The organism is Polaribacter batillariae (genome assembly GCF_017498485.1).
Classification (GTDB): domain Bacteria; phylum Bacteroidota; class Bacteroidia; order Flavobacteriales; family Flavobacteriaceae; genus Polaribacter; species Polaribacter batillariae.
The window spans coordinates 518,646-633,988 of record NZ_CP071795.1 but is presented as its reverse complement, the minus strand read 5'-3'; the positions used below and the strand labels follow the sequence as shown (position 1 = coordinate 633,988).

General features: G+C 31.2%; 101 protein-coding genes, 1 tRNA gene and 1 pseudogene (2 of these 103 cut by a window edge). 43 read left to right on the top strand and 60 right to left on the bottom strand.

Annotated elements, in window-relative coordinates; translation table 11 throughout:
* On the top strand, positions 1-556 hold the 3' portion of the coding sequence (locus tag JL193_RS02900; protein WP_207972401.1) for an NUDIX hydrolase. The gene continues 74 nt to the left of window position 1, outside the view; 556 of the gene's 630 nt are visible here — the last part of the coding sequence; its start codon lies beyond the left edge, outside the window; it ends in the stop codon at positions 554-556.
* A 56-nt stretch (positions 557-612) separates the two neighbouring features.
* A complete protein-coding gene (locus JL193_RS02895; RefSeq protein ID WP_207972400.1) occupies positions 613-1,431 on the top strand; it encodes a lysophospholipid acyltransferase family protein in 819 nt (272 codons plus the stop codon).
* Here the strand turns inward: JL193_RS02895 and JL193_RS02890 are convergent.
* The 3 genes from JL193_RS02890 to JL193_RS02875 form a co-directional block, all read right to left on the bottom strand.
* Positions 1,428-1,928, bottom strand: coding sequence for a hypothetical protein (locus JL193_RS02890; protein WP_207972399.1), 501 nt, complete (start codon positions 1,926-1,928; stop codon positions 1,428-1,430). The two genes, JL193_RS02895 and JL193_RS02890, sit on opposite strands and share 4 nt — an antisense overlap.
* A gap of 125 nt (positions 1,929-2,053) precedes the next feature.
* Complete coding sequence (locus tag JL193_RS02885) at positions 2,054-3,055, bottom strand: aldo/keto reductase (RefSeq protein ID WP_207972398.1); 1,002 nt, start codon at positions 3,053-3,055, stop codon at positions 2,054-2,056.
* A 5-nt stretch (positions 3,056-3,060) separates the two neighbouring features.
* Positions 3,061-6,084 carry an FAD-binding and (Fe-S)-binding domain-containing protein gene (locus JL193_RS02875; RefSeq protein ID WP_243456818.1) on the bottom strand — a complete coding sequence of 1,008 codons (3,024 nt, stop codon included), beginning with the start codon at positions 6,082-6,084 and terminating at the stop codon, positions 3,061-3,063.
* A gap of 346 nt (positions 6,085-6,430) precedes the next feature.
* Here JL193_RS02875 and JL193_RS02870 point away from each other — a divergent pair, with 346 nt between their 5' ends.
* Complete coding sequence (locus JL193_RS02870) at positions 6,431-8,926, top strand: M14 family metallopeptidase (RefSeq protein WP_207972397.1); 2,496 nt, start codon at positions 6,431-6,433, stop codon at positions 8,924-8,926.
* Positions 8,927-9,052: 126 nt separating this feature from the next.
* On the top strand, positions 9,053-9,211 hold the full coding sequence (locus tag JL193_RS02865) for a YqaE/Pmp3 family membrane protein (protein ID WP_207972396.1): 159 nt from the start codon (positions 9,053-9,055) through the stop codon (positions 9,209-9,211).
* Between the two features lie 14 nt (positions 9,212-9,225).
* On the opposite strand, the gene JL193_RS02860 is transcribed toward JL193_RS02865, so the two are convergent.
* The 4 genes from JL193_RS02860 to JL193_RS02845 all read right to left on the bottom strand — a co-directional run bounded on the left by JL193_RS02860 (position 9,226) and on the right by JL193_RS02845 (position 11,317).
* Complete coding sequence (locus JL193_RS02860; RefSeq protein WP_207972395.1) at positions 9,226-9,564, bottom strand: tRNA-binding protein; 339 nt, start codon at positions 9,562-9,564, stop codon at positions 9,226-9,228.
* Positions 9,565-9,567: 3 nt separating this feature from the next.
* Complete coding sequence (locus JL193_RS02855) at positions 9,568-10,032, bottom strand: Mpo1 family 2-hydroxy fatty acid dioxygenase (RefSeq protein ID WP_207972394.1); 465 nt, start codon at positions 10,030-10,032, stop codon at positions 9,568-9,570.
* 62 nt (positions 10,033-10,094) lie between these two features.
* Positions 10,095-10,607, bottom strand: a complete 513-nt coding sequence (locus JL193_RS02850; RefSeq protein WP_367890041.1) for a YfiT family bacillithiol transferase — start codon at positions 10,605-10,607, stop codon at positions 10,095-10,097.
* Between the two features lie 26 nt (positions 10,608-10,633).
* Entirely contained in the window at positions 10,634-11,317 is a 684-nt protein-coding gene (locus JL193_RS02845) for a tetratricopeptide repeat protein (protein WP_207972393.1), read from the bottom strand.
* Between the two features lie 287 nt (positions 11,318-11,604).
* Between JL193_RS02845 and leuC the strand changes: the two genes are divergently transcribed.
* The 4 genes from leuC (at position 11,605) to leuB (ending at position 17,766) form a co-directional block, all read left to right on the top strand.
* Positions 11,605-13,005 (top strand): 3-isopropylmalate dehydratase large subunit, encoded by a 1,401-nt coding sequence (gene leuC / locus JL193_RS02840; RefSeq protein WP_207972392.1) that lies wholly within the window; start codon positions 11,605-11,607, stop codon positions 13,003-13,005.
* A 107-nt stretch (positions 13,006-13,112) separates the two neighbouring features.
* Entirely contained in the window at positions 13,113-13,712 is a 600-nt protein-coding gene (gene leuD / locus JL193_RS02835) for a 3-isopropylmalate dehydratase small subunit (protein ID WP_207972391.1), read from the top strand.
* Between the two features lie 563 nt (positions 13,713-14,275).
* Positions 14,276-15,796: a hydroxymethylglutaryl-CoA lyase-like TIM-barrel protein gene (locus JL193_RS02830; RefSeq protein WP_207972390.1), complete on the top strand. Its 1,521-nt coding sequence runs from the start codon at positions 14,276-14,278 to the stop codon at positions 15,794-15,796.
* A gap of 914 nt (positions 15,797-16,710) precedes the next feature.
* A complete protein-coding gene (gene leuB, locus JL193_RS02825; protein ID WP_207972389.1) occupies positions 16,711-17,766 on the top strand; it encodes a 3-isopropylmalate dehydrogenase in 1,056 nt (351 codons plus the stop codon).
* 309 nt (positions 17,767-18,075) lie between these two features.
* On the opposite strand, the gene JL193_RS02820 is transcribed toward leuB, so the two are convergent.
* The gene (locus JL193_RS02820; protein ID WP_207972388.1) at positions 18,076-19,017 is read right to left on the bottom strand and encodes a hydrogen peroxide-inducible genes activator; all 942 of its coding nucleotides are present in this window, start codon (positions 19,015-19,017) and stop codon (positions 18,076-18,078) included.
* 110 nt (positions 19,018-19,127) lie between these two features.
* Here JL193_RS02820 and JL193_RS02815 point away from each other — a divergent pair, with 110 nt between their 5' ends.
* Positions 19,128-19,601 carry a Dps family protein gene (locus tag JL193_RS02815; protein WP_207972387.1) on the top strand — a complete coding sequence of 158 codons (474 nt, stop codon included), beginning with the start codon at positions 19,128-19,130 and terminating at the stop codon, positions 19,599-19,601.
* A gap of 160 nt (positions 19,602-19,761) precedes the next feature.
* Here JL193_RS02815 and JL193_RS17065 read toward each other — a convergent pair whose 3' ends face one another.
* From JL193_RS17065 to JL193_RS02800, 3 genes are all read right to left on the bottom strand, one after another.
* Positions 19,762-20,403, bottom strand: coding sequence for an acyloxyacyl hydrolase (locus JL193_RS17065; protein ID WP_243456817.1), 642 nt, complete (start codon positions 20,401-20,403; stop codon positions 19,762-19,764).
* Between the two features lie 12 nt (positions 20,404-20,415).
* The gene (locus JL193_RS02805) at positions 20,416-21,303 is read right to left on the bottom strand and encodes a 3-hydroxyacyl-CoA dehydrogenase family protein (RefSeq protein ID WP_207972386.1); all 888 of its coding nucleotides are present in this window, start codon (positions 21,301-21,303) and stop codon (positions 20,416-20,418) included.
* Positions 21,304-21,485: 182 nt separating this feature from the next.
* Positions 21,486-22,445, bottom strand: a complete 960-nt coding sequence (locus JL193_RS02800) for a Gfo/Idh/MocA family protein (RefSeq protein ID WP_207972385.1) — start codon at positions 22,443-22,445, stop codon at positions 21,486-21,488.
* A gap of 240 nt (positions 22,446-22,685) precedes the next feature.
* Here JL193_RS02800 and JL193_RS02795 point away from each other — a divergent pair, with 240 nt between their 5' ends.
* Positions 22,686-23,327 (top strand): protein-L-isoaspartate(D-aspartate) O-methyltransferase, encoded by a 642-nt coding sequence (locus tag JL193_RS02795; protein ID WP_207973364.1) that lies wholly within the window; start codon positions 22,686-22,688, stop codon positions 23,325-23,327.
* Between the two features lie 15 nt (positions 23,328-23,342).
* Here the strand turns inward: JL193_RS02795 and JL193_RS02790 are convergent, their stop codons facing one another.
* Genes JL193_RS02790 through JL193_RS02775 form a run of 4 tightly spaced genes read right to left on the bottom strand, consistent with a single transcriptional unit; the run spans position 23,343 to position 26,351 of the window.
* Positions 23,343-24,584 (bottom strand): ATP-binding cassette domain-containing protein, encoded by a 1,242-nt coding sequence (locus tag JL193_RS02790; protein WP_207972384.1) that lies wholly within the window; start codon positions 24,582-24,584, stop codon positions 23,343-23,345.
* 28 nt (positions 24,585-24,612) lie between these two features.
* The gene (locus JL193_RS02785) at positions 24,613-25,035 is read right to left on the bottom strand and encodes a DUF2147 domain-containing protein (protein WP_207972383.1); all 423 of its coding nucleotides are present in this window, start codon (positions 25,033-25,035) and stop codon (positions 24,613-24,615) included.
* A gap of 42 nt (positions 25,036-25,077) precedes the next feature.
* Positions 25,078-25,605: a KdsC family phosphatase gene (locus JL193_RS02780; protein WP_207972382.1), complete on the bottom strand. Its 528-nt coding sequence runs from the start codon at positions 25,603-25,605 to the stop codon at positions 25,078-25,080.
* A gap of 47 nt (positions 25,606-25,652) precedes the next feature.
* Positions 25,653-26,351 (bottom strand): Rossmann-like and DUF2520 domain-containing protein, encoded by a 699-nt coding sequence (locus tag JL193_RS02775; protein WP_207972381.1) that lies wholly within the window; start codon positions 26,349-26,351, stop codon positions 25,653-25,655.
* Between the two features lie 279 nt (positions 26,352-26,630).
* Between JL193_RS02775 and JL193_RS02770 the strand changes: the two genes are divergently transcribed.
* A complete protein-coding gene (locus JL193_RS02770; RefSeq protein ID WP_207972380.1) occupies positions 26,631-27,782 on the top strand; it encodes a trans-sulfuration enzyme family protein in 1,152 nt (383 codons plus the stop codon).
* On the opposite strand, the gene JL193_RS02765 is transcribed toward JL193_RS02770, so the two are convergent.
* Entirely contained in the window at positions 27,779-28,459 is a 681-nt protein-coding gene (locus JL193_RS02765; protein WP_207972379.1) for a DUF2490 domain-containing protein, read from the bottom strand. The genes JL193_RS02770 and JL193_RS02765 overlap by 4 nt on opposite strands.
* Before the next feature lie 123 nt (positions 28,460-28,582).
* Positions 28,583-30,424, bottom strand: a complete 1,842-nt coding sequence (locus tag JL193_RS02760; protein ID WP_243456816.1) for an SLC13 family permease — start codon at positions 30,422-30,424, stop codon at positions 28,583-28,585.
* Positions 30,425-30,716: 292 nt separating this feature from the next.
* Here JL193_RS02760 and bshB1 point away from each other — a divergent pair, with 292 nt between their 5' ends.
* Positions 30,717-31,433, top strand: coding sequence for a bacillithiol biosynthesis deacetylase BshB1 (gene bshB1, locus JL193_RS02755; protein WP_207972378.1), 717 nt, complete (start codon positions 30,717-30,719; stop codon positions 31,431-31,433).
* A gap of 155 nt (positions 31,434-31,588) precedes the next feature.
* A tRNA-His gene (locus JL193_RS02750) sits at positions 31,589-31,664 on the top strand.
* Between the two features lie 462 nt (positions 31,665-32,126).
* Here JL193_RS02750 and JL193_RS02745 read toward each other — a convergent pair.
* From JL193_RS02745 to JL193_RS02735, 3 genes are all read right to left on the bottom strand, one after another.
* The gene (locus JL193_RS02745) at positions 32,127-32,876 is read right to left on the bottom strand and encodes a LytR/AlgR family response regulator transcription factor (RefSeq protein WP_207972377.1); all 750 of its coding nucleotides are present in this window, start codon (positions 32,874-32,876) and stop codon (positions 32,127-32,129) included.
* Positions 32,877-32,879: 3 nt separating this feature from the next.
* Positions 32,880-34,907 carry a sensor histidine kinase gene (locus tag JL193_RS02740; RefSeq protein ID WP_207972376.1) on the bottom strand — a complete coding sequence of 676 codons (2,028 nt, stop codon included), beginning with the start codon at positions 34,905-34,907 and terminating at the stop codon, positions 32,880-32,882.
* 90 nt (positions 34,908-34,997) lie between these two features.
* On the bottom strand, positions 34,998-36,092 hold the full coding sequence (locus JL193_RS02735; protein WP_207972375.1) for a hypothetical protein: 1,095 nt from the start codon (positions 36,090-36,092) through the stop codon (positions 34,998-35,000).
* Between the two features lie 247 nt (positions 36,093-36,339).
* Here JL193_RS02735 and JL193_RS02730 point away from each other — a divergent pair, with 247 nt between their 5' ends.
* Positions 36,340-37,392 carry a ligand-binding sensor domain-containing protein gene (locus tag JL193_RS02730; RefSeq protein ID WP_207972374.1) on the top strand — a complete coding sequence of 351 codons (1,053 nt, stop codon included), beginning with the start codon at positions 36,340-36,342 and terminating at the stop codon, positions 37,390-37,392.
* A gap of 367 nt (positions 37,393-37,759) precedes the next feature.
* Here JL193_RS02730 and JL193_RS17590 read toward each other — a convergent pair whose 3' ends face one another.
* Positions 37,760-37,948, bottom strand: a complete 189-nt coding sequence (locus JL193_RS17590; RefSeq protein ID WP_496559625.1) for a S8 family serine peptidase — start codon at positions 37,946-37,948, stop codon at positions 37,760-37,762.
* Positions 37,949-38,081: 133 nt separating this feature from the next.
* Positions 38,082-40,874, bottom strand: coding sequence for an excinuclease ABC subunit UvrA (uvrA, locus tag JL193_RS02725; protein WP_207972373.1), 2,793 nt, complete (start codon positions 40,872-40,874; stop codon positions 38,082-38,084).
* Between the two features lie 215 nt (positions 40,875-41,089).
* Here uvrA and JL193_RS02720 point away from each other — a divergent pair, with 215 nt between their 5' ends.
* Positions 41,090-41,677, top strand: coding sequence for an RNA polymerase sigma factor (locus tag JL193_RS02720; RefSeq protein ID WP_207972372.1), 588 nt, complete (start codon positions 41,090-41,092; stop codon positions 41,675-41,677).
* A gap of 435 nt (positions 41,678-42,112) precedes the next feature.
* Here the strand turns inward: JL193_RS02720 and JL193_RS02715 are convergent, their stop codons facing one another.
* Positions 42,113-42,766: an endonuclease III domain-containing protein gene (locus JL193_RS02715; protein WP_207972371.1), complete on the bottom strand. Its 654-nt coding sequence runs from the start codon at positions 42,764-42,766 to the stop codon at positions 42,113-42,115.
* A 114-nt stretch (positions 42,767-42,880) separates the two neighbouring features.
* Here JL193_RS02715 and bcp point away from each other — a divergent pair, with 114 nt between their 5' ends.
* The 3 genes from bcp to JL193_RS02700 all read left to right on the top strand — a co-directional run bounded on the left by bcp (position 42,881) and on the right by JL193_RS02700 (position 46,009).
* A complete protein-coding gene (gene bcp, locus JL193_RS02710) occupies positions 42,881-43,333 on the top strand; it encodes a thioredoxin-dependent thiol peroxidase (protein WP_207972370.1) in 453 nt (150 codons plus the stop codon).
* Positions 43,334-43,804: 471 nt separating this feature from the next.
* On the top strand, positions 43,805-45,169 hold the full coding sequence (locus tag JL193_RS02705) for a dihydrolipoamide acetyltransferase family protein (protein ID WP_207972369.1): 1,365 nt from the start codon (positions 43,805-43,807) through the stop codon (positions 45,167-45,169).
* A 105-nt stretch (positions 45,170-45,274) separates the two neighbouring features.
* Positions 45,275-46,009, top strand: a complete 735-nt coding sequence (locus JL193_RS02700) for a DUF6263 family protein (protein WP_207972368.1) — start codon at positions 45,275-45,277, stop codon at positions 46,007-46,009.
* Between the two features lie 383 nt (positions 46,010-46,392).
* Here JL193_RS02700 and JL193_RS02695 read toward each other — a convergent pair whose 3' ends face one another.
* From JL193_RS02695 to JL193_RS02675, 5 genes are all read right to left on the bottom strand, one after another.
* A complete protein-coding gene (locus JL193_RS02695) occupies positions 46,393-48,075 on the bottom strand; it encodes a dihydrolipoamide acetyltransferase family protein (protein ID WP_207972367.1) in 1,683 nt (560 codons plus the stop codon).
* Between the two features lie 3 nt (positions 48,076-48,078).
* Entirely contained in the window at positions 48,079-49,068 is a 990-nt protein-coding gene (gene pdhA, locus JL193_RS02690) for a pyruvate dehydrogenase (acetyl-transferring) E1 component subunit alpha (protein ID WP_207972366.1), read from the bottom strand.
* A gap of 128 nt (positions 49,069-49,196) precedes the next feature.
* Positions 49,197-49,868 carry a hypothetical protein gene (locus JL193_RS02685; RefSeq protein WP_243456815.1) on the bottom strand — a complete coding sequence of 224 codons (672 nt, stop codon included), beginning with the start codon at positions 49,866-49,868 and terminating at the stop codon, positions 49,197-49,199.
* Between the two features lie 74 nt (positions 49,869-49,942).
* Entirely contained in the window at positions 49,943-50,611 is a 669-nt protein-coding gene (locus JL193_RS02680) for a M15 family metallopeptidase (protein WP_207972365.1), read from the bottom strand.
* A gap of 204 nt (positions 50,612-50,815) precedes the next feature.
* The gene (locus tag JL193_RS02675) at positions 50,816-51,574 is read right to left on the bottom strand and encodes a DUF1206 domain-containing protein (RefSeq protein WP_207972364.1); all 759 of its coding nucleotides are present in this window, start codon (positions 51,572-51,574) and stop codon (positions 50,816-50,818) included.
* 98 nt (positions 51,575-51,672) lie between these two features.
* Here JL193_RS02675 and JL193_RS02670 point away from each other — a divergent pair, with 98 nt between their 5' ends.
* On the top strand, positions 51,673-52,080 hold the full coding sequence (locus tag JL193_RS02670) for a DUF2721 domain-containing protein (RefSeq protein ID WP_207972363.1): 408 nt from the start codon (positions 51,673-51,675) through the stop codon (positions 52,078-52,080).
* Between the two features lie 250 nt (positions 52,081-52,330).
* Here JL193_RS02670 and JL193_RS02665 read toward each other — a convergent pair whose 3' ends face one another.
* The 5 genes from JL193_RS02665 to JL193_RS02645 form a co-directional block, all read right to left on the bottom strand.
* Positions 52,331-52,855: a nuclear transport factor 2 family protein gene (locus JL193_RS02665; RefSeq protein WP_207972362.1), complete on the bottom strand. Its 525-nt coding sequence runs from the start codon at positions 52,853-52,855 to the stop codon at positions 52,331-52,333.
* Positions 52,856-53,068: 213 nt separating this feature from the next.
* Complete coding sequence (locus JL193_RS02660) at positions 53,069-53,794, bottom strand: head GIN domain-containing protein (protein WP_243456814.1); 726 nt, start codon at positions 53,792-53,794, stop codon at positions 53,069-53,071.
* Positions 53,795-53,891: 97 nt separating this feature from the next.
* Entirely contained in the window at positions 53,892-55,544 is a 1,653-nt protein-coding gene (locus tag JL193_RS02655) for a PspC domain-containing protein (RefSeq protein WP_207972361.1), read from the bottom strand.
* On the bottom strand, positions 55,537-55,881 hold the full coding sequence (locus tag JL193_RS02650) for a PadR family transcriptional regulator (protein ID WP_207972360.1): 345 nt from the start codon (positions 55,879-55,881) through the stop codon (positions 55,537-55,539). The genes JL193_RS02655 and JL193_RS02650 overlap by 8 nt, the downstream gene beginning before the upstream one ends.
* 92 nt (positions 55,882-55,973) lie before the next feature.
* The gene (locus JL193_RS02645) at positions 55,974-56,399 is read right to left on the bottom strand and encodes a DUF4870 domain-containing protein (protein WP_207972359.1); all 426 of its coding nucleotides are present in this window, start codon (positions 56,397-56,399) and stop codon (positions 55,974-55,976) included.
* 235 nt (positions 56,400-56,634) lie between these two features.
* On the opposite strand from JL193_RS02645, the gene JL193_RS02640 reads away from it, so the two are divergent.
* Both JL193_RS02640 and JL193_RS02635 read left to right on the top strand, forming a co-directional pair.
* Positions 56,635-57,090, top strand: coding sequence for a DUF4442 domain-containing protein (locus JL193_RS02640; protein WP_207972358.1), 456 nt, complete (start codon positions 56,635-56,637; stop codon positions 57,088-57,090).
* A gap of 75 nt (positions 57,091-57,165) precedes the next feature.
* A complete protein-coding gene (locus JL193_RS02635; RefSeq protein ID WP_207972357.1) occupies positions 57,166-58,014 on the top strand; it encodes a TIGR00266 family protein in 849 nt (282 codons plus the stop codon).
* A gap of 195 nt (positions 58,015-58,209) precedes the next feature.
* On the opposite strand, the gene JL193_RS02630 is transcribed toward JL193_RS02635, so the two are convergent.
* The 5 genes from JL193_RS02630 to JL193_RS02610 all read right to left on the bottom strand — a co-directional run bounded on the left by JL193_RS02630 (position 58,210) and on the right by JL193_RS02610 (position 65,374).
* Positions 58,210-58,920 (bottom strand): DUF4369 domain-containing protein, encoded by a 711-nt coding sequence (locus tag JL193_RS02630; RefSeq protein ID WP_207972356.1) that lies wholly within the window; start codon positions 58,918-58,920, stop codon positions 58,210-58,212.
* Positions 58,921-58,959: 39 nt separating this feature from the next.
* Positions 58,960-60,264, bottom strand: a complete 1,305-nt coding sequence (locus JL193_RS02625) for a DUF819 family protein (protein WP_207972355.1) — start codon at positions 60,262-60,264, stop codon at positions 58,960-58,962.
* A 2-nt stretch (positions 60,265-60,266) separates the two neighbouring features.
* Positions 60,267-60,947, bottom strand: a complete 681-nt coding sequence (locus tag JL193_RS02620) for a DUF2490 domain-containing protein (RefSeq protein ID WP_207972354.1) — start codon at positions 60,945-60,947, stop codon at positions 60,267-60,269.
* A 3-nt stretch (positions 60,948-60,950) separates the two neighbouring features.
* The gene (locus tag JL193_RS02615) at positions 60,951-64,166 is read right to left on the bottom strand and encodes a WD40/YVTN/BNR-like repeat-containing protein (protein ID WP_207972353.1); all 3,216 of its coding nucleotides are present in this window, start codon (positions 64,164-64,166) and stop codon (positions 60,951-60,953) included.
* Positions 64,167-64,954: 788 nt separating this feature from the next.
* Positions 64,955-65,374, bottom strand: coding sequence for a nucleoside-diphosphate kinase (locus JL193_RS02610; RefSeq protein ID WP_207972352.1), 420 nt, complete (start codon positions 65,372-65,374; stop codon positions 64,955-64,957).
* 167 nt (positions 65,375-65,541) lie between these two features.
* Here JL193_RS02610 and JL193_RS02605 point away from each other — a divergent pair, with 167 nt between their 5' ends.
* The 7 genes from JL193_RS02605 (at position 65,542) to JL193_RS02580 (ending at position 70,105) form a co-directional block, all read left to right on the top strand.
* Positions 65,542-66,570 (top strand): DHH family phosphoesterase, encoded by a 1,029-nt coding sequence (locus JL193_RS02605; RefSeq protein ID WP_207972351.1) that lies wholly within the window; start codon positions 65,542-65,544, stop codon positions 66,568-66,570.
* On the top strand, positions 66,560-67,090 hold the full coding sequence (gene gldI, locus JL193_RS02600) for a gliding motility-associated peptidyl-prolyl isomerase GldI (protein ID WP_243456813.1): 531 nt from the start codon (positions 66,560-66,562) through the stop codon (positions 67,088-67,090). Before JL193_RS02605 ends, gldI begins: the two co-directional genes overlap by 11 nt.
* Positions 67,091-67,106: 16 nt before the next feature.
* Positions 67,107-67,838 (top strand): BamJ family beta-barrel-assembly machinery protein, encoded by a 732-nt coding sequence (bamJ, locus tag JL193_RS02595; RefSeq protein WP_207972349.1) that lies wholly within the window; start codon positions 67,107-67,109, stop codon positions 67,836-67,838.
* A complete protein-coding gene (locus JL193_RS02590; protein ID WP_243456812.1) occupies positions 67,838-68,716 on the top strand; it encodes a peptidylprolyl isomerase in 879 nt (292 codons plus the stop codon). Before bamJ ends, JL193_RS02590 begins: the two co-directional genes overlap by 1 nt.
* A gap of 11 nt (positions 68,717-68,727) precedes the next feature.
* Positions 68,728-68,997: an FKBP-type peptidyl-prolyl cis-trans isomerase gene (locus JL193_RS17060; protein ID WP_367890040.1), complete on the top strand. Its 270-nt coding sequence runs from the start codon at positions 68,728-68,730 to the stop codon at positions 68,995-68,997.
* 1 nt (position 68,998) lies between these two features.
* Complete coding sequence (locus tag JL193_RS02585; protein ID WP_207972348.1) at positions 68,999-69,562, top strand: phosphatase PAP2 family protein; 564 nt, start codon at positions 68,999-69,001, stop codon at positions 69,560-69,562.
* Positions 69,563-69,790: 228 nt separating this feature from the next.
* Entirely contained in the window at positions 69,791-70,105 is a 315-nt protein-coding gene (locus tag JL193_RS02580; RefSeq protein ID WP_207972347.1) for a hypothetical protein, read from the top strand.
* 46 nt (positions 70,106-70,151) lie between these two features.
* Here the strand turns inward: JL193_RS02580 and JL193_RS02575 are convergent, their stop codons facing one another.
* On the bottom strand, positions 70,152-71,123 hold the full coding sequence (locus JL193_RS02575) for an IS110 family RNA-guided transposase (RefSeq protein WP_207970637.1): 972 nt from the start codon (positions 71,121-71,123) through the stop codon (positions 70,152-70,154).
* 363 nt (positions 71,124-71,486) lie between these two features.
* Between JL193_RS02575 and JL193_RS02570 the strand changes: the two genes are divergently transcribed.
* Entirely contained in the window at positions 71,487-72,209 is a 723-nt protein-coding gene (locus JL193_RS02570; RefSeq protein ID WP_207972346.1) for an HNH endonuclease, read from the top strand.
* Positions 72,210-72,255: 46 nt separating this feature from the next.
* Here the strand turns inward: JL193_RS02570 and JL193_RS17055 are convergent.
* A pseudogene (locus JL193_RS17055) lies at positions 72,256-72,423 on the bottom strand (IS110 family transposase); the annotation flags it as partial.
* Between the two features lie 125 nt (positions 72,424-72,548).
* On the opposite strand from JL193_RS17055, the gene JL193_RS02565 reads away from it, so the two are divergent.
* Positions 72,549-73,442: an IS982 family transposase gene (locus JL193_RS02565; protein WP_207970412.1), complete on the top strand. Its 894-nt coding sequence runs from the start codon at positions 72,549-72,551 to the stop codon at positions 73,440-73,442.
* 133 nt (positions 73,443-73,575) lie between these two features.
* Here JL193_RS02565 and JL193_RS02560 read toward each other — a convergent pair whose 3' ends face one another.
* A complete protein-coding gene (locus tag JL193_RS02560; protein WP_243456811.1) occupies positions 73,576-75,366 on the bottom strand; it encodes an LTA synthase family protein in 1,791 nt (596 codons plus the stop codon).
* Positions 75,367-75,711: 345 nt separating this feature from the next.
* Between JL193_RS02560 and pheT the strand changes: the two genes are divergently transcribed.
* From pheT to JL193_RS02545, 3 genes are all read left to right on the top strand, one after another.
* Positions 75,712-78,138: a phenylalanine--tRNA ligase subunit beta gene (gene pheT, locus JL193_RS02555; protein WP_207972345.1), complete on the top strand. Its 2,427-nt coding sequence runs from the start codon at positions 75,712-75,714 to the stop codon at positions 78,136-78,138.
* A 122-nt stretch (positions 78,139-78,260) separates the two neighbouring features.
* Positions 78,261-79,295, top strand: a complete 1,035-nt coding sequence (locus JL193_RS02550) for a quinone-dependent dihydroorotate dehydrogenase (protein ID WP_207972344.1) — start codon at positions 78,261-78,263, stop codon at positions 79,293-79,295.
* Between the two features lie 87 nt (positions 79,296-79,382).
* A complete protein-coding gene (locus JL193_RS02545; RefSeq protein WP_207972343.1) occupies positions 79,383-79,997 on the top strand; it encodes a LysE family translocator in 615 nt (204 codons plus the stop codon).
* Here the strand turns inward: JL193_RS02545 and JL193_RS02540 are convergent.
* The 3 genes from JL193_RS02540 to JL193_RS02530 are packed head-to-tail and all read right to left on the bottom strand — an operon-like array spanning position 79,994 to position 84,212.
* Positions 79,994-81,754 carry an APC family permease gene (locus JL193_RS02540; protein ID WP_207972342.1) on the bottom strand — a complete coding sequence of 587 codons (1,761 nt, stop codon included), beginning with the start codon at positions 81,752-81,754 and terminating at the stop codon, positions 79,994-79,996. The genes JL193_RS02545 and JL193_RS02540 overlap by 4 nt on opposite strands.
* A gap of 6 nt (positions 81,755-81,760) precedes the next feature.
* The gene (locus JL193_RS02535) at positions 81,761-83,050 is read right to left on the bottom strand and encodes an APC family permease (RefSeq protein WP_207972341.1); all 1,290 of its coding nucleotides are present in this window, start codon (positions 83,048-83,050) and stop codon (positions 81,761-81,763) included.
* On the bottom strand, positions 83,034-84,212 hold the full coding sequence (locus JL193_RS02530; protein WP_207972340.1) for an MFS transporter: 1,179 nt from the start codon (positions 84,210-84,212) through the stop codon (positions 83,034-83,036). The genes JL193_RS02535 and JL193_RS02530 overlap by 17 nt, the downstream gene beginning before the upstream one ends.
* Positions 84,213-84,296: 84 nt before the next feature.
* Here JL193_RS02530 and JL193_RS02525 point away from each other — a divergent pair, with 84 nt between their 5' ends.
* The 5 genes from JL193_RS02525 (at position 84,297) to JL193_RS02505 (ending at position 91,694) form a co-directional block, all read left to right on the top strand.
* The gene (locus tag JL193_RS02525; protein WP_207972339.1) at positions 84,297-85,154 is read left to right on the top strand and encodes a hydroxymethylglutaryl-CoA lyase; all 858 of its coding nucleotides are present in this window, start codon (positions 84,297-84,299) and stop codon (positions 85,152-85,154) included.
* A 322-nt stretch (positions 85,155-85,476) separates the two neighbouring features.
* Positions 85,477-86,664 (top strand): DUF4856 domain-containing protein, encoded by a 1,188-nt coding sequence (locus tag JL193_RS02520; RefSeq protein ID WP_207972338.1) that lies wholly within the window; start codon positions 85,477-85,479, stop codon positions 86,662-86,664.
* A gap of 79 nt (positions 86,665-86,743) precedes the next feature.
* Positions 86,744-87,844, top strand: a complete 1,101-nt coding sequence (locus JL193_RS02515) for an imelysin family protein (RefSeq protein WP_207972337.1) — start codon at positions 86,744-86,746, stop codon at positions 87,842-87,844.
* Positions 87,845-87,910: 66 nt separating this feature from the next.
* Complete coding sequence (locus tag JL193_RS02510; RefSeq protein WP_207972336.1) at positions 87,911-89,284, top strand: HTTM domain-containing protein; 1,374 nt, start codon at positions 87,911-87,913, stop codon at positions 89,282-89,284.
* Position 89,285: 1 nt separating this feature from the next.
* The gene (locus tag JL193_RS02505) at positions 89,286-91,694 is read left to right on the top strand and encodes a TonB-dependent receptor family protein (protein WP_207972335.1); all 2,409 of its coding nucleotides are present in this window, start codon (positions 89,286-89,288) and stop codon (positions 91,692-91,694) included.
* 19 nt (positions 91,695-91,713) lie between these two features.
* Here the strand turns inward: JL193_RS02505 and JL193_RS02500 are convergent, their stop codons facing one another.
* From JL193_RS02500 to JL193_RS02490, 3 genes are all read right to left on the bottom strand, one after another.
* Complete coding sequence (locus JL193_RS02500; protein ID WP_207972334.1) at positions 91,714-92,778, bottom strand: imelysin family protein; 1,065 nt, start codon at positions 92,776-92,778, stop codon at positions 91,714-91,716.
* Position 92,779: 1 nt separating this feature from the next.
* Positions 92,780-94,174 (bottom strand): di-heme oxidoreductase family protein, encoded by a 1,395-nt coding sequence (locus JL193_RS02495; protein ID WP_207972333.1) that lies wholly within the window; start codon positions 94,172-94,174, stop codon positions 92,780-92,782.
* A gap of 91 nt (positions 94,175-94,265) precedes the next feature.
* Positions 94,266-95,492, bottom strand: a complete 1,227-nt coding sequence (locus JL193_RS02490) for an imelysin family protein (RefSeq protein ID WP_207972332.1) — start codon at positions 95,490-95,492, stop codon at positions 94,266-94,268.
* Between the two features lie 186 nt (positions 95,493-95,678).
* Here JL193_RS02490 and guaB point away from each other — a divergent pair, with 186 nt between their 5' ends.
* Complete coding sequence (guaB, locus tag JL193_RS02485) at positions 95,679-97,154, top strand: IMP dehydrogenase (protein WP_207972331.1); 1,476 nt, start codon at positions 95,679-95,681, stop codon at positions 97,152-97,154.
* Between the two features lie 225 nt (positions 97,155-97,379).
* Here guaB and JL193_RS02480 read toward each other — a convergent pair whose 3' ends face one another.
* From JL193_RS02480 to JL193_RS02465, 4 genes are all read right to left on the bottom strand, one after another.
* Complete coding sequence (locus tag JL193_RS02480; RefSeq protein ID WP_207972330.1) at positions 97,380-98,234, bottom strand: CPBP family intramembrane glutamic endopeptidase; 855 nt, start codon at positions 98,232-98,234, stop codon at positions 97,380-97,382.
* Between the two features lie 168 nt (positions 98,235-98,402).
* Entirely contained in the window at positions 98,403-99,485 is a 1,083-nt protein-coding gene (locus tag JL193_RS02475; protein ID WP_207972329.1) for an AbiTii domain-containing protein, read from the bottom strand.
* A 107-nt stretch (positions 99,486-99,592) separates the two neighbouring features.
* Positions 99,593-100,306 (bottom strand): sialate O-acetylesterase, encoded by a 714-nt coding sequence (locus JL193_RS02470; RefSeq protein ID WP_207972328.1) that lies wholly within the window; start codon positions 100,304-100,306, stop codon positions 99,593-99,595.
* Positions 100,307-100,330: 24 nt separating this feature from the next.
* Complete coding sequence (locus tag JL193_RS02465; protein WP_207972327.1) at positions 100,331-102,535, bottom strand: endonuclease MutS2; 2,205 nt, start codon at positions 102,533-102,535, stop codon at positions 100,331-100,333.
* Positions 102,536-102,660: 125 nt separating this feature from the next.
* Here JL193_RS02465 and JL193_RS02460 point away from each other — a divergent pair, with 125 nt between their 5' ends.
* Positions 102,661-103,326, top strand: a complete 666-nt coding sequence (locus tag JL193_RS02460; RefSeq protein ID WP_207972326.1) for a uracil-DNA glycosylase — start codon at positions 102,661-102,663, stop codon at positions 103,324-103,326.
* Between the two features lie 725 nt (positions 103,327-104,051).
* Here JL193_RS02460 and JL193_RS02455 read toward each other — a convergent pair.
* The 6 genes from JL193_RS02455 to JL193_RS02430 form a co-directional block, all read right to left on the bottom strand.
* Positions 104,052-104,912 (bottom strand): substrate-binding domain-containing protein, encoded by an 861-nt coding sequence (locus tag JL193_RS02455; protein ID WP_207972325.1) that lies wholly within the window; start codon positions 104,910-104,912, stop codon positions 104,052-104,054.
* A gap of 3 nt (positions 104,913-104,915) precedes the next feature.
* Positions 104,916-105,785, bottom strand: a complete 870-nt coding sequence (locus JL193_RS02450; protein WP_207972324.1) for a nucleoside phosphorylase — start codon at positions 105,783-105,785, stop codon at positions 104,916-104,918.
* Positions 105,786-105,790: 5 nt separating this feature from the next.
* Positions 105,791-106,735 (bottom strand): DUF1835 domain-containing protein, encoded by a 945-nt coding sequence (locus tag JL193_RS02445; protein WP_207972323.1) that lies wholly within the window; start codon positions 106,733-106,735, stop codon positions 105,791-105,793.
* Positions 106,736-106,783: 48 nt separating this feature from the next.
* The gene (locus tag JL193_RS02440) at positions 106,784-107,107 is read right to left on the bottom strand and encodes a translation initiation factor (protein ID WP_207972322.1); all 324 of its coding nucleotides are present in this window, start codon (positions 107,105-107,107) and stop codon (positions 106,784-106,786) included.
* Positions 107,108-107,191: 84 nt separating this feature from the next.
* Positions 107,192-108,139, bottom strand: coding sequence for an isopenicillin N synthase family dioxygenase (locus JL193_RS02435; RefSeq protein WP_207972321.1), 948 nt, complete (start codon positions 108,137-108,139; stop codon positions 107,192-107,194).
* Between the two features lie 1,203 nt (positions 108,140-109,342).
* Positions 109,343-110,041, bottom strand: coding sequence for a peptidylprolyl isomerase (locus JL193_RS02430; RefSeq protein WP_207972320.1), 699 nt, complete (start codon positions 110,039-110,041; stop codon positions 109,343-109,345).
* Between the two features lie 119 nt (positions 110,042-110,160).
* On the opposite strand from JL193_RS02430, the gene idi reads away from it, so the two are divergent.
* On the top strand, positions 110,161-110,679 hold the full coding sequence (idi, locus tag JL193_RS02425; RefSeq protein ID WP_207972319.1) for an isopentenyl-diphosphate Delta-isomerase: 519 nt from the start codon (positions 110,161-110,163) through the stop codon (positions 110,677-110,679).
* A complete protein-coding gene (locus JL193_RS02420) occupies positions 110,672-111,082 on the top strand; it encodes a 6-pyruvoyl trahydropterin synthase family protein (protein ID WP_207972318.1) in 411 nt (136 codons plus the stop codon). Before idi ends, JL193_RS02420 begins: the two co-directional genes overlap by 8 nt.
* Before the next feature lie 191 nt (positions 111,083-111,273).
* Here JL193_RS02420 and JL193_RS02415 read toward each other — a convergent pair whose 3' ends face one another.
* Complete coding sequence (locus JL193_RS02415; RefSeq protein WP_207972317.1) at positions 111,274-111,993, bottom strand: YebC/PmpR family DNA-binding transcriptional regulator; 720 nt, start codon at positions 111,991-111,993, stop codon at positions 111,274-111,276.
* Positions 111,994-112,154: 161 nt separating this feature from the next.
* On the opposite strand from JL193_RS02415, the gene JL193_RS02410 reads away from it, so the two are divergent.
* Positions 112,155-113,333: a T9SS type A sorting domain-containing protein gene (locus tag JL193_RS02410; protein WP_207972316.1), complete on the top strand. Its 1,179-nt coding sequence runs from the start codon at positions 112,155-112,157 to the stop codon at positions 113,331-113,333.
* A 187-nt stretch (positions 113,334-113,520) separates the two neighbouring features.
* On the opposite strand, the gene JL193_RS02405 is transcribed toward JL193_RS02410, so the two are convergent.
* Together JL193_RS02405 and pta are read right to left on the bottom strand one after the other, a co-directional pair.
* Complete coding sequence (locus tag JL193_RS02405) at positions 113,521-114,708, bottom strand: acetate/propionate family kinase (RefSeq protein ID WP_207972315.1); 1,188 nt, start codon at positions 114,706-114,708, stop codon at positions 113,521-113,523.
* 2 nt (positions 114,709-114,710) lie between these two features.
* Positions 114,711-115,343, bottom strand: partial view of a phosphate acetyltransferase gene (pta, locus tag JL193_RS02400; protein ID WP_207972314.1) — the final stretch only. Its footprint extends 1,461 nt past the window's final position; only the last 633 of its 2,094 coding nucleotides appear in the window; its start codon lies off the right edge, out of view; its stop codon occupies positions 114,711-114,713.

Genomic DNA, 115,343 nt, shown 5'->3' with positions numbered 1-115,343 from the left:
TAAATTAGCACCAGAACTTCGTTTGCGATACGATGCCGACAAAATAAAAGCAAGCAACCCTAAAAAAGCAGCAGTTTTGGCATTATTTTATCCGAACCATAAAAACGACACTACTTTTTTATTAACAGAAAGAGCCACTTATAAAGGCACACACTCTGCACAAATAAGTTTTCCAGGAGGAAAAGTAAACAAAACCGACAAAAATTTACAAGAAACCGCATTAAGAGAAGCTTTTGAAGAAGTTGGTATTGTACCAAAATCGATAGAAGTTGTTAGAGAGTTAACCGATGTTTTTATTCCGCCAAGTAATTTTTTAGCAACCCCTTTTATTGGCTATATAGACCAACGACCTCGTTTTAACACCAATTACGAAGTAGAAAAAACAATAGAAGTTTTAGTCGAAGATTTATTAAACGAAGCCTCTTTATCTACCGTAAACCTATCTACTTCTTACATGAAAAATATAAACGTACCCTGTTTTAAATTAAACGATTACATTGTTTGGGGGGCCACTGCAATGATGCTTTCGGAAATTAAAGAATTATTAAAATGTTAAATTTAGTAATTTGTTTTGTAAATTTGTTGTTAACCAAGTATTAAACAAAATTAATAATGTCTTTATTTAAAAGAAATCCTTTTGGTCATATTTTATTTTTAAAGAAATGGATCATTCGAATTTTTGGACTAATTTCTCATAGTAGATATCGTAAATTTAATAATTTGCAAATAGAAGGCTCTGAGATTTTAAGAAATTTACCAGATAAAAACGTTTTGTTTATTTCGAATCATCAAACCTATTTTGCAGATGTTGCAGCGATGTTTCATGTATTTAATGCAGCTTTAAGCGGTCGAGACGATTCGATTAAAAATATTGGCTACATTTGGAATCCGAAATTAAATATTTACTTTGTAGCTGCAGGAGAAACCATGCGCTCTGGTTTGTTGCCTAAAATATTTGCCTATGCAGGTTCTGTTTCTATCGATAGAACTTGGAGAAGTGCTGGTAAGGATGTAAACAGGCAAGTAAAAAATTCTGATATTTCTAATATTTCTAAAGCCATTAAAGATGGTTGGGTAATTACCTTTCCGCAAGGAACAACCACCCCATTTAAGCCTATTAGAAGAGGAACAGCACACATTATAAAAACCTGTAAACCAGTTGTGGTTCCTATTGTTATAGATGGTTTTAGACGTTCTTTTGATAAAAAAGGATTGAATATTAAAAAAAGAAATGTATTACAATCTATGGTAATTAAAGAGCCACTAGAAATAGATTACGAGAATGAAAGTGTGGCAGATATTGTTACAAAAATAGAATATGCAATTGAGCAGCACCCTTCTTTTTTAAAAGTACTTACCCCAAAACAGGCAGAAGAATACATAAAAGAAGAAGAAGAACTAAACAAAAAACGTGAGTTTTGGAGTTCTTAATCTTTAGTTTTAAACTTAAAAAGTCGTATTTCAATTCCAATAAAAAAGCTATATCGATATTTTACTTTTCCGTATAAAAATTTTAAATCTGTTCGCTCCGTAATTTGATTTAAAAAACTTAATCTTACAGCATCACTTAAAAAATATTCAGCTTGTAAAGAAGCAGACCAACTAAATAAATTATTTTTTTCTCTGTAAATATTTCCAATACCTAAACTAGGTGTTAATTGAAAGTTGTAGTCACCAAAAATATCGATAAAAGTATATCCAGAAAAAGCACCATACCTTATAAAACTTGAGCTTAAAAATGCGTGTTCGTATTCTAAGCCATGTATAAAATATCCTAAGTTTTTATCGGTACTTTCGTATTTTAAACGTGCAACAAAATTAATTGTTCCTGCTTTGTTTCCTAAATTATCTCCTAAAGTAAGTAATTTTAAATCTTGATGAACCGAAAAATTAAGCGCATTTTGTCCATAGAAAATAGCGCTATTCAAAAAGAATAGGAAGAAAAGTTGGAGGGAAAATTTCTTTCTAAAAATCAAAAGTAAAATTTATTAATAAATCTAAAGGTACTATTTATTCTGCAAACGGCTATGCATACAGCTGTGTATTTTGCACGTTACGAATCTGTAATTTTATTAATTTCAGCCAAATCATTATCCGTAAATGTAGTGTTTTCAATCGCTTTAATACAGTCTAAAATTTGCTCGTTTTTGCTAGCGCCAATTAATACAGAGGTAATTCTATCGTCTTTTAAAATCCAAGAAATGGCCATTTGTGCCAAATTTTGATTTCTACTTTTTGCAATTTCATTTAAAGCCGTAATTTTTGGAAGCATTTCCATTACTTTTTCGGTATTTAAAAACGGACTGTCTTTTACGGCTCTAGAATCTTCTGGCAAGTCTTTAAGGTATTTATTGGTTAGCATTCCTTGTGCCAAAGGCGAAAAACAAATCGCTCCCACTCCAGAATTTCCTAATAAATCTAACAAACCGTTTTCAACCCATCTATCAAACAAACTATATCTTGGTTGATGTATAAAACAAGGTGTACCTAAATCTTTTAAGATTTTAAACGCTTTTTCTGCCTCTTTTGGTTGATAGTTAGACAAACCAACATACAATGCTTTGCCTTGTTTTACCATTAAATCTAAAGTGCCCATGGTTTCTTCTAAAGGCGTATCGTAATCTGGCCTATGATGGTAAAAAATATCTACATAATCTAAATTCATTCTTTGTAAACTTTGGTCTAAACTAGAAACTAAATATTTTTTAGAACCCCAATCTCCATAAGGCCCTTCCCACATTTTATACCCTGCTTTTGTAGAAATTATCAATTCATCTCTATAAGATAGAAAATCTTTTTTTAAAATTTTACCAAAGTTTTTTTCAGCGGTACCTGGAGGAGGTCCATAATTATTTGCCAAATCGAAATGTGTAATTCCGTTATCAAAAGCACATTTTAATAGTTTTCTAGAATTTTTAAAATCGTTTACATCACCAAAGTTGTGCCATAAACCCAAAGAAATTTCAGGTAATAACAATCCGCTATTTCCTGTTCTTCTATACTTCATTTTTTTATAGCGATTTTCAGCAGCTATATAATTATTTTTTTTGCTCATAAGTATTATTTTAAAGCTTCTTTTAAAATGGTAATTGGGTGTTTTGCAATTCTTTTGGTACCATCAAAAATTTGATGTCTGCAACTGGTTCCTGCCGCTACAATTTCGGTTTCTTTGGGGGTATTTCTTACTTTTGGAAACAAGGTATCTTCACCCACTTGCATCGAAACAGTGTAATGTTCTTTTTCGTAACCAAAAGAACCAGCCATTCCACAACAACCTGTATTCATAATAGTAACTGAATAATTTTTAGGAAGATTTAAGATTTGAAAACTGGCATGTGTTCCAGATAACGCTTTTTGATGGCAATGCCCGTGTATTTTTAAATTTTTAGATGCTGAAGTAAAAAGAGAAAGATCAATGTTTTCTTTTTCTAATTCTTTGGCTAAAAACTCTTCAAAAGTAAACACATTTTTAGCGATTTTTTTGGCAGATTTTTTATCGTCTGCCAAACGAATATATTCGTCTCTAAACGTTAAAATTGCAGAAGGCTCTATACCAATTAACGGAGTTTCTTCTGTAATAATGTTTTTAAATATTTCTACATTTAGATTACACACTGCTTTTGCTTGTTTTAAAAAGCCTTTAGAAATATAACTTCTTCCAGATTCTTCGTGATTAACAATTTGTAAATTGTAGCCTAATTTTTCTAATAGGTAAAAAGCATCTTTTCCTATTTCTACATCGTAGAAATTTGTGAATTCGTCACAGAATAAATAAACAGTTTTTAGAGATTGAGATTTCTCGACGAAGCCTGTATTGAGTGAAGTCGAAATGCTCGAAATAACATTTACATTCGAAATGACTTTTTTATTCGAAATGACATTGGATTTGTCATTTCGACCTTGTGGAGAAATCTTATTATTAACAGTGTGTTTTTTATACCAAGATTTTAACGTTTTTGGAGCCAATTTTGGTACGCTTCTTTTTTGTGCAACGCCCATAACAGCTTTTGCCAAAGAAGTATTTAGAACTCGATTTGTAATGGATGGAGCAACGCTTCCTAATTTGTTGTATTTTACATTGTTTGCAAACAATTTACTTCGAAAAGAATAGCCATTGGTTTCTTGATATTGATACAAAAATTCAGCTTTCATCGTAGCAACATCTACATTACTTGGGCATTCAGAAGCACAAGCTTTACAGCTTAAACAAAGACTTAAAACCTCTTTTAATTCTTTGGAATCGAATTTATTATCTGCGGAATTGTTTGTTAAAACGTCTCGTAAAGTGTTTGCTCTTGCTCTTGTAGTATCTTTTTCGTTTTTTGTGGCTCTGTAACTAGGGCACATGGTTCCACCAGCTTCTACAGGTTTTCTGCAATCGCCAGAACCGTTGCATTTTTCTGCGAGTTTTAAAATGCCTTCACTATCAGAAAAATCTTGAATGGTTTTAATTTCTGGTTCTATTCTACCTACTTTATAACGCAGATTTTTATCCATAGGAAAAGCATCTGTAATTTTTCCTTTATTAAAAACATTATTGGGGTCAAAAGTTTTTTTTAGGCGCCTTAATAATTGATAATTTTCTTCGCCAATCATTAATGGAATAAATTCTGCACGTACAATTCCATCACCATGTTCTCCTGAAAAAGAACCTTTGTATTTTTTAACCAATTTGGCAGTTTCTGTCGTAATTTTTCTAAACAAAACAACGTCTGCTTTCTTTTTTAAGTTTAAAATAGGGCGTAAGTGCAATTCTCCAGCACCTGCATGTGCATAATACACAGCATTTTGCTGGTATTTATCCATAATTTGGGTAAACTCTGTAATATAATTTGGCAAATCTTCTAAAGCCACAGCAGTATCTTCAATACAAGCAACAGCCTTCATATCGCCCACCATATTTCCTAAAGCACCTAAACCTGCTTTTCGCAGGTAATGCACTTTTGTAATGTCTTTTCCATACACTTTAGGATGATGATACCCGAATTTATTCAACTGTAAATCTGCAATTAATTGGTCTGCCAGTAACTCTGCTTCTGGCAATGTATCTGCAGCAACTTCTAACATTAAAACCGCTTCTGGATCTCCTTGTAAAAAGAAACGATTTTTAGCCAATTCTCTGTTGTTTTTTGTACAATCTAAAATGGTTTTGTCCATCAGTTCGCAATTGTACAAATTATGCTTCATGGCAGTAACAGTTGCAATTAAACTTTCGTTAATGCTGTTGAAGTGAGAACAAACCATAATACTTTCGGCAGGAGGCAAATCGTCTAATTGTAACGTAATAGAAGTCGAAAAAGCGAGTGTTCCTTCGCTTCCTGATAAGAATTTAGCCACATTAATCGTTGGTTCTGTTCCGCCAAATAAATCGGATTTTAAAAATTCATCTACAGCATAACCTGTATTTCTTCTGTGAATTGCTGGTTTTGGAAATTCTTTTTTAATTTCATCTTGTGCAGCGTCGTAAATTAATTCGGAATAAATACTTTTATAAATTTGCCCTTCTAAAGTTTCTAATTTTATTTTTTCTAAAAACTCATCCGAAGTAATTTCTTTAAATATTGCAGAAGAACCATCACTTAAAATGGCTTTAATTTGAAGGACTTTATCGCGTGTAACTCCGTATTTTATAGAGGTGCTTCCAGAGGAGTTGTTGCCTACCATTCCACCAATCATACAGCGGTTAGAAGTAGAAGTATTGGGGCCAAAAAATAGCCCAAAAGGTTTTAAATACACATTTAAAGAATCTCTTACAATTCCTGGTTGTAAGGTAATTGTTTTTGCTTTTTCATCAAAAGAAATAATGTTGGTAAAATGTTTAGAAACATCTACTACAATTCCATCTCCTACACATTGCCCTGCCAAAGAAGTTCCTGCTGTTCTTGGTATTAAGGTAGTTTTATTTTGGGTTGCAAATTCGATTAAGGTTTTTAAATCGTTTTCGTTTTTGGGATAGGCAACCGCCAACGGAATTTTCCTGTAAACAGAGGCATCTGTGGCGTATAAAGTTTTGTGTAAATTATCGAAAAACAAATCGCCAGAAAGCGAATTGTGCAAAGCTTCTAAAATAGTATTGTCAATCATTTGTAACTAAAAAAGTATCTAATTACAAATATCTGAATAATATTTTCATTAATCTTGAAACGATACAGAGTTTCTAAATTTTTATGAAATCGTTAAATTATAAAGGCTATAATTGAGAATTTTAGAGAAAAATGTTTTTTGTATTTTTTCGCTAACATTTGGCTTAAATGCCATATAAGTTTGCGTTCTACTGTAGTGAGTTCGACGTAACTTAGCTATTGCATTACGATAACAGATGTAACTGCAAAAATTCTTTTCGGATGCATACAATTAAAATCAATGTTAAAGTATCAAGTATAATTTTTTTGAATTCCTATATTTGTCTGTTAACCAAATTTACCTTCAGATGAAAAAACTTTTATTTCTTTTCTTATTTGTGTCGATTTCAATTTCTGCACAAAAAGTAGATTTATCTTATTACCTGCCCAATGATGTAACTTATAATAAAGATATTCCAACGCCAAAATCTGTAATTGGTCATGAAGTAGGAGAGTGGCATATTACACACGATAAGTTGGTAGAATACATGAAGGTTTTGGCAGCTTCATCTAACAGAATTTCTATAGAAAATAGAGGAAAAACTTTCGAAGATAGGCCTTTGTTATTGTTAACGATTACTTCAGCTAAAAACCATCAAAATATAGAAAATATACGTAAAAATCATGTTGAAGCAACGAATACTTCAGCAGATGTTTCGAACAATAAAATAGTTGTGTACCAAGGTTTTTCTATCCATGGAAATGAGCCAAGTGGTTCGAATGCAGCTTTGGCTGTTGCCTATTATTTAGCTGCAGCAGAAGGCAGTAAAATAGATAATTTACTAGAAAATACCGTTATTTTATTTGATCCTTCTTTTAATCCAGATGGTTTGCAACGTTTTGCATATTGGGCCAATACGAACAGAAGTAAAAATATAAATCCAGATCCTAACGATAGAGAATATACAGAGATTTGGCCAAGAGGAAGAACCAACCACTATCAATTTGATATGAACAGAGATTGGTTGCCAGTGCAATTGCCAGAAAGTCGTGCTAGAATTGAAAGTTTTTATAAATGGATGCCCAATATTTTAACAGATCACCATGAAATGGGTAGCAATTCGAGTTTCTTTTTTCAACCAGGAATTCCTAGTAGAACAAATCCTTTAACGCCTCAAATGAACCAAGATTTAACCAAAGAAATTGCAACTTATCATGCAAAAGCATTAGATAAAATAGGTTCTTTGTATTATTCTGAAGAAAGTTTCGACGATTTTTATTATGGTAAAGGCTCTACTTTTCCAGATATTAATGGAAGTATTGGAATTTTATTCGAACAAGCAAGTTCTAGAGGCCATGCTCAAGAAACTGTAAATGGCGTTTTAACTTTTCCGTTTACAATTAGAAATCAATTTACAGCAGCATTATCGACTTTAGAAGCTGCCAGAAAAATGAGAGTAAAAATTTTACAATATCAGCAAGATTTTTACAAAGAATCTAGAAATGGTTTTTCTAATAAAGCCATTGTTTTTGGAGATGAAAAAGATGCTGCAAAAAGTTATCATTTGGCAGAAGTTTTAAAACGTCATCAAATAAAAATACACAATGTAAAGTCCGATTTTACAGCAAATGGAAAAACCTTTAAAAAAGGTTACAGTTATGTGGTTCCAATGAATCAAAAAAATCAACGTTTGGTAAAAGCCATGTTCGATGTTCGTAAAACGTTTAAAGACAGTTTGTTTTACGATGTTTCTGCGTGGACTTTTAATCATTCTTTTGGAGTTGATTATGCTGAAAATATTTCACTTTCGAAAGCTGGAAATGAAATTGAAGATTTAAAAATGAAAACAGGAACAGTTTCCTTTAAAAGTGATTATGGTTATTTAATGCCTTGGAACGAATACTATGCTCCAAAAGCGTTGAACGCAATTTTACAAAAAGGTTTGCGAGCGAAAGTTTCGATGAAAAACTTTAAAAATGGTGGCAATTCTTACGATTATGGAACAATTTTTATTCCTGTTCAAAATCAAAAATACAATGCTTTAGAAATGTATCAATTTTTACAAAAAACGGCTCAAGAAAGCCACGTTTTAATCAACGGAGTTTCAACAGGTTTTAACGACGGAATTGATTTGGGTTCGAATAATTTTAGCGCAATTGATACCCCAAAAGTAGCCATGTTGGTGGGAGATGGTATTGCAGGAAACGATTCTGGAGAAATTTGGCACTTGTTAGATCAACGTTTTGATATGGCTTTAACACGTTTAGATATGAGCTATTTTGCTAGAGTAGATATAAGTAAATATTCTGTAATTATAATTCCAAGCAGCTATAATTTAGGAAAATCTGCTGAAGAAAAACTAAAAACTTGGGTAACAAATGGCGGAATTTTAATTGGTTATAAAAACACAGCAAGATGGTTGTCTAGTAAAAAGTTTATCAGTTTAGAGTTTGATAGCGCTAAAATCGACACTATTAAAAATGTTTCTTTTGAAAATAGAGGTTTACAGTCTGGAGCACAAGTTATTGGAGGAGCAATTTTTGAAGCAAATATAGATCGTTCTCATCCAGTAAACTTTGGTTACAAAAACGATAAAATCGCATTGTTTAGAAACTCTACAATGTTTATAAAACCAGATAAAAGAAGTTATAACAACCCAATACAATATACATCTAATCCTTTATTAAGTGGTTATATTTCAAAAGAAAATGCGAAAATAATACCAAACACAGTTCCGTTTAAAGTACAACGAATGGGAAGAGGAAAAGTAATTGTTTTTACAGACAACACGAATTTTAGAGCATTTTGGTACGGAACCAATAAGTTGTTGATGAATGCAATTTTCTTTGGAGATAAGATGTAGATGAACTAAAATTTAAAACAATTAAAAAGACCTTTTAGAATTTTTGAATTTAAAAGGTCTTTTTTTGCTTTTTGTAACAACTTTAATTTTCATTCGTCTTAAAATTGTAACCAACCAAAAGTTTAAATGAGTTTTTTTAGAGTACTTTTTGCTATTATTTTTCCACCATTATCAGTAATTGATAAAGGTTGTGGTTCTTTTTTTATCATATTTTTATTAACGCTTTGTGGCTGGATTCCTGGAGTAATTGGTGCTCTGGTTATTTTGAATAATCCTAATAGGTAATTATAAATGTGTAGTTAACTTATTGGTTCTCCATTTTTTATTTTTTTTGAGGCTTGTAGTAAAACAACATTTCCGTTAGAATTATACACACCTAAAACCAGCACTTCACTAATAAAATTAGCAATTTGTTTGGGTTTAAAATTTACAATTGCAGAAACTTGTTTGTGTAATAATGTTTCTTTAGTATATAAATTTGTTATTTGTGCGCTAGATTTTTTAATTCCTAAATTTCCAAAATCAATGGTTAATTGATAGGCTGGTTTTTGGGCTTTCTTAAAATCATCGACTTTTATTATGGTTCCTATTCTAATATCAACTTTTAAAAAATCATCAAAAGTAATTGCTGGTTTCATAGTTTATTTTTTCTTTCCTAATTTTTGAATTACCCAAAGTGGTCCAATGAATAAGAATTGTAAATCTTTGGCAAAAGATGGTTTTTTACCTTCTACTTTATGTCCCCAAAATTGACCAATCCAAGCTAAAATAAATATAATAATCGAGGCATAAAGTAAATTGGTATTGTTGCCTAACCAAAAATTACCAACAATACAAAGTAGTATTACAAAAAGCATTTCAACAAAATACCAAAAGCCTAAACGCAGGTAAAAAATAGAAATAAAAACTCCAAAAACTGCACCCCAATTTTCTAAGAGCGGATTGTATAAACCCAAAGTGCTTTTTAACATTGTAGTTGGAATACTCATTAAAAGACCAATTGCACTAAAGAAAATTAGTGGAACACAAACATAATGTATCTTTTTATTGGTTTCGTTTTGATGGTTTACAGCATATTCATCAAACCATTGTTGTGCCGTTTTCATAATTGTAAAAAATTAAATTTTAAATATATGAGTAATTTGGGCAATATAAAATTAAATAAGAACTAAACTTTCCAGCCTTTTCGAATTAATAATTGCTCAATATGCGCAAAATGATGATTGCAATGCCAAGCATAAATACAAATATTTTCTTTTAAGCTCGTTTTTTTATCGTTTGAAGGGTGTATGAATTTTTTAGCCAAATCTTTATCAGATACGTTTTTTAGCAAATAAACCCATTTTGCATGTAATGTTTTTAAAGCATCAATAGATAAAAAGATAGGTGCAGATTTAGAATCAGATAATTCTGCCCAACGTTCTTCAAAATAAGCTTTTATAACAGGTTCCTCTTCAGTTAAAGCCCATTTAAAACGAGTGTACGAATTATGATGGCTGTCATAACAATGATGTATAACTTGCCTTATTGTCCAGCCATTTTCTCTATAAGGAGTATCTAGCTGATTTTCAGAAAGATTTTTGATTAAAAACTCAAGTTCTTGAGGAAATTTTTCTAAGACAGAAATCCATTCTTCAATATTTCTTTTGGAAATTTCTTTAGGAATAATAGTTTTTCCAATAGGATATTTTAATTGCTCTAAAGTTATTATTTTTTTTCTATTAACTTGGTATAAGCTCTTTTAGCATGTCTATTTTCTGGATTTATAGCTAGCGCTTTTTTGTAATATTCTCTTGCCTTTATGGTATCTCCTAATATTAAATAAGCATCAGCAGTACTATCATAAACATTTGAACTTTTAGGATGCAAAGCCATATTTATTTTAAAAATTTCTATTGCTTTTTCAGCTTTTTTCTCCCTTAAAAATCGGTATCCCATAGAGTTAATTCTTCTTTCACTAATCACTGGACTTAATGAGTCTTGTTGTTTAATTTTTAAAAAGGCCTCTAAAGCTTTGTCATAGGCATCTGCTTCAAAATATTCATTTGGAGTTTTTTCGTTTTTACTTAGTTTTTTAAAATGATAAATAATACCATCATGTTCTTTTTTGGGGGCCAACTCAATATGCATTTCCGGTAAGCTTACAAATATCATTTTTTCATTTAACTCCTTCATATAGAATGCACTGTCGTTTACTTTCAACAATTCAATATCATCATTACCACGCCATTTTGCATGTAAAATTTGATCTTTAAAATAAATTTCAATCACTTCGTTATCGTTAAATAAATAACGACCTTCAGTGGCATTTATAAAATCTTCAGAATTTTTTTGCGAAGTACAGCCAATACATAAGAGAAAAAGAAATAATGGGTAAATATAAGTTTTCATAGGTAGTTTTGTCGATTTATACTCTTTAGACGACTAATTTATCAATTTTGTTCCAATTTCGTTATATTAATTAAATTATTATCGATACATAGAGGTATTTATTAGATATGTTTTAAAATAAATAGACATCGTATTTTAATCGAATTAAGTATCTGTTTTTCAGTAAAATAATAATAACTATAACTGTTGAATATCATGTAAGAAATGCAAATAAAATGTAGAATACTCTTTTAAACTCTATATTTGGTAGCTGATACAAGAAAATAGTTACTAAATATAAAATTAAAATGGCAAAAACATTATTTGACAAAGTATGGGACTCGCATGTAGTTCGTAGTGTAAAAGACGGACCAGATGTGTTTTTTATCGATCGTCATTTTATCCACGAAGTTACCAGTCCTGTTGCGTTTTTAGGGTTAGAAAGTAGAGGAAATCGCGTTGTGTATCCAGAGCGTACTTTTGCAACGGCAGATCATAACACACCAACCATAAACCAACATTTACCAGTAGAAGATCCATTATCTGCCAATCAATTAGATGCATTAGAAAACAATGCCAAAAAGCACGGAATTTCTCACTGGGGGTTGGGTAATAAAAACAACGGAATTGTGCATGTTGTAGGGCCAGAAAACGGAATTACTTTACCAGGAGCAACCATTGTTTGTGGAGATTCTCACACATCTACTCATGGAGCCTTTGGTGCTATTGCCTTTGGTATTGGAACTTCGGAAGTAGAAATGGTACTATCTACACAGTGTATTATGCAACCAAAACCTAAAAAAATGCGTATCAACGTAAATGGTAAATTAGGTTTGGGAGTTACCCCCAAAGATGTTGCTTTGTACATTATTTCTAAACAAACAACCTCTGGTGCTACAGGTTATTTTGTAGAATATGCTGGTGACGTGTTTAAAGATATGACTATGGAAGGAAGAATGACCGTTTGTAATTTATCTATAGAAATGGGTGCCAGAGGAGGTATGATTGCGCCAGATGCAAAAACATTCGAATATATCAAAGGACGTTCTTTAACTCCAAAAGGAGCAGATTGGGATAAGGCCATGAAATATTGGGAAACTTTATATACAGAAGAAGATGCAGAGTTTGACGCAGAATTTAATTATGAAGCCTCAGATATAGAACCAATGATTACCTATGGTACCAATCCAGGAATGGGAATGGGAGTAACAAAATCGATTCCAATAGTAGCAAATGTTAAAGGTGGCGCAGAAACTTACAAGAAATCTTTAGGATATATGTCTTTTAGCGAAGGCGATGCTATGATTGGAAAACCCATTGATTTCGTCTTTTTAGGTTCTTGTACAAATGGTAGAATCGAAGATTTTAGAGCCTTTTGTTCGATTGTAGAAGGAAGAAAAAAGGCAGATAACGTTACAGCTTGGTTAGTTCCTGGTTCACACAAAGTAGTAGATCAAATAAAAGCAGAAGGATTAGATAAAATTATTGATGATGCAGGTTTCGAATTAAGAGAACCAGGTTGTTCTGCTTGTTTGGCGATGAATGATGATAAAATTCCTGCAGGAAAATTATCTGTTTCTACATCCAACAGAAATTTCGAAGGACGTCAAGGACCAGGTTCTAGAACCTTATTAGCAAGTCCGCTTGTGGCTGCAGCATCTGCAGTGGAAGGTGTGGTTACAGATCCAAGAACGCTACTTGTTAGTTAGCAGTTTTCAGTGGCAGTTTACAGTCACAAAACTGAATGGAATTAAAATATTTTATTAAAATTAAACAATTACTGCCAACTGATACTGGCATCTGAATACTAAAAAATATGGCTTACGATAAATTTAAAGTATTAACAAGTACAGCATATCCATTACCAATCGAAAATGTAGATACCGATCAAATCATACCTGCTCGTTTTTTAAAAGCAACAGAGCGTAAAGATTTCGATAAAAACTTTTTTCGTGATTGGAGATACAATCAAGATGGAACACCAAAAGCAGATTTTCCTTTAAACAAAGAAATTTACGCAGGTTCTAAAATCTTAGTAGGAGGTAGAAATTTTGGTTCTGGTTCTTCTAGAGAGCACGCGGCTTGGTCTGTGTACGATTTTGGTTTACGTTGTGTAATTTCTTCTGAATTTGCAGATATTTTTAAAGGAAATTGTTTAAATGTAGGAGTTTTACCTGTACAAGTTTCTCCAGAATTTGCAGACAAACTGTTTGATGCAATTATGGCAAATCCAAAAACGGAAATCAAAGTAGATTTACCAAACCAAAAAGTAACATTACTTGCCACTGGCGAAAGCGAATCTTTTGAGATTAACGAATACAAAAAAGACAATATGTTAAATGGTTTCGATGATATAGATTATTTAAAAAACATCGAAAACGAAATTGCTGCATTTGCTGAAACTAGACCGTTTTAGATTTCTCCACAAGGTCGAAATGACATTACAAGTTTGAAATGATATTATTTTGTCATTCCGAGTGAAGCCATAGCGAAACCGAGGAATCTTTACATTGTAAGATTTCTCCACAAGGTCGAAATGACATTACAAGGTCGAAATGAGATTATTTTGTCATTCCGAGTGAAGCGATAGCAAAACCGAGGAATCTTTGTATTGTAAGATTTCTCCACAAGGTCGAAATGACATTACAAGTTCGAAACGACATTGTTTTGTCATTCCGAGTGCAGTGATAGCAAAACCGAGGAATCTTTGTATTGTAAGATTTCTCCACAAGGTCGAAATGACATTACAAGTTTAAAATGATATTGTTTTGTCGTTCCGAGTGAAGCCATAGCAAAACCGAGGAATCTTTGTATGAAGAGATTTCTCCACAAGGTCGAAATGACATTACAAGTTCAAAATGACATTGTTTTGTCATTCCGAGTGAAGCCATAGCAAAACCGAGGAATCTTAATGTTATAAGATTTCTCCATTAAAATAGAAATAACAGATAAATTATTTATGTTTCTAACATTGATAAAATGATCCAAAGAAAAATAGAAATAATGGATACGACACTGCGTGATGGCGAACAAACATCAGGAGTGTCGTTTTCGGTTTCAGAAAAACTAACCATTGCAAAATTATTGTTAGAAGAATTAAAGGTAGATCGCATAGAAATTGCATCTGCCAGAGTTTCTAAAGGAGAATTAGAGGCCGTTCAAAAAATTACTTCTTGGGCTTCTTCTACCAATCAATTAGAAAAAATAGAAGTTTTAACCTTTGTTGATGCCGGAAAATCGATTGATTGGATGCTAGCATCTGGAGCAAAAGTTCAGAATTTATTAACCAAAGGTTCTTTAAATCATCTAACACATCAACTTAAAAAAACACCAAAACAACATTTTGCAGATATTAAAGCAACCATTGAGTTAGCTGCAAAACACCATATTAAAACCAATGTGTATTTAGAAGATTGGTCTAATGGAATGCGAAATTCTAAAGCCTATGTTTTTAAGTATTTAGATTTTTTAACAACTCAAAACATCGAGCGGATTTTACTGCCAGATACCTTAGGGATTTTAACTCCAAAAGAAACATTTACATTTATTGCTGAAGTTCGCCAAAAGTACCCAAATACACATTTCGACTTTCACGGTCATAACGATTACGATTTAGGCGTTGCTAATGTTATGGAAGCTGTAAAAGCTGGTGCAAACGGATTGCATTTAACCATAAATGGTATGGGAGAACGTGCAGGAAATGCACCTTTGGCAAGTGTAATTGCTGTTATTAACGACTTTTTAAAAGAGGTTGAAGTAGCTGTAAACGAAACTGCTTTGAATAAAGTAAGCAAATTGGTAGAAACCTTTTCAGGATTTAGAATTCCTGTAAATAAACCGGTTGTGGGTGCGAATGTGTTTACACAAACAGCTGGAATTCATGCAGATGGAGATCATAAAAACAATTTGTATTTTAACGATTTAATGCCAGAACGTTTTGGTAGAAAACGTAAATATGCCTTAGGAAAAACATCTGGGAAAGCAAATATTCAAAAGAATTTACAAGATTTAGGCATCAGCTTAAATGATGATGAGCTAAAGAAAGTTACCCAAAGAATTATAGAATTAGGAGATAAAAAAGAAGTGGTTTCCCAAGACGATTTACCTTACATTATTTCTGATGTTTTAGATTCTGATACCATTGAAAAACGTGTAGTTGTAGAAAATTATGTTTTAGGACACGCAAAAGGAATGAAACCCTCTACCACTTTACAGTTAATTGTAGAAGGAGTTCGTTACGAAGCACACGCACAAGGAGATGGACAATTTGATGCATTTATGAATGCGTTAAAGAAATTATACAAAACACATAGTAAAAAAGAATTACCGAGTTTAATCGATTATGCAGTTAGAATTCCTCCAGGAAGTCATTCTGATGCATTGTGTGAAACCATTATTACTTGGAAAAGAGAAAAAAACGAATTTATAACCCGTGGTTTAGATTCAGATCAAACAGTATCTGCAATTAAAGCCACAGAAAAAATGTTGAATATAATTTAGTTGACAGTATTCAGTCGCAGTTTTCAGTTAGTTTGTATTTTTAGCATTTGAGAGAAAACATGCTGTCAGTTCGAGTGATTTTCGATTTTTTTTTGAGAAAATTGTATCGAGAACATTTTAAAGAAGTAATAAAATATTAAGAAAGTCGTAGGTCTTATGTCATAAATTAGTCATAAGTCAAAACAAAAACGGAATATAATTTAGTTGACAGTATTCAGTCGCAGTTTTCAGTTAGTTTGTATTTTTAGCATTTAATTGAAAACATGCTGTCAGTTCGAGTGATTTTCGATTTTTTTTGAGAAAATTGTATCGAGAACATTTTAAAGAAGTAATAAAATATTAAGAAAGTCGTAGGTCTTATGTCATAATTAGTCATAAGTCAAAACACAAACGGAATATAATTTAGTTGACAATATTCAGTCGCAGTTTTCAGTTAGTTTGCATTTTTAGCATTTGAGAGAAAACATGCTGTCAGTTCGAGTGATTTTCGATTTTTTTTTTGAGAAAATTGTATCGAGAACATTTTAAAGAAGTAATAAAATATTAAGAAAGTCATAGGTCTTATGTCATAAATTAGTCATAAGTCAAAACACAAACGGAATATAATTTAGTTGACAGTATTCAGTCGCAGTTTTCAGTTAGTTTGTATTTTTAGCATTTAATTGAAAACATGCTGTCAGTTCGAGTGATTTTCGATTTTTTTTGAGAAAATTGTATCGAGAACATTTTAAAGAAGTAAAAAATATTAAGAAAGTCATAGGTCTTATGTCATAATTAGTCATAAGTCAAAACACAAACTGTTGTTATTCTGGGCGAAACGTAGTGAAGTCGAAAAATCTAAATAACTATAAAATAATTAAAAGATCTCTCCATAAAGTCGAGATGACAAAAAATAAATAAACAAACAGTAAAAAATGAAATTAAACATCGCATTATTAGCAGGAGATGGAATTGGACCAGAAGTAATAGAACAAGCCGTAAAAGTGTCGGACGCCATTGCTAAAAAGTTCAATCACGAAATTAATTGGAAACCAGCATTAACAGGAGCCGCAGCAATTGATGCAGTTGGAGAACCTTATCCAGATGAAACCCACGAAATTTGTGCCTCTTCAGATGCTGTGTTGTTTGGTGCCATTGGGCATCCACGTTTCGATAACGACCCTTCAGCAAAAGTTCGCCCAGAACAAGGTTTGTTAAAAATGCGTAAGAAATTAGGGTTATTCGCCAATGTAAGACCCACATTTACATTTCCTTCTTTATTAGATAAATCTCCTTTAAAAAGAGAAAGAATCGAAGGTACAGATTTGGTTTTTTTACGTGAATTAACAGGCGGAATTTATTTTGGAGAAAAAGGAAGAAGAGACGAAGGAGAAACGGCTTTCGATAACTGTGTTTACACGAGAGCAGAAGTACAAAGATTGGCCAAAAAAGGTTTTGAATTGGCAATGACCCGTAATAAAAAATTGTGTTGTGTAGATAAGGCAAACGTGTTAGAAACTTCAAGATTATGGAGAGAAACTGTACAAGCAATGGAAAAAGACTATCCAGAAGTTGAGGTAAGTTATGAGTTTGTAGATGCGGTTGCCATGCGTTTGGTACAATGGCCCAATAGTTACGATGTTTTAATTACCGAGAATTTATTCGGAGATATTTTAACAGATGAAGCCTCTGTAATTTCTGGTTCTATGGGATTAATGCCAAGTGCTTCTTTAGGAGCAGATATTGGTTTGTTTGAGCCAATTCACGGTTCCTATCCACAGGCAACAGGTTTAAATATTGCAAATCCAATGGCAACAGTTTTATCGGCAGCAATGATGTTCGAGAACTTTGGTTTACAAGAAGAAGGAAAAGCAATTAGAGAAGCTGTAAATAAAGCTTTAAATAAAGGCATTGTAACAGAAGACTTAGCAGATGGAGGTACATCTTACGGAACAAGCGAAGTAGGCGACTGGTTGGCAGAGAATATATAATAAATCTGTTGTACATTTTTATAAAATACTTATTCTCGATACAAATTTTACTCATTTTCAATTGTAAAATCCACTCGAATTAACAGAGTTTTATCAAAATGCATAACAATAAATAAAGATTTTTTTGAAACCAACGAAATACCTCTGTGACTCTGCACCGAGGATTGTTGGTTTCATTTTGATATAAAAAAGGTCAAAAACCGAAACGTTGTATTTAGATTTTCGTTTTTACGAGAATAACAATTTTAATACAAATTCCAAGCCAGAGCTTCAAAGACTTTTTTTCGATTAAATGACATAATAAAATTATTATTTTTTATTTAAAGGACTAATAATTTTTACATCAGAAAACGAAATGGCACCTCTTACCACACCATCTATGGTATTTTTTAAAGCTTCAATTAATTGCATTTTTAGTTGAGATTTGTGGTAAATTAAACTCACTTCTCTAGCTGGAGGTGGGTTTGTAAATTCACGTAAATGAGATTTATCTGCATCATTCAAATCTAAAGTATGTAAATAAGGTAGCAGTGTCATTCCTAAACCTTCTTTGGTTAATTTTATTAAAGTATCAAAACTTCCACTTGCCAATTGAAACGACTTTTTATTATCCGTTTTAAAAGTTCTGCATAAATTAATTACGCTTTCTTTAAAACAATGCCCGTCCTCTAAAAGCAAAATATCGTCCATTTCCAATTCTTCTGGGTTGATTACTTTTTCGTTAAAAAGACGATGATTTTGCGGAACTAAACCAACAAAAGGTTCGTAATACAAAGGTTTTTCTTTAATGGCTTCATTCTCTAAAGGAGTTGCAGCGATTGCAGCATCTATATGGCCATCTGTTAACTTTCTAATAATTTCTTCTGTAGTTAATTCTTCAATAATTAATTTTACTTTTGGATATTTTTTGGTAAAATTATTCAAAAACATAGGTAATAAAGTAGGCATTATCGTCGGAATAATTCCTAATTTAAATTCACCTCCAATAAATCCTTTTTGTTGATGTACAATATCTAAAATTCTATTGCTTTCATCTACAATTACTTTTGCTTGTTCTACAATTTTTTTACCAACTTCTGTCAGTTCAATTGGTTTTTTAGAACGATTAAATACTTTTACACCAAGTTCTTCTTCTAATTTTTGAATTTGCATGCTTAAAGTAGGTTGAGTAACAAAACTGTGCTCTGCTGCAACTGTAAAATTTTGATATTCAGATACCGATAAAACGTATTTTAATTGGGTAATTGTCATCTATATAATAAATTTTGATAAAGGTATTAAAACTATCAATAATTATTATCACTAAAGGCAGTTATTTTCCTATAATTTTACAGTGTTAAAGAACATGTAAATAAAATAAAATGAGCAAATCGATATTAGGATTAGACAAAAAAGAAAGCGAAAATTTAGTAGATAAATTAAATGGTTTATTATCGAATTTTCAAATATACTACCAGAATTTAAGAGGATTACACTGGAATATTAAAGGTAAAAACTTCTTTGAATTGCATGTAAAGTTTGAAGAATTTTATACAGATTCTCAAGTAAAAATAGACGATCTCGCAGAACGTATTTTAACCTTACAAGGCAAACCATTGCATACTTTTACAGATTATATAAACAATTCTTCTGTACCAGTAGGAAAAGATATTTCGAACGATGTAGAGGCTGTAAAGTTGGTAGTAAATTCGTTATCTGAATTATTAAAAATCGAAAGAGAAATCTTAGATTTATCTGATGAAGCAAACGACGAAGGAACAAACTCTATGATGAGCGATTTTATAGCAGAACAAGAAAAAACAATTTGGATGCTAAATTCTTGGTTAGGAAAATAATAGTTAGTAGTTAGTTAGTAGTTAGTTAGTAGTAGTTGTATCCTGCAAGGTTTTAAAAAACCTTGTAGGTATAATTTTAAATTTAAAAATCTTGTAAAAGTTTAAATTTTTGCAAGATTTTTTTGTGCTTAAACTTTTTTTGATTTCCCTTAAATTATTTTTACTGTAAACTATAGGCAAAACCAATTTCGAAACCTACAATATTATAGCCGTTATTTGGTAGTTGCGTATCGAAATTAGAAACGTGCCCAATATTGCTTCCTACATATAAAAATGTTTTTGTAGAGGTTTTGTAAGAAAAACCCAAAGAACCATTTTCAATAAAAGTAAACCCTTTTGCCAAACGCTCTGTTCTGGTATTAATTGTGCCAATGCCCAAACCTATTGTTAATTGAAAATCTAATTTTTTAAAGACTTTTTTCTTTACTAGAAAACCCAGCTCAAAAGCATATAAGTGCATTGTTTTTGGGGTTGTAAATTCAGCTATTTTAGCTTCAAAATTTTCTTCTGTTGGTAAAACAAAAAACTCGTTTTGTAATTGATGTCTTAAAACTTGGTACTGAGGTTGTACAATCAATTCAAAATCGAAAAATTTCCATTTTCCTAGACTATAAAATAATTGAAGTTTGTATGTATTTGTGCTGTAAGAGTAGTCTTTATCATCAAACAAAAAGTTTTTTTCATTCGCATTATTGTACAAAAAACCTACTTTTTCAGGAAAAAGAACTCCTCTTTTTACTTCCTGACTAACCGTTTTAAAAACAATGCAGAAAAGAAACAAAAAGAGGTGTTTTTTATGCATCAATAAACCTCTTTAACGAAACATTTTTGCAACAGTTTCCGCTTTTTTACTTTCGGAATAATCGTAAAAACCTTCTCCAGATTTTACACCTAATTTTCCGGCCATTACCATATTTACTAACAACGGACAAGGTGCATATTTAGGGTTTTTAAAACCATCGTGCATTACATTTAAAATAGACAAACACACATCTAAACCAATAAAATCTGCCAATTGCAAAGGTCCCATTGGATGCGCCATTCCCAACATCATAACTGTGTCGATTTCTTTTACGCCAGCAACTTGGTTGTATAAGGTTTCAATAGATTCGTTAATCATTGGCATTAAAATTCTGTTAGCGACAAAACCTGGGTAATCATTTACTTCTACCGGAATTTTATTTACTTTTTTAGACAAATCTACAATTGTATTCGTCACCTTATTAGAAGTATTATAACCTCTAATAATCTCTACCAATTTCATTATTGGCACAGGATTCATAAAATGCATTCCAATTACTTTTTCGGGTCTATTAGTAACCGCTGCAATTTGTGTAATAGATATTGAAGATGTATTGGTGGCCAAAATGGTGTTTTCGTTACAAACTTCATCTAATTCTTTAAATATTTTCGATTTTAAAGCAAGGTTTTCTGTAGCGGCTTCCACTACTAAATCAACATTTTGTGTAGCATTTTTTATAGATGTAAAAGTAGATATGTTTGCTAAAGTTTGTATTTTATCGGCTTCAGCAATTTTTTCTTTGGCAACCATTCTGTCTAAATTTTTAGAAATTGTAGCCATTCCTTTATCCAAAGCTTCTTGCGAAACATCGATTAAATGTACCTTGTAATTGAATTGTGCAAATGTATGTGCGATTCCATTTCCCATGGTTCCAGCACCAATTACTGCTATGTTTTTCATTTTTTTTAATTTTATTTTGGGCATTTTAACGGGCTTTCGCTACTCGCTTTTTTGTAAAAACAAAAAGAGCTCAAACAAGCCGCTCAATCCCTAACGCAACTATTTATATATTTTTAGCGAAATTTATTGGTTTCTCGCAATTTTATATTTTTCCAACTTCTAACATCCAACTTCCAACTTCACTAAAAACAATCAATTACCATTTGAGCAACACGTAAAGCCTCAGTTCCTGCGTGTAAAGAAACTACAGGTTTTGTTCCGTTTTCAATCGCATTAGCAAAAGATTCTAACTCGTCTAAAATGGCATTATTTGGTTTAACTTCTGGATTATCAAAATAAATTTGTTTTTTTACACCTTCTGCATTTTGAAGAACCATGGCAAATTCATCTGGATTTTCAGGAACATCTTTCATTCGAACCACTTCTGAAACTTTCTCTAAAAAATCTACAGAAATATAGGCATCTTTCTGAAAAAATCTTGATTTACGCATATTTTTCATCGAAATTCTACTGGCAGTTAAATTAGCAACACAACCATTTTCGAACTCAATTCTTGCATTGGCAATGTCTGGTGTTTCAGAAATTACAGAGATGCCACTTGCATGTACATTTTTTACTTTAGAATTTACCACAGAGAGAATAATATCAATATCATGTATCATTAAATCTAACACCACAGGCACATCTGTTCCTCTTGGGTTAAATTCTGCCAATCTGTGCGTTTCAATAAACATTGGGTTGTTTATTTTATCTCTAACCGCTGTAAAAGCAGGGTTAAAACGCTCTACGTGACCTACTTGGCCTTGTACATGATTTTGGCTTGCCAGTGTTTTTATAGCTTCTGCTTCTAAAACAGTTTTGGCAATTGGTTTTTCAACAAAAACATGGCAGCCTTTTTCAATCGCCATTTTTGCACATTCGAAATGAGACAAAGTCGGAGTTACAATATCTACAATTTCTACAGCATCCATTAGACTTTCCATAGAGTCGAACAATTTGTAACCAAATTCTTTGGCTACTTTTTGTGCATTTACTGTAAACGAATCATAAAAACCAACCAATTCGTATTTTTCTGATTGTTGTAATAAACGTAAATGAATTTTCCCCAGATGTCCAGCACCTAAAACTCCAGCTTTTAGCATATATGTATGTATTTTATTCTGTCTTTTCGAGCGCAGTCGAGAGGTTTTATTGTTAATTATATTAATAGTTCTCGAGAACTTCGTTCGCTATCTTCACTCAAAAGATTTTTTGAGTTCAATAATGCTCAAACGGACAAATAATAATTTAAGATTATAAAAATTTCAACAAAACAAAGATACAATTTTATAGGAATGTATTTAGATTTATTGCTATTTTTAGGCTTTAGAAATCTCTTACCATTGAAAGACACTTCAAAACATCAAGGACGTAGAAATCAGTTAGCTAATGTGCTAAAAGCAAAAGGTATCGTGGACGAAAATGTACTCAATGCAGTGCGTAAAATTCCACGTCATTTATTTATTGATTCGAGTTTCGAAGATCATGCTTACCAAGACAAAGCATTTCCTATTGCGGCAAATCAAACCATTTCTCAACCTTATACTGTTGCTTTTCAATCGCAAACTTTAGAGATAAAACCCAATGATAAAGTGTTAGAAATAGGCACAGGTTCTGGGTATCAAACCGCAGTTTTGTTAGAGTTAAAGGCAGAAGTGTATTCTATAGAAAGACAAAAAGAGTTGTTTAAAAGAACCTCTTTATTCTTGCCTAAATTAGGTTATCAACCCAAGAGATTTATTTTTGGAGATGGTTATAAAGGTTTAAAAGAAAAAGCACCTTTCGATAAAATAATTGTAACTGCTGGTGCACCTTTTGTTCCTAATCCGTTATTGTCGCAACTTAAAATAGGAGGTATGTTGTTAATTCCTGTGGGCGATAAAACACAAATAATGACGCTTTTTATCAGAAAATCTGCCAAAGAATTCGAAAAACACGAGTTGGGTGATTTTGCTTTTGTACCCATGTTAGAAGAAAAAAACTAATTTTTTATAGTAATTTTAAACAATAAAAGGTAGTACGTTTCCTACAGAACCATGTTTGGTTGGCGAAAGTTTGTACGTAAAATCTGGCTGGATATCTTTTACGACTCTATGGGAAACAAAAAGTACAGTTGTATTGCTTTCTTTTGCTATTTTATTAATTAAAGCAACCACAAGTGCAGTTCCTTTTTCGTCTAAATTTATTAAAGGTTCGTCTAAAATTAATAGTGGCGGATGTTTTATAATTGCTCGTGCAATTAAAACCAAACGTTGTTTTGCAACGGGTAGATTTTGTACGGCTGTGTTTTTATCGCTATTTAAATTTAATAAATTTATCCACTCGTTTGCACTGGTATTTTGTAATGTAGAAGGGGTTTTGTACAAACCAACACTATCGTAAAAACCAGATAAAATCATTTGTTTTACGGTTTGTTTTCTGTGAAATAATTCTAATATATTTGGACTAAAATAACCGATTTTTCTTTTGATTTCCCAAACACTTTCTCCTGTTCCTTTTTTCTTTCCAAATAAATAAACATCTTGTTCGTAAGCTTTTACATTATTGCCATAAATCATAGATAAGATTGTAGATTTGCCAGAGCCATTTGGACCAATTAATTGCCAAAATTCGTTTTTATAAATGGTCCAATTAATGTTATTTAAAATCTGATTTTCATCATAAAAAACGTTTACATTTTTAAAAGCTATTAACGGTTCTTTAATGTTTTTGTAAGTGGTTATCGATTTTGGAATTTTACCATTAAAAACGAAGTTTTGTGTTTTAAAATGATAGTTTTCAATTGGAGTTTGCGCTGTAATTTTATCATTTTTAATTTCTAAAATATGTGTAATTACAGGTAAAATTTCTTCTTTTCTATTAAAAATTTGGACAAAAATTATTTTTGATGATAACTGAACAAGTTTTTTTCTTAGCGATATAACTGAAGCTGCATCTAAACTTTCGAAAGGACTGTCTAAAATTAAAAATGCTGGTTTTTGCAGCATTGCATAATTAAGTAATGCTTTTTTTTGTTCGCCATTAGAAAGAGAACGAATGCTTCTGTTTTGTTTGTTTGTAAGTGTTTTAGTATTGTGTTTTGCTTCGTTTTCCATCAGTTTTTCTAAAACCGAGTAAGAAAATAAAAAGCCTTTTTTGTCTCTTAAAATGGGTAAAGTATGGGTACCATTTAAAATATTATCTAATAATTTACTATTGGGTACTAGTGCCGAATTATTAATTGCAAAATGGATATTCGCCATATTTATCTCATAACTTTTAAGAATAAAATTATTTTGCTCTTTCCCAATAAGCCGTTTTTCCAAAAAGAGAAACCCCAATATAACCTCGAAGTTTAAGTTTATTAGGTGCTACTAATTTAATGTAACATTTGTATGTTTTTCCATTTCTTGGGTCTATAATTGTACCTCCAGACCATTCGTCATCGTCTTTTTCTAGACCCGATAAGATATGTAAACCTAAAATGGGTTTGTCTTTAAATTCTCCTTCGCAATTTACACAGCGTGCATCTTTTCTATCAGGATTCATAATTTCAACAACTTTTCCATAAGCTTTTTTATCTTTTTGGTAAATTTCTATAACAGAGTCTATTACACCTTCGTCGTTTTTAGAATTCCATTTTCCAAAGATGGTTTGGGCATTTATAGTAAAAGTTAAAATTAAAAATAAAGTTGTTAAAAGTATCTTTTTCATGGTTATTGTTTTTTGTAAAGTCTTAAAAATAAGAAAAAATTTTTAATCGTATTTTGCATCGAAATTGTTGTCCCATTTATCCTGTACTCTTAGAATTTGTTCAATAACATCTCTAACACAGCCTTCGCCACCTTTTTTGTATGAAATGTATTTAGAAATTTGCTGTATTTCTGGAGCTGCATCATTTGGGCAACAAGGCATTCCTACTAATTTCATCACTGGAAAATCGGGTATATCATCTCCCATATACAATACATTTTCTGGTTGTAAATTATATTTTTCTACCAATTGATTGTATTGTTTAATTTTATCTTGCGCACCTAAAAAAATATCTTTAATTCCTAAATTTGCCAAGCGAGTTCTTACGCCTTCATTTCTTCCTCCAGAAATAATGCATACGTTAAAACCTTTGTTTACAGCAGTTTTTAGGGCATAACCATCTTTAATATTCATGTGTCTTATTAATTCTCCATCTGGCATAATGGTTACCATTCCGTTTGTTAAAACTCCATCAACATCAAAAATTAAGGTGTTTATTTTAGGTAATAATTGTTTATAGCTAATTTCCATATTTATTTTTTAAAATCTTTCGACTGCGCTCAAAGAGACATTTTCGTTTATTTAATTGAGTTTACAATCGATTTTGTGATTAATTTATATATTTTTTGTTGTTCTTTATTCAGTAACTCTAAATGATTTTTTATTGTTTTTTTATCATTTCTAATTGCAGGACCAGTTTGTGCTTTTTCAGGAGACAATGTTTTAATTTTTAAAACTGTTTCTTCAATTAAAGGCTGTAAAATTTTAAAAGGAACTTTATTTTCTTCACAAATATCATTTCCTATTTTATAAAGATGATTTGTAAAATTATTTACAAAAACGGCTGCAACATGCAAAGCTTTTCTTTGTTCCGAATTTAGGGTGTATATTTTTTTTCCGATTGATTTTGCTACGGTTTTAAGCAATTTATAATCATTCTTATTTTCTGCTTCCAAACAAAAAGGAACATCAGAAAAATTAACTTTTTTATTTTTTGAGAAAGTTTGCAACATGTAAAAAACACCTTTATTGGTTGTGTTTTTTAAACTTCCCATAGCAACACTTCCAGAGGTATGCACCACCAAAGAATTTTTAATTTTCGAAGAAACTTTAGCAATCGCATCATCGGAAACAGCAATAATGGTAAGGTTTGCTTTTGGAATGTTTGTTAGTTTTCTGGAATTTATTTGTGTAACCAGAATTCCATCAGCATTTAAAAACGCTTTGTATAAATGTGTGGCTACATTTCCTTTTCCAATTATTACTACTGAAATCATAAAGGCGAAGATATTCAAAAATTATAGAAATTTAGAATTGGATTTGGTATTTTAGCAGAAGTAAAAAATGTTTGTTGGTTAGAAATTAAAAAGTCAGAGACTAAAGGTTTCAGAAAAACGATAGATACTTCAAAATATAAAATTATCGAAGTAAATCATCTAAGTTTTTATTTAATTGATAGTTTTAAAGTAGTAAACTTAATAAAAAAGACACTTTTTACTGTTCTGTTTATGAACAAGATAATAAATATTATTTTTCATCGTCAATTACAATAAATAATGAATAAAAAACTAGGAATAAATACCACTTGCGTTCATGTTGGCGAAGTAAAAGATAACGAACATAAAGGAGCAGTTTCGCCAATTTACATGTCAACTTCTTACGCTTTTGATGGTGTGGATGTAAAAAGATATCCACGTTATTTTAATACACCCAATCAAGAAATGTTGTGTAAAAAAATTGCGGCTTTAGAAAAAACGGAGGATGGTTTAATTTTTAGTTCTGGAATGGCAGCGATTTCTGCAACCATGTTTGCGTTCTTAAAAAAGGGCGATCATGCAATTATACAGCAAGTAATTTATGGTGGAACGTTTCATTTAATTGCGACAGAATTCGATAAATACGGAATTGAATATTCGTTTACAGCATCTGATAAAGTAGCGGATTTTAAATCGTTAATTAAAGAAAATACGAAGATTTTATATATTGAAACACCTTCGAATCCACTTTTAGGAATTACAAATTTAGAAGCCATTGTGAATTTGGCAAAAGCAAACAATTGTGTAACAATGATCGATAATACGTTTGCTTCTCCTATAAATCAAAATCCTGTAGATTTTGGAATAGATATTATGTTGCATTCTGCCACGAAATATATGGGTGGGCATTCAGATATTTCTGCGGGTGCAATTGCGGCTTCTAAAGAGCACATTGCACAAATTTGGAAAACTGCCATTAATTTTGGTGGAAATTTAAGCGAACAAACAGTTTGGTTGTTAGAAAGAAGTTTAAAAACATTAAACCTTCGTGTAAAAGAACAAACTAAAAACGCACAAAAAATGGCTGAATATTTAGAGGGAAATGCGAATATTAATCGCGTTTATTACCCAGGTTTAAAAAGTCATCCTCAACACAAATTGGCAAAAAAACAAATGAAGGGTTTTGGAGCCATGTTATCTTTTGAATTAAAAGAAAATATCGATGCTATGGAATTTCAACGTGAGTTACAATTGATAAAACCGTCTATGAGTTTGGCTGGTTTAGAAAGTACCACAGTTAGTCCAGCACAAACCACACATGCCTTGTTAAGTGAAAAAGAGCGTTTAGAAAGAGGTATTAAAGAGGGGTTAATTCGTTTTTCTGTTGGAATTGAAGAAGTAGAAGATTTAATTAGTGATATTGAACAGGCAATAAAAAAAGTAAAGAACTAATTTTTTGCTTTTTTTCTATAATCTGTTTTTATGTAGATGCCTAGCTGCAATCTATCTAAGTGTAAATTATTTATATAATGGCCTAAATAACCAACTTCTAAAGAAACATTTTTAGAAGCCTTAAGGCCTAATGCACTATAAAACCTATTTTCTGGGTAAAAATTACCTTTAAAATTGATAAAAGATTCGTTGCTAACATTTAAATAAAAGGAATTGTTTAATGGCATTTTTGCTTTTATTCGGTATCTTACTCTGTTAATTAATGTATGTATTTTTTCTGTATGTAAATTTCTATGCTCTACACGTAACCTATGAGAAAAAGGAATTTTAAAATGTTTTGTACTATAAGAAATTTGTTCGAAAACGCGATGTTCTATAGTGTTTGGATCTACATCAGGATCAAAAGTTCTATCGATATCTACATACATGTAACTTAAATTTGTAGTAAATTTTTTATTTATTTTGTAATTTATTCCAAAATAAGCCAATGCTAAATTGTAATTTTCTAATAATTTGTAGTTTCGCTCCTGAACTCCCGTATTAAAACTCCATTTATTAGTAAACCTGTGATTTACATGAATAGTGTACCAGCTACCAAAATTTTTTTCAGATTTAGTTTGGCATTTGACATTAGAAAGGCTAAAAATAGCCACTATAATTATAAATATTTTTTTCATAGATACTTATTTAAGATAAGTTTAACCTAACTTCCTTACGACACTACTCATTAATTAGATTATTACCCAAATATCAAAAAAAAGAGCATTATCGAAATTCATTAGAAGAACGCACGTTACTTATTAAAATGGCCAAATAATGGGTACTAAAATTATTGTTGTTATTAAAAAAAGAACTAAAAGAGGAAAACCAACCTTTAGATAATCTACAAATTTATAACCTCCAGAACTCATTACCATCGCATTTGTAGTAGTTCCTATAGGCGTTAAAAATGCAGTTGAAGCACTTATTGCGATGGTTATTAACAATGGTTCTGGTGATATTTGTAATGTTGTAGAAGCAAGTAATACAATAGGCACCATTAAAACGGTGGTTGCAGAATTATTTATAAACTGACTAAATGTGGTGGTTAGTAAGAAAATACCCACAAGCAAAAGAGTTGGGTTGTTTTTCCCTAAAATATCAATTAAAGAATTCGAAATCATTTCTGCTGTACCTGTTTTTTGGATGGCAACTCCCATAGGAATCATCGCAGCAATCATAATTACACTTGTCCAACTAATTGTTTTGTATGCTTTTGAAAAAGGTACGCAACCTGTAAATAAAACAATTCCTGCAGAAATTAAAGAAGCGATTGCTCCTGGAACTATCTTAAAAACGAGCATTAGTATCATTAACAATAATGCCCCTAAAGCGACGTAAGATTTTGGTGTTAAATTATCTACATCTTTTAGCATCTCTTCTGGTCTGCCAACCACAACGATATTTTTGTGTTGGTTTTTAAGTTTTTCTATTTTATTCCAAGCTCCTCTTACAATAAAACTGTCTCCAGCATTTACTGTTATTACATCTTCTAAATATGGCTTTTGATGTCTTGATGCCGCTAATAACTGTATATCGTATCTGTTAAAATATTCATGCAATTTTATTTCTCTACCTACCAAAAACGACTTTGGGGTTACAATTACCTCCGACATTCCAACTTCTTGATTTATTAAATTGTTTCTTAATTCGTTTTCTGCAGTTTCTTTTGCCATTAAACCCAATCGAAACGTTATCATTAATTTATTAATATCTTCAGTATTTCCTTTTATGGTAATGATATCGTGGTATTTTAACAATGTTTCTTGGTTTGGCATCTCTATATAAGGTTGCATACCTTTTAATCTGTTTGGATGCCTTCTTTTTAGTCGAATTACATGTACTTTATACGTGTTTTCTAGATCCCAATCGCACAATTTTGTATTTAAAAGAGGAGAAACAGAGCGTATTCTTAGTCGATAATAATCGTTATCTATTTTGTACGCTTCAATCCATTCGTGTAATGTAGCATCAATATTTATTGGTTTGTTATTTGTTTTGTTTTTTGGTAATAATTTAAAACCAATATATCTAAAATATAGAATTGCAATAATTAGTAAAGGCAAACCAATTAAACTAAATTCGAAAAACGAAAAACCATCATAACCAGCCTCAATTAAAGCATTGTTTGCAATAATATTTGGAGGTGTTCCTGTTAAAGTTAGCAAACCACCAGTATTAGAACCAAAAGCAACAGGAATAAGTATTTTAGAAGGCATTGTTCCAATACTCCATGCAGAAGAAATAGTCGCAGGCAACAAAGTAGCAACGGTTCCTGTATTGCTAACAAAGCCAGATAAGACTCCAGAGCCTAAGGTAATGATTACTAATAATTTTGGAATACTTTTACCTGCCAATGTAATTAGTTTTTTACCAGCCAAAGCTGTCCAGCCTGTTTGCGATAAACCTTCTCCTATGATAAAAAGTGAGGCAATCATAATAACAGTTGAATTGCTAAAACCACTTAGAGTTTCATTCAAATTTAAAATTCCGCATAAAAATAAACTTAACATAGATACTAAAGCCACCACATCTGGAGAATATTTTCCCCAAACAAATAAGGCTATTGTAATTGTTAAAATAATTAGCATTGTATAAATCATAATTCTTTATTTTCTTCTTTCTTATTTATGTAAATTTAAGTGCTATTAAAAATGATTAATATGATAAAAATCATGCTTCGTAAGGTCTCGTAATTATTACGAATATTTTAAAAAGTAGCACATTATTTTATGAGAAAACAATTGCGAAAACGTAATAGACTTAGTAGTTTTTTATAGTTTCTAAGAAAAAGAGTTATTTTTGATATAGATTTTCTATAAATTGATAAACTAGATTGTAAATTTTTACGAGTTATAACGTCAATTAAAGCTAGAAATTTAAAAAAACACAAACATGAAATTAGATATATTAGCTTTTGGAGCACACCCAGATGATGTAGAATTAGGCTGTGGAGCCACAGTTGCCAAAGAAGTTTTTCTGGGTAAAAAAGTAGGAATTGTAGATTTAACTCGCGGAGAGTTAGGAACTCGTGGTTCCGCTGAAATTCGTGATGTTGAGGCTAAAAATTCAGCAAAAATATTAGGGGTTTCTGTACGTGAAAATTTAGCTTTTGCAGATGGTTTTTTTACAAATGATACAAAACACCAATTAGAAATTATAAAAATGATTCGTAAATACCAACCAGAAATTGTATTGTGTAATGCCATTGATGATAGGCATATAGATCATGGAAAAGGAAGTAAACTAGTTTCTGACGCTTGTTTTTTAAGCGGTTTAATAAAAATTGAAACAGAATTAGAAGGAAAAAAACAAGAAAAATGGAGACCAAAACAAGTATATCATTACATACAATGGAAAAATATAGAACCCGATTTTGTTGTTGATGTAACCGGTTTTATTGATAAAAAAACAGCTTCTGTTTTGGCATATAAAACACAATTTTACAATCCTAGTAGTAACGAACCAGAAACACCAATTTCCAGTAAAAATTTTATCGATAGTATAAATTATCGTGCAAGAGATTTAGGAAGATTAATAGGAGTAGAGTTCGCAGAAGGTTTTACGGCAGAACGTTATGTCGCAGTAGAAAGTTTAGATAAATTAATTTAATCGAAAGCACACTGCTCGATGTTTATCGAGTTTTTAAATAAAGAGCTTTCGTATGAAAATGGCAATCTAAAAAAATGATGTTTTTTGATACAAAAAACATCATTTTTATTGTTTTAAAAAAGAAAAAATATTTATATTTGCACCCGCAATTATATGGTGGTTGTAGCTCAGTTGGTTAGAGTATCGGTTTGTGGTACCGAGTGTCGCGGGTTCGAGTCCCGTCTTCCACCCAAAAAAGCAAGCTTCTTAGAAATAAGAAGCTTTTTTTGTGACATTATTTTGCGCTGTTCTAAAAGGTTTTTAAAACCTTGCAGGAGTTTGGAATGTCATTTCGAGTGAAACAAAGTGGAATCGAGAAATCTTACGAATCAAATTCGAATTTATATTCAAGTTTTCTCCACAAGGTCGAAATGACATTTTAAGGTCGAAATGACATTTAAGTTTATTTTTTGATTTTTAGATGTTATCAATTTGGTGTTTTTATACCTACAAGGTTTTTGGAAACCTTGCAGGAGTTTGGAATGTCATTCCGAGTGAAGCCATAGCGAAATCGAGGAATCTTTGCATTGTAAGATTTCTCCACAAGGTCGAAAAGACATTTGAGTTTATTTTTTGATTTTTAGATGTTATTAACTCGTTGTTTTTTATACCTACAAGGTTTTTTGGAAACCTTGCAGGATAATTGCAGGACCTTTAATAAGAATTCAATATTTCTAAAACTTCGGCTCTTTTTCTTACGGAAACTGGCACATTCGATGTATCGGTTAACAGTAAGTAACCTCCATCTGATTTTATAAATTCTTTTATATATTTTGTGTTTATCAAATGACTTTGATGCACTCTTATAAAACCAACTTCCTTTAACATGTCTGCATAATATTTTAATGTTTTAGAAACCAAAATTTTAGAACCGTCATTAAAATAAAATGTCGTATAATTATTGTCGGATTTACAACGAATAATATCATAGATGTTTACAACAATTATTTTATCGGAAGTGTGTAAAGAAATCTTTTCTGGTTTCTTGTTTGGCGAGGTTATAGCCTGTTGTAAAACTTCTAATTGTGCTTTGTCTGGCTGAATTTGATTTTTTGCTTTTTCAATTGCAATTTCTAAATCGGACTCTGAATACGGTTTTAAAATATAATCGATTGCAGAAAATTTAAAAGCTTTTATAGCATATGCATCACTTGCAGTTACAAATATAATTTTCGATTGTAAATCTGGAAAAATTTCCAAAACATCGAAACCAGTTCCATCGCCTAACATAATATCTAGAAATAAAATATCGGGTGTTTTTTTTCGAATTAATTTAGATGCTTCTACAACAGAAGTTGCAGTGCCTATAATATCAATTTCTGTATGATTATTAGAAATATCGCTGGTTAGCATTTCTAATGCTAATGGATTGTCTTCTACGATGATTGCTGTAATTTTTTTCATTTATTAATAATCTGTTTTTAAAGGAATTTTAAACCAAACTTTGGTTCCTAAAATATGGTTTTCTTCTTTTATTTCTTCAATAGTAAAAGAACCTTTTTTAGATAAATTTTCGATTCTTTCTTTGGTTATTTTTAACGCGACAGATTTATGAGAAGTATTGTTATTTGTTTTTTTAGATTGATAAAATCCAATTCCATTATCGGTAATTGTACACTCTAAATACTGTTGTTTTATTTCGAAAGAGATGGTAATTTTTCCTTCTTGATTTGCGTAAATTCCGTGTTTAATAGCATTTTCTACAAAAGGCTGAACCAACATTGGCGGAATTAAAATTTCTTCGACATCTATATTCTGTAAGTTGGTTTTTATTTGATATTGAAAAGATTTTGAACTCATTTTTTGCTCTAAATCTAAATAATTAGTCAGCGTTTTAATTTCGTCTTTTAAACTAATTTCTTCTAAACGAGAATTGTTTAAAACACTTCTTAATAGTACAGAAAATTGTGAAACGGTTTTGTTTAATTCTTTTGTGTTTCCAGCGTTTCCTAAGGCTTTTATTCCATTTAAAACATTAAATATAAAATGCGGATTCATTTGCAATTGCAACGCCTTATGCTCTAAACTTAATAAATGGTTTTCTAATTTTAGTTGTTGTATTTTTTGCTGATTTTTTTTGTTGATTTTTCGAATATAGACATCTATAATTAAGGCCAATAGAAAACAAAAAATTGCGATTAAAAGAATAACAAACCACGCTTTTGTGTAAAAAGGTGTATCAATATTAAAAGAGAATTTTTTACGACTGGTTTCATTAGAGTTTTTAAATCTCGATTCTACTATAAAATCGTAATTTCCGTATTTTAAATTTGCAAAATCGACTCTGTTTGTGGCACTCCAAGGAGAAAAATCGTTATTTAATTGAAAACGATATTCTATATTTTTTGATTGCTGAATAGCAATGCTTTTAAACAAAAAAGAAATGTTATTTTGATGAGATTTTAACAACAATGTTTCTTTCGAATATGCATTGTTTAGTGAATCTAAAGGCACAAAATTTACGAAAACATCTTGAATAATTAAATTGGGAGCTTTTGCCTTTTTTGCATTTTTTTTAATGAAAACTCCATTATTTGTCGCAATAAAAACATTTTTTTCAACATCTTTAAAAACACGAAAAATGGTATTTGTTTTTAAGTTGCTATTGTATTTATTAATGCTTTTTTTAAAATTGAAATTAGTAGCTTCTAAAACGGTAATTCCGTTGTTTTTAGTAGTTACATAAATTTCATTTTGGATATGAGAAATGCTTAAAATACCATCTTTTAAATATTTTTGAACAAAATTTTCGTTACCAACAATGCTTATAATTGCATTGTTATTTTCGACAACTAAAAGTGTAGAATTTAGTTTTAAAAACGAATTGTATTTTCCGCTTTTAAGTTTTTTAATAGCCGTTGGTTGGTGCAGCTTGTCTAATTTCCATAAGCCGTTGTTAGAGGCAATATAAAAGAAATTATTGTAAAATATAAGATCGTTTATAACCGAAAAATCTAAGTTATAAGTAGTTTTTAATGGTTGTAAATAATTGGTTTTAAATTGTAAAATGCCTTGATTAGAACCCACATAAAGTTGCTTGTTATGGTAAAATATTTTACGAACTTCTTTGCCTTTAAAATTAAAAAGCCCTTTTTTTGTTTTTACAGCTAAACCTTTGTCTGTTCCTATAAAAAGCGTATCGTTTTTAGAAAAAAGGGCATTTGCTTTTTTAGTATTAATTTTGGTAAATTGTATTCCATCGAACTGAAGAATTCCTCTATCTGAAGAAAACCAAATGTATTTGTTTTGATCTTGATAGATGTCTAAAATTTTATACGATTCAAAATCTTTGAAAGCTTCTATTTTTTCGAAGTCGTTTTCTTGTGAAAAAACAGCGTTTATGCATAAAACCAAAAAGACAAAAAACAGTAAAATTCTCTTCAATCGTAATTGAAAAACATAGGAGTTTACAGTATTTTTTAAGAAAATGTTCATTTTAACAAACTTACTAATTAAAACGTCATTACACCATTTTTAATTTTGTGTAATGACGTTTTCCTCAAACTACAATTTCCATTCCATTTACTATTTCATCGCATACAAACGTTTGTTGCTTGTGTCTGGCTCTATATGTTTTAAATCTCCATAAGGCTTAATTAATGGTTTTAATACACACAAACCTGTGGTTCTTCCTCTAATAACTAACGTATTGTTTTTTACAGACCAATTCCATCTAAATTTTTCAATAGAAATGTTTAATTTGTTCAGTTCTGCCATTAGTTCGCTGTGTGTTTCAATCCAATCCATTACTTCTTCTTGCATGGTAAATTTTGGCATTTCGTTATCTGTGTTGAAGAAATCGAACTTCCAAACAACAGGAATCGAAAACTGAGTTGTATAAGCCTCACCAACATATCTTTCTTCTTCGTTATTTAAAGCATCGTACCAATCGATCTCTTTTTCTTCTGGATATTTTTTAGCAATTTCTTTTGATAAATCCATTTTTCCTGGCGAATTTGCTGTCGGATAAAATACATAAAATGGTTTTGCTAAATAATGATTAGAAAATTTTCCGCCAAAAATGGTATGATATGGAGAGGCAATTACTTTTGGCATTTCTTTGGTATGAAAAGCATCTTTTAGCGTTTGAATTAAATCGGTATTTTCAATTAAACCAGAAGCATGAAATACAATTTTAGAATTGTTATTCACTACATTTTTTAATTTTGGTAAAGTTCCTTGTGTTATTGTTTTTCTTAGTGTTTCTGCGGTAATTTTTTCTCCTCTGATTACTGTTTCTAAATTCATTCCTTTATAGGGGTTGCTTTTATTTACAATATGAATTTCGCTATAAAGGTTTTGGTTTGCATTGCCATTCAACCAAGTTATAATCTCTTCCAAAGAATATTGTCCGTCGATAACTTGTAAGCCTTTTTCTTTAAAATAATTTCTTGCTGCAGTGTAAAATGTTTCATTCCCTTTGTCGAAACCAGCAATAAATACAATTGGTTTTCTGTACGTTACGGCTTTTTCTTTCGTTTTTGTTTCTGCTGAAATATTTTTAGCAACGACTTTTGTTTGATTTTTTTTTTTAGCTTTAGGATTATCGCATCGTAAACAAAGTGTTAATGCGCATATAACTGAAGCTACCATAATTAATTTTTTAGATAAAGTTTCCATAATTTCTACTTGTTTTAGTGTTAATACACAGTAAAAGTAATACCGAACTTTACTTAAATTTTGGCTGTTTTAGAATTCGTGAAGCATGCATTAGAATTCGTTATGAGTTTGTGTTTGCAATTCGTAGGCAAATAATATTAACTAAATATTACGCCTAATTAACGAAAAAAACACACGAATAATAAGAGTTTTTACGTAATTTTATAGAGAAGTTGTGCTTTATAATTAGAAACAGCTCAAAAAAATAATGAAACATATATTCTTACTATTCGTTTTTCTCGTAAATCTTTCTTGTAAATCACAAAACAAGAGTTCGAATATAACCGATATCGATAATTCTAATGCCCAAAAAAATGCATCTCAAATTGGAGATTACGTTACTAGTATTTACAAAGACTCTAATAATAATTTATGGTTTGACACCATAGAAAAAGGAATCGCAAAGTATGATGGGAAAACGTTAAAATATCTAACTCAAAAAGACGGATTACCATCTAACCGAGTGACAACTGTAAAAGAAGACAAAGATGGAATTTTATGGTTTGCTACAGGAGATGGAATTTCAAAGTATAACGGAAAAGAATTTGTTAATTTCCATATTAAAGAAAATGACTTTTATAGTAATACAGTAAATCAAATATTTATTGACAGTCAAGACAAGTTTTGGATTGGAACTTGGGGAGGCGTATATAAATTTGATGGAAAATCATTCAAAGAATTTTCAATCCCAATTCCAGAGGTAAAAGAAATTATAAATGAAGACACGAAAGGCTGGATTTCAGAAATAGTGGAAGATTTAAACGGAAATCTTTGGTTTGCGAGAAGTGGTTACGGTATCAGTAAATTTGATGGTAAAACTTTTATTCACTTTCTTAAAAAAGATGGTATTCACTCTAACCAAGTTACAGAAATAGAGTTCGATAAGGAAAATAATATTTGGATTGGAACAAGAGTTGCAGAAAGAGACAATCCTGACCCTAAAAACCGAATGGGAAAAGGTGGAATAAATAAGATTGTTGGAACGGAAGTTCTTTCTTTTCCAGAGATAAAAGGGTTCAATGATGATGATGTGTTTTGTATCTACAAGGACAAACAAGAAAATATCTGGATAAGTACTAAAACCAATGGTGTGTATTGTTTTGATGGAAAAGAATTCAATCATTACGATATTCCTATTTCTATTATGGGGATGTTAGACGATCAAAATGGAAATTTATGGTTAGGTGGTGCAGGCGGAGTATATAGAATAGACACAAACGAAAAAATCATAAATGTTACAACTAATGGACCTTGGAAGTAAGAAAATACGAATGCACAACAATGGCTATAAGTAATTGCTTGTTCTCGCCTACTTATAAAATCCTCGAGGATTTTCAGTTTAGTGTGTACTTACAAAGTTAAGTGCTAACCTAGGCACTACTCGTAGTCGAGACTGTTGTATCTATTATCTAGAAATGTTGATATTAAAAAAATACGACTTAGTAAAAAAAGCCTAAGCCATACATTTAATGAAAGAATTGATATGAAAAAAATATTTTCTTACTAAATAGTAGTCTTAATTTACTTTTTCCTGTAAAAAAGATGCAAAAAATAATATGTATCAAATAACGCACATTAAATTAAATGTTCAAAAAAAATATCTAGTAGGCAACTTTAAAGATTATTTTTCATCTTCGAAAATTAAATTGAATGTACTCAAGATTTGGAAGTTTTTCTAAATTTTTTACAACTTTTTTTAAATCTAAATTTTCTAAAATTTCTACGGAAACATATTTTATTTTGGAGAGTATATGTATCAAACTTGTTTTCTTTGTATTGAAAACATTGTTAAACCCAAACCTTCTTAAACTTAACATATTTGTTTCATATTTCTCTTCAGAAGAACAATTAAACTGATTAGAATACTTGTTATAGTTTTGTGATTTTGCAGTAATGCCGAAAAATAACATCAATAAAAATAGAGTATAAAATTTTATTATAGTTATAAAATTAAAACGTTAATTTCTCCGCCAAATATTTAGCCGTATGCGATTCTTTATTTCTCGCTAATTCTTCTGGAGTTCCTTGGAAAATTAATTTTCCACCATTTTTTCCACCCTCTAAACCTAAATCTACTATATAATCTGCACATTTTATGAGCTCTATATTGTGCTCAATTACAATAATAGAATGTCCTTTTTCTATCAATGCGTTAAAACTAGCTAATAGTTTTTTAATGTCGTGAAAATGCAAGCCTGTGGTTGGTTCATCAAAAATAAATAAGGCTTTGTCTTTGGTGTTTCCTTTTACTAAAAACGAAGCTAGTTTTATTCTTTGTGCTTCTCCGCCAGAAAGTGTAGATGAAGATTGCCCTAAAGTAACGTACCCCAAACCAACATCTTGTAAAGGTTTTAACTTTTGTGCAATTTTTGGAACTAAATTTTTAGAGAAAAAAGCAACAGCATCATCAATCGTAAGGTTTAAAATGTCGTCTATATTTTTTCCTTTAAAATTAATTTCTAAAACCTCTTTTTTAAAACGTTTTCCGTTACAAGCATCGCATTCTAAATGCACATCTGCCATAAATTGCATTTCGATGGTTACTTCGCCTTCACCTTTACAAACCTCACAACGTCCGCCTTCTACATTAAAAGAAAAGTGTTTGGGTTTGTAGTTTCTTACTTTCGATAATTTTTGATTCGAAAACAACAACCGAATATCATCATAAGCCTTAATATAGGTTACGGGGTTAGAACGAGAAGAGCGCCCAATTGGGTTTTGGTCGATAAATTCTACGTGTTTTAAATTCTCGAAACTTCCTTTTATTGCTGTATGTTGCCCTATTTTATTACCATAACCCATCAACTTTTTTTGCATGGTTGGGTACAAAATACTTTTAACTAAAGTACTTTTTCCGGAACCAGAAACTCCGGTAATTACCGATAAACAATTTAGTGGAAAAGTTACATCGATATTTTTTAAATTATGTTCTCTTGCACCAATTATTTGAATATTATTTTTTGAGGTTCTACGTTTTGTAGGCACTTCAATTCGCAAATCGTCATTTAAATATTGTGCAGTTAAAGAATCGGATTTTAGAATTTCTTTAAGCGTTCCTTCGGCCACTACATGTCCGCCAAAAGTTCCTGCTTCTGGGCCAATATCTATAATGTAATCGGCTTGTTTCATAATATCTTCATCGTGTTCTACGACCACAACTGTGTTGCCTAAATCGCGTAAATCTTTTAAAACACCAATTAATCTTTCTGTGTCTTTTGGATGCAAACCAATACTCGGTTCGTCTAAAATATACATAGAACCTACTAAAGAACTTCCTAACGAAGTTGCCAAATTTATACGCTGACTTTCTCCTCCAGAAAGTGTGTTTGAAGTTCTGTTAAGAGTTAAATAACTAAGTCCAACGTTGGTTAAAAATTGCAAACGATTATTAATTTCTGTTAACAAGCGTTTTCCAATTTTTTCTTCATATTTATTTAATTTTAAATTTTTGAAAAAAATTGATAATTCATCTAAAGGAATTGTAACTAAATCTGAAATTGTTTTTCCGTTTATTTTTACATAATTTGCTTCTTTTCGCAAACGTTTGCCATTACAAGTCGTACATTTTGTTTTTCCTCGATAACGAGACAACATTACACGGTTTTGAATTTTATAACTTTTTTCTTCTAAAGCGGTAAAAAAATGATGAATTCCATTAAAACTCTTGTTTCCGTTCCAAACCAATTCTTGTTGTTTTTCTGTTAACTGAAACCAAGGTTTGTGAATTGGAATATCAAATTGATACGCAACATCTATTAAATTTTCTTTATAATGAATGTAAGAAGGTGTTTTAAAAGGAAAAATAGCATCTTCTATAATAGACAAACCTGTATTTGGAATGACCAAATCTTCGTCAATTCCAATAACATTTCCATACCCTTCGCAAGTTGGGCAAGCACCATAAGGATTGTTAAAACTAAACAAATGTGTATTTGGTTCTAAGAAAGACATGCCATCTAAATCGAACTGATTGCTAAATTCAGTGACTTTACTATCTGCTAAGTTTTCGATAAAACAAATTCCTTTTCCTTCGAAAAAAGCTGTTTGAATGGCGTCTGCCAATCTGTTGTAAAAATCTTCATTATCTTTGGTTACAATTCTATCAACCACTAAAAATAAGGGTTCGTCTTTAAAATTTGTCTGCGGAAAATCGGCAATTCTATATACTTTATCATTCCACTTTAAACGTGCGTAACCTTGTTGTTCTAAAACTTGTAGAACCGTTTTTAAATCACGATCTTTTGTAATTGAAATCGGAGCTAATAGTAAAAGCTTCGTTTTATTGTCGAATTTCTTTACAAAATTTACAACATCGGCTACTGTATCTTTTTTGACTTCTTTTCCAGAAATAGGAGAGTAGGTCTTGCCAATTCTAGCAAAAAGTAATTTAATATAATCGTAAATTTCTGTAGAAGTTCCTACAGTAGAACGCGGATTTGTTGAATTTACCTTCTGTTCAATCGCAATTGCAGGTGCAATTCCTTTGATATAATCTACTTTCGGTTTGTGTAATTTTCCTAAAAACTGACGTGCATAAGAGCTTAAACTTTCTACATAACGTCTTTGCCCTTCTGCATACAGCGTGTCGAAAGCTAAAGAAGATTTTCCGGAACCAGAAAGTCCTGTAATTACCACCAATTTATTTCTGGGAATTACAACGTCTATGTTCTTTAAATTGTGGAGTTTAGCTCCTTTTATAATAATGTTTTCTTTGGGATTTACTTTGGAAATATCTTTGATCATTTAGCGGAAAATATAAACGATAAATTTACCAAAAAATTGCCTTTTTTTTAGAAACTTTGCACTTTTTTTAAGAAATGTTTGTTTGAATGAAAAATAATAGTCATATTTGTTACTTATAAACCACACAAAATTAGACGTATATAGCATAAAATTACTTTAAAATTATTAACAAAATAATAAGAAGAAAGGCTCTCTTGCTTTTCTATAAGGTAGTTATGATACGTGTAAATAATATTTCGGATAGTATTTTAGTAAAAGAGTATGTCAATGGAAACGAAGCTTCGTTATCGATATTAATCAATAGACATCAACAGCGTTTGTTTAGTTTTATATATAGTAAAGTACAAAGCAAAGATGTTACAGAAGATATTTTTCAAGATACTTTTATAAAGGTAATTAAAACTTTAAAAAAAGGAAAATATAACGAAGAAGGTAAGTTTTTACCTTGGGTAATGCGAATTGCCCATAATTTAGTTATCGACTTTTTTAGAAAAAATAACAGAATGCCTAATTTTAAAAATACAGATGAGTTCGATATTTTTTCTGTTTTGGGTGATGGAAGTTTAAATGCTGAAAAGAAAATTATACAAGAACAAATTTATAACGATGTTCGAGAGTTAATTAACGAGCTTCCTGAAGAACAAAAAGAAGTTTTGGTAATGCGTATGTATAAAGACATGAGCTTTAAGGAAATAAGCGAAAACACTGGGGTTAGCATTAATACTGCTTTGGGTAGAATGCGTTATGCATTAATAAATATGCGTAAATTAATAGAGAAACATAAAATTATTTTGGTCAATTAATAATAATTATAAAATTGTTTCGTTAACTGTTTATAACCAATAAATTAAATAGCTTATACGATGCAAATTTACTCCAAAAAGTCGTCTAATTTACAGATGCAACCAAAAAAAGAAACAGTTCAATTTTTGATTAATTTTTCCAAATCGCTAACTATTGTAAAAACCAAATCAAAAGATTTTATTGAATTGAATTTGAATTAAGAGTGGAAAAAGCTTCAACAATCGTTGAGGCTTTTTTTAGAACCCAAAACCTCTTTTTTAATTTGCCCAAAGGGAAAGAATTCCTATCTTTTTGGAAATAATGTTAAGAATTCTAATATTATTTTTGTTATTCAATTGTAATCAATAAAATTTTGTCAAAAATTTATACATAATAATCCATGTAAATCTGTGTTTTTTAAATTTACACTACGTAGAAATCTCTGTATAATAACCTTACTTTTTCTTATAATAAGCATCTAAAACAGATTTTCTACCAATCGTTTTTGTAATAATGTCTTTTTCTAAATTCCAACCACGAGCTGGGGAATACTCACGACCATACCAAATAATTTGTAAATGTAAATCGTTCCATAATTCTTTAGGAAACAAGCGTTTTGCGTCTTTTTCGGTTTGTGCAACACTTTTTCCGTTCGATAAATTCCAACGATACATTAAACGTAAAATATGTGTATCTATAGGAAAAGCAGGAATTCCAAAAGCCTGGCTCATTACAACACTTGCGGTTTTGTGCCCAACTGCAGGTAATTCTTCTAAACCTTCAAAAGATGCTGGCACCTTGCCATTATATTTTTCGATTAGTATTTTCGATAAACCATAAATTCCTTTCGATTTCATTGGCGACAAACCACAAGGTCTAATAATTTCTTTAATTTCTTCCACAGACATTTTTACCATATCAAAAGGATTGTCTGCTCTAGCAAACAACAAAGGTGTAATTTGGTTTACACGAACATCTGTACATTGTGCAGATAATAAAACTGCAACTAATAGTGTATAAGGGTCTTTATGATCTAAAGGAATTGGAATTTCTGGATATAATATCTGTAGTGTATCGATTACGAATTGTACTTTTTCTTGTTTGTTCATTCTTAAGCTATAAGTTTAGAATTTAAAAAACCAAAGTTATTAATATCTTGTTAAACAAATTTCTTATTTAGAAATTAATCTTTCTGCTTTGTATATTTGTTAAAAAATAAAAATATGACAACACTAAAAATAGGAGATAAAGCACCACAATTCGAAGCAAAAGACAATGCAGGAAACACCATAAAACTAAGCGATTATTCAGGCAAAAAATTAGTTTTATTCTTTTATCCAAAAGCAAGTACCCCTGGTTGTACGAACGAAGCTTGTGATTTGCGAGACAATTATCAATCTTTTTTAGCCAAAGGTTACGATGTTTTAGGTGCAAGTGCAGATTCTGCAAAAAGACAACAAAATTGGATTAACAAACACGAATTACCTTTTCCGCTTTTAGCAGACGAAGACAAAACTGTAATTAAGGCTTATGGCGTTTGGGGACCAAAGAAATTTATGGGAAAAGAATATGATGGAATTCATAGAACGACCTTTGTTATCGACGAAAATGGAGTTATTGAAGACATTATTACCAAAGTAAAAACCAAAGTACATGCCTCACAAATTTTAGGCTAAGCAACTATTAAACCTTGCTGAATTCCGAATTTTATTCATTCTGAAGTACTTTTATTAGTATTGGTAATTTCAAATAACTCTCTTTTATGAGATTTTAAGGAACTTTCTGTAATATTTAATAGAGCAGAAAGTTCCTTTTCTTTTTTATTTGAATGACAAGAAGTTTCACAAAAACTTAGTCGCCCAACATAATATTGCAGAAAGCGATTTTAAAACACTAAAACAGCATTGGCAAAAACAAAAAGAGAGTTAGAAAAAGCAAAAATAAAATTAAAGAAAGCGCATTTAAGTATTATCAAATATTTAAAATTTCAGCTAAAAATTAAATTATATATAATATAATCTATTTTTAGTTTTTTTTATTACGAATAATTTAATAAAAAATGCTTTCAAAGCATCTTTTTCATTGTAATTTTTGCTGTAAAATCATCGTTTTTTTTGTACTTTTGCAATCCTTAAAATCACTTAATAATGGCAAGATTTGAATTAAAACTACCAAAGATGGGAGAAAGTGTTGCAGAAGCAACCATTACATCTTGGTTAAAAGAAGTAGGCGATTCCATAGAATTGGATGAAGCTATTGTAGAAATTGCAACAGATAAAGTAGATTCTGAAGTACCTTCTGAAGTAGAAGGAACTTTAGTTGAAATTTTATACGAAAAAGATGAGGTTGTTGCAGTTGGAGATACCATTGCAATTATTGAAACAGAAGGAGAAGAGACTACAGAAGAAGCGCCAAAATTGGAAACTTCTATAGCGGAAACACCAAAAGAGGTTGCACAAGTAGAAAAAACAATCGAAAAAGCGAACGAAGTTGTTGCGACCCCTATATCTAAAATTTCAAATTCGGGTAAGTTTTATTCGCCTTTGGTTAGAAATATTGCCAAAACAGAAGGCGTTTCTATGGAAGAGTTAGAAACCATTAAGGGTTCTGGAAAAGATGGAAGAGTTACAAAAGAAGACATTTTATCTTTCATAGAAAATAGAGAAAATACTCCTGCTATTTCGAGCATTTCGACTGCGCTCAATGCAGGCTCCATCGAGAAAACTCAATCTAAACAAGAACCTAAAGCAGAAAAGCCAAATCAAAATGAGGCTCAAAAAGCAACACCAGTTTCTGTAAATGGAGCAGATGAAGTAATTGAAATGAGTAGAATGGGTAAATTGATTGCCAAGCATATGGTAAACTCTGTACAAACTTCTGCACATGTACAATCGTTTATAGAAATCGATGTTACCAATATTGTAAAATGGAGAGCCAAAGTAAAAGATGCTTTCTTTAAAAGAGAAGGAGAGAAGCTTACTTTTACACCAATTTTAATGCAAGCTGTTGCCTCTACCATAAAAAAATATCCGTTAATTAATATTGCTGTAGATGGCGAGAACATTATTAAAAAGAAAAATATTAATTTAGGAATGGCTGCAGCCTTGCCAGATGGAAATTTAATAGTACCCGTAATTAAAAATGCAGATCAGTTGAATTTAGTGGGCATGACAAAATCTGTAAATGATTTGGCAACCAGAGCAAGAAATAATGCTTTAAAACCCGATGAAATTCAAGGAGGAACTTATACCGTAACAAATGTTGGTAGCTTTGGTTCTGTAATGGGAACACCAATTATTAACCAACCACAAGTTGCCATTTTAGCTTTAGGAGCTATTAGAAAAGTGCCTGCTGTTATCGAAACTCCAGAAGGCGATTTTATAGGAATTAGACAAAAAATGTTTGTGTCTCATTCTTACGATCATAGAGTGGTAAATGGTGCTTTAGGGGGCATGTTTATAAAAACCTTAAAAGAAATTTTAGAATCTTGGGATGTAAATCAAGATTTCTAAAAAGTTAAAAAAATCATAGAATTCTAAAATGCTCAGGTTTTCTGAGCATTTTTATTTAGATTCAATTATATTCGCAGAATAATAAATTTAAAACTAAAAACAAAAATGAAAAAATTGTTAATTTTATTTGTGTTGGCAACAGCATTTAATGCAACAGCACAAGAAACAGCATTGTTAAGACTTAATTATGCGAAAGGAGATACTTATAAAATAGACATGAAAGTTACCCAGAATGCAGGTGCAGCAATGTCTTCTACAATTAAAATGACTATGAAACAAGATATAGCTTCTGTTACAGGAGATTTGTTTACGTCTAATATGAAAATAGAAAAAATGTCTATGGACATGATGCAAGGTGGGCAAATTATGAGTTATAATTCTTCTACAAAAGAAGAAGATTTAGATCAGATGGGAAAAATGCTTGCGACCCAAATGAAACCGTTCTTAAAAGCTAAGTTTACTACTAAAGGAAACAATCGTGGAGAAGTTTTAGAGACCACAGTAACGCCTAATGTTCCTGGAGCAGAAGATATGCTAAAACAATCTGGCAATGTTATATACCCAAAAGAAGCCGTAAAAGTTGGAACTGAGTGGTCTATGGATAAGAATGAAAAAGGAATGGAGTTAAAATTTAACTACAAAGTTGTAGAAATAACTGCCAATAACGTAAAATTAGAAGTTACTGGAACTGTTGGTGGAATGGCAACAGGAACTATTTCTGGAAATATGAATGTCGATAGAAAATCAGGAATCCCTTCTAACTCAAAAATAGATATGAAAATGACAGTACAAGGTCAAGAAATCTTAACGGGTGTAGAATCTTCGATGACAAAAATGTAATATCAGTATTACTACTTTTTAAAGATAAATTAAAAATAGCCTCGAAATTTTCGAGGCTATTTTTTTATAAATTATTTTTTCGAAACAGCAGCCAATTCGTTCCGCTAGAGATCATCATAAATGGTATTAATAATAAGCAGTATAGTGGAGTTGCATTGAATTAACTCATGTTAAAAATAAAAAAGAAGCTGTCTCGAAAGTATAAAAACTTGTCATTTCGACTGTAATGGAGAAATCTTATTTATTGAATTTCAATATTTTAGATTTTCCAATAACTTTGTTAGCTACTTTCAATCAAAATATATTTTTGATTTTTAGTAAAGCAAAATGACAGTTAAATTTAACTTTTGTGACAGCCTCCAGTAATTATTTTTAAAAGAAAACTAGGCTAACATGGTAACTGGGTTTTCGATAAACGTTTTTAATGTTTGTAAAAATTGAGCACCCACAGCGCCATCTACAGTTCTATGGTCGCAAGTCAACGTCAATTTCATGGTATTTCCAATAACAATTTGTCCGTTTTTAACAACTGGTTTTTCTACAATTGTACCTACAGATAAAATTGCTGAGTTGGGTTGGTTGATAATCGATGTAAAGTTATCGATACCAAACATTCCTAAATTAGAAACCGTAAAAGTACTTCCTTGCATTTCTGCAGGCGTAATTTTTTTATTTCTTGCTTTTCCGGCCAAATCTCTAACAGTCGCACCAATTTGAGTTAAACTCATTTGGTTTGTATGTTTTATAACAGGTACTAACAAACCTTCATCTACAGCAACAGCAACACCTATGTGAATATGACGATGATAAATTGTATGATTATCTGCCCAAGAAGTATTTACTTGTGGGTGTTTTTGTAATGCCATTGCACAGGCTTTTACAACCATATCGTTAAAAGAAACTTTTATATCTGGTATTGCATTAATGGTTTTACGAGAAGCCATTGCATTGTCCATATCAACTTCAATATTTAAACTGAAATCGGGGGCAGAGAATTTAGAGTTTCCTAAAGATTTTGCAATTGCTTTACGCATTTGCGAGTTTTTAACTTCTTCTGATTTTTCTTCTCCAGTAATAGAAAAAGATGGAGTTGCAGCACTAGAGGCTGGAGAAGGAGTTTCTACAGAAACTGTAGCTTTAGGTGTGTAATTTTCGACATCTTTTTTAATGATTCTTCCGTTTTCACCAGAACCTGTTACATCTGCTAAATTAATTCCTTTATCGGTAGCAATTTTCTTTGCTAGTGGAGATGCGAAAATACGACCGTTCGCATTATTAGTATTTGAAGTTTTTGTTTCTTCTTTTTTATCAGAAGATTTTTCTTCTTTCTTTTCTGTTTTAGGTTCAGATTTAGCTTCTGATTTTTTTTCTGAAGATTTATTAGCTGCAGATCCACCATTTTTAACCAATGCAGAAACATCTGTTCCAGCAGGTCCTATAATGGTTAATAAGCTATCTACAGGTGCAGTTTCTCCTTCTTGCACACCAATGTATAAGATGGTTCCTTCGTAGAAACACTCAAACTCCATGGTTGCTTTGTCTGTTTCAATTTCAGCTAAAATATCGCCTTCTTTAACAGCATCACCTTCTTTTTTTAACCAAGTAGCCACAGTACCATCTGTCATAGTATCACTTAGACGTGGCATTGTAATTACATTAACGCCTTCTGGTATTTCAGCATTATTATTAGAAGTGTTGTCGTTTTCAGCAGCACCATCATCTTCCTTAGCATCTTCGCTTTTGTCTTCTTTAGTATCTTTAACCTCTTCTTTCTCTTCTGATTTTTTATCAGAAGAACCACCAGAAATAAGATCGGAAATATCTTCGCCTTCTTCACCAATAATTGCCAATAATTTATCGACAGGAGAAGTTTCGCCTTCTTGTACACCAATGTGTAATAAAACACCTTCGTGAAAAGATTCGAATTCCATTGTAGCTTTATCTGTTTCGATTTCTGCTAAAATATCACCTTCTTCTATTTTATCTCCAACTTTTTTTAACCATTTCGCAACAACACCTTCTTCCATGGTGTCGCTTAAACGCGGCATATTTACAACTGTAGCCATATCTTAACTTATAAAAGGATAATTTTCTTGTTCATAAACCATATCATACAATTGTTGAGTTTCTGGAAATGGAGATTCTTCTGCGAATTTTTCGCATTCGGCCACCATTTTCTTTACTTCTTTATCTATTGCAGATATTTCTTCTTCTGTAGCGTATTTTTTTTCTAAAATAACATCTTTTACTTGCGTAATAGGGTCTATTTTTTTGTACTCTTCAACTTCATCTTTTGTTCTATAATGCTGTGCATCTGACATAGAATGCCCCCTATATCTATAGGTTTTCATTTCTAAGAAAGTAGGTCCATCTCCACGTCTTGCTCTTTGGATTGCTTCATCTACAGCTTCTGCGACTTTAATAGGATTCATCGCGTCAACTGGTCCACAAGGCATTTCGTAACCTAAACCAAGTTTCCAAATATCTGTATGATTTGCTGTTCTTTCTACAGAAGTTCCCATTGCATAACCGTTGTTTTCAACAATAAAAATTACGGGTAATTTCCACAACATTGCCATGTTAAAAGCTTCATGTAAAGAGCCTTGTCTTGCAGCACCATCTCCAAAACAGGTTAATGTTACAGCATCGCTACCTTTGTATTTATCTGCGAATGCAATGCCTGCTCCTAAAGGTATTTGCCCTCCAACGATTCCATGCCCTCCATAAAAACGAAATTCTTTAGAAAAAATATGCATAGAACCGCCCATTCCTTTGGAGGTTCCTGTTGCTTTTCCAAACAATTCTGCCATTACTTTTTTAGGGTCTTCTCCCATACCAATTGGCTGTACGTGATTTCTGTATGCAGTAATCATTTTATCTTTCGTTAAGTCCATTGCATGTAAGGCTCCTGCTAAAATAGCTTCTTGTCCATTGTACAAATGTAAGAAACCTCTTACTTTTTGCTGAATGTAAACGGATGCTAACTTGTCTTCGAATTTACGCCAAAAAAGCATGTCTTTGTACCAATCTAAGTAGGTTTGTTTGGTGATTTTTTTCATTCTAATGATTCTTATTTGTAATGAAGATTCTAATTTGGTTTTTTAGAATCGGAATACAAAAATAACGGTTTTAAATAGAATAAAAAAACATCATTTTTCGATTTAACTCAAACGATTTCGTAGGCTGTTTATTTGTCTTTTGCGACCAGTAACGTAGCTTTTGCACCTGTGGCTAAATTCCATTCGTTAGAAGAAAGTAGCATACCAGCATCGTTATAAACTTTAAATGCAGCAGTATTTGGACCAGAAGTTCCTTGGTTTAAAGCCAATATGGTTATTTTATTAATACCAACTTTTAAGGGAATATTAAAACTTTGGTAGCGCTGTTTTAATACAATGTTGGTTACTACAGGAATACCATCTACTAAAATAGTCACCCTATCTCCATCTGGGTATTGATAATCTCTACAAATAATATTTACACTATTCGAGTTTGTTCGAATGCTACCTAAATCTTGATCGATTTTTGGATAAATATAGCGACCTTTTATTTTCTTAAATGCTTTTAAAAAACGAGCTTCGGTTAATTTTTTTTCTGTTAAAATTCCTTTGTTTAAAAGTTTTTCTTTGTCTTGCTGTTGTTGTAACTTCTTTTGTTCTATTTCGTATGCTTTTTTAAAACCCAAATCGCCTTTTAATTCGATAGAAGTTGGTTTTACTGAAGTTTTCTTGTTTTTTAAAGTAATAGATGTTCCTTTTTCATTTGTTTTTCCGCCATTTACTTTATCTAATTGCCCAAAAAATGGAACAGTAATTAAACAGCATAGGGTAAGAAATGTAAACTTTATTTTTTGATTCATTTTAAAAACGTTTCAGTAACAAGAGCAAATATAATGCCGATTTTTGTTGAAGTTCTTTCAATTTTGTTAAACTTTTAATCGATGGGAAAATTAAAATATGTTTTTGGAAAAGGTTCGTTTCTTAATGTAAAATGCCACCACTCGTTATTATAGGGTTTAAAATGATGTTCCATCATAATTTTACGTAACATTAGCCTGTTTTCTTTTTGTTTTTTAGTAATATGTTTATAAAATGGATGCGATTGGGGACCAAAAAAATCGTAAGGACTGCCCATATCTAATGCTTTTCCTGTTTTTAGATTAACAATGGTTAAATCGACTGTGCTTCCTCTTGTGTGCCCAGATTTTGAAGCAATATATCCTCTTTTAAAAAGTTGAGATTTTGGTACTTCTGGATAGTATTCTTTTTTCATTAAGGTATCGTTTAGTACTTTTGCCCAACGCACAAAATAATTTACGGCTTGTTGTGGTCTGTAGGCGTCGAAAATCTTTAAACTGAGTCCTTTTTTTAATAATTTTTGCTGAATAATTTTTAAAGCATTGGCTGTTTCGAAGGAAACAATAACACAATTACTTTTATATCCATCAATTGGTTTGCCTATAAAATTATTGTTAGAGAGATACCTTAATTCCGATTGAATGGTGCTATCTACAGAACTTAAATAGGTAAAACCTTTTGGAAGTTCTTGCGAAAACCCTGCAAAATTGATTGTAAAAAAAAGAAGTAAAAAAAGTTTTTTCATTTCTCAAAAATACATAAAAACAAAGCAACTTTAATCGAAAAGAATTCCTTGGGGTTCTGCCTAGGAGTTTTGGTTGAAATTGCCATTCCCGTGAAAACGGAAATCTAAATACAGCATTTTGGTTTTTGACCTTTTTAGATCAAAATAAAACTAGCGAAATACCTCTGTGATTTGCTTCGAGGATCGTTGGTTTCAAGAAATTCTTTATTCGCCATATCTTGCATAAAAATATTGAAAAACACCATAGCTTAAAAAGCCTAATGCCATAATTGCCATTAAAACAGAGCCCAATGTTAAATCGTGTAAATAATTAAACATTTCTTGCGTTCCTTTAATTTTATCGGGATTTTTCTCGGAAGCCGCTTTAAAAATAAACCATGCAAAAATTAAGAATGAAATTCCTCTTGAGGTAATGCCAAATTTACCAGATTTTTCTAAAAAGTTAAAAGAAGCAATATTTTTAGATTTTTCGATATTTTTTAAATAAATATTTTGGTAAACAATATAAAATTGATTGATCGCAGATGCAAATATAATTATGGCAACTGCATACACAATATAAGTACCCATTTCTAATTGTAAAATTTTTGCCACTATTGTTTCTTTTGAAGTTCTAGTTTTAGACTGGTTGAAAACTTTATATAAAATAGAAATAGCAAAAGAGCCGTATATAATGCCCCGAAAAAAGAAATCGATGCACAAAAAATATTTGGTTTTTTTGTCTTCTTTTTTTACGACTAAAAACGATTTGTAAAAACGCCAAACTGCATAAGAAAGCATTCCTAAACCTACAATTAATAATACTATTTTTCCGAAAATTTGATTTTCTAAAAAATTAATAACCCCATTTTTATCGGAAACTTTTCCGCCAAGATCCATGGCAGCTAAAAAGGTTAGCACACCTATAATTGCATAGATGAAGCCTTTTGTAAGGAAACCAAATTTTCTAACTTTCTGAATCACAAAATAATATTTACTGCAAATTTAATTCAAAAAAAGCCGATAACACCGTTAGAAAATACCTTTTGTCTTAAAATTATTACCTAATTTTGATTTTTTTTATGGAACAACTAACTTTAACAACCCCCGCACTTTTATTTTCGGCAATTTCTTTAATTATGCTTGCATATACAAATCGTTTTTTAGCGTATGCAGCTGTTATTAGAAATTTACACGATATTTATTTACAAAAGAAAGACGACTCTTTATTAAGGCAAATTAAAAATTTGAAATTGCGTTTAAATCTTACAAGATGGATGCAAATTTTTGGCATTAGCAGTTTGTTGTTTTGTGTTTTAACAATGTTTTTAATGTATGTTGGTTTACAAATTACAGCTGTTTATATTTTTGGATTTGCACTTGTTTTATTGATTGTTTCTTTGGCTTTATTGATTAAAGAAATACAAATTTCTACACAAGCTTTGCAACACCATATTGCAGATATAGAGGAGCACTTAGAGAAGAAGTAAAGTTTTTGCTAACGTATTTATGTACGATTATTGCTTGAAGTAGCAGTTAAATTTAGCAAATAAAAACCGAATAAAAAATATGTAAGTTTTTTTTGTAATCGGCCGTTAACGAAGTTATTTTTTGAATTAGAAACAAAAAATGGTAAATTAAAAAAGTAAGCGCCGTTTTTTACAAAACGACGTCTTACCAAGTAAACTAATAAAACCAAGTATTAGTAAGATTATTAGAAGTTAGCTTTCTAATAATTTTTTAATTGGAATAGGGTTTGTGGTTGTAACTTAAAACCCTTTTTAATTTCCAAATTTTATTTTCGAGTATCCAAAGATGTGTAAAATCTGCAATACCAATTGTTGTTAATTTTCCGTTTTGTTTTTCTTGAAAGGTGTGTTTCCCTTTTTGAATCGCGCCATATAATTGTCCGTTTTTCTTCATCGGAAAAACTTCTAAAGAATTTTCTACAAGGTTTCTTGCAAAATTATCTGGATTGGGACAAATATTCTCTTTTACAGTTTTAAAAAACTGCTTTTTATTTTGAATGCCACCAACATCATGATAAAACTCAAAATTGTTTGAAATTATTGTTTCTAACTCTTTAAAATTACAGGTGTTAAAAGCATTTTCGAAAATAATACTATCTTTAGATTTTAAGATTTGGTACAATTCAGAATTCTTAGATTCTTGTGCGTTGCTAATAAAGTGAAACAAGAATAGTATAATTGCAATGATTATTTTAATGAGTAGAGAATCTTTAAAAAATTCTAAAAAAGAGTTCATAGTTGATTTGTTTTTTGAAAACTTGAGGCTATTTCTAGCCTCAAGAGATCTTGGTTTGGGTTGATTGAATTTTACTTCTAATTCTTTAGATTGATAAATTAAATTTTTAGTATATAATCAATAGAACTTATTTTTTTGTTTCCTTGAGTTCAGTTGAAAGGTTTATTTTAACTAACTAGTTCTCGACTGCGCTCGAACCGACAAAAATTATTTTTATTTTTTTGAAATACTTCCTCCAGAAGAAGATTTTTTAATTACTTTTTGGGGGTTTCCTTTAAAATCGATATCTCCACCACTTGTAGCTTTTGCTTCTATTTTATCGGTTGCAAAAATGTTTATACCAGCACCACTTGTAGCTTTTACGATTACATTGGCACTTTTTAAATCATAGGCATCTATAGAACTTCCACTGGTGGCACTAGAAGCATGGTTGGTGGTAGTTCCAGCAATGTTAATTTTTGCTCCACTTGTAGCAGCCGTTTCTACACTTTGTGTCTCTATTTCTAAATTTATACCTGCCCCACTTGTAGCTGCAATAGACATTTCTTGCGTTTCAATAACTCCTTTTCCATAAACATGGCTTCCGCTTGTAGCTTTTAAAAGGTTTAAATTTTTGATTGTAACATGTGCTTTTTTGGCTTTTGCTCTCCAAATATTTTTTTCTGAATAAATTTTTAAAATACCATCATTTACTTCTGTAATAATAATGTCGTGTAAATTTTCGTCAGCCTCTATGGTTACTTCGTTTGTGTTTCCTTGTGTGATATATAAATCGATTCCTGTACTTACTTTTATACCAGAAAAGTTTTCGTTTACTTTTCTTTCTTCTGTAACTACATTTCTATTTCCATTAACTTTGTTAAGCATATCTACTCCACAAGAGGTAAATACGGTTGCCAAAAAAAGAATTGCGACGATTTTGTTGATTGTTTTTGTCATGATTATGGTTTGTTTTTAGATTGTAAAAGTCTTTTAATAGACGCTTACAACAAAAGTTTAGTTGCCCAACTGTTATAATTTAAAGCTCAATTGTAACTTAATTTTTTTCTTCTTTTACACAATCTGTGCAGTTTAGAGTGGTTTTGCCCATGGTAAAATACCTATCTAGCATATCTCTATTGCGAATTTTTTCGTTATTTTTAATATTGTAAATAAAGTTTTTTACAGAATTATCGAAATAAATTGTCATATTTTCTGGAATAAAAAGAGTAATATCTATTTCTTCATCTTTCCAAAAGTTGGTAATTTTAGACAAGAAAAAAGCATCTAAAACAACTTCGTTTCCAGTAACTTTATATTTATAATCTATTTTTTCGGCAGTTTTATTTGCCATCATTCTACTTTTTCCACGAGATTCTTTTTGTATAATAATATAGGCTTCGTTAGTAACACTTCTCTTTACATTAACTTCTACATTATTAGAATATGCCACAATTTTATCGTCTATTTCTACCTTATATTTTCGAGAACTTTTTCTTAAGTTGTGTTGGTAATATATGGTATCGTCGTTTTTCATTTTTAAAACCAACGTATCATTAGTACGAATATTTAAGATATCTTTTTCTACAGATTTTCCATAATTTGCATGAGAGGCTCCAAATTCTAAACCAGCAAAAATGATTCCTAATAAAGCAATAATCCAAATTCCTAAAAGTGTTAAAGAAGTTGTTTTGCTAAATTGTTTTACACTGCTAGAAAGTATTCTTAAACCTAATACAAATAAGACTAAAAACGGTATGCCTACAAGTAAAAAAAGAAACAATGTTAATACCCACATAGGTATGGTTGATGCATAGAAAAACTCTGGATATTGTAGCATTTCTTCTCCAAAATTTAAAAATTCTAAGCTCCCTACAGAAAACCCTCCAATAATAAGAGATAAAATAACTGCTGCTGCCACAAATACTAAGATGGCTCCAATAAATTTTCCGATTACTTTTAAAAGTACTAAGAAAATGTTGCCCAATGCGTTTAAAAAATCTTGCAGGCCGTTATTTTTTTTGGTCTTTGCTCTAAAAGTTTTGCTCATTTTTTGTGAAAACTCATTTGCACCATCTTTTATTTTTTCTGATGCTTGGTTTGCAAAAACCGTTACATTTTCGGAAACATTATTAAATTCTTCTCGAATTTTTTTTTCAATATTATCGATGTTTACAGGTTCGCCTTCCATTTGTAATTTTTCGGCAGTTGTTTTTGCTTCAGGCAGTAAAATCCATAAAATAATGTATAAAAATATTCCAAAACCAGCTCCAAAAAACAGTGCTAACAAACCAAGACGAATCCAAATGGTATCTATGTCGAAATAATGTGCGATTCCAGAAGCGACACCACCTATAAATTTATCGTCTCCATCTCTAAATAATTTTTTTCTAGAGGCATTGTTTCTTTTATAAGAATAGCTAGAATTATCGTAAGCTTCTTCTGCTTCTGCATAGTCTTCTGGCTGACCCATAATGGCAATAATATCGTCGATATCACTTTCGTTAACCACTTGTCTTGCGTCTGTGATTTTTTCTGATAAAAGTTCACTAATTCGTGCTTCTATATCTGCAATAATTTCGTTTTTTCCTTGCGGATCGTCACTTAAAGACCTAGAAATGGATTCTAGATATCTTTTTAATTTCTGATAAGCGGCTTCGTCTATATGGAAGAAAAATCCGCCTAAATTTATATTTATTGTCTTATTCATCTCTAGTTGGTTTTTTGCTGATTACTTGGTTTACTGAATTTATTAAATTGCTCCATGTTTTGTCTAATTCTTTTAAAAACATGCTTCCATTTTCTGTTAAAACGTAGTATTTTCTTGGTGGCCCAGAAGTAGATTCTTCCCATCTATAGGTTAACAAACCCGCGTTTTTTAAACGTGTTAATAATGGATAAATGGTCCCTTCAACCACAATCATTTCTGCACCTTTTAGTGTCGAAAGAATTTCAGAAGTATAAGCATCGCCTTTTTTTAAGATGGACAATATGCAATATTCTAAAACACCTTTTCGCATTTGTGCTTTTGTGTTTTCTATCTTCATGTTTTTGTTGGTTGAGTTCCTAGTTGAACGCTTTCTACGAAAGAGAAACTTAGGAAGTTAATTTTTGTATGTATTTTGTGCTTATTCATTTTTTATTTTACAAATTTTATGGTAAAAGGGTATTTGTAATTCTCACCATCTTTGGCTTTTAAAGAAGCTATAATTACCAGAGCAATTCCTATCAAGTAAATAATGCCTGCAATAGATCCTAAACTTATAAAACCAAAAAGATTATCGAAATTTAAATGGATGTCTATATTGTTAAAGTCTCGAAAATTTCTAAAAATAGAGCCAAATGCAAAGGGTACAAATGCAATGCTTATGATAAAAACATATAAAGTGTAACTGATGTTAAAATTTACAGCTTCTTTCCCTTGTTCGTCTAAATAAAGGCTTCTATCTTTTAAAGTTTGCCATGCAATTAATGGTGCCACTATATTTCCAAAAGGAAACATAAAACCTGCAAAGGCAGATAAATGTATTAATAAAGCGTTGGTATTTTCGTTGTTTTGTTTCATTTTATTAAATCTATATAATACTTTCTTATGCAAATATATGTCTTTAAAAAGGTATTATGCAATGCATAGTACTATAATTAACATTTTATTAACATTTAGCGAAATGTGTTTTTTAAACCAAATACGAGCTGTAACATTTGCTATTGTTGAGTTTTTTATTATTTAATTTTAAGTATATTGTACTCCGAAATAATTTCAACAAAAAATAATTATTTCTTTAAATTTTAAAATAGAAATGAAATTTACTCCACGAAAAGTAAACTTTTTTAACCTAGTAAAACTCCCTTTGGCTTATTTTGGAGGCGTAAGAGTGCGTTCGATTACAAATACAGAAGTTGTTGTTTCTATAAAATACAAATGGCTGAATCAAAATCCGTTTAAAAGTATGTTTTGGGCGGCACAAGGAATGGCTGCAGAAATGCCAACTGGTATTTTAGTGATGAAAGCAATTTACGATTCTAAACGAAAAGTGTCGATGCTGGTTACGTATCAAGAAGCAGATTTTTATAAAAAAGCCACTGGTAAAATAATATTTACTTGTAAAGGAGGAAATGAAATTAGAAACGCAATTAAAGCCTCTATTAAAACAGGAGAAGGCCAAATGGTTATTTTAACTTCCGAAGGAAAAAACGAAGATGGAGTAGTGGTTTCTAAGTTTCAATTTCATTGGAGTGTAAGAGTAAAAAAATAAATCTTATAAAGTTTTGTAACATTTTTATAATTTTATACTCTTACATTAAATGTTTCACTATAAATAACTAAAATTATGTATCAAGATAGAATACCTCAAAATTCTTCAAAATATAGCAGCGGAAAAAATGCTCACGAAATAGATTACCAGATTTTTGGTGAAGAAATGCAATTTGTAGAAATAGAATTAGATCCACAAGAAGGTGTTGTTGCAGAAGCTGGTACTTTTATGATGATGGACGATCAAATAGGAATGAATACTATTTTTGGAGATGGCTCTAATCAAGAAAAAGGACTTTTAGGAAAGATATTTTCTGCAGGAAAGCGAATTTTAACTGGCGAAAGCTTATTTATGACGGTTTTTACGAATAATGGCGTAGGAAAAAAACAAGTTTCGTTTGCGTCTCCTTATCCAGGTAAAATTATTCCTATTGATTTAACAGAGTTTGGCGGAAAATTTATTTGCCAAAAAGATGCCTTTTTATGTGCAGCAAAAGGGGTTTCAATTGGTATTGAGTTTTCAAAAAAATTAGGAAGAGGTCTGTTTGGTGGCGAAGGATTTATTATGCAAAAAATGGAAGGTGATGGTTTGGGTTTTATTCATGCTGGCGGAACTATGGCGAAAAAAATACTAAAACCTGGAGAGGTTTTAAAAGTAGATACAGGTTGTATTGTAGGTTTTACAAAAGAAGTAGATTATGATATAGAATTTGTAGGTGGTATTAAAAATACTATTTTCGGTGGCGAAGGTTTATTTTTCGCAACTTTACGAGGTCCTGGAACGGTTTATATACAATCTTTACCATTTAGTAGGTTAGCAGGAAGAGTTTTAGCAATGGCACCAAGAACTGGAGGTGGTAAAAGAGGAGAAGGAAGTGTTTTAGGTGGAATTGGAGATCTTTTAGACGGTGACAATCGTTTTTAGTAAATTATAAAAAATAATAAGAGGCAGTCACAAAAGTAAATTTAACTGTTATTTTTGAGCACCACTAAAATCAAAATATATTTTGATTGAAGGTAGCTAACGAAGTTATCTAAAAATCTAAAATATTGAAATTCAATAAATAAGATTTCTCTATTACAGTCGAAATGATAAATTTTAATATGCTTTAAAAGAAAATTATTTGTTTTCTGTCTCCTTTTCTTTAATCTCTTTTATATATTTATCTAAACGTTTTCCGTAAGTAGAATTTTTAACGTCTTCGGATAATGAATTATTGATGGTATCTAATAATTTGATATTTGCATCGTACAATTCTGTTAAAGCAATATAAGGTGCAACTTCAAAATTTGCATTGGTAACTGCAAAGTTGGTGGTATATAAATACCTTCTTTTAATCATATTTTGGTAGTCTTTTTCTAGTTTTTCTAGCAAACTTTTATTGTTCTCTTTTCTTGCATCAAACTCTTTTTTAACAAATTCTAAGCTTTGACTTTGGAATTTCGAATTTATTTTCATGTAGTCGTTAAGAATCAATTGGTTTTTAGAGCCCGTAATTTCTGGGTTAAAGCCAAATAACTCGATATTGTCTTTGATTGTAATGGTACCTTTATTTCCAAAAAATAAAATTCTTTTATTGGTTACATTTCCATTAAAAGTTAAATAGTAGATTTCTGGAGATGCTACATTGTCTGTTAATCTAAAATTTCCATCGCCAAAAACGGTTATAGAATCTACAGAAACTAGCACAGTGTCTTGCATTTTTTGCAGATATAAAGTTCCTTTTTTTAAGCCTTTAATATTTCCTTCAACAATCATGTTCCCGTCTTTTTTAGAGGAACATGCAATGGCTAAAATAGCGACTAAAATGAATCCAATTATTTTCTTCATAATATTAAAATTTTGCGATTGCAAAGATGCTTTATTTTTTTAAATGTTTGCAACTAATTCCATTAAAATTGTACATAAAATTGCACCAACTGTTCCAATTGCATATCCAAAAACGGCTAATAAAACCCCTACAGTCGCCAAAGAAGGATGAAAAGCTTGTGCTACAATTGGGGCAGAAGCTGCACCCCCAACGTTTGCTTGACTTCCAACCGCTAAAAAGAAATAAGGTGCTCTAATTAGTTTGGCAATTAAGACGAGCAATCCTGCATGAATGCTCATCCAAACGAAACCAATGGCAATTAAACCCGGATTGTCAAAAATCATTTTTAAATCCATTTTCATACCAATTGTTGCCACTAAAATGTAAATAAAAACACTCCCTAATTTACTAGCACCTGCACCTTCGTAATTTTTTGCTTTTGTATATGATAACAAAATTGCTACAATTGTAGAAATGCTAATTAACCAGAAAAAACTCGAGCCTAAAAACGAAAAGATATTTCGCCAAGTTTGCGAATCCATAGAGGCTACAAAATCGCCAAAGAATGTTCCTAAGTATTTTGCAGAAAAATGCCCAAAACCTACAGTTCCAAAGGCGATGGCGAGCATAATCATTAAATCTGTTAAAGTTGGATTTCTTTTTACTTTTCGTGCAAAAGAAGACACTTTTTCTTTCAGTTCTTCAATTGCAGTAGTGTCGGCTTTTAACCATTTGTTAATTTTGTTTTTTCTACCAATTCCTATTAGTAAAACAGCCATCCAAACATTGGCTATTACAATATCTACAAAAACCATTCCTCCGTATTTTGCAGGATTGTATTTGTAAATTTCTAACATGGCAGTTTGGTTTGCTCCACCACCAATCCAACTTCCTGCTAAGGTAGAAAGTCCTCTCCAAACTGCATCGAAACCAGCACCTCCAACCGTTTCTGGAGAGCATATAGAAATTAAAAGAATGGCAAGAGGGCCACCAATAATTATGCCTACAGTTCCTGTAAAAAACATAATTAATGCTTTAGAACCCAAGTTAAAAATAGCTTTTAAGTCGATACTTAAAGTCATTAAAACCAATGCAGCTGGTAATAAAAAACGACTTGCAATAAAATATAGTTGCGAGCCACCACTTACAATTTCTCCTGTTGCTCTCGTGGTTTCCCATTCTGGAGCAATAATGCCAATTGTGGTAAAAACAGCAGGTAAAAAGTACGCCATAAATAAACCTGGAACAATTTTGTAAAACTTCGGCCAAAAACCAGTTTTTATACTTTCGGTATAAAAAACAAACCCTAAAGAGAGCATTAAAATGCCAAAAACAATGGCGTCGTTTGTAAAAATGGGTTTCATAATTAGTTTGTTTTTTTAGAAAAATTGGTGTTTAAAATAATACCTAATTGTACCCTTTTTAAAACTTTAGTTGGAAGTTTAATTTGAAAATACCCCATTTTTAATTTAATATTGTTGTTTAATTTGTGTAAGAATCCAGCGCCTGTCCAGTTTTGAACAAATCTTTTAGATCTATTTAAATTTAAAAATATTTCATTAAAAGCATATACACTCCAAGTTTTAGAAAATGGATAGCTAATATTTAAGTCGTAACGAATCCAATTTTGAAACTCATCTATTACGATATTTTTATGAATAAAACGTTGTTCGAGCCTAACACGATGTTTGGCATTAAATTTACCCCATTTCGAATTTAAATTTAAATCTTCATAAAAACGATACTCATATAAATTTGCAGAAGAAGTATCGTACGCCAAGTCTCCTGTAGCGTAACTAAGCCCTAAAGTTACATTGGTTTTTGGGGTAAAAGTATAATTAAGACCTAATCTATAAATTTCTTGTTGAAACTCACTGGCAAGTTCGTAATATCTAAAGTGTGCCATCGTTTTTAAAGAATATTTTTCTGATAATTTATGAGAACCATTATACATATACCAAGCTCCTAATTGATTTTCGGCCAGTTTTTGTGCCTGAGTTTTATACGCTATAAAACTCAAACACAATACAATAATTATTTTACGCATATTTTAGTTTGTTGAATATATTTTAGTTTCCTTGAAAGGAGAAATTTTAATGTTTTCGGTTGCTGATTTATATTTTTGCCAATTGTTATTAAAAAAGGCATTGGTTTCGCTTACTACTTTTTTAAATTCTTCTTTAAATTGATGCATTAGAACAGTTTCTGTTGAAGTTTGCTCTCCAAATCGAGAACGAATATAACTACTTGCTTTGTAAAAACGTTGATTTACGGTAACTTCTGGGTTTCTGGTAATTCCTTGTCTTTTATCAATAGAACCTAAGAATTTAGAAATTAAAGTATCAATTTTTTTTATGATTTCTGTAGATGCTTTTATTTCTTCTTTGTATTTCTTTTTGTCTTCTTTTGATAAATTTGTTTTTATAGAAGTTGCTGTATTTTTACTTTCTACTAATTGTTCTACAACATTTGCGATTTTTTCTTGATATTTTTCTAATGCTTTACTCGCATTGTATTTTTGGTTGATGGCTGTTTCGGAAATTTGTAACCTCGGGTCGAATTCAACTTTAATATTTTGTTCAGAAACTTCATTTCCATAGGTCATTTTTAAACGATACGTTCCTGGTTTTACACTTACTCCTGCAGGTTCTCTTTTCGATTTGTTAATTTTTCGGGAAGCTCTAGCAACGCCTTTTTCTCTTAAAAACCAAGTAGTTTTATGAATGCCACTTTCTTTTGGTGCTTTAAATTTTAGTGTTCTAATTTGACGAGCACCATCAAAAATTTCTAATTTAATGGAGTCGAATTTAACATTATTAGATTTCTCGGCTTCGCTCGAAATGACATTATCGTCTTTCTTATCTCGTTTCTTGTCTCTTTTTTCTTTCTTATTTACTTCAGGTTTATCGATATAATAAGAAATCATTGCGCCTCTTTTTCTGTTTTCTCCTTGATACATTGCATCTGCTCCAAATCTACTTCCTGTTGGTTGTTGAGATGCTGCTTGGTATGCAGTTGGTGGTTGAAATAAGTGTAACTTTTTAGCATTAAAACTTTGTTTTGCGATAGCTCTTAAGGGACGAATATCATCTAAAACCCATGCTGCACGCCCAAAAGTTCCGATTACTAAATCGTGTTCTCTTGGGTGAATTATTAAGTCTTTTACAGGAACTGTAGGGAAACCATTAGTCCATTTGATCCATTTATTTCCTGCATCAATAGAAATGTATAAACCATCATCTGTTCCTAAAAATAGTAGATTTTTATTTTCTGGATCTTCAATAATACAAAGTGTATAACTTTGCACATCATTTTCATCAACAATACGCTCCCAAGTTTTTCCGTAGTTTTTGGTTCTATAGGCGTAAGGAGTGTAGTTAAAACGTCTATAATCATTGGCAACTAAAAGTGCTTCGCCTTTGTTTTTATTGGATGCTTTTATTTGAGTAATCCAACTAAATTCTGGCAAACCTTTAATGTTTTTGGCAACGTTTGTCCAAGATTTGCCTCCATTTTTTGTAATATGAACTTGACCATCATCAGTAGCAGCCCATAAAACATCTTTTTCTAAAGGTGTTGGTTCAATTACTAAAATGGTACAATGGTTTTCGGCACCAGTTGCATCCATCGTTAAACCACCACTTTCGCTTTGTTTTAATTTTTCTGGATTGTTGGTCGATAAATCTGGCGAAATAACCGTCCAGGTTAACCCTTTATCGGTCGATTTATGCACAAACTGGCTTCCGAAGTATAACGTTGAATGATCAAAAGGATCGATATTTATAGCAGCATTCCAATTGAAACGTAATTTTACATTTGGGTCTTTATGGGTTGGTTGCACCCCGTAATTATTTCCTGTTAAATAATCGAAACGCGAAACATAACCTTGCTGGCTCATCGTCCATCCATATCTAGAATCATCTTTATCTGGAACAACATCAAAACCATCGCCAAAACTAATTTCTTGCCAATACGAATTACGAATTCCTTGAGCCTTCCATACATAAGCGGGACCTCTCCAGGAGCCATTGTCTTGCATTCCCCCATAAACGTTATACGGAAATTCGTTATCTACATTAATATGATAAAATTGTGCGACAGGAATGTTTCCTATAAAACGCCAAGATTTGCCACCATCTTTGGTAATATTTAAACCTCCATCATTTCCATCAATCATAAATTTTCCGTTATTTGGATGAATCCACCATGCATGATGGTCTGGATGCACTCCATTATCTACACCATAAGCAGGCATTAATTGCTTAAAGTTTTTGCCACCATCTTGCGAAACGTTTACGTAAGTAAAAATAGTATATACTCTGTTTTCGTTTTGTGGATCTACATAAATTTCTGAATAATAAAATGGGCGGTTTCCAATACCGGGTTTATCGTTTATTTTTTTCCATTTAAAACCACCATCTTCACTTTTATACAATGCATTTTTTTTTGCTTCGACCAAAGCGTAAATAATGTTTTGTTCACTAGGTGCAATAGCAACTCCAATTCTGCCCAATTCTCCTTTAGGAAAACCTTCTTTTTCGGTAATTTTTTTCCAATGATCTCCACCATCGTGTGTAATATACAATCCACTTCCTTCGCCACCAGATTTAAAAAACCAAGGATCGCGTTTGTGCTCCCACATAGCTGCGATTATTTTATTCGGATTTTTTGGATCCATAATTAAATCTGCTGCTCCAGATCGAATGTTTGTAAAGAGTATTTGTTTCCAAGTTTTTCCACCATCAGTAGTTTTATAAACTCCACGCTCTTTGTGTTCGCCCCAAGGAGAACCAATAGCACCAACATAAACCACATTGGGGTTTGTAGGATCTATAATAACTCTATGAATATGGCGTGTTTTTTCTAGACCCATTGCTTTCCACGTTTTTCCGGCATCTAAAGATTTGTAAATTCCGAAACCACCATTTAAACTATTTCTCGGATTTCCTTCTCCTGTTCCTGCCCAAATGACACTTGGGTTCGATTGCTGTATGGCAACTGCACCAATAGAAGCGGTTAATTCTTTTTCGAAAATGGGTTTCCATTTAACGCCCCCAGAAGTAGATTTCCAGATTCCACCAGAAGCTGTTCCAACGTACATAATTTCTGGGTTAGATGCTACAACATCGATGGAAGTTACACGTCCAGACATGCCTCCAGGGCCAATATTTCTGGGTTTCATATCTTTTGCCAAATCCATAGAAAACTCTTGTGAAAAGAGGAGAGAGGTGCTGCATAAAAAAAGCAGTATGATTAGTTTTTTCATTATTGTAAGTTTGTCTAAATTTTTATAATAGGGAACAATATACAAAATAGAAAACGCTCGATAATAATTGAGCGTTTATTTTAACAATAAAATTATTTTGAATATCCTATGATTTTTTTTTGACTGAATTGTACCTACAAGGTTTTAGAAACCTTGCAGGAGCTTTAATAATCGTTTAGAATGTCATTCCGAATGAAGTGATAGAGGAGTCTTTGCATGAAGAGATTTCTCCGCAAGGTCGAAATGACATTACAAGTTTAGAATGACATTGTTTTGTCATTCCGAGTGAAGTGATAGTAAAACCGAGGAATCTTTGTATTGTAAGATTTCTCCACAAGGTCGAAATGACATTACAAGTTTGAAATGACATTATTTTGTCATTCCGAGTGAAGCCATAGCGAAACCGAGGAATCTTTGTATTGTAAGATTTCTCCACAAGGTCGAAATGACATTACAAGTTTGGAATGACATTTTTTTGTCATTCCGAGTGGAGTGATAGCGAAATTGAGGAATCTTTGTATTGTAAGATTTCTCCACAAGGTCGAAATGACATTACAAGTTTGAAATGACATTTAAGTTTAATTTTTAATTCTTAATTGTTATTTATACCTACAAGGTTTTAGAAACCTTGCAGGACGTTTTTTTTAAACCTTGCAGGAATTTTACCAAACATTTTCAACCATTAAAATAAAGAATTTCAACAAAAAAAACTCACAACTTGCATTGTGAGTTTTTACCAAATATATTTTAGACTAAGAATTGCTAAAATTCTTAAATTTAATTCATTTTTAAAATTGCTCTCTTCCAGAAAAATGGAAATTTCCTTCGATTACAGCATTTTTATCAGAATCTGAACCATGTACAGCATTTTCTCCCATAGAAGTTGCATACATTTTTCTAATGGTTCCTTCAGCAGCATCAGCAGGATTGGTAGCACCAATTAAAGTTCTAAAATCTTCTACCGCATTTTCTTTTTCTAAGATTGCAGCTACAATTGGTCCACGAGTCATAAACTCTACTAATTCTCCAAAAAACGGACGCTCTTTATGTACTGCATAAAAAGTTTCAGCATCTGCTTTTGTCATTTGCGTCTTTTTTAAAGCTACAATTCTAAAACCTGCTGCATTAATTTTTTCTAAGATTGCTCCAGTGTGTCCGTTTTCTACACCATCTGGCTTAATCATTGTAAATGTTCTATTTGTTGCCATTCTGTTTTTTTTAATTTTCGGCAAAAGTACGGCTTTTATTGTAAAAAACAAGTGTCTAAAATCTTGTATTTATGGGTTGGTTTATTAATTATTCGCGTAAAAAATGATTTGTAAATGAGAATAAAAATAATTTCTTGAAATACGATTAAATTGTATCTTCGCAAACTATGATTTTAAAAGGTTTAGACGAATTAAAAACATTTCTTGCAAAACCAAGAAATATTGTACTAATAGGACACAGAAATCCAGATGGAGACGCGATGGGTTCTACATTAGCTTTGCATCAATATTTTACAAAGAAAGGCCATAACCCCACTGTTGTTGTTCCTAATGAATATCCAGATTTTTTACATTGGTTACCAGGTTCTAAAGATGTATATCGTTTCGATTGGCAAAACTCACAATCGCAAAGAGCCATTAATAATTCGGATATTATTTTTCTATTAGACTTTAATGCGTTACATAGAGTTGGTTGCGATATGCAAAATACGTTAGAGAAATATCCAAATGATTTTGCGATGATAGATCATCATCAACAACCTGATGATGTAAAATACATGTATTCAGACATAACCATATGTTCTACTTGCCAAATGGTATATCAATTTATTGAAATGAACAACGATTTGGAACTTATAGACAAAGATATTGCTACTTGTTTGTACACTGGTATTATGACAGATACTGGTTCTTTTCGATTTCGTTCTACAACTAGTAAAACACACAGAATTATAGCCGATTTAATTGATAAAGGAGCAGAAAATGATCGAATACACAACAATGTATATGATTCTAATTCGTATAATAGATTGTTATTACTAGGAAAAGCATTAAGTAATTTACAGATTTTACCATCGTATAAAACCGCTTATATTACCTTAACAAATGAAGAAAAGAAACGTTTCGATTTCCAAAAAGGAGATACAGAAGGCGTTGTAAATTATGCACTTTCTTTAAAAGGAATTATTTTTGCAGCTATTTTTATTGAAGATGCAGAACAAAATATTATTAAAATTTCGTTTCGTTCGAAAGGAAATTTCTCTGTAAATAAATTTTCGCGAAACCATTTCGAAGGTGGTGGGCACGACAATGCAGCTGGTGGAAAATCGTATTTAAATATGGCAGAAACCGTTACAAAATTTACATTATTGTTACCTAAATACAAAGAAGAATTAAATGCGTCTTATGAAAATTAAAATGCTTTTACTTTGTGGGGTTATTTTAGGAGCTTGTTCTAAATCGAAACCAAGAAAACCCATCGATCCGAAACCATCTACAACCATTTTTCAAAAAACAATTGAAGAATCTAGACAATTAAACAAGGTAGAAGAAGAAAAAATCGAACAATTAATACAAAAAGATTCTACCCATACCTATACAAACTCTTTAAATGGATTTTGGTACACCTATGTAAAAAAAATCGAAGAAGATAAACCAACCCCCAAAGCAGGAGACATTGCAGTTATAGAATACGATATTCGCAGTTTAAACGATTCAATAATCTACAGTAAAGAAGAATTAGGGGTTAAAAACTATCACGTAGATAAAGAAGATTTTATTTCTGGAATACAAAAGGGAATAAAGTTGATGAAAATCGGAGAAACCATTACATTTGTCGTTCCATCTTATAATGCATTTGGCATTTCTGGAGATGGAAACAAAATAGGAATTAATAAAAGTATAAAAAGTACAGTAACGTTATTAAATATAAATTAAATTAATTAAATTAAAAATGAAAGTAATAAAAATTTTAGCAGCAGTAACTCTTACAGTAACAATGTTTTCTTGCGGAAAACAAATAAAAGAAGTTAAAACCTTAGAAAAAGAAATCGATTCTGTAAGTTATGCCATTGGTTTAAACTTGGCGAATCAATTTAAAGCAAATTTAAAAGAAGTAAATAAAGATGCATTTATTCAAGGATATTTAAACGGAGTAGATTCTACAAATTTATTAATTGAAGCAAAAGACGTTCAAAATATTATAAATACTTATTTAAGAAAAAAGCAAATGGCTCAAATGAAAGAGCAGCAAGAAAAAGCAGCAAAAGAAGCAGCAGTTAAATTTGCAGACAATAAAAAAGCAGGAGAAGACTTTTTAGCAGAAAACAAAACAAAAGAGGGTGTAATAACTACAGATAGTGGTTTACAGTATATTGTTTTGAAAGAAGGCACAGGAGAAAAACCAGCATCAGCAAAAACTAGAGTAAAAGTACATTACCATGGAACCAATTTAGAAGGTAAAGTTTTCGATAGTTCTGTAGATAGAGGAAAACCTTCGGAATTTAATTTAAATCAAGTAATTAAAGGTTGGACAGAAGGTTTACAATTGATGAAAGTTGGTTCTAAATACAAGTTTTTTATTCCTCAAGAGTTAGCTTATGGAGCGCAACAAAAAGGCGAAAACATTAAGCCATTTTCTACTTTAATATTCGAAGTAGAACTTTTAGATATTGTAAAGCAATAATGAAAAATTTTCTATCTATTTTTTCTCTATTTGTTTTACTCGTTTCTTGTGCTAATGAAGAAAAGTATAAAACCCTAAAAGAAGGTGTTTATGCAGAAATACAAACAAATAAAGGCAATATATTATTAGATTTGTATGCCAAAGACGTTCCAATGACGGTTGCCAATTTTGTTTCTTTAGCAGAAGGTACTAATACAAAAGTAACAGATTCTTTCGCAGGAAAACCATATTACAATGGCATTCGTTTTCATAGAGTGGTGCCTAACTTTGTTATTCAAGTAGGCGACCATACAGAAACGAGTACTGGCAACCCAGGGTACGTTTTTGGAGACGAGTTTCCTAAAGATGCTTCTGGAAATTTATTGTACAAACACGATGATGGGGGAATTGTATCTATGGCAAATGGTGGACCCGATGGAAATGGAAGTCAAATTTTTATTACCCACAGATCCATTCCTCATTTAGATGGAAAACACAGTGTTTTTGGAAAAACGATTGTAAATTCTTTACAATTACAAAAATTAAAGAAAAATTTTTCAGATTCTTTAGCACTTTCAAAAGCAATTGACTCTGCACGAATGGCTGTTGTAAATAAAATTGTTCCATTCGATACGATTCATAATATCAAAATAATTAAAATTGGTGCAGAGGCAAAAGATTATAACGCCTCTAAAGTGTTTGATGAAGAATTTGCCAAATTCGAAAAAGCAAAGAAAGAAAAATTAGCAGAACAATCTAAATTAGATGAACAACGATATGCAACTTATTTAGAAGATAAAAAGAAGTTTTTAGCCCAAATGGACGAAGGTAAAGCAACCAAAACAAGCTCTGGTTTGCGAATTCTAAAGTTGAAAAAAACCAATGGAAAAAAGTTGTAGAGAACAAAGAAATTACTGTAGATTATACAATTTATGTAGCAGATGGTAAAAAAATTCAATCTACTTTCGATAAAGGTGGTCAAAAACTTGTTTTTCGGTTAGATGATAAAACAAAACCTATGATTACAGGTTTTAAAGAAGGAGTTTTAACGTTAAGAGAAGGAGAAAAAGCTCGTTTTTTTATTCCTTATTACCTTGCTTTTGGCGAGCAACAATATGGACCATTTCCAGCAAAAGCAGATGTTGTTTTTGAAGTGGAAGTTTTAAAAGTAGGTACATAATTTGCTAGATAGAATTATAAAAATAGATAAAGAAGTTTTAGTTTTCTTAAATAATTTAGGAAACGAACACTGGGATCCTTTTTGGTTGTTTGTAACCAATCAATTCAATTGGACTCCAGTGTTTCTTCTTATGATTTTTTTAATTATAAAATCTTTTGGTTGGAAACGAGGTGGTTTTATGATTTTATCTATGATTGTTTTGGTTGCTTTTTCAGATCAATTTGTAAATTTCATTAAAGATTACACGCAAAGGTTAAGACCCAACAACGACCCAGAAATAGACCATTTATTAAGAACTATAATTAACCCACAAAGTTTTAGTTTTATGTCTGGGCATGCAACCACATCTACATTTTTTACAGTTTACGTAACCTTATTGCTAAAAGGAAAATATAAATACATTGGTTTGCTATTGTTTTTTCCTGTATTGTTTTCTTACAGCCGAATCTATTTAGGCGTACATTTTCCTCTCGATATTTTTTTAGGCATAGCTTTAGGAACCATTTTAGGAAACCTATATTTTACACTCTATAAAAAAATAGATAAAGTTTCTTTTGCTAAATAAAGTTACTGTTATCTGTAGTTACAAACAATTAAAAACAAACTTTACGAAATGAATAAATTGAATTTAATACTTGGAATCTTAATTGGACTTACTTTTCTATCCTGTTCTTCGAATAATGATAATGATTCTAATCTTGATCCGCTTATTGGAATATGGAAACCTATAAAAGAAGTAAAGACCTATGTAGACAATTCTACAAATGATTCTGACTTTTCTTTTTGCCATCAAATGTCGAGATATACTTTTAATGAAGATGGAACATTAAATATTGTGGAATTCGCTAACGATGAAATAAATGGAGATTGTGAAGAAAAAACTAAACCAGTTTTAACATCAGGAAGTTGGGAGAAAAATTCAAATGGAAAATATAGACTTATTACGACTTATACAGACAATCAACAAAGTTATACAGATAATGACATTCCAGACGTATTTGAAATTACAAACAATAATAATACTCTGAAAATTGGATATGATGACAATGAAATAATAAATGGAAAACAGTTAAAGAATTACTATACGGAATTTATACGAATACAATAAAACTGTTTGTAACAAAGTACTGTGGTAAAAAACAAGTAAAAACTCATTAATTTTTTACGAAAGTACTTTTATAATTTTCATCATATATTAATCCTGATTTTGCTATTGCAAAGACCTGTTTTAGTAGTTTATTACAGACTGCGATTAAGGCTAATTTTTTGCTCTTTCCCTTGGCTACGATTCGTTGATAAAGATCTCGACAAGCCTTGTTGTATTTGCACGCATTAAAACTACACATAAACAATAAATTTCTTAGTTTTTGATTCCCTATTTTACTTATTCTCGATCGTCCTTTTACACTACTACCACTTTGTCTAATTGTTGGCGTTAGACCTGCATAACTACACAATTCACTACCACTCGTAAAACGCTCAAATCCATCGGTTAAAACTACTAACATTAAAGAGGTTTTGGGACCAATGCCTGGGATGCTTTTTAAACGTGTTAAAACATCGTTATGAACTTCTTTTACTAAAATTAATAGGTCTTCTTCTATCGTTTTTATTTCTTTCTCAACATGTTTTAAACTGCGTTTTAAAGACCTCACAACAGATTTACTTGGTGTACCTAAAACGGCTTCGCCATGTAATTTATTTTTCAGCATAGTGCTCTGCTTTGTATATGCTGAAAGGGTTCTTGTCATTTGTAAACATTCCAGCTGATGTTTAGAATTGCCTTTCCACAACTTTAATTTAACCTGCTTTGCATACTCACAAATTAGTTTAGAATCGCTCTTATCTGTCTTTATTTTAGACAATTTCATTTGAATAAAACGTTTTACCGATAATGGATTTTCTACCGATAATTTAAAACCTTTTTCTTGTAAATAATAGGCTAATTGGTAATGATAATAACCGGTAGCTTCCATCACGCAATGACTCTTTAAATCTAATAATTTTACAAACTTTTTAAAGCCTGTTAAATTGTTTTTAAACTGGTAATAATTGCCATCTGAATCTGTGACATCAAAAAATAAATGACTGATGTCTATTCCAAAATATTTAATATCTTTATTCATAAATAAATGTTTTTACGAAAGGACATACTACGCGAGTTTCAACGACTTAAAAGCGAGGTCTAAAAGCCTCATAGAACTGTACGAAATCTGTGTAGAAAAGAGAGGGGATTTTCAATGTTGACGAAGTCTATGCTTCTGCGTATATATTAACCTTATTCCTCTCTTTTGTCTTTTCTTAATTATGTTCAAATTTAATGAATTACAAACTTAAGACGTATAAACTTTATTGCTGGCTTTTTGCTTACTTGCGAAAGTCCTCGCGGACTTTCTTGGTCGCTAATTATTTACTAACTTTACTGCTAAACCAACGCAACAAAGCTTATACAACAACGTTGCCATTAATATGACTGAACCAGAAAAACTATGGGAAAAATAACGAATGAAATGGTTGAAAAGTCATTTGAAATCGGAAAAAAGTTTTATAAGAATAAAATATCTCTAAAAGACGGAATAAAAGTTCTGACAGAAATAGGAATGAATGAAAATTCTGCTGTTGATTATGTTTATAATTATTCGAATTTAATTCAAGGAAAACTATTCACTCGTACAACTAATATTTATGGAACTGAATATTCCCTACAAAAAATATATGAAGAAAATGGAATTGATAGACTTCAAAATGCACTTCTGTCTTTATCTCAACATATTGATTATTATGAAGAGAAATCTGGCTCTTCTGTAAAAAAAAGGAAAGAAGTTTATAATCGTTATTTAAAACTTATTAATCAAAAACCGGAAAAGACAATTTATCCTGACGAAGTGGATTCTGAAACTGAATATTCAGAAGGAAAAACAAAAAAAGTTTTAGTGAATAGTTACGAACGAAATCCAATAGCAAGAAAAAAGTGCATTGAACATTTTGGCTTGAACTGTCAAGTTTGCAATTTTAATTTCGAGGAAAAATTTGGAGTTTTAGGAAAAAAATTTATCCACTTTCATCATAAAATAGACATTGCAACAATCGGAAATGAATACTCTGTAAATCCATTAACTGACTTAATTCCTGTTTGTCCGAATTGTCACTCTATGCTTCACAAAAAGAAACCAGCATATTCGATTGAGGAACTGAAAATTATTATGAAATAAAAATACTAATGGCAACAAAGTACTGTGGTAAAAAACAAGTAAAAACTCATTCATTTTTTACGAAAGTACTTTTATAATTTCCATCATATATTAATCTTGATTTTGCTATTGCAAAGATCTGTTTTAGTAGTTTATTGCATACTGCGATTAAGGCTCATTTTTTGCTCTTTCCCTTGGCTACGATTCGTTCATAAAGATCTCGACAAGCCTTGTTAGAATGGCTAGTTTTGTTGGTAACCTGAGTTCGATTAAAATTTAGGCATTTTTTTCTAGTAAAAAAGATAGATTTTCAGTAAATTAAAGTATTGAATTTCAATTTATTAATCTAAAAATCTATCTATGATAATCTACTCTAAAATTACTGAAATTTTCTGTCTTGTTGATGAATTTTGTAAAGAATATGACCAAATAGTAAGTAAACACCTTTTAGGCAATCCATCAAAACGTCCCAGTGTTATGTCAAATAGCGAGGTAATTACCATTACCATTTTGTTTCAGCTTAGTGGTTTTAGGACCTTTAAACACTTTTACGTGTATTACTTGCAAAAGCATATGCAAGATGATTTCCCAGCTACAGTTTCATACAATAGATTTACAGAACTCATGCAGCAAAACCTCATGCCAATGACTTTATTTTTAAAGACATGTTGTTTAGGTAATTCTACGGGTATTTCTTTTGTAGATTCTACACCTGTTAGAGTTTGCAGCCCCAAACGAATTAAGAATAATAAAGTATTTAAAGGCATTGCAACCACTGGAAAATCCACTATAGGATGGTTCCATGGCTTTAAATTGCATATCGTTATAAATGATAAAGGTGAAATCCTAAACTTCTGCATAACCCAAGCTAATGTTGATGATAGAACGCCATTAAAAAAGAAGTCTTTTTTAGATAAAATTTATGGTAAGTTATATGCGGACAAAGGTTATGTTGGAAAAGATTTAATGCAGTTACTTTTTGCTGATGGATTGCATTTAATTACTCATATTAAAAACAATATGAAGAATTCTTTAATGACAATGAGTGATAAAATTTTACTGCGTAAACGCTCTGTTATTGAAACCGTAAATGACGAACTCAAAAATATTTGTCAAATTGAACATTCTAGACATAGAAGTTTTACTAATTTCTTGTCAAACATAATCGCAGGTCTTATTGCATATAGCTTTTTACCAAAAAAACCTGCTATAAAATATCAGACTGTAAAGTCTAATCAGTTGACAATTTATTAATCGAACTCAGGTTGGTACGAATTTAATTGCTTAAACACTCCACTAATCTTATACATAAACGAAAAAAAACACCAAGATTAAGACACCATATTTATTGTAAAACAAATCTTTTACGTCTTTTAGAACGATATATTTAACGCTTTTTATTATTGAAGTACAAGTACTTTGTAGAATGGTAATAAGCAGAAAGTAAACTATCCATTTGCATTGCTCTTGCGAAATTATTTTCTTTAATATTTTTTAATTTTTTAGTTTTTAAATTATACAACCCCGTTGTTTTAGTTACGTTGGTTTTCGAATAATACAAACTATCTTGCAAAAGACCCACTGCAGGTTCGCCATTAATTCTTAAATAAACAAAAGAAGTTGTTTTGGTTTGTGTACTGTCTAACAAATTGTTTCCTAATGTATAATTGGTATAATTTATTTTAGCCAAACTTGCTACTGTTGGAAATAAATCAATCAATTTTCCGTTTTTAGAAATGGTTTTTGGACTTACAAAGTTAGGCGCGTGAATTAAAAAAGGAACATGCTGTAACTGAATATTTAAATCGAATTCTTTTGGGTATAAATTTGTTCTTTTCATAGCGGTATTGTGGTCTCCAAAAAACACAAAAATGGTATTATCGTAATAACCAGCTTTTTTTGTACGTTCTAAAAAACGACCAATATTAAAATCTAAAAAACGCAAAGCATTTAATTGTGCCACAGATTTAAAACCACTTTTTTCTAACAAATCTTTAGAAATTTCGTTGTCTTTTAAGGGTTTGTAAGTTTCTTTTTCATTTGGTACTGTAAAAGGCATGTGGTTAGAAGCAGTTTGAATATAAGCAATAAAGGGCTTTTCTTGTCGATGCAATTTTTGCAGTTCTTTGTCGGCTTCTTTAAACAATTCGTAATCATCAATTCCCCAAACATCGGCTCTTTTCTCGGTTTTGTAGCTTCCTTCTTCGAAGATTTTTAAATTGTTAATGTTTGCTTGAAAAACGCCTCTAATATTTGCCCAATTTGCACTACCACCTAAAAAATACAATTTTTCGTAACCCTTAAATTGATCGAAAATAATTCGCTGATCCTGTATTAATGGGTTTCTAGAAGCTGTTCTAATATTTTCTATATCTGGCAAACCTGTAACACTTGCAAAAACACTGGCGGCTGTTCCAGATTTATGTACATAAAAATTAGGAAAACGCACACTTACTTTCGCTAATGAATCTAAATTGGGTGTCGATTTTATTGGGTTTCCATAAAAACTCATGGGTTTTACGCCTACAGATTCCATCATTACAATAACCACATTTGGTTTTTTAACATAAGTAGTATCAAAAACTACTTTTCTTTCAAAAGAAACACTATCTTTTGGTAAATTTAAGTGTTTGGCAATAACAGGATAATATTTTTTGAACTCCTCCATATCTACACCTTCACTTCTGTAAGCAAAACTATCAAAGAAATACAAAACCGGATTTAATGTAAACTGATTTACAGCATTGTTTTTAGAGAAAAAAGCCTGGCTCCAACGCAAAGGATAATGCGTAAAACTATTGTAAATTCCGAATGAAAGCAATAAAATAGTAGTTACAAAATAAAGTGCTTTCACTTTTTTAGAGCGTTTTTCTTCAACATTAGAAAAACGATTATAAATATATTTCGAAAATTTATAAATAATAAAAACGAGTATTATTAATACAATAATTCCTTTATAAATAGGGTAACTTTCTACCAAAACCTGGCCAGATATTTTTAAATTGGTTAAAAATCGTAGAGACGAAGCATCTAAACGAATGCTTAAATAGTCGTAATAACCAAAATCAAACAGAAAAAAAAGTGTTAGTACTAAATAGGCGATTGATACATAAATTGTAGCAATTTTTTTGTAAACTTTACTTTTAAAAAAACGATAATTTGCAATTAAAATAAGCATCGCCAATGGAAAAAAGTAAGAATGGCTAATTTTATATCAAAACGAAAGCCTAAGAAAAAGGCCCTTTTAACCTCTGCAGTAGAGGCATTTTCTAAAGCTGAAAAAAAACCGTAGAAAATAATTCTAAAAATACTTATAAAGGCAAACAGAAAAAAGACATTTGCAAAAATGTATTTTATGTAATTGGGTATTTTTTTAAACATGAAATTACCATTAATTTACTGCAAAGATATTTATTTTATACTACTTTTTTAGATTAAGAAAGCAACTTTAATTTTAGTACAAAAATGCTTTAAAAAAGGAGAATTTCAGTAAATTTGCGCCTGAAAACTTCAAAAAGAAAATATGAAAATTTCGTACAATTGGTTAAAGCAGTTTCTACAAATAGATTGGGAACCCGTAAAAACAGGAGAGTTATTAACTGATTTAGGATTGGAAGTAGAAGGTATAGAAACCAAAGAATCTATAAAAGGAAGCTTAAAAGGCATTGTTGTTGGCGAAGTTTTAACTTGTGTGCAGCACCCAAATGCAGACAGGTTAAAAGTTACCACTGTAAATTTAGGCAAAGGAGCACCTGTGCAAATAGTTTGCGGAGCGCCAAATGTTGCTGTCGGCCAAAAAGTACCAGTTGCTACTATTGGAACAGTTTTGTATGATGATAAAGGAGAAGGTTTTAAAATTAAAAAAGGAAAAATTAGAGGAGAAGAAAGCCATGGAATGATTTGTGCCGAAGACGAATTAGGTTTAGGCAATAGCCATGATGGTATTATGGTTCTTGATGCAGAAATAGCTGTAGGAACTTTAGCTTCCGAAGTTTTTAATATAGAAACAGACTATGTTTTCGAAATCGGGTTAACCCCAAACCGTTCAGATGCCATGAGCCATTTTGGTGTGGCAAGAGATTTAAAAGCAGGTTTATTGCAACAAGATGTAAATTTAGAACTTATATCTCCTTCTGTAAGCGATTTTCATGTAGATGAAAGAACCTTAAGAATAGACGTAGAAGTAGCAAATAAAGATTTGGTACCAAGATATTGTGGAATTACCATTACAGATGTAGAGGTAAAAGATGCTCCAGAATGGATTCAAAACAGGTTAAAAGCAATAGGAATTACACCTAAAAATAATGTTGTAGATATTACAAATTACGTTTTGCATGAATTAGGGCAGCCTTTACACGCTTTTGATGCCCAGAAAGTAAAAGGAAACAAAATTCTAGTAAAAATGTTAGAAGAAGGTACAAAATTTACCACTTTAGATGAAGTTGAAAGAACATTGTCTTCTGATGATATTATGATTTGCGATGCAGATTCAAACCCACTGTGTATTGCAGGAGTTTTTGGAGGTTTAAATTCTGGAGTTACCGAAAATACAACTTCAATTTTCTTAGAAAGCGCTTATTTTAATCCGGTTTCTGTAAGAAAAACAGCCAAAAGACATGCTTTAAATACAGATGCTTCTTTTCGTTTCGAAAGAGGTATTGATATTAACATGACAGAATATGCCTTAAAACGTGCAGCTTTGTTAATTGAAGAATATGCAGGAGGAAAAATGGCTTCTGACGTTTCTGACTTCTATCCAGTAAAACTAGAAGATTTTCAAGTATTTTTATCTTACGAAAACGCATACAGATTAATTGGGCAAGAAATTCCAAGAGAAACCATTAAAAATATTTTAGCTTCATTAGAAATTAAAATCAATAGCGAAACAGAAGGAGGTTTAGGCTTAACAATTCCTTCTTACAGAACAGATGTTCAAAGAGAAGCAGATATTATCGAAGAAATTTTAAGAGTCTATGGGTACAATAATATAGAGTTTTCTCATAAACTAAACACATCGATTTCTTTTGATGCCAATAAAGAAACAAAAATAGAAAACATTGTTGCCAATCAATTAACAGCCCAAGGTTTTAATGAAACCATGGCAAATTCGTTAACAAAACCAGAGTATGTAACTTTATCGGAAAATATTAATGAGGAAGCAAACGTAGAAATGCTAAATCCATTAAGTAACGATTTAAAAGTAATGCGTCAATCTTTGCTATTTAGCGGTTTAGAGTCGGTTGCTTATAACATCAATAGAAAAAATAATTCTTTAAAGTTTTACGAGTTTGGTAAAACCTATCATAAATATTCAGGAAAATATCAAGAAGACAAGCATTTAACGCTTTTTGTAACAGGAAATAGAACCAATGATAATTGGAAAATTGTCAATAAAAAATCGGATTTCTTTTATTTAAAAGGTGTCATAAAAGCTGTTTTAAGTAGGTTAGGAATCGATAATTTAAAAACTCAGCCAAGCAAACTAGATGTTTTTTCGGAAGGAATTTCGTTTGGATTGGGAAAAATGAAGTTGGTAGAATTTGGAGTTGTAAAAAACAGTCTGTTAAAAGAATTCGGAATTAAACAAGAGGTGCTGTTTGCAGATTTTAATTGGAACACCATTTTAAAATTAACAGGAAATAAAAGTATTAAAGTTGCAGAATTACCTAAATTTCCTACAGTAAAAAGAGATTTAGCATTGTTATTAGATTCGAAAACGGCTTTTAAAGAGGTTTATAATTTGGCTTTCCAATCAGAAAAAAACTTATTAAAAGAAGTCGATTTGTTCGATGTGTACGAAGGAGACAATTTACCAGAAGGTAAAAAATCGTATGCAGTTAGTTTTTTATTACAAGACGAAACAAAAACCTTGGCAGACAAACAAATCGATAAAATAATGCAAAAATTACAGCAAGCATTCGAAAAAAATTTAAATGCTGTTTTACGCTAGTTTTTGAATGATGTAAGATTAAAAAAATGATTGAGAGACATAAATATAACTAAAAATTGCTCTTATGGTTTATGTAATCAAAAGGAAAACCGAAAGTAAATAAAGTAGTAAATAGAATAGAAATGTATAAATCAATAATAAGACCAATATTATTCCTTTTCGATCCAGAAAAAGTACATTACTTTACATTTTCTTTCATTAGAAACTTGTGTAAAATTCCTTTTGGAGCCTCTATTTTTAGAGGAATGTATCAAGTGAACGACAAACGTCTAGAAAAAACAGTATTTGGTTTAACATTTAAAAATCCTGTTGGCTTGGCTGCCGGTTTCGATAAAAATGCCGTTTTATATAACGAATTGGCAAACTTTGGTTTTGGTTTTATAGAAATAGGAACAATAACTCCAAAAGGGCAAGTAGGAAATCCTAAAAAAAGATTGTTCCGTTTAAAAGACGATCAAGGCATTATCAACAGAATGGGTTTTAATAACGATGGAGTAGAAGAAGCCATTAAAAACCTAAAGAAAAACAAACATAAAGTGATTATTGGTGGAAATATTGGAAAAAATACCCAAACCAAACCCCAAAATTATACACAAGATTATATCGAAGTTTTTAAAGAATTGCACCCTTTTGTAGATTATTTTGTGCTGAATGTAAGTTGCCCAAATGTAGGCAGTCATGCAAAATTAAATGACAAAGATTATTTAATAGAATTAATTACTGCTTGCCAGAAAGAGAACAACATTTTTAAAATTAAAAAACCCATTTTATTAAAAATTGCTCCAGATTTAAATAATATTCAGCTAGATGAAATTATAGAATTGGTTGCAGAAACAAAAATAGATGGAGTGATTGCTTCAAATACATCTACATCTAGAGAAAATTTAAAAGCATCGAAAGCACGTTTAGCCGAAATTGGCAATGGTGGTGTTAGTGGACAACCAATAAAAAATAAAAGCACCAAAGTAATAAAATATTTAGCAGATAAATCTAACAAATCGTTTCCAATTATTGGAGTAGGAGGCATCCATTCTGCAGAAGATGCTTTAGAAAAATTAGATGCTGGTGCAGATTTGGTGCAAGTTTATACAGGTTTTATTTACGAAGGCCCTAGTTTAATTAAGCAAATTAACAAGGCTGTTTTAAATAAGATGTGATTTTCGAGTTTTTTATTTCTACGAAAGTAGAAATATAAACTATTTGTCTATACCTGTAAAAATAGCTGTTCTCTTTTTTAATAACTTATGGCAGAAACTCTTGTCTCTTTTATAATTGCAACTTCTGTATTGGCAGTTTCTCCAGGGCCAGACAATATTTTTGTGCTTACACAAAGTATTGTAAATGGAAGAAAATACGGTTTGGCAACTGTTTTCGGATTGATGACAGGTTGTATTATCCACACAACATTCGTTGCATTTGGAGTTTCTACAATTATTAAAGAAAATAAAAGCTTGTTTTTAATTATTAAAGTTCTAGGAGTAAGTTACTTGCTATACTTGGCATATCAAGTTTATAAAAGTAATTCTGCAATTTTAATTTCTACAGAAAATGTGCCACAAAAAAGCACAATTCAATTGTTTAAAACGGGTTTTTTAATGAATGTTTTAAACCCAAAAGTTACCATCTTCTTTTTGGCATTTTTTCCTCAGTTTTTATTTTCCTCAGAAATGTCTATCGTTTTACAATGCTATATTTTAGGTTTCCTTTTTATTTTGGTTTCTTTTGTTGTTTTTGGAAGCATTGCTGTACTTGCAGGAAAAGTATCTACCTATTTAAAGCAACACAAAAAAACAGGTTGGTACTTAAAATGGGCGCAAATTATTGTTTTTGTGGCGATTGCATTTTTAATTTTACTCTAAATAATTAAACGAACACCACCCAATTCTTCAATTCTATATGGAAATTTTTCATCTAAAGAACCAATAAACATAAAGTTGATAGGAATTTTCCATTTTTCTGAAAGTTCTTTGATTAATTGCGGGTTAAACTCTCCATCTATCTTCACAAATTCAATTTCAATATCTGGGTATTCTCTGTTTAAAAAATCTATTTCTTGAGCTAAATTTTTGTTGTAAAGATTTTTTTTCCCAACGACGGTTACAATTTTTATTTTTTTAGTATGTTCATTTTTAGAGATGTACAACATTACCTTATTTAAAGTTGCAATATTATCTCCTCTTGTAAAAAACACAAACTCTTGGTCGTTTATGGTATCAATTATTCTTTGAATATGTTGGTCGGTTTTTTCTACAAACCTTCGAATTGGAATAAAAAGAGCATCTATAATCTTTAAAATTAATTTTAATAAAAAAGTTCTGTTTAGCATTATTATAATAAGAGAAATGGTAGGAATAAAATAATACAAAAAAACAGTAATATTGCTTGGTAAATTATCTTTTGCTGGCATTACGATATTGCCGAAAAGTGCTATTAAAACAGCGCCGATAGCAACAAATACAGCCAACCACGAGGCTCTTTCGGGTCTTGGTAATTGACTTCTTTTTACTTTTAATAAAATATTACCAATGCCAAATAAAGCCATTACCGACAAGAATGAAATGGTGTAAACTCCTGCCAATAATTTTACATTTCCTTTCGTTATTAATAAAACAGAAACCGATAGAAGAAGAAAAACAATAATTATTCTATAAGAACTCCCTTTTTTGTTTTTCTTTAAAAAAAAAGGTGGAACAATTCGGTCTAAAGCCATTCTTTCTAACAATCCTGTAACACCAACAAACGAAGTTAAAACAGCGCCACTTAGCACTAAAAAGGCATCAATGGCAATTAAATATGCGATAGATGCTCCACCCACATGTTTTCCCATTTCTATTAATAAGGTGTTTTGATATTCATCTGTATGCAACACAGGAATTGTAAATAAAGCCAGTGCAAAAACGGCCATTAATGGGTTTATAATACTTACAATGGACCACATATTTCGAAGTGTTTTTGGAAAAACACCTCTTTTTTGTTCTTCAACAAAATTAGCAGAACTTTCGAAACCAGATACACCAAGCATAGAAGCTGCAAACCCTAAGAAAATCGCGTTTGTAATACTTCCATTTTTTATGGGAGAATTCCAATTTTCAACAAACGTAGCAACTCCATTTTCAGTAAAATAGTAAATAATAAAACCGCTTAAAATAACTAAAGATGTTAAGTGAAAAAGAAAAATACCCACAGCGACTTTGGCAGATTCAGAAATACCACCAATTACTAAAAAAGCAAACAATGCAAGTAGTATTATGGTTGCAATTATTATGGGCATAGATGGAATTATGTAATGCAAATAATGGATGGCTTCATTTGCAGATATAACAGCTGTTGCCATGTAAGACAATATGGTAAGTGTTGCTGCAAAAGAAGCTGTAGATTTGCTAGTTGTATTTAAAAGTGCATTATATGCACCACCATTTAAAGGCAGTGCACCAACAACTTCGCCATAAATTTTTCGAAATAAAAAAAGTACAAAAGATACAATTAATAAGGTTATCCATGCATATTGGCCAGCAAAAGCAATTGCTAAAGCAGATACGTACAATACAGACGAACTAATATCGTTACCACAGATTGCAGTTGCAGATAATTCGCCTAATTTTTTTTGTTTTTTCATAATAATTTAAATCTTAAGACTTCTTACTTTTATTTTTTTATAACTATATTCTATAACTAAACAAAATACAATAATAGCAATAGCGATTATAACTCCAATTTTATTGTTTTTAAATTGCTGAAGTATAAGAACTATCAACGCAATTATACAAACGATAAAACCTGTAAGATGAATATATTTTTTGCTGTTCATTTTTTCTGAAAGTCGATATCCAGCAAAATTAACGATTGCAAAAATCGATAAAAAACCAACGCTTCCAGCTGTTGAAATACTTTCTAAATTTAATGAATTTGTAATTATTAAAGTTAAAACTGCAGTAATTAATAAGCCAATGGGTTGGTTCCAAAAAATACTTGTAAAAGCATGTGGCAATTCGTCGTCTTCAGCAATTTCGAAACTAACTCTACTTCCTCCATATAAAGATGCATTTATGGCAGAAAAAGTAGAAATTAGCGCAGCAATTGTTATAATTGTAAAACCAACTTTACCCAACATTGGTTTTGCAGCTTCTGCTAAAACATAATCTTCTGCAGTTGCAATTTTATTAAAAGGTAAAGAACCAATCGTTACAATTGCAATGATAACATAGAGAATAATTACAAAAATAATGGAATAATAATAAGCTTTTGAAATATTTTTTGCTGGATTTTTAATGTCAGGAGCCGCATTTGCAATAAGTTCAAACCCTTCATAAGCTACAAAAATTACCATTCCTGCTGCAATTATATTTATTGAATTCTCCCAGTTATCTATCGAAAACTGCCCTAGGTTTTCGTTACCAATTAATCCGTAAGAACCTATAAGTATAAAACTTAATAGAATAAACAACTTAATAATTACAGAAATAGATTCAATTTTACTAACCACAGCAATGCTATAATAATTAATAAGGGTCGCAAAAAAAATGATAAAACTCGCATAAAAATGAAAATTAAACGAATTCGAATCAAAAATTTTGAAAAGATTTGGAGCATAAGAACCAAATGCAGAAGCATAAAGAGACAGCATTATAATATAGCTTATCCATAATAAATTATTAATAGTTCCGCTAAAAACTGTTTTTCCAAAGGCAACATTTATAAACTTTACAGTGCCACCTCTGTCTGGAAATGTATTTGATAATTTTGCATAACTGTAAGAAGTAAGTAAAGCAATTGTTCCTGCAATTAAAAAAGAAATTGGGGTTGCGCCTTTTGCTAAAGAAACAGCTAGCCCAAGCACAGCAAATATGCCACCACCCACCATGCCTCCAATTCCAATAGACATTGCTTCTTTTAAACTAATTTTTGTGCTCATACTTTTTTTTAAGAATAAAAATTCCTGCGATTGGTCCAATGGCTAAAAACAAAAATATGTAATTACTGTTATAGTTTTTAAATAATAGGTTAATAAGCTGAATGCTAATAATTGTCATAAAAAAACCAATAGAATTTACGATGGTTAATGCGGTTCCTTTATTTTCTGAAACTGTATTTTTTGCCACTAAGGTAGAAAATAATGGAGAATCTGCGATGACAACCATTCCCCAAAAAAGTAAAAAAGTTATAAAAAAGTATTCGTTTTTACTCATAAAAGCGAAAGGAAGTAACAAACAACAAAATCCAGAGAATAATAAAGACAAAAAAGCGGTTCTTTTAAGGCCTAATTTTTCTGAAATAAAACCTCCTAAAACGCAAGCTAAACTGCCAATTCCAATGATAAAGAAAGCAATTAAAGAGCTGTTAAAATCAGTATTTTTATGAAGATTCGAATAAATTTTTAAAAAAACAGGAACAAAAGTCCAAAAGGCATACAACTCCCACATATGACCAAAATAACCAAAAGCTGCTTGTCGAAATTTATTGTTTTTAAATATTTTAAAACAAATAGAAATATCTAATTTCGATGCTTTTTTACGAAAAGGCCCATTAGGAATTAATAAAAACACCAAAAATCCACCAATAAAAGCCAAAGTAGAAGTTGTGTATAAGACAGGCTTCCAAAGAAAAACACTAGAAGTTGCTTTTAAAAGATGTGGCAATGCAGTTCCTAAAACCAAGGCACCAACCAAAAAAGAAAGCGATTTTCCCAATCCTTTTTCGTAATAATCGGTTGCGATTTTCATTCCTACAGGATAAATTCCTGCTAAAAAGAAGCCTGTTAAAAATCTAAAAAATAATAAAGTGTTTAGATTATTCTGTTCCCAAATAAGCCCTAAATTAAAAAGGCTTCCTAAAAGAGCACAAACAAAAAATACTTTAGATGGAGAAAAACGATCTGTAATTGTAAATAAAGCAAAAAGTAGCGTTCCAACAATAAAACCAAATTGCACAGCAGCAGTTAAGTTGCCAAGGGCAGCAGTATCTAATTGATAGACAGAGACTAAATCTGTAATAACCCCATTTCCTGCAAACCAAAGAGACGTGCAAAAAAACTGAGCAATAACAATAATTGGTAAAATGTGTTTTTTAATATTCATTATAGAGTAACGAAAGTACCAAAAAGCAATTAATAATTTCAGTAAAAATTTTAGAACTACAGTAGTTTCTGTATATTTGAATTAATGAAAAAAGTTAAAATTATAGAATGCCCACGAGATGCGATGCAAGGCATAAAATCTCATTTTATTGCGACAGAAAAAAAAGCGTTGTACATCAATTCACTTTTAAAAGTTGGGTTCGATACGATTGATTTTGGTAGTTTTGTTTCTCCAAAAGCGATTCCGCAAATGCGAGATACAGCCGCAGTTTTATCGAAATTAGATTTGTCTAAAACCAATAGTAAATTATTGGCAATTATTGCAAATGTAAGAGGAGCAGAGGATGCTTCAAAATTCGGAGAAATCGATTATTTAGGTTATCCTTTTTCTATTTCCGAGAATTTTCAAATGCGAAATACACACAAAACCATTGCAGAATCTATAAACACTTTAGACGAAATTTTAACCATTGCATACAAAACAAACAAAGAAGTAGTTGCGTATTTATCTATGGGGTTTGGAAACCCTTATGGAGATCCTTGGAATGTAGAAATTGTAGGAGATTGGACAGAGAAATTAGCCAAAATGGGCGTAAAAATATTATCACTTTCAGACACTGTTGGAAGTTCTACACCAAAAGTAATTGAGTATTTATTCTCAAACTTAATTCCACAATACCCACAAATAGAGTTTGGTGCACATTTACACACGACACCAAACAAATGGCACGAAAAAGTAGATGCCGCTTTTAAAGCAGGTTGCAACAGATTTGATGGAGCAATTAAAGGTTATGGAGGTTGCCCAATGGCAAAAGACGAGTTAACAGGAAACATGCCAACCGAAAAATTGATTAGTTATTTTACGGCTCAAAAAGCAGATACCAATATAAAACCAATGAGTTTCGAAAGCGCTTATAACAAGGCTTTGGAGGTTTTTATTTAAAAAAAAATATCTTGTTGCGCTTTCTCTCTTACTAAAGGTAAACTAAAGTCGAAATCTATTTTCTTTCTGATAAAAAACAGAATCATTTAGTCACTCCTTAAAATTTTTATAATTAAGGTTTATTCTTAAATAATAAACAATATCACAAACGACAAGATAGAACACCTAAAAAAACAATAAATTTTATTTCTGATTATCAATATGTTAGATTTATTTTTACTTTCTTATTTTAATTTATTCTAAATAAACTTTGTAAAACTCAAATTGTGTTTTATATTTGCCAAAAAATAGAATATTATTTATAATTAATCCAAATAAGAAAATGAAAAAAGTACTAGTATCTTTAGCTGTAATTGCAACCTTAGTTTCGTGCAATAAACGTAATAACGATTTACCAAAAACGGTAGCTCCTGCAACCTATAGTTTCGAAAGAAATGGCGAATCTACAGTAGATTTTAACGGACAAACCACCAGAATAAAAATGGCGGGCGAGTTTATTTCTGCTCTAAAAAACACTTCGGAAACAGAAGCTACTTTAGATGCAAAATTTGCGCATACTGCTGGAAATGCAGATTTTTCTGATGCCGATTTAAATGCCTCTTCAAAAAATATACGCAGTAAAGTGGCTGCTTCAAGAGATTTTTTCTCGACAAATTCTACAGATGCAACAGCGATTAAAAATCAATTCGATGGTTGGATTGCTGCACAAGTAACAGAAGTTTTTCCTAATTGGAATACAGACGCTGCTGCGGGTGTTGCTGGTAATATTCAGCAAGCAGGAGGAGGTTCTACACGTTATGTAAATGGAAAAGGAGTAGAGTACAATCAATTAATAGCAAAGAGTTTAATTGGTGGTTTAATGGTCGATCAAATCTTAAACAATTATTTAAGTAAAGCAGTTTTAGATGAAGGAACAAATGTTTCAAATAATAACGGAAATGTTACAGAAACCGATAAAAACTACACAACCATGGAACACAAATGGGATGAAGCTTTTGGTTATTTATACGGAAACGAAGCAGACATTACAGCACCAACATTAAAAGCAGATAAGTTCTTAAATGAATATGTAGGGCAAGTAAATAAAAATGCCAACTTTGCTGGAATTGCAACAGAAATTTACAATGCATTTAAATTAGGAAGAGCAGCAATTGTTGCTAAAGATTACAACACCAGAGACACACAAGTAGAAATTTTAAGAGAGAAGATTTCTAAAGTTTTAGCGGTTAGAGCAGTTTATTATTTTCAACAAGGAAAAATAAAGTTACCTACAGACAAGGCAGCAGCTTTTCACGCCCTTTCAGAAGCTATTGGGTTTGTGTATAGCCTACAATTTACAAGAAAACCAAACTCAACGGAAGCATACTTTACGAAAACCGAAGTAGATAATTTTATGAACACCTTGTTAAAAGATAATGGTTTTTGGGATGTAACAAACGAAACTTTAGACCTAATTTCAACACAAATTGCTTCTAAATTTGGTTTTAAAGTAGCAGATGTCGCAAACTAAAATTATAAGTACTAAAAAACGGTTATTTTAACTGTTTTTTAGTACTTTTGTATCTTTATTTAGAATAAATAGAAATAAGATGTTCAAGAAACTTTTACCATTTGCCTTTTTAATTGCCATTGTTTACGCCTGTTCTTCTTCTGCAGAAAACGAACCAAAAATAGAAGATAATTTTAACAGGTCAGAGATGTTAAAAAACATTGCAGACAATATAATTATTCCTGCATATACTGATTTTAGTACGAAGTTAACAGACCTAAAAACGGCTGGAGAAACATTTACAACTACTCCAAATCAAGCAAATTTAGAGGCTTTAAGAACTTCTTGGTTTACTGCCTACAAAGTGTGGCAACACTTAGAAATGTTTAATATTGGCAAGGCAGAAGAAATAGGGTACTATTTTTTTATGAACATCTATCCAATAACAGTTGCAGATATTGAAGCGAATATTTCTACTGGAAATTACGATTTAAACAGCGTTAACAATCACGATGCGCAAGGTTTCCCTGCACTAGATTATTTATTATATGGAATTGGTTCTACAGATGCAGCAATTTTAGAAAAATACACAACTGCTACCAATAACGATAATTATAAAAAATATGTTACAGATGTTTTAAACCAGATGAGCTCACTTACCCAGCAAGTGGTTGCCGATTTTAAAGCCAACAAAGCAGCATTTGTAAATAGTACTTCCAATACTACAACAAGTTTTTTTAATAAATTAGTAAACGATTATATTTTTTACTACGAAAAAGGTTTAAGAGCCAACAAATTTGGTATTCCAGCAGGGCAGTTTTCTGCAAATCCATTGCCAGAAAAAGTAGAAGCTTTCTATAAAAATAATGCTTCTAAAGAGTTGGCGTTAGAAGCTTTAAAAGCTGTTACAAATCTTTTTGAAGGAACACATTACAATAAAACCTCTAAAGGAATTAGTTTCAAAAACTATTTAAAAAGTTTAGAAAGAACAGATATTGGAAACGCAATTTCTAGTCAATTTACCAAAGCAAAAACAGCTGTTAATCAACTGAACAATAGTTTTTCAATTCAAATTGAAACGGATGTTACTCCAGTTTTAAAGTCTTATGACGAATTACAAAAAAATGTTGTTTTGTTGAAAGTAGATATGTTACAAACATTTAATATTAATGTAGATTATGTGGATGCAGATGGAGATTAATAAACAAATATAATTTAAAACTACCTGAAAACTGTTTAAAAGTAAATAGTTTTCAGGTATTTTTTTATGAAAGAAAAATACTTTACATATTCTATTAAAACTCAAACAAAAGCAGCACCTTTAGCTGTTTTTAGATTATTTTTTGGGCTAATGATGTTTATAAGCATCATCCGTTTTTGGGCAAATGGTTGGATTGAAAAGCTATACCTACAGCCAAAATTTCATTTTTCTTATTTCGGTTTCGAATGGGTAAAACCTTTGGGCAATTACACCTATCTTCTTTTTTTAGTTTGCGGAATTTCTGCTCTTTTTGTTGCTATTGGCTATAAATATCGCTTGGCAATCATCACTTTTTTTCTATCCTTTACGTATATAGAATTAATGGATAAAACGACCTACCTAAATCACTATTATTTTATAAGTCTTTTAAGTTTTTTATTAATTTTTTTACCTGCAAATGTCTTTTTTTCGGTAGATGCTTATCAAAAGAAAAAACAGTTTAGTTATGTACCAAAATGGACAATAGATAGTGTTAAAATACTTTTAGGAATTGTATATTTTTATGCGGGATTGGCGAAAGTAAATTCCGATTGGTTGTTTAGAGCAATGCCCTTAAAAATTTGGTTGCCCTCTGAATACGATTTACCTTTTATAGGAGAAACTATCATGCAACAAGATTGGTTTTTCTATGCGATGAGTTGGGCTGGAATGTTATACGATTTGGCAATTCCGTTTTTATTATTGTACAAAAAAACACGTTTGTTTGCTTTTTGTATGGTGGTATTTTTCCATATTTTTACAAGAGTATTGTTTCCCATAGGTATGTTCCCTTTTATTATGATTGTTTCTACCTTAGTCTTTTTTGATGCTCGTTTGCATGAAAAAATCATCAACTTTATTCGTAAATATATTTTAAAAACGAAAACGGTTGTGCAAGATTTTAAAGAATATCATTTTCCAAAAGCAAAAAGAAAAGGAATTTTACTATTTATCGGTACATTTTTACTGCTACAAATACTAATTCCTTGGCGTTATTTATTATATCCTGGAGAATTATTTTGGACGGAAGAAGGGTATCGTTTTTCTTGGCGCGTAATGTTAATGGAAAAAGCGGGAAGCTCTAATTTTAAAATCGTAAATCTAAAAACAGGAAGTTCTTTTATGGTCGATAATACAGATTTTTTAACGTCTTTTCAAGAAAAACAAATGAGTTTTCAGCCAGATTTTATCTTGGAATATGCACATTATTTAGGAGACCATTTTACAAAACAAGGCCATGAAAATGTAGGAGTTTTCGTGGAAAGTTATGTAGCTTTAAATGGAAGAATGAGTACAAAATACATCAACTCTAAGGTTGATTTATATCAGCAAAAACAATCGTTTAAACATAAAAAATGGGTGTTGCCATTTACATCAGAAATAAAAATAAAAGGAATTTAAAATGATAAAAAACAAGATAGTTTTGGCATTTTTCTTAGGATTTCAATGGTTGGGATTCAGTCAGTACAAAGTTACAGGAACCGTAGTTTCAGAAGAAAAAAAACCTATTAATAAGGTCGAAATTTATAACGAAACAGGTGTTTTATTGGCACAAACAGGAATTTTAGGAAAATTCTCTTTTACGACAGAAGCACAAGAAATTTCTTTGATATTTTATGTAGAAAATTATCGTTTAAAAAACGTGTATTTAGCATCAGAAAATTATGCAAATGTAGAAGTGGTGTTAGAATCTTTTTCAGAAGAATTATCCGAAATTCAAATCAGAGCGAGAAAAGAAAAAGTGTTTGAATTAAAACGTTTAAAAGATGTTGTAGGAACTTCGATTTACGCAGGAAAAAAAACCGAAGTTATTTTGGTAAACCAATCTACAGCAAATTTAGCCTCTAACAATGCACGTCAAATTTTCAACCAAATTGCAGGTTTAAATATTTATCAAAATGATGATGCAGGCTTACAACTAAACATTGGTGGTCGAGGTTTAGATCCCAATAGAACTGCCAATTTTAATACCCGACAAAATGGGTATGATATTAGTGCAGACGTTTTAGGGTATCCAGAAAGTTATTATACGCCTGCAGCAGAAGGTTTAGGCGAAATTCAGGTAATTAGAGGTGCAGCTTCTTTGCAATATGGAACGCAATTTGGTGGACTTGTAAATTTTGTTACCAAGAAGCCCAATAGAAATAAATCTTTTGAAGTAATTACCAGAAATACTGCAGGAAGTTATGGTTTGTACACCAATTTTACGAGTATAAGTGGTACAAAAGGTAAATTTTCTTACTATTCTTATTACAATTATAAAAAAGGAGATGGATTTAGACCCAACTCTAACTTCAGTTCTAAAAACGCTTTTGCACATTTAGAGTATAAACACGACGAAAAAAATGTTTTTTCAGCAGAAATCACCTATTTAGATTATTTGGCGCAACAAGCAGGAGGTTTAACAGATCAAATGTTTAAAGAAAATCCGTACCAAAGTAACCGAGAAAGAAACTGGTTTCAGGTAAATTGGTTGTTGTATCATTTAAAATGGGCACATAAATTTAGCGAAAAAACGAATTTTTCATTCAATTTTTTTGGGTTAAATGCTTCAAGAGATGCTTTAGGGTTTCGAACCAACAGAGTCAGCCAAATAGACCCTGGTAATGAAAGAGATTTAATTAAAGGAATCTTTAAAAATTTTGGTTTCGAATCTAGATTGGTACATAAATATAGAATTTTTGATAAAAAAGGAACTTTTTTAATCGGTTCAAAATTTTATAAGGCAGAAAACACGAATATGCAAGGACCAGGTTCTAATGGTTCTGATGCCGATTTTTCTATAAAATTAGATCAATATCCAAATTACCCAAGACAATCTAACAGTATTTTTCCAAATTTAAATGTGTCTTTATTTGGAGAAAATATTTTTTATATGAACAATAAGTTATCGATTACTCCTGGGTTTAGATTCGAATACATAAATACTCAAAGAGACGAAATTATAAAAGACATTGTTACAGATGCTGCAGGAAATGTAATCAACGAGAATTTAAGAGACGAAGAAGAAACCAACGAAAGAAATTTTTTCCTTTTTGGTGTGGGAATAAGTTATAAATTAAATACATCTCTAGAATTGTATGGAAATATTTCTCAAAATTATCGTTCTGTAACATTTTCTGATATTAGTACTGCAAACCCTGCGTTTGAAATTTCACCAGACATAACAGACGAAAAAGGGTTTACTGTAGATGCAGGTTTACGCGGAAATTATAAAAATTATTTTTCTTACGACGCCAACGTTTTTGGGTTGTTTTATAACGATAGAATTAACATTTACACACGTTCGGATGGAAAGGCGGAAAGAGACAATATTGGTGATGCCAGAATTTTAGGAGTAGAGAGTTTAATTGATTTTAATATGAAGAAAATCTTCGGAATGAATCAAGATTATATCTTAAACTATTTTATCAATTCTTCTTTTATTACTTCAGAATATACAAAATCCGAGAAAAATGGTGTAACAGGCAATCAAGTAGAATTTATACCGAATGTAAATTTAAAAACAGGAGTTCGTTTTGGGTACAAGAATTTCTTGTCTAGCATTCAATATTCATATCTATCAAGTCAATTTTCTGATGCCACCAATGCCAAAGGTGGTAGTATTAGTGGTGTAACAGGAGAAATACCTGCCTACGATATTTTAGACCTTTCTTTGTCTTATAAATACCGTTTCTTAAAATTAGAAACCGGGGTAAATAACTTGTTAAACAATGCCTATTTTACAAGAAGAGCAACTGGCTATCCTGGTCCAGGAATTATACCATCTGCACCAAGAAATTATTATGTAACTTTAGAAGTTAAGTTTTAGTTTTTATGCTGTAGTAATGCTAATCGCCATCATTATCTGTAAATGTTACAGTGATAGACAAAGTACTGGCTACATCCACTTTTATCAATACAATTAATTCTTTAATGTGTTGATATAAGTTATTTACTTTTAAATTCTTAGCATTTATAACTTCTTTAAGCGAAGAATTAGCGAATGAAGAAATATCATTTTCAATGGCTAAAAATTGATTTTTTATAGCCGTATTTATATCATCTTTATTAGAAATTAGGCTTACATAATCGTCTAAACCATAGGTGTTTCCAAAATAGGTAGCTTTTAACGATTCGATATTTTTTTCAATGATATCTAAAGAAATTCCACTTTTATCTGCTTGAAGTAAATTGGTGTTTATAGTCGTAGAATTCTCTAAACCAGAAGGTTCTCCAATCTTAAAACGTCTTATATTTTCTAATAAAACATTCATTTGGTTAACGGTCATATTTATACTTCCATTTAGCCCAGAGGCTGTGTTTTTTATAAAAATAGGGCTATATGTTTGCCACTGATCTTTTAATGAATTTGCTTTTTTTAATAAATTTTCTCCTAAATAAATTAGGTAATCTAAACGCCTTTGATCGGAAAAAGCGGTAATTGTTTCTGTTGCATTTTCCTCAAAAATTAAATATTCAATAGCGCTTAAACCTCTTGTTTTTGTCGGTAAACTATTTATGGAATTTTCAGAAATTACACGAGTTGAAGTTATAAAATCTTCAATACCTATTTCGTTTGCACTCCAACTATAAATTGCCAAATGTATTCCAGTGTTTTTAATGTTTCCGAAATTACCAACTTCGGTTTTAGAATAGGATAAAGCGGCATTTTTCCAAGCAGTTTTTAGCGTTAATAAATTTTGTTCATTTACGTTTGTTGAAAATTTTAAAATAGCCTCGTTTAGTTTCTCTGAATTTAAAACAAATTCCTCATTGGCAGGGGTTATTGTATTATTTACAAATTCTGTTTGATATTTTTGAATATCAAAGGCAGCTTTTTCTGAAATTTCATCTTTACTACAAGCAATTACAGCGTAGAAAATTGCGATTAAAATTACTGTTTTTTTTATCATTTTAAAGAGAGTTAATAAAAGCCAGCACATTTGTTCTGTCTTCTTTTGTTAATTTTTTGTAGTTGTTTTTTGCATTTTCGGCCTCTCCACCATGCCAAAGAATAGCCTCTTGAATGTTTCTTGCGCGTCCATCGTGTAAAAGGAATGTATGACTGTTTACTTCCTGAATCATTCCAATTCCCCATAAAGGTTGTGTTCTCCATTCTTTACCAGAAGCCAAAAAATCGGGTCTGTTATCTGCTAAATCTTCGCCCATATCGTGTAAAAGAAAATCAGAAAAAGGTCTAATCGTAACGTTTTGCAAAATAGGATTAAAAGGATAATTATTAGAAGTTGTAAATACTTCTGTATGGCAACTTGTACATTTTAAATCTCTAAATATTTGTTTTCCTTTTAACACTTCTTCAGTATTGTAATTTCTTCGAATAGGTACAGAAAGCGAGGAGGAGTAAATCATTATATTATCCAAAGAATTATCTGTAACCTCTGGAGTTCCACCATTTTCTGCATCCAAACAATCTTTTTGTGGAGAAGGACAATTTTTATCAGGAAATATAGAAGTGGTTAACCCCATATCTCCACTAAAAGCAGCAGCAACTTGCTGACGTAAAGTAGGTTGATTCGCTTTCCAGCCAAATTTGCCTAATACCGTTTTTTTTGCGGAAAAGTCCCAAACGTAATTTGCTTTTCCAGAAATACCGTCGTTATTTGTGTCCATTTCGTCTTCATTGGCAAGAATAGCTTCCTTAGATAAAGCATCAATTAAACCTAAACCAATAACTTGTTGCCCAACTCTTGGAGACGTTAATACATTTTGAAGCGAACCAAATTGTTCATCAGAAATGGTATAAATTGGTTTTCTTAACTCATATTTTTCACCATCGCTAAAAGTGCCAGAAATCGTGTTAAATTTTACACCTACTTTTGCCTCATACGACACTCCTAAATTTGCGTGCTCTTGTATTTGATCTCCATAATTTGTTACATTTTTGGGCCCACCAACCGCATTTTTTCCATGTTCGCTAATTCTCATTAAAAAACCTGCAGAAAATTCTTGTCCGACTTCCAAAGGCATTCCTCTACCATCTTTATTGTGGCAAGAACTACAAGACCTGGCGTTAAACGTGGGTCCCAAACCATCTCTGACGGTTGTTGAAGAGGGCGCGCTCACCCAATTTTGTCTAAAAAGAGAATTTCCAACGAAAAAAAGCAAATCTGTATTCGTAGGCAAACCTGGTACTGCTTGGTCAAAAGCATTAGAACCTAAAAGGGTTGTGGTTAGTTTTCCTGCGGATAATTCTTCTCCTTCTTCATAATTTCCAATAGAAATATAAGTTTCTTTTTTACTACAAGAAATAATTAAAATTAAACCAAACAAAAGAGGTAAATGTTTCATTTATAAAATAGTTTGAATGCAAAAAACCAAACTATCTTTGCGAATAAAGATAGTTTGGTTAAATAAAATATGATATTTTTTCAGGATAATTTTAAACACTTGGATCAATTGTTTTTCCTGTAATTGTTTTTCCAGATTGTGCTAATAAATCGCCTTGCTTTCTTAAAGATAAAACAGCAGCCATTACTGGTTTGTTAAAATTATCTAACGTTTCTCCAATAATTAAAAAATCGAAATATTCAGCATCAGAAATAGCCGTAACTTTCGTCATTACTTCGCTTGTAGCCGTAGCTAAATCTGTAGATTCGTTTGTGTTTATTAATGCTAAAACATCCAATAAAGAAGTCCCAGAAATAGTTGTTCCGTCTATTCTTGTATAAGTTCCGTTAATAATATTATTGATAGATTTTGCATTTAAAAATACATCTCTATTTGTATTATCAGAAAAACAAGAGTGTTCGTCTTCTTGCGATTGATTTTCAACTGCAACCGCCATTCTTTCTCCGGCTAATTCTCCTTTACTTAATTTTGCAGCACCTGTAAGAATCATGCTAATAGCATCATCTGCAGGCATTCCTAAAAAAGCTTTTCTGTAAGTTGCATCAGCTTTCCATTGGTCTGCAACCGATTTTAAATCGTCAATTAACAACTCTGTAGCAACTTTTAAATATTGTCCTCTTCGTGTTGCATTTGCATCTGTTGTATAATCCGTTAAAGGTCTTTGTCCGCTCATTTTTGCTGAAGGCGCTGTATTGTCTTGCCCCCATAATAAGAATTCTATTGCGTGAAAACCAATTGTTACATTTGATTCATTCTCATTATAACCAGAGATATTTTTAAGCACTTCTTTTGTTAAAGTTGGATATTGATTTGTATTTCCAACAATATTTTGTCTACTATCAGATAAATCCTGTCCACCTGTTCCACTTGCAACATAATCTATTAAAGCCTCATCCAAAGGCCAAGCATTAATATAACCTTCAGGTTCACCATCAGAACCATCAATTGGGCCATCGTAAAAACGATATGCTTCCGTTTGTCCATAAGGTTCTCTGGAAGCTAACCAAGCATCTTTTGCTACTTGAAAATTAGCGGCAGTTGGTGTTGCAACAAATGCATCTACTGCTGTTTTTAACTCATTTAATTTTGTTACTGAATCTTCATAACTTGCCAAAACAATGTTTGCATAGTTTTCTACAAATGCTGTTTTCTTTTCAGCTAGGTTATTGTCAGGATTTGTAGGGTTATCGTCCTTAGAACAACCTTTTAGGATAATTACAGTACATAACAATAAAGTAGTTTTAAATATACTTTTCATTTTTAAATTTTATTTAGATTAATTTTAAATAGAGTGCAAATAAAGAAAATGATTTTCAAAAACACAAGACTTATTTAGATTAATTAAAAATAATAATTTTTTGTATTTTAGATATGTTGTGAAATAATTCTCTAAGAATTCATTAATTAATTGTAAATTTGCCTGCAATTATACCACAATTGCAACATGACAGCACACAACAACAAAATTTTAGGAGAAGGTTTAACGTACGACGACGTTTTATTAGTTCCTGCTTTTTCAGAAGTACTTCCAAGAGAAGTAAGCATTCAAACAAAATTTACAAAAAATATTACCATTAATGTACCCATTGCTTCTGCAGCTATGGATACTGTTACAGAATCTGCTTTGGCAATTGCCATTGCAAGAGAAGGTGGTATTGGGGTTTTACATAAAAACATGACAATTGCCCAGCAAGCGTTGGAAGTTAGAAAAGTAAAGCGTGCAGAAAGCGGAATGATTTTAGACCCAGTTACTTTACCTTTAACCGCCAAAGTTTTTGATGCAAAAGCGTTTATGAAAGAGCATAGTATTGGCGGAATTCCTATTATAGACGACCACGGAATTTTAAAAGGAATTGTTACCAACAGAGATTTGCGTTTCGAGCATGATGGAAATAGACCGATTGTAGAAGTAATGACCAGTGAAAACTTGGTTACTGCAGCCGTAGGAACTTCTTTAAGTGATGCAGAAAAAATTCTTCAGAATTATAAAATAGAAAAGCTTTTAATTGTTGATGATGCTTATAAATTAAAAGGATTAATTACTTTTAGAGATATTACAAAAGTTACCCAAAAACCAATCGCAAACAAAGATTCTTTTGGAAGATTAAGAGTGGCTGCAGCTTTAGGTGTTACAGGTGATGCTGTAGAAAGAGCAGAAGCGTTGGTAAATGCTGGTGTAGATGCAGTAATTATAGATACAGCTCATGGGCATACAAAAGGTGTGGTAATGGTTTTAAAGCAAGTAAAAGAAAAGTTTCCAGATTTAGATGTTGTGGTTGGAAACATTGCAACTGCTGCTGCTGCTAAATATTTAGTAGAAGCTGGTGCAGATGCTGTAAAAGTAGGTATTGGACCCGGTTCTATTTGTACTACAAGAGTGGTTGCTGGCGTTGGTTTTCCTCAATTTTCGGCAGTATTAGAAGTTGCTGCAGCCATTAAGGGAAGTGGAGTTCCAGTAATTGCAGATGGTGGAATTCGCTATACAGGAGATATTCCAAAAGCAATTGCTGCTGGTGCAGATTGTGTAATGTTAGGTTCTTTATTAGCAGGAACAAAAGAATCTCCAGGAGAAACCATTATTTATGAAGGAAGAAAATTTAAATCTTATAGAGGAATGGGGTCTGTAGAAGCCATGAAACAAGGTTCTAAAGATCGTTATTTCCAAGATGTGGAAGCAGATATTAAGAAATTAGTGCCAGAAGGAATTGTAGGTCGTGTGCCTTATAAAGGAGATTTATACGAAAGCATCCATCAATTTATTGGTGGTTTGCGTGCAGGAATGGGCTATTGTGGTGCAAAAGACATCAAAACTTTAAAAGAAACAGGACAATTTGTTAGAATTACCGCAAGCGGAATTAATGAGAGTCATCCTCATGATGTAGCAATTACCAAAGAAGCACCCAATTATAGTAGAAGGTAGGTTTTACTTTTTATAGATGTAAGAAGCAGTCTCGAAAGTTTTAAAATTTATCATTTCGACTGTAATTTTGTCATTTCGACTGTAATGGAGAAATCTTATTTACTGATTTTCAGTATTTTAGATTTTTAGATAACTTCGTTAGCTACTTTTAATCAAAATATATTTTGATTTTAGTAATGCTCAAAATAACAGTTAAATTTACTTTTATGAGAGCCTCTTTTGTTTTTAAATTTTGTTATAAATTCTTTTTCTATTATAATAATACCCAATCCCGATGATTGTTATTATTTCTGCAATTATAGATAAATAAGAACCTTCAAAACCAAAAGCACCTCCATTTACTAAATTTCCTTCGTTTATTTTAAATTCAATAATAGAATAAGAGTCTTGCCCGCTAACATTAAACCCGAGAAGTGTTTGAAATAAATTCCAACTTAAGTGCATTGCAATTGGAAACCATAAATTTTTGGTATAGATATAAGATAAACCCAGTACAATTCCTGCTAAAAACAAAACAAATAGTGAGAATAAATCAACATTTGGGTTGAAACTATGTGCCAAAGAAAATAATATGGACGATAGTATTAAAGCTATGTATTTATGAAAAGAACTCATTAAGTTTTTTAAAACATAACCTCGAAAAAGTGTTTCCTCAACAATTGCGACAATGGTAAATAAACATATTGATATTAATAATTCTTTAATGTCAAAATTTATCTTAACGAAAAAGATTTCTTTAAAGTAAATTAATAGTAAATAACCCAATACCATAATTATGAAACCAATGATAATTCCATAAAAAAAATCTTTGAATCTATTTTTAGTTTGAAAACCAAGTTCAATAAATTTCTCTTTATCTACAAACTTCATAAAAAGCCAAATCACTAAAAAAGTACCTACTAAATCGAAAAAACTTGTTGTAAGTTGTTGTATAGAGGTTTGCTTATAATCAAGATTTGTATAATCAACACCAGCAAGTTTAGCTCCAGTTAGTTGAAAGATGCCAACTATAAATAAGTATGCAATTATGAATAGAAATATTCTTCCTATGGTATTTCGTTTAAGGGGTTTGCTATTCATTTTTGGGTTAGAAACTTTTTTTGATTTTCGCTAACGGTCTTGGCTATGAACAGTTGCGTGTTTTAGCACGGACTTTTGCAAGTACACGATAAGCTGAAAATTCCGCAGGAATTTTCAGGATAAGCCTGTAATAGCAATTGTTTATAGCCATTGTTAGGCAAAGTATTTTTACAGTTTAAATGGTTTTATTTCCTTCTTGACAATTTCAACTTTCGTTTCGCTTACTTCGCTAAAATTGATAATATTTTCGCTCTCAAGTTTGGCAAAAAGGTTGTTGAAGTTGTTTTCGTCTTGGTCCTTTTTGAGGTTTAAAACATCTCGACCTCCAATTCCAACTGGTGCAATGTCTTTATGTTCATTAGTGCCGAAAGAAACAAAAACAAATTTGTTCATATGTTTCTTAAGTTGTTCTAAAATAACTTTGTATTCAAAACCGACACCGCCTTTAAAACCGTCAGCACGCTCTTTATATTTTTTTGATAAGACAACAATAACCTTGTCAGCATTTTGAAGTCCATTTAGCATCATTTGGTTAAAATCGGTTGCACTTTCTTCTTGGGATTCTTTTTTGTCCATAGATGCATCATATCCTTTTTCTCTCAAGAAATTAACGAATGAAATGACTTTATCATTATGTTCTTCGTTTTCCCACGCATAGGTTACAAAGACAGATTTTTTATCGGTAGACAAATCTTTTGAAAAATCTTCAATTTCTTTAATTTCAATTTCCTGTTCTCTATTAATCTTTTGAAGTCCTACGATTAAATCTTGTCTTACTTTAGTTAGGATGTATTGAATTCCCGCTCTTCCAACTCTGTGTGCTGCTTTGACTAATTTTAAATGAGGATTATTGTGATGAAAGGTTTCATTTAGCATATTTACTAATTTGTGATGCAATGGTCTTAAAACCATTTGTCCATCTGTACTGGCTAGCCCTTCTTCAATAAATCCTATTCCATCAGGTATGTGTGTTGTAGATAAATCAAAACCCATATGTTCGGATAAAACCGAAAAATTTAGCGGGTATTCAATTTTAACCAATTGTCCATATGCGTCTTGAATATCGCCAACAATTTCGGATTTAATTTTTCTGTATTCGGGTAACTCATTACTTGAATAACCGTTTAGTTCCTTCTCGATAAATTCAGTTAATTTTTCGTCATTCGCTTTTTCGGCATATTCCTTTGCTTGAAGTAATAAGAGGCTCAATTTTCCCTCTCCGCTTAATAATTTATCTAAAAGTTCTTTCATTGGTCAATATTTTGCCTAACAATAATGATATGAAACGTTTCAATGGTTTATATCAGAAGTTAGCGAAGTTATAATTTTTAAACCAGAAAATCAACAGGTAAAAACCCCTAATTTCCCTTTTTAATTAACAAAACAGCCTTCTCAGCAAAACGTTCTCCCATGATTTTATAACCGTTTTCAGACATGTGTAAATCGTTTTTTATTTCCTTATTATTTCTAATAATTCCGTCATTTAAGTCGTCTGTATTTATCCAATCGAAATTTGGTTGCGAGTTGGCTACTTTTACTTGGGCTTCTCTAACGCGTGTCCAATCTGGGTATCTTTCATTTTTCATATCGAAATCACTCAGTCTTCCAATCACAAAATTTACGTCTTTTCTACCTAATTCACTAGAAAGTTGATTGTACAAACCCAATAAACTTTCTTCATACACGTTTCCTTGGTTGGTTCTTGCATCTCGTTCGCCTTGCATCCAAATGAAAGTAACTGTGTTAAAATGTTTAATTTTGAGTGCTTTGTGCACTTTTACCATTAAAGTATCGTATAAATTCCCGTTTTTAGGATCAACTTTTCCGTGTAAAGGTTTCCAGTTTTTATACCAACGTTTTATAGGTTGCGTTCCTAAAGCATATTTTACAACAGTTACGTTATGTTCTCCCAACTCCTTTTTTAGAGCTGGTGTAAAAGAAATATCAGGATTTAGTCGTGCCATATTAGATTGCCCTGAAAGAATAAATAGATGTTGCTGATTTTCCTTTTTATCACAAAAATTCAGTAAAAATGAGATAAAAATCACAAATAAAATGTTGCTTAATTTCATTATCTAAAAATAGGTTTTTGTTGTTTATTTCTTTGCTTTTTCTACCAATTCTAATTTATCAACCGACGTTTTTGTGGTAAAAAAACCATAATTGATGGTTACTTTTTTCTTATCAATTTTATCGATGGTTCCTACAGAATTCGAGTCAATAATTCGCACTCTGTCGTTTATTTTATAAACATATTCCGATTTTGCCTTGGCAATTTTAGCTTCTTCGATTTTCTTTTCTTTGCGAACTTCTACCACTTTTTCTAAAACCTCTTTTTCTACTTTTTTAATAACCTGCTGCATTTTCTTTTCAGCAATTTTTGCCTTTTGCTTTTGGGCTTTCGTAGTTTTTAAAGGTTTTTTCTTAGCATATTTTACTTTTTCGTCTGCCACCCATTTGTTAAAATTGGCATTCAGTTCTTTTTTGTTATTTGTTTGAAAGTATTTGTTAAGCAGTTCGTTTGTTTTTCTACCTAAAGATAACATTTTTTGATTTTGGTCGTACAATTCTTGAAAGCCAGATAATTTGTCTTGAATTTTTTGCTCTTTTTCTTGCAAACTCTCTAAGTGTTCTTGCCCTTTTGTTTTTTGTTTTTCTAAACTGGCAGAATTTTTCTGAAGTTTATTTCGTTCTTTTTGAAGTTTAGAAATGGTTTTATCTAAACGAATTTTCTCATTTTCAACACGCTTTTTTGCCTTGTTGATTAAACGATAAGGAATTCCGTTTTTTTGAGCTACTTCAAAAGTAAAAGAACTACCAGCTTGCCCAATAAAAAGTTTGAATAATGGTTCCAATGAACGCTCGTTAAACTGCATATTTGCGTTCGTAACATTCTCTAATTCGTTCGCCAAAACTTTTAAGTTAGAGTAGTGGGTTGTAATAATTCCGAAGGCTTTTTTGTTGTAAAACTCTTCTAAGAATATTTCTGCCAAAGCACCCCCTAATTCAGGATCGGAACCTGTACCAAATTCATCAATTAAAAACAGCGTATTTTCGTTACACTTTCTTAAAAAGTAGCGCATGTTTTTTAATCGATAACTGTAAGTACTCAATTGATTTTCAATAGATTGGTTGTCTCCAATATCTGTTAAAATCGTATCGAAAATATATGTTTTGCTACGTTCATCTACAGGAATTAAAAGCCCACTTTGCAACATTAATTGTAATAAGCCAACGGTTTTTAAGGTAATGCTTTTTCCACCAGCATTGGGACCAGAAATAACAATAATTTGTTGTTTTTCGTTCAGTTCTATTGTTTGCGGAACGGTTTTTAAATTCTTTTCTTTATTTTTTCTCCATAAAATAGGATGATAGGCATCTTTAAATAAAATCTTTTTTTCTCGCGAAATTTTGGGCAACAAGGCATTAATTTCTTGTGCATATTTCGCTTTTGCACCCACAGCATCTACATGTGTAACATACTCTAAATATTCTTGAATTAAGGTTATAAAAGGACGAATGGTTTCTGCGAGTTTTCGTAATATTTTTACGATTTCTTGTTTTTCTTCATATAATAAGTTTTGATATTCTCTAGAAAAAGATAACGTTGCTTGTGGTGCAATATATACAATATTTCCAGACTTAGAAGCCCCTAAAAAACTACCTGCCACTTTTTTACGATGCATTGCCAAAACAGCCAACACACGTTGGTTGTCAATAACACTTTCTTTAATATCATCTAAATATCCAGAAGCCATGGCTTTGCCTAGAGCACTCGAAAAACTTTGACCGATTTTTCCACGAACGTGATTGATATCTTTTCGAATTTCTTTTAAGGTAGAAGAAGCATTATTTTTTACGATTCCGTTTAATTCTATAATTTTCTTGATTTCATCATCAATAAAAGTGCTGTATTCTATTTTTTGTGTTAATTTAAAAAACGTTGGAAACTGAACTTCAAATTTTTTGAAAAACCGAATATGTTCGTTTACCGTTAAAGAAATATTGGCAATTTTTAAATAGGCTTCTGGCTCTAAAAAACTGTTTTCTATGGCAAGCCTGTGAATATCTTCGGTAACATTATCAAAACTATAATTTGGAACTCTATTTTCACTTTGAAAAGATTTTAGATATTCATCCACTAAATTTAGTTCTGTAAAAAGTGTTTTTTTATTAGAAATAGGCAAAATTTCACGTACTCTTTCTTTTCCCAATCCAGAAATACAAAACTCTGATACGTGTTGCAAAACTGTTAAAAATTCTAAATCTTGTAATGTTTTTTCTGAAATGTTTGTTCTCAAATTTGTAATTTTGATATATATTAATATGTCCGTTTGAGCGCAGTCGAGAACCATTTAAATAACCTTTCGGCTGCGCTCAAGAAGACATTTTGGTTCTTAAACTCAAAGCACAAAAATAACAAACAATGCCAGTAAAAATCGCTGATTCTTGGAAAAATATTTTACAAACCGAATTTGAAAAACCGTATTTTAAAAACTTAATTAGCTTTGTAAAAAGCGAATATAAAAACCATACCTGTTACCCCAAAGGCGCTGATATTTTTGCCTCGTTTGATTTTTGTGCTTTTTACGATTTAAAAGTGGTAATTATTGGCCAAGACCCTTATCATGGTCCCAATCAAGCAAATGGTTTGTGCTTTTCTGTAAAAGATGGCATTCCTCATCCACCTTCATTGATTAATATTTTTAAGGAAATTTCTACAGATTTAAATAAAGAGTATCCACAAAGTGGGAATTTAGAAAAATGGGCAAAACAAGGTGTTTTATTACTGAATGCAACTTTAACGGTAAGAGCTCATGAAGCTGGAAGTCATCAAAAACAAGGCTGGGAAACGTTTACAGACCAAGTAATTCAACAAATTTCTAACGAAAACAAAAACATTATTTTTTTACTTTGGGGCGGATTTGCAAGAAAAAAAGCAAAACTGATTGATAAAAAGAAACATTATATTTTAGAATCTGGGCATCCTTCTCCTTTGAGTGCAAACCGAGGTTATTGGTTTGGAAACCAGCATTTTTCGAAAACCAACGAAATTTTAAGAGGTTTAGGGAAAGAAGAAATTGATTGGTAGCAAAGAAGCATGCTCCCTTGTAATATTTATTCTTGTGTGTGTTCTCGATACAAAATTCTTGAAAAAAGAATTTCACTCGAACTGACGGCAGTTTCTTACTTATTGATAAAATAGTAAATCCATGGAATGTCAGTTCGAGTGATTTTCGACTTTAGGAGAAAATTGTATCGAGAACTTTTCCTGTCGTCATCACTCTTAAAAAAACAGATTTTATATCTAATTGATTAACAGTTTTTTAAAATATTGGTTATCATTTAAAGCAGGAGGCTTAGGGAAAAGAAGAAATTATGCTCTCTTGTAATATTTATTCTTGTGTGTGTTCCCGATACAAAATTCTTGAAAAAAGAATTTCACTTGAACTGACAGCACTTTCTTACTTATGGGTAAAATAGTAAATCCATGGAATGTCAGTTCGAGTGATTTTCGACTTTAGGAGAAAATTGTATCGAGAACTTTTGGTTCAATATAATTCGTGATACTTTAAATGATGCTGAAATAAGTTCAGCATAAAAAAAATCCGCTGAAAAAGCGGATTTATTGAATTTGAAATTAAGAAACCAACAAATTTTATAACAAATTTACTGGTGGTAATGTTGTTTGAATCGTTGTTTTAGCGTCTGCCAAACCACAAGATTTGGAGGTGCTTCTACAAGAAGAAAAAAAATAATCCCTAAAACACAAATTGCAACAAATACTACTTTTTTCATTTTTTACTATTTTACGGGTTAAATGTACATATTTTTTATGAACTCGCCAGAATCTTTCTTCGCTTCGATAACGTTAAAGAAAACCATTTTATTTTGAATGCGAGTAATTAAATTTTTTGTGATTGGTTTTCCATCATTCCATTCGGTTATTTTTAGCCATTTTTGGATGTCTTCTAGCTTTTGTTCGTACCTTTTTGCTAAAATTTTATCGATGTTTAAAATGTCTTTAAAATTTTCTGTTTCATCATTAATAATATCTAAAACCTTTTTTATTTCGTCGAAATTATTTTCTAAAACTTCGTTTCTCACTGCAATTACAAAACAAGGCCAAGGAGTAGGGCAGTTGTCAATTCTTCTAAAAGTTCCATTATCAACCAAAGGTTTTGTGGTAAAATGTTCCCACATAAAATAATCGGCTTCTCCATTGGTTAACGCATCAATGCCACCTTGTAAATTACCAACTACTTTAAACTTTAGTTTATCGATATTCCAACCTTGGTTATAGGCATTAACAATGGCCATTAAATGAGATCCAGAACCAAATCTACTAATTGCAATCGTAGCATTTTCTAAATCTTCAATTTTTTTAAAAGATGATTTTGCCCCTACATGAATTCCCCAAATTAAGGGTGTTTTTACAAAAGTTTGCACAATTTTAGACGGATTTCCATCTGCAATATCTTTAATAATACCTTCTGTTAAAACAATGGCAATATCTACATTTCCGTTTCTTAATGCCTTGCACATTTGTCCGGTTCCACCAGGATAATCTTGCCAACGTAAGTTGATGTTTTGTTTGGTGTATTCTTTATTTTTTAGGGTAAGATACCAAGGATAATTAAAGTGTTCTGGCACACCACCTATTTTTAAATCCGTCATTTTTTATATTGTAAGCTTTTTAAGCGTATATTTTATTAAATCTTCTACCACTTTTTTAGGGTTTTTGCTAAACGTACCATGGGCTCTATTGGCTATAATGGCATTTAACGAAACCGCTTTATGACCTAATAATTTAGACAAGCCGTAAATTGCAGAGGTTTCCATTTCTAAGTTGGTAATTTTGTTTTTTTTATATTGAAAACTATCAATTTTACTATTTAAATTGTCGTCTTCTAATTGCAATCGCAACACACGCCCTTGGGGTCCGTAAAAGCCGCCAGCGGTTGCTGTGATTCCTGTATATATTTTTTCTGAAATAAATTTTCTAGCAAGTTCGCTACTGTTTTCAATTAAAATAGGATGCGCCTTTTTAGCACTCCAATTCGTATGTTTTATAAAAGCATTTTCAATTTCTAGGTTTGAAATCGCTTTAACTTGATAAGAATGAAGCATTCCATTTAAATCTAAACCATGCGAACTTAATAAAAACGAATCTACAGGAATGTCCTTTTGTAAGGCTCCTGAAGTTCCAATTCGAATGATATTTAACGAAGTTATATTGGTTTTTGGAGTTCTCGTTTCTAAATTGATGTTTACCAAAGCATCCAGTTCATTAAGAACAATGTCGATATTATCTGGCCCAATTCCTGTTGAAATTACAGAAATTCTTTTTCCTTTGTAACTTCCTGTAACAGTTTTAAACTCTCTTTTTTGCGTGCTAAACTCAACAGAATCGAAATATTTGGTAATTTTAGCTACTCTATCTTGATCGCCTACAAAAATAATATTGGTAGCAATATTTTGGGGTTTTAAATTTAAGTGGTAAACACTGCCATCTGGATTTAAAATAAGTTCAGATTTTTTTATACTCATATTCTCTAAGAGGTAATTTGTAGCAGCTTTTCATTAGCATTGCTATATAAAAAACTGTACTTTTTCGAACCTCCAAGATACGAATTTTCTGAACGAATTTCTCTGTAAAAATTTGCCTGATTGTTTAAAATATCTTTCCCTTTTTTGGTAAGTTTTACTGGATCAAAGGAAGAAAATAGTTTTTGAAGCTTATGTATGTTGTGTTCGTATTGAATATCTCCAAAACCAAAAGTTTTTTGGTTCGTAAGTAATTGTTTAACCAATTGATTTTTAGACAACAACGTGTTTTTGTTTGCGGTTTCTAAAACAAAATTTTCTACATTATTCAATCCGTTTTCAATGGAAGGAAACCTTCTTAAATGCGCTTCTAAAGCTTTTGTTAAATATTTAAAAGGCGACATTGGGTTAAATAGATGTATTTTTTCTAATCGTAAAGGGCTGTCTGAGCAGTACAATTGCCAAATATAATCTGCATATTCGATATCGTCTTGCGAAAGTTCTATTTTGTCTTTGTAATGTTGCCGAATTTGTTTTTCTGAAAGTTCGGGAATGGCCAACATTTTTTTAGAGCCTTTTACCTTTCCACTGCAAACCAACGAAATTTCGTAACCTTTTCTGTAACGTTTTAACCAGCTAATTACAGCAATCATATTAATTTGACAAAACAAATCGTATTCAAACCATAAAACAATTTGCTTGTTTTCTTTTTTATTACAGAGTTTTCGATATTCTTTAACAGTATAATCTATAAATTTTTGCTTGCTTACTTTGTAAGAAGATTTAAAGAAATCGTATCTGGTTTTCCAAAAAACATCACTACCAACATTGGTGGTTGTTTTTCCTTCGCAAAGCATTTCTCTCCAAGTAATAAAATCTCCAGAAAATTGTAGCTTTTTTAGATAGTTTGTAGTACTATCTCCATTAGTAATGTGTAAAATTGAAGCGCTCATAATAAATTGACAACGTTTATTATTGTTTTTTATTGTGTTGGCTTTTTATTAACCTCCAACACGTTTTACTTTAAAACCTTTATCTTTTAAGATAGACATAATTTTGTCTCTATAATCACCTTGAATAATAATTTTATCATCTTTAAAACTTCCGCCAACAGAGAGCTTCGTCTTTATTTCTTTGGCTAAAATTTTAAAGTCGGATGTCGCGCCATTATACCCTTCTAAAATAGTAATTGGCTTTCCTTTTCTTTTTTCATATTTACAAATAATAGGTTCGTCTTGTAACCAAATATTCGATTTTTCTTCTTTTGGTTCTTCGGTTTCTTTGTGATCTGGAAACAAATTTTTTAGTTGATCTTTTAAATCCATTTTTTTTAGTCTTCAGTTGGCAGTCTTCAGTTGGCAGTATTCAGTCAGTTTGTAACTGTTGACTGCCAACTGAAGACTGCTTACTTATTTTTTGAGCCCTAATTCCTTCAATCTTTCGTCTAAAAACTCACCTGCAGTAATATCTTCGAATTGTTTTGGGTTGTTTTCGTCGATACAATTTTCTAACACATCTAATTTCATATCAGATATTGGATGCATAAAAAACGGAATCGAATAACGGGAGGTTCCCCACATTTCTTTTGGCGGATTTACAACTCTATGAATTGTAGATTTTAGCTTGTTATTGCTGTGTCTAGACAACATGTCTCCAACATTAATCATTAATTCGTCGGGTGCAGCCATGGCATCTATCCACTCTCCTTTATGGTTTTGAACCTGCAAACCTTTTCCTTGTGCACCCATTAATAACGTGATTAAATTAATGTCTCCATGCGCAGCAGCTCGTTCTGCACCTTTGGGTTCTGTTTTTATAGGTGGGTAATGAATTGGGCGCAAAATGCTGTTTCCGTTTTTAATGTAATTATCGAAATAGGTTTCTTCTAAACCTAAATGTAAGGCCAAAGAGCGCAACACATATTTTGCCGTTTTTTCTAACATTTTATAGGTTTGTTTACCTACTTCGTTAAATTTTGGCAATTCTTCTACAATAACATTTTCTGGATATTCGTCTTTGTATTTCGAGCCGTCTTCTACATATTGTCCAAAATGCCAAAATTCTTTTAAATCGCCTTCTTTTTTTCCTTTGGCAGATTCTTTTCCGAAAGAAACGTAACCTCTTTGCCCACCAATTCCTGGAATTTCATATTTTTTTTTCGTTTCTATAGGTAAATCGAAAAATTTTTTGATTTCTGTATATAAATCTGAAACCAATTGATCATCTAAAAAATGACCTTTTAAAGCTACGAAACCAATGTTTTCGTAAGCGTGACCAATTTCGTCGATAAATTTTTGTTTTCTGTTTTTATCATCAGATAAGAAATCTGTTAAGTTTACACTTGGAATTTTGTTCATTATTAAAAGTTTAAAAACGGGTGTTAAAGTTACTAAAAAATAAGGAATCTTAATTTATAGATTTCGAAGTTTTAAATATTTTTATCATTAGTGTCTGGCAAACCACTTTATTTATATCTTTATTTTTCTGACAAAATTAGATATGTACAAAAGTACAAATTTTAGCGAAACTCCAATAATAAAACAAATTTTACAATTTATTTTACCTTCAGATATTTCACGGACAACAGAGAAGCATTCAAGTGATAAGTACTATTAAGAGGTAAAACATACAACCATCTTTTACGATACTTTAAGCGGAGTTTCTTCACTAAGGGAGTTTTCTTCTGTTTTTCTTGCTTGCGAAGGGCGTATCAGTCATTGGAGTATTTTCCTAAACGGAGTACTATTTCCGATGCAAACAAAACAAGCGTCTCACGCAAACTAGAAACGATGCTTTCAGCATGACAAAAGGGATGAGAATTGTGTGAGAATTGTTTGAAAACCCTAAAAAAACGTACATCCACACAGTTTGTCATGCTGCAAGCGTCTCACGCAAACTAGAAACGATGCTTTCAGCATGACAAAAGGGATGGGAATTGTGTGAAAACTGTCTAAAAACCCTACAGAAGCCAACACCCACACAATTTGTCACGCTGCAAGCGTCTCACGCAAACTAGAAACGATGCTTTTAGCATAACAAAATGGATGAGAATTGTTTGAGAATTGTTTGAAAACCCTAAAAAAACGTACATCCACACAGTTTGTCACGCTGCAAGCGTCTCACGCAAACTGGAGACGATGCTTTCAGCATAACAAAAAGGATGGGAATTGTTTGAGAATTGTTTGAAAACCCTAAAAAAACGTACATCCACACAGTTTGTCACGCTGCAAGCGTCTCACACAAACTAGAAACGATGCTTTCAGCATGACAAACTGAATGGAAATTGTGTGGAAACTGTGTAAAAACCTTACAGAAACTAACACCCACACAATTTGTAACGCTGCAAGTGATAGCGTTGTATTTGCAGATATTTACACTAAGCTAAATAAGTGTTATGCAGGTTTTTTATCGGACAGCAGTTCCTTAAAACCTTCAGTGAAGCATTTACAAATAGTAGATTTATCCACAATCTTTTTGTTTTCAGACATTTTTTTAAAACAACTCTGCGAAACAAACCGCAAAAATCCATAAAAATTTGTGAAATCTGTATTAAAAAAAATCTAAAAATCCTCTAAAACCTCAATCGTCATTTTAATATCTTCTTCTGGCCATTCATCTACACCCACTTTAACTCTAGAAATTTTATCCATCGTATCGAAACCAGAAATTACTTCACCAAAAACGGTATGTTCGTTGTTTAAATGATGTGCTCCATTTCTATTTTGTACGATGTAAAACTCAAAAGGGTTAGATAGTTTATTCGGATTGTTCTCCCAATCTCTTGCAGCACCTAATGCTCCGTATTTGTGTTTTCTATGGCTTTTAAATTCTGGTTTTATTGGGTAGTTTCCATAGAATCTTCTTTGTTTTACTGTATATGTTTCATCGGAATTTCCGCCTTGTATTACAAAGTTTTTGGCCACTCTATAAATTTCGGTCGTATTAAAATATTTTAGTTTTGTTAAAAAGATAAAGTTGGCTCTATGGATAGGCACATCGTCGTACAACCTCAATTTAATATTGCCAAATTTGGTTTTAATAATTACCTTGTTTTCTTTGTGTTGCTTGCCATATTCGGTAAAAAAGGCTTCTACATTATCTTTGTTTAAACTGTCCCAACGTTTTTCTACTTTTTTTTCTAAAACCTTTTTTTCTTTTTTTAAGATTACTTCTTTTTTTTCATTCTCTTTTTTTTCTTCTTTACATTGATAAAGAGAAACTAAGAAAATAACTAAAAAAAGTTTGATGTAAATTTTCATAAAAAGTATTTTTTTTGATGTCTCAAAGATAAATCATCGAAATAAAGAAAAGAAAAATTTAATTGCTTTTATTGGATTTTTGTGGATTATTGTAACTTCATTCCTTATTTTTGTAAAATATGAAAGAACAGGTAATTTTAGTAGATACAAACGACCAACCAATTGGTTTAATGGAAAAAATAGAAGCACACGAAAAAGCATTGTTGCACAGAGCGTTTTCTGTATTTGTGTTTAATGAAAAAGGAGAGTTAATGTTGCAACAAAGAGCAGCTTCTAAGTATCATTCGCCATTATTGTGGACCAATACTTGTTGCTCGCACCAAAGAGATGGAGAAAGTAATTTAGAGGCAGGAAAAAGAAGGTTGCAAGAAGAAATGGGCTTTACCACAGATTTAAAAGAAGTTTTTTCTTTTATCTACAAAGCTCCTTTTGATAATGGATTAACAGAGCATGAATTGGACCATGTAATGGTTGGTAAGTTCGACAATGCACCCAATATTAATAAAAACGAAGTTGAAGATTATAAGTGGATGACTTTAGAGGCTGTAAAAAAAGATATGGAAAAAAATCCTGAAATTTATACAGAGTGGTTTAAAATAATTTTTGATAAATCTTACGAAAAACTTACAAATGCCTAGAGTTACTGTTCATAGAAAAGCGCATTTTAATGCTGCACATAGATTGTATAGAAAAGATTGGAGTGACGAGAAAAACTTTAAAATTTTTAATAAATGTAGCAATCCGAATTTTCATGGACACAACTACGAATTAATTGTTTCTTTAACAGGAGAGATAGATAAAAAAACAGGTTATGTATTTGATTTAGGAGTTTTAAAAGATTATATAAAATTGGAAATTGAAGATGCTTTTGACCATAAAAATTTAAATGTAGAAGTTCCTGAGTTTAAAGATTTAAACCCTACTGCAGAGAATATTTCTGTTGTTATTTATAATAAATTAAGAAAACTATTGCCTAAAGATTTAGAATTAGAAATTACGTTGTACGAAACACCACGTAATTTTGTTACCTATTCTGGCTAAATTGTAACTTGCAAACTTTTTGTTTTTTATTATGATTTATAAAAACTATATTTGAGGTACATTTTGAATGACTAGTATTATATTATATTGGGGGATAGAATATATACCTGTAAAAATTCAAAAAAGAAAAAGTCGTGACTTAAATCACGACTTTTGTTTTATTGGCTTATAAACTCTAATCCTTTTGTTTGCTAGGAGTTTTCCATACTGTGATACACATTTTGTACATCGTCATCTTCTTCTAATTTTTCTAACAATTTTTCTACATCTGCTTGTTGTTCTTCATTCAATTTTACTGTTGTTGTTGGAATTCTCTCGAAGCCAGAAGAAAGAATTTCGATGTTATTGTTTTCAAAATAAGATTGTAAAGCACCAAATTGTTCGAAAGGGGCATAAATAATAACACCTTCTTCGTCGTCGAAAACTTCTTCAACTTCAAAATCTATTAATTCTAATTCTAATTCTTCCATATCCATAGTAATATCTTCTTTTTTTAAGGTAAAATTACAGGTATGGTCGAACATAAAAACGACAGAACCAGAAGTTCCTAAGTTTCCATCGCACTTATTAAAAGCAGCTCTAACATTGGCAACAGTTCTATTGTTATTGTCTGTGGCCGTTTCTAAAAGAATGGCAACTCCATGAGGTGCATAGCCTTCAAAAAGAACTTCTTTATAGTTTGCAGTATCTTTATCGGTTGCTTTTTTTATGGCACGTTCTACGTTGTCTTTAGGCATATTGGCAGCCTTCGCATTTTGTATAACAGCTCTTAAACGTGAGTTTGTTTCTGGGTTAGGACCTCCTTCTTTTACTGCCATCACAATGTCTTTACCAATTCTGGTAAATGTTTTAGCCATTGCAGACCAACGTTTCATTTTTCTTGCTTTTCGAAACTCAAATGCTCTACCCATTTCTTGTGAAATTTTAATTATTAACCTCGCAAATGTAAAAATTTGATTGCTGTTTAACAATTATTTAAAGACAGTTTTTCTTTAAAATATACCTATTAGTAGGTATAGAATGTCTTAAGGTGTTAAATACCTTTGTTGTATAACTTAAATACCTTTTTATTATGAGAAAAATTACTTTTTTACTTTTTGTATGCTTTACTGTTTCAATTATAGGGCAAGACAAATTAACATCTAATGTAAACCAATATTATGATGGTGTAAATTGGGTAAACAATAGCAGATTAACTTATATATATGATGCTAATAACAATTTGACTGAAGAAGCTTATTTTAGCTGGAACAGTATAAATGCTACATGGGATTTAAATGGTAGAGAAACTTATACCTACAACAATCAAAATAAAATTATTACAGATACTTATGAAGGTGTAGATTCTTCAGGTAATCCTGAAGATGGTTTTAGAACAAACTATACTTATAATAGTAATAATCAAATTATAGAATCCATAGATCAAGAAAAAATAAACAACGTTTGGGTAAACAAATACAGAAACACTTTCACATATACTAATAATAAAATTACAGGTTTATTATCGGAAGAATGGAATGGGTCTTCTTGGGTATTGGTTACAGAAGGTTCTCAAAGAGATGCTTCTTCTAGAGTTGTGGTTAACTATGGTTCCAATAATTTAGTTTCAGAATATACTTATGAAAAATGGAATGGATCTTCTTGGGAATTAGATGGTAGAGATACATACTCTTATAATTCAAATAACAAAGTAATACAGAATATTAGTCAAGATTGGAATGGAACTTCATACGTGAATAACTATAAAGCTGAATATACATACGATGCTAATGGTAATTTAGTTTTAGAAAAAGATTTTGATTTTGATAATGGTGCTTTTACCAACAGTTACGAAGAGAGTTATGCCTTTGATACGAGTAAATTAATGAGCTCTATTATAAATCCTTTTAAAGATAGAACAGGTTTTGCCTCTTTAAGTGGAGAAAATAATAGTTTTGTAAATAAAATAATAAGTTCTTCAACAGGAACAAATGATAGAACAATATATTACTACAATGGAGCAACTGCAAGTGTAGAAGATTTTGCTAGTTTAAATTTTAAAGCATATCCAAATCCAACAAATGGTGTTTTTACACTTGATACTGCAAACTTAGAAGTAGAAAAAATAGAACTATTTAATATTTTAGGAAATAAAGTTTTTTCTACAAATCAAAAACAAGTAGATATTACAGCTTTATCGCAAGGTTTTTATTTGCTGAAAGTTCAAACAAAAGAAGGGAAAATTGCCAGTAAAAGAATTATAAAAAATTAATTCCTCCACAATCTTGAAGCTGTCTCGAAAGTATTAAAATTTATCATTTCGACTGTAATGGAGAAATCTTATTTGTTGAATACTTGTCATTTCGATTGTAATGTAAAAATCTTATTTACTGATTTTCAGTATTTTATATTTTTCAAATTCGTTCAAAATAACCGTTAAATTTACTTTTGTGACAGCCTCATTTAATTAATTGATACGATTGTTTTGCAATCTCAATTTCTTCATTGGTAGGAATTACAAGAATTTTTACTTTTGAAGTCGATTTTTGAATTTCTCGAATTTCTTTAGAACGAATTTCATTTTTAGCTTCATCTACATCAATTCCTAAAAAATCTAAATTTTCGCAAGCTAAACTTCTCATAATTGCTGAATTTTCTCCAATTCCTGCAGTGAAAACGACGGCATCCAATCCATTTAAAATAGCGGTATAACTTCCAATATATTTTCGAATTCTATAACCCGCTAAATTTAATGCGTTTTGGCAATCTTCATTTCCCTGTTCAGCTTTTTCAGATATTTCTCTTAAATCAGAAAAACCAGTTAAACCTTGCATTCCAGATTCTTTTTGTAATAAAGTATTTACTTCCTCAACAGTTTTATTCAACTTTTTCATCAAAAAGAAAATAACAGATTGATCAATATCTCCAGAACGAGTTCCCATAATTAAGCCGTTCATAGGGCCAAAACCTAAAGAATTTTCAACGCTTTTTCCGTTTTTAATGGCACTCATGCTACATCCATTTCCTAAATGGATGGTAATAATTTTTTTTGAATTTGCTTTTCCCAAAAACGCAATCGCTTTTTCTGAAACATATTTATGACTTGTGCCATGAAAACCATAGGCTCTAATTTTATAGGTTGATAAATATTCGTTTGGAATCGCATATTGATAGGCTTCTTTGGGCATGGTTTGATGAAAAGAAGTATCGAAAATGGCAATTTGTTTTGCAGAAGTAAAAATAGTTTCTGCAATTTCTATTCCTGTTAAATTTGCAGGATTATGTAAAGGTGCCAAATCGAATAAATCTCGAATATTGTCTTTAACTTCTTGTGTAACAACCACAGTTTCGTTGAATTTACTTCCACCATGAACCACTCTATGTCCAACTGCTTTTATTTCATCAACAGCATTTAAAACACCAATTTTTTTGTCTAATAAGGTTTCTGCAATTTTTTGTAAACCAATCTTATGATTCAATATTGGTAAAATTTCTTGGTGTTTTTCATCATCAATTTCATGATTAAAAATAGCGTCTTCCATTCCAATTCTTTCCACCAAACCAACACACTTTACATGTTGCGAAGGCATTTCTATCACTTGATATTTTAATGAAGAAGAACCTGCATTTAATACTAAAATATTCATACTTATTGTTGATTTGCTTGAATGGCCGTTAATAAAACGGTGTTAAAAATATCATCTACTGTACAGCCTCTACTTAAATCGTTTACAGGTTTGTTTAACCCTTGTAACATTGGGCCAATAGCCAAAGCACCAGTTTCTCTTTGAATGGCTTTGTAGGTATTGTTTCCTGTATTTAAATCAGGAAAAATTAATACAGATGCTTGTCCTGCAACTTCAGAATCTGGCATTTTTGTTTTTGCGACAGACATATCTACTGCTGCATCGTATTGTATTGGACCCTCGATTTTTAAATTAGGCATTTTTGCTTTAGCCAATTCAGTCGCTTTTCTTACTTTTTCTACTTCTTCGCCTTTTCCAGAACTTCCAGAAGAGTAAGATAACATCGCCACTTTTGCAGGAATACCAAATGCTTCAGCAGATGCTGCTGAAGAAATAGCGATTTCAGAAAGTTGTTCTGCATTTGGGTTTGGGTTCACAGCGCAATCTCCCATTACAGAAACCCTATCTGACAAACACATAAAAAATACAGACGAAACTACAGAAACTCCTGGTTTGGTTTTAATTAATTGTAAAGCAGGTTTTATAGTATGCATTGTGGTGTGCACTGCTCCAGAAACCATTCCGTCTGTCAAACC

Coding starts and splice junctions, on each gene's coding strand:
- JL193_RS02435 (WP_207972321.1), bottom strand. CDS start 108,139: ATGAACAAAATTCCAAGTGTAAACTTAACAGATTTCTTATCTGATGAT.
- JL193_RS02550 (WP_207972344.1), top strand. CDS start 78,261: ATGTATAAATCAATAATAAGACCAATATTATTCCTTTTCGATCCAGAA.
- JL193_RS02665 (WP_207972362.1), bottom strand. CDS start 52,855: ATGAACTCTTTTTTAGAATTTTTTAAAGATTCTCTACTCATTAAAATA.
- JL193_RS02525 (WP_207972339.1), top strand. CDS start 84,297: ATGAAAAAAGTTAAAATTATAGAATGCCCACGAGATGCGATGCAAGGC.
- JL193_RS02770 (WP_207972380.1), top strand. CDS start 26,631: ATGAATAAAAAACTAGGAATAAATACCACTTGCGTTCATGTTGGCGAA.
- JL193_RS02895 (WP_207972400.1), top strand. CDS start 613: ATGTCTTTATTTAAAAGAAATCCTTTTGGTCATATTTTATTTTTAAAG.
- JL193_RS02875 (WP_243456818.1), bottom strand. CDS start 6,084: ATGATTGACAATACTATTTTAGAAGCTTTGCACAATTCGCTTTCTGGC.
- JL193_RS02775 (WP_207972381.1), bottom strand. CDS start 26,351: ATGATTTCAGTAGTAATAATTGGAAAAGGAAATGTAGCCACACATTTA.
- JL193_RS02510 (WP_207972336.1), top strand. CDS start 87,911: ATGAAAGAAAAATACTTTACATATTCTATTAAAACTCAAACAAAAGCA.
- JL193_RS02530 (WP_207972340.1), bottom strand. CDS start 84,212: ATGAATATTAAAAAACACATTTTACCAATTATTGTTATTGCTCAGTTT.
- JL193_RS02460 (WP_207972326.1), top strand. CDS start 102,661: ATGCCAGTAAAAATCGCTGATTCTTGGAAAAATATTTTACAAACCGAA.
- JL193_RS02765 (WP_207972379.1), bottom strand. CDS start 28,459: ATGAAAAAAATATTTATAATTATAGTGGCTATTTTTAGCCTTTCTAAT.
- JL193_RS02415 (WP_207972317.1), bottom strand. CDS start 111,993: ATGGGTAGAGCATTTGAGTTTCGAAAAGCAAGAAAAATGAAACGTTGG.
- JL193_RS02405 (WP_207972315.1), bottom strand. CDS start 114,708: ATGAATATTTTAGTATTAAATGCAGGTTCTTCTTCATTAAAATATCAA.
- JL193_RS02630 (WP_207972356.1), bottom strand. CDS start 58,920: ATGAAGAAAATAATTGGATTCATTTTAGTCGCTATTTTAGCCATTGCA.
- JL193_RS02730 (WP_207972374.1), top strand. CDS start 36,340: ATGAAACATATATTCTTACTATTCGTTTTTCTCGTAAATCTTTCTTGT.
- JL193_RS02615 (WP_207972353.1), bottom strand. CDS start 64,166: ATGAAAAAACTAATCATACTGCTTTTTTTATGCAGCACCTCTCTCCTC.
- JL193_RS02625 (WP_207972355.1), bottom strand. CDS start 60,264: ATGAAACCCATTTTTACAAACGACGCCATTGTTTTTGGCATTTTAATG.
- JL193_RS02475 (WP_207972329.1), bottom strand. CDS start 99,485: ATGAAAGAACTTTTAGATAAATTATTAAGCGGAGAGGGAAAATTGAGC.
- JL193_RS17590 (WP_496559625.1), bottom strand. CDS start 37,948: ATGTTAAGTTTAAGAAGGTTTGGGTTTAACAATGTTTTCAATACAAAG.
- JL193_RS02735 (WP_207972375.1), bottom strand. CDS start 36,092: ATGGAAACTTTATCTAAAAAATTAATTATGGTAGCTTCAGTTATATGC.
- JL193_RS02575 (WP_207970637.1), bottom strand. CDS start 71,123: ATGAATAAAGATATTAAATATTTTGGAATAGACATCAGTCATTTATTT.
- bcp (WP_207972370.1), top strand. CDS start 42,881: ATGACAACACTAAAAATAGGAGATAAAGCACCACAATTCGAAGCAAAA.
- JL193_RS02785 (WP_207972383.1), bottom strand. CDS start 25,035: ATGAAAAAGATACTTTTAACAACTTTATTTTTAATTTTAACTTTTACT.
- JL193_RS02420 (WP_207972318.1), top strand. CDS start 110,672: ATGCCTAGAGTTACTGTTCATAGAAAAGCGCATTTTAATGCTGCACAT.
- JL193_RS02520 (WP_207972338.1), top strand. CDS start 85,477: ATGAAAAAAGTACTAGTATCTTTAGCTGTAATTGCAACCTTAGTTTCG.
- JL193_RS02470 (WP_207972328.1), bottom strand. CDS start 100,306: ATGAAATTAAGCAACATTTTATTTGTGATTTTTATCTCATTTTTACTG.
- JL193_RS02540 (WP_207972342.1), bottom strand. CDS start 81,754: ATGAAAAAACAAAAAAAATTAGGCGAATTATCTGCAACTGCAATCTGT.
- JL193_RS02695 (WP_207972367.1), bottom strand. CDS start 48,075: ATGGCTACAGTTGTAAATATGCCGCGTTTAAGCGACACCATGGAAGAA.
- JL193_RS02760 (WP_243456816.1), bottom strand. CDS start 30,424: ATGATTTATACAATGCTAATTATTTTAACAATTACAATAGCCTTATTT.
- pdhA (WP_207972366.1), bottom strand. CDS start 49,068: ATGAAAAAAATCACCAAACAAACCTACTTAGATTGGTACAAAGACATG.
- JL193_RS02545 (WP_207972343.1), top strand. CDS start 79,383: ATGGCAGAAACTCTTGTCTCTTTTATAATTGCAACTTCTGTATTGGCA.
- JL193_RS02570 (WP_207972346.1), top strand. CDS start 71,487: ATGGGAAAAATAACGAATGAAATGGTTGAAAAGTCATTTGAAATCGGA.
- gldI (WP_243456813.1), top strand. CDS start 66,560: ATGAAAATTAAAATGCTTTTACTTTGTGGGGTTATTTTAGGAGCTTGT.
- JL193_RS02670 (WP_207972363.1), top strand. CDS start 51,673: ATGGAACAACTAACTTTAACAACCCCCGCACTTTTATTTTCGGCAATT.
- JL193_RS02685 (WP_243456815.1), bottom strand. CDS start 49,868: ATGAATCAAAAAATAAAGTTTACATTTCTTACCCTATGCTGTTTAATT.
- JL193_RS02855 (WP_207972394.1), bottom strand. CDS start 10,032: ATGAAAACGGCACAACAATGGTTTGATGAATATGCTGTAAACCATCAA.
- JL193_RS02565 (WP_207970412.1), top strand. CDS start 72,549: ATGATAATCTACTCTAAAATTACTGAAATTTTCTGTCTTGTTGATGAA.
- JL193_RS02535 (WP_207972341.1), bottom strand. CDS start 83,050: ATGAGCACAAAAATTAGTTTAAAAGAAGCAATGTCTATTGGAATTGGA.
- JL193_RS02495 (WP_207972333.1), bottom strand. CDS start 94,174: ATGAAACATTTACCTCTTTTGTTTGGTTTAATTTTAATTATTTCTTGT.
- JL193_RS02655 (WP_207972361.1), bottom strand. CDS start 55,544: ATGAATAAGACAATAAATATAAATTTAGGCGGATTTTTCTTCCATATA.
- JL193_RS02780 (WP_207972382.1), bottom strand. CDS start 25,605: ATGGAAATTAGCTATAAACAATTATTACCTAAAATAAACACCTTAATT.
- JL193_RS02505 (WP_207972335.1), top strand. CDS start 89,286: ATGATAAAAAACAAGATAGTTTTGGCATTTTTCTTAGGATTTCAATGG.
- JL193_RS02620 (WP_207972354.1), bottom strand. CDS start 60,947: ATGCGTAAAATAATTATTGTATTGTGTTTGAGTTTTATAGCGTATAAA.
- leuD (WP_207972391.1), top strand. CDS start 13,113: ATGGCTTACGATAAATTTAAAGTATTAACAAGTACAGCATATCCATTA.
- JL193_RS02820 (WP_207972388.1), bottom strand. CDS start 19,017: ATGACAATTACCCAATTAAAATACGTTTTATCGGTATCTGAATATCAA.
- JL193_RS02605 (WP_207972351.1), top strand. CDS start 65,542: ATGATTTTAAAAGGTTTAGACGAATTAAAAACATTTCTTGCAAAACCA.
- JL193_RS02660 (WP_243456814.1), bottom strand. CDS start 53,794: ATGACAAAAACAATCAACAAAATCGTCGCAATTCTTTTTTTGGCAACC.
- JL193_RS02870 (WP_207972397.1), top strand. CDS start 6,431: ATGAAAAAACTTTTATTTCTTTTCTTATTTGTGTCGATTTCAATTTCT.
- JL193_RS02790 (WP_207972384.1), bottom strand. CDS start 24,584: ATGGCGAATATCCATTTTGCAATTAATAATTCGGCACTAGTACCCAAT.
- JL193_RS02640 (WP_207972358.1), top strand. CDS start 56,635: ATGAAATTTACTCCACGAAAAGTAAACTTTTTTAACCTAGTAAAACTC.
- JL193_RS02590 (WP_243456812.1), top strand. CDS start 67,838: ATGAAAAATTTTCTATCTATTTTTTCTCTATTTGTTTTACTCGTTTCT.
- JL193_RS02720 (WP_207972372.1), top strand. CDS start 41,090: ATGATACGTGTAAATAATATTTCGGATAGTATTTTAGTAAAAGAGTAT.
- leuB (WP_207972389.1), top strand. CDS start 16,711: ATGAAATTAAACATCGCATTATTAGCAGGAGATGGAATTGGACCAGAA.
- JL193_RS02680 (WP_207972365.1), bottom strand. CDS start 50,611: ATGAAAAAACTTTTTTTACTTCTTTTTTTTACAATCAATTTTGCAGGG.
- JL193_RS02845 (WP_207972393.1), bottom strand. CDS start 11,317: ATGAAAACTTATATTTACCCATTATTTCTTTTTCTCTTATGTATTGGC.
- JL193_RS02610 (WP_207972352.1), bottom strand. CDS start 65,374: ATGGCAACAAATAGAACATTTACAATGATTAAGCCAGATGGTGTAGAA.
- JL193_RS02860 (WP_207972395.1), bottom strand. CDS start 9,564: ATGAAACCAGCAATTACTTTTGATGATTTTTTAAAAGTTGATATTAGA.
- JL193_RS02865 (WP_207972396.1), top strand. CDS start 9,053: ATGAGTTTTTTTAGAGTACTTTTTGCTATTATTTTTCCACCATTATCA.
- pheT (WP_207972345.1), top strand. CDS start 75,712: ATGAAAATTTCGTACAATTGGTTAAAGCAGTTTCTACAAATAGATTGG.
- JL193_RS02430 (WP_207972320.1), bottom strand. CDS start 110,041: ATGAAAATTTACATCAAACTTTTTTTAGTTATTTTCTTAGTTTCTCTT.
- JL193_RS02490 (WP_207972332.1), bottom strand. CDS start 95,492: ATGAAAAGTATATTTAAAACTACTTTATTGTTATGTACTGTAATTATC.
- JL193_RS02830 (WP_207972390.1), top strand. CDS start 14,276: ATGATCCAAAGAAAAATAGAAATAATGGATACGACACTGCGTGATGGC.
- leuC (WP_207972392.1), top strand. CDS start 11,605: ATGGCAAAAACATTATTTGACAAAGTATGGGACTCGCATGTAGTTCGT.
- bamJ (WP_207972349.1), top strand. CDS start 67,107: ATGAAAGTAATAAAAATTTTAGCAGCAGTAACTCTTACAGTAACAATG.
- guaB (WP_207972331.1), top strand. CDS start 95,679: ATGACAGCACACAACAACAAAATTTTAGGAGAAGGTTTAACGTACGAC.
- JL193_RS02740 (WP_207972376.1), bottom strand. CDS start 34,907: ATGAACATTTTCTTAAAAAATACTGTAAACTCCTATGTTTTTCAATTA.
- JL193_RS02635 (WP_207972357.1), top strand. CDS start 57,166: ATGTATCAAGATAGAATACCTCAAAATTCTTCAAAATATAGCAGCGGA.
- JL193_RS02480 (WP_207972330.1), bottom strand. CDS start 98,234: ATGAATAGCAAACCCCTTAAACGAAATACCATAGGAAGAATATTTCTA.
- JL193_RS02700 (WP_207972368.1), top strand. CDS start 45,275: ATGAAAAAATTGTTAATTTTATTTGTGTTGGCAACAGCATTTAATGCA.
- JL193_RS17065 (WP_243456817.1), bottom strand. CDS start 20,403: ATGCATAAAAAACACCTCTTTTTGTTTCTTTTCTGCATTGTTTTTAAA.
- JL193_RS02440 (WP_207972322.1), bottom strand. CDS start 107,107: ATGGATTTAAAAGATCAACTAAAAAATTTGTTTCCAGATCACAAAGAA.
- bshB1 (WP_207972378.1), top strand. CDS start 30,717: ATGAAATTAGATATATTAGCTTTTGGAGCACACCCAGATGATGTAGAA.
- idi (WP_207972319.1), top strand. CDS start 110,161: ATGAAAGAACAGGTAATTTTAGTAGATACAAACGACCAACCAATTGGT.
- JL193_RS02445 (WP_207972323.1), bottom strand. CDS start 106,735: ATGAGCGCTTCAATTTTACACATTACTAATGGAGATAGTACTACAAAC.
- JL193_RS02715 (WP_207972371.1), bottom strand. CDS start 42,766: ATGAACAAACAAGAAAAAGTACAATTCGTAATCGATACACTACAGATA.
- JL193_RS02645 (WP_207972359.1), bottom strand. CDS start 56,399: ATGAAACAAAACAACGAAAATACCAACGCTTTATTAATACATTTATCT.
- JL193_RS02450 (WP_207972324.1), bottom strand. CDS start 105,785: ATGAGTATAAAAAAATCTGAACTTATTTTAAATCCAGATGGCAGTGTT.
- JL193_RS02515 (WP_207972337.1), top strand. CDS start 86,744: ATGTTCAAGAAACTTTTACCATTTGCCTTTTTAATTGCCATTGTTTAC.
- uvrA (WP_207972373.1), bottom strand. CDS start 40,874: ATGATCAAAGATATTTCCAAAGTAAATCCCAAAGAAAACATTATTATA.
- JL193_RS02805 (WP_207972386.1), bottom strand. CDS start 21,303: ATGAAAAACATAGCAGTAATTGGTGCTGGAACCATGGGAAATGGAATC.
- JL193_RS02580 (WP_207972347.1), top strand. CDS start 69,791: ATGTCGAGATATACTTTTAATGAAGATGGAACATTAAATATTGTGGAA.
- JL193_RS02560 (WP_243456811.1), bottom strand. CDS start 75,366: ATGCTTATTTTAATTGCAAATTATCGTTTTTTTAAAAGTAAAGTTTAC.
- JL193_RS02410 (WP_207972316.1), top strand. CDS start 112,155: ATGAGAAAAATTACTTTTTTACTTTTTGTATGCTTTACTGTTTCAATT.
- JL193_RS02455 (WP_207972325.1), bottom strand. CDS start 104,912: ATGACGGATTTAAAAATAGGTGGTGTGCCAGAACACTTTAATTATCCT.
- JL193_RS02705 (WP_207972369.1), top strand. CDS start 43,805: ATGGCAAGATTTGAATTAAAACTACCAAAGATGGGAGAAAGTGTTGCA.
- JL193_RS02800 (WP_207972385.1), bottom strand. CDS start 22,445: ATGCTAAAAGCTGGAGTTTTAGGTGCTGGACATCTGGGGAAAATTCAT.
- JL193_RS02500 (WP_207972334.1), bottom strand. CDS start 92,778: ATGATAAAAAAAACAGTAATTTTAATCGCAATTTTCTACGCTGTAATT.
- JL193_RS02745 (WP_207972377.1), bottom strand. CDS start 32,876: ATGAAAAAAATTACAGCAATCATCGTAGAAGACAATCCATTAGCATTA.
- JL193_RS02815 (WP_207972387.1), top strand. CDS start 19,128: ATGAGCAAATCGATATTAGGATTAGACAAAAAAGAAAGCGAAAATTTA.
- JL193_RS02885 (WP_207972398.1), bottom strand. CDS start 3,055: ATGAGCAAAAAAAATAATTATATAGCTGCTGAAAATCGCTATAAAAAA.
- JL193_RS02650 (WP_207972360.1), bottom strand. CDS start 55,881: ATGAAGATAGAAAACACAAAAGCACAAATGCGAAAAGGTGTTTTAGAA.